This window comes from Ottowia pentelensis (genome assembly GCF_964341695.1).
Genome location: NZ_OZ224513.1, coordinates 2,769,404 through 2,883,122, shown reverse-complemented (window position 1 = coordinate 2,883,122; position 113,719 = coordinate 2,769,404). Strand labels below are relative to the sequence as shown.

At 68.1% G+C, this 113,719-nt stretch carries 102 protein-coding genes and 1 tRNA gene (2 of these 103 cut by a window edge); 67 read left to right on the top strand and 36 right to left on the bottom strand.

Annotation, left to right across the window (positions count from 1 at the left end):
* The 7 genes from ACWHMB_RS13885 to ACWHMB_RS13855 all read left to right on the top strand — a co-directional run.
* Positions 1–593: the 3' end of a GspE/PulE family protein gene (locus ACWHMB_RS13885; protein ID WP_293222192.1), read on the top strand. Its footprint begins 1,207 nt before the window's first position; only the last 593 of its 1,800 coding nucleotides appear in the window; the start codon falls outside the window, past its left edge; the stop codon is at positions 591–593.
* A 151-nt stretch (positions 594–744) separates the two neighbouring features.
* Positions 745–1,233 carry a tripartite tricarboxylate transporter TctB family protein gene (locus ACWHMB_RS13880; protein ID WP_293222194.1) on the top strand — a complete coding sequence of 163 codons (489 nt, stop codon included), beginning with the start codon at positions 745–747 and terminating at the stop codon, positions 1,231–1,233.
* 19 nt (positions 1,234–1,252) lie between these two features.
* Positions 1,253–2,764, top strand: a complete 1,512-nt coding sequence (locus tag ACWHMB_RS13875; RefSeq protein WP_293222196.1) for a tripartite tricarboxylate transporter permease — start codon at positions 1,253–1,255, stop codon at positions 2,762–2,764.
* Positions 2,765–2,859: 95 nt separating this feature from the next.
* Complete coding sequence (locus tag ACWHMB_RS13870) at positions 2,860–4,206, top strand: DUF3422 family protein (protein WP_293222198.1); 1,347 nt, start codon at positions 2,860–2,862, stop codon at positions 4,204–4,206.
* A 159-nt stretch (positions 4,207–4,365) separates the two neighbouring features.
* A complete protein-coding gene (locus ACWHMB_RS13865) occupies positions 4,366–4,932 on the top strand; it encodes an NADPH-dependent FMN reductase (protein ID WP_293222200.1) in 567 nt (188 codons plus the stop codon).
* Between the two features lie 35 nt (positions 4,933–4,967).
* A complete protein-coding gene (locus ACWHMB_RS13860; protein ID WP_377479099.1) occupies positions 4,968–5,906 on the top strand; it encodes a DMT family transporter in 939 nt (312 codons plus the stop codon).
* A 28-nt stretch (positions 5,907–5,934) separates the two neighbouring features.
* Positions 5,935–6,720 carry an SDR family oxidoreductase gene (locus tag ACWHMB_RS13855; RefSeq protein ID WP_293222204.1) on the top strand — a complete coding sequence of 262 codons (786 nt, stop codon included), beginning with the start codon at positions 5,935–5,937 and terminating at the stop codon, positions 6,718–6,720.
* Between the two features lie 124 nt (positions 6,721–6,844).
* On the opposite strand, the gene ACWHMB_RS13850 is transcribed toward ACWHMB_RS13855, so the two are convergent.
* The gene (locus ACWHMB_RS13850) at positions 6,845–7,567 is read right to left on the bottom strand and encodes an HAD family hydrolase (protein WP_377479096.1); all 723 of its coding nucleotides are present in this window, start codon (positions 7,565–7,567) and stop codon (positions 6,845–6,847) included.
* On the opposite strand from ACWHMB_RS13850, the gene hemH reads away from it, so the two are divergent.
* Positions 7,566–8,597, top strand: a complete 1,032-nt coding sequence (gene hemH, locus ACWHMB_RS13845; protein WP_377479093.1) for a ferrochelatase — start codon at positions 7,566–7,568, stop codon at positions 8,595–8,597. The two genes, ACWHMB_RS13850 and hemH, sit on opposite strands and share 2 nt — an antisense overlap.
* Before the next feature lie 369 nt (positions 8,598–8,966).
* Here the strand turns inward: hemH and ACWHMB_RS13840 are convergent, their stop codons facing one another.
* Positions 8,967–10,094, bottom strand: coding sequence for a homogentisate 1,2-dioxygenase (locus ACWHMB_RS13840; protein WP_377479090.1), 1,128 nt, complete (start codon positions 10,092–10,094; stop codon positions 8,967–8,969).
* A 142-nt stretch (positions 10,095–10,236) separates the two neighbouring features.
* Between ACWHMB_RS13840 and ACWHMB_RS13835 the strand changes: the two genes are divergently transcribed.
* Positions 10,237–10,995 carry an IclR family transcriptional regulator gene (locus tag ACWHMB_RS13835; RefSeq protein WP_377479087.1) on the top strand — a complete coding sequence of 253 codons (759 nt, stop codon included), beginning with the start codon at positions 10,237–10,239 and terminating at the stop codon, positions 10,993–10,995.
* Here the strand turns inward: ACWHMB_RS13835 and ACWHMB_RS13830 are convergent, their stop codons facing one another.
* The 8 genes from ACWHMB_RS13830 to ACWHMB_RS13795 form a co-directional block, all read right to left on the bottom strand.
* Positions 10,996–11,880 carry an alpha/beta fold hydrolase gene (locus tag ACWHMB_RS13830; protein WP_377479084.1) on the bottom strand — a complete coding sequence of 295 codons (885 nt, stop codon included), beginning with the start codon at positions 11,878–11,880 and terminating at the stop codon, positions 10,996–10,998. It abuts the gene before it with no gap.
* Between the two features lie 38 nt (positions 11,881–11,918).
* A complete protein-coding gene (locus ACWHMB_RS13825) occupies positions 11,919–13,061 on the bottom strand; it encodes an ABC transporter substrate-binding protein (RefSeq protein WP_377479081.1) in 1,143 nt (380 codons plus the stop codon).
* Positions 13,062–13,100: 39 nt separating this feature from the next.
* A complete protein-coding gene (locus ACWHMB_RS13820) occupies positions 13,101–14,183 on the bottom strand; it encodes a branched-chain amino acid ABC transporter permease (protein WP_377479078.1) in 1,083 nt (360 codons plus the stop codon).
* A 197-nt stretch (positions 14,184–14,380) separates the two neighbouring features.
* A complete protein-coding gene (locus ACWHMB_RS13815; protein WP_377479076.1) occupies positions 14,381–15,361 on the bottom strand; it encodes a branched-chain amino acid ABC transporter permease in 981 nt (326 codons plus the stop codon).
* A gap of 76 nt (positions 15,362–15,437) precedes the next feature.
* Entirely contained in the window at positions 15,438–16,166 is a 729-nt protein-coding gene (locus ACWHMB_RS13810; RefSeq protein ID WP_377479074.1) for an ABC transporter ATP-binding protein, read from the bottom strand.
* 151 nt (positions 16,167–16,317) lie between these two features.
* A complete protein-coding gene (locus ACWHMB_RS13805; protein WP_377479072.1) occupies positions 16,318–17,085 on the bottom strand; it encodes an ABC transporter ATP-binding protein in 768 nt (255 codons plus the stop codon).
* 141 nt (positions 17,086–17,226) lie between these two features.
* Complete coding sequence (locus ACWHMB_RS13800; protein ID WP_293225264.1) at positions 17,227–18,414, bottom strand: substrate-binding domain-containing protein; 1,188 nt, start codon at positions 18,412–18,414, stop codon at positions 17,227–17,229.
* 182 nt (positions 18,415–18,596) lie between these two features.
* Positions 18,597–20,087, bottom strand: a complete 1,491-nt coding sequence (locus ACWHMB_RS13795; RefSeq protein WP_377479069.1) for a sigma-54 interaction domain-containing protein — start codon at positions 20,085–20,087, stop codon at positions 18,597–18,599.
* Between the two features lie 76 nt (positions 20,088–20,163).
* Here ACWHMB_RS13795 and ACWHMB_RS13790 point away from each other — a divergent pair, with 76 nt between their 5' ends.
* The 4 genes from ACWHMB_RS13790 to ACWHMB_RS13775 all read left to right on the top strand — a co-directional run bounded on the left by ACWHMB_RS13790 (position 20,164) and on the right by ACWHMB_RS13775 (position 24,191).
* Positions 20,164–20,769 carry a DUF2239 family protein gene (locus ACWHMB_RS13790; protein ID WP_447648564.1) on the top strand — a complete coding sequence of 202 codons (606 nt, stop codon included), beginning with the start codon at positions 20,164–20,166 and terminating at the stop codon, positions 20,767–20,769.
* A 128-nt stretch (positions 20,770–20,897) separates the two neighbouring features.
* The gene (locus tag ACWHMB_RS13785) at positions 20,898–22,196 is read left to right on the top strand and encodes an MATE family efflux transporter (RefSeq protein WP_377479158.1); all 1,299 of its coding nucleotides are present in this window, start codon (positions 20,898–20,900) and stop codon (positions 22,194–22,196) included.
* 104 nt (positions 22,197–22,300) lie between these two features.
* Complete coding sequence (locus ACWHMB_RS13780; RefSeq protein ID WP_377479063.1) at positions 22,301–23,122, top strand: universal stress protein; 822 nt, start codon at positions 22,301–22,303, stop codon at positions 23,120–23,122.
* Positions 23,123–23,273: 151 nt separating this feature from the next.
* Positions 23,274–24,191, top strand: a complete 918-nt coding sequence (locus ACWHMB_RS13775; protein WP_377479060.1) for a LysR family transcriptional regulator — start codon at positions 23,274–23,276, stop codon at positions 24,189–24,191.
* A gap of 170 nt (positions 24,192–24,361) precedes the next feature.
* On the opposite strand, the gene ACWHMB_RS13770 is transcribed toward ACWHMB_RS13775, so the two are convergent.
* Complete coding sequence (locus ACWHMB_RS13770) at positions 24,362–25,294, bottom strand: amidohydrolase family protein (RefSeq protein ID WP_377479057.1); 933 nt, start codon at positions 25,292–25,294, stop codon at positions 24,362–24,364.
* Positions 25,295–25,316: 22 nt separating this feature from the next.
* Positions 25,317–26,267 carry a Bug family tripartite tricarboxylate transporter substrate binding protein gene (locus ACWHMB_RS13765; protein WP_377479055.1) on the bottom strand — a complete coding sequence of 317 codons (951 nt, stop codon included), beginning with the start codon at positions 26,265–26,267 and terminating at the stop codon, positions 25,317–25,319.
* Positions 26,268–26,436: 169 nt separating this feature from the next.
* Between ACWHMB_RS13765 and ACWHMB_RS13760 the strand changes: the two genes are divergently transcribed.
* The 3 genes from ACWHMB_RS13760 to ACWHMB_RS13750 all read left to right on the top strand — a co-directional run bounded on the left by ACWHMB_RS13760 (position 26,437) and on the right by ACWHMB_RS13750 (position 28,486).
* Positions 26,437–26,865 carry an RNA-binding S4 domain-containing protein gene (locus ACWHMB_RS13760; RefSeq protein WP_377479052.1) on the top strand — a complete coding sequence of 143 codons (429 nt, stop codon included), beginning with the start codon at positions 26,437–26,439 and terminating at the stop codon, positions 26,863–26,865.
* 13 nt (positions 26,866–26,878) lie between these two features.
* The gene (locus tag ACWHMB_RS13755; RefSeq protein WP_377479049.1) at positions 26,879–27,754 is read left to right on the top strand and encodes an alpha/beta fold hydrolase; all 876 of its coding nucleotides are present in this window, start codon (positions 26,879–26,881) and stop codon (positions 27,752–27,754) included.
* A 78-nt stretch (positions 27,755–27,832) separates the two neighbouring features.
* Positions 27,833–28,486: a DsbA family oxidoreductase gene (locus ACWHMB_RS13750; RefSeq protein ID WP_377479047.1), complete on the top strand. Its 654-nt coding sequence runs from the start codon at positions 27,833–27,835 to the stop codon at positions 28,484–28,486.
* Between the two features lie 46 nt (positions 28,487–28,532).
* Here the strand turns inward: ACWHMB_RS13750 and ACWHMB_RS13745 are convergent, their stop codons facing one another.
* From ACWHMB_RS13745 to ACWHMB_RS13725, 5 genes are all read right to left on the bottom strand, one after another.
* On the bottom strand, positions 28,533–29,345 hold the full coding sequence (locus ACWHMB_RS13745; protein ID WP_377479155.1) for a M90 family metallopeptidase: 813 nt from the start codon (positions 29,343–29,345) through the stop codon (positions 28,533–28,535).
* Positions 29,346–29,358: 13 nt separating this feature from the next.
* Complete coding sequence (locus ACWHMB_RS13740; protein ID WP_377479044.1) at positions 29,359–30,156, bottom strand: UDP-2,3-diacylglucosamine diphosphatase; 798 nt, start codon at positions 30,154–30,156, stop codon at positions 29,359–29,361.
* A 10-nt stretch (positions 30,157–30,166) separates the two neighbouring features.
* Positions 30,167–30,673, bottom strand: coding sequence for a peptidylprolyl isomerase (locus tag ACWHMB_RS13735; RefSeq protein WP_377479041.1), 507 nt, complete (start codon positions 30,671–30,673; stop codon positions 30,167–30,169).
* Positions 30,674–30,685: 12 nt separating this feature from the next.
* A complete protein-coding gene (locus ACWHMB_RS13730) occupies positions 30,686–31,366 on the bottom strand; it encodes a peptidylprolyl isomerase (protein ID WP_377479038.1) in 681 nt (226 codons plus the stop codon).
* Positions 31,367–31,429: 63 nt separating this feature from the next.
* Positions 31,430–31,993: a tetratricopeptide repeat protein gene (locus ACWHMB_RS13725; protein WP_377479035.1), complete on the bottom strand. Its 564-nt coding sequence runs from the start codon at positions 31,991–31,993 to the stop codon at positions 31,430–31,432.
* A gap of 201 nt (positions 31,994–32,194) precedes the next feature.
* Between ACWHMB_RS13725 and cysS the strand changes: the two genes are divergently transcribed.
* The 3 genes from cysS (at position 32,195) to ACWHMB_RS13710 (ending at position 35,310) form a co-directional block, all read left to right on the top strand.
* Positions 32,195–33,571: a cysteine--tRNA ligase gene (cysS, locus tag ACWHMB_RS13720; RefSeq protein ID WP_377479032.1), complete on the top strand. Its 1,377-nt coding sequence runs from the start codon at positions 32,195–32,197 to the stop codon at positions 33,569–33,571.
* A gap of 46 nt (positions 33,572–33,617) precedes the next feature.
* On the top strand, positions 33,618–34,268 hold the full coding sequence (locus tag ACWHMB_RS13715; protein ID WP_293226013.1) for a DNA-3-methyladenine glycosylase family protein: 651 nt from the start codon (positions 33,618–33,620) through the stop codon (positions 34,266–34,268).
* Between the two features lie 67 nt (positions 34,269–34,335).
* On the top strand, positions 34,336–35,310 hold the full coding sequence (locus ACWHMB_RS13710; RefSeq protein WP_293226011.1) for an acetyl-CoA carboxylase carboxyltransferase subunit alpha: 975 nt from the start codon (positions 34,336–34,338) through the stop codon (positions 35,308–35,310).
* An 88-nt stretch (positions 35,311–35,398) separates the two neighbouring features.
* On the opposite strand, the gene ACWHMB_RS13705 is transcribed toward ACWHMB_RS13710, so the two are convergent.
* Positions 35,399–35,692 carry a YkvA family protein gene (locus ACWHMB_RS13705; protein ID WP_377479029.1) on the bottom strand — a complete coding sequence of 98 codons (294 nt, stop codon included), beginning with the start codon at positions 35,690–35,692 and terminating at the stop codon, positions 35,399–35,401.
* Between the two features lie 137 nt (positions 35,693–35,829).
* Between ACWHMB_RS13705 and tilS the strand changes: the two genes are divergently transcribed.
* On the top strand, positions 35,830–36,846 hold the full coding sequence (tilS, locus tag ACWHMB_RS13700) for a tRNA lysidine(34) synthetase TilS (RefSeq protein WP_447648563.1): 1,017 nt from the start codon (positions 35,830–35,832) through the stop codon (positions 36,844–36,846).
* Positions 36,847–36,903: 57 nt separating this feature from the next.
* A complete protein-coding gene (locus ACWHMB_RS13695; protein WP_377479023.1) occupies positions 36,904–38,178 on the top strand; it encodes an aspartate kinase in 1,275 nt (424 codons plus the stop codon).
* A 101-nt stretch (positions 38,179–38,279) separates the two neighbouring features.
* Here the strand turns inward: ACWHMB_RS13695 and ACWHMB_RS13690 are convergent, their stop codons facing one another.
* From ACWHMB_RS13690 to ACWHMB_RS13680, 3 genes are all read right to left on the bottom strand, one after another.
* Positions 38,280–38,558: an RNA recognition motif domain-containing protein gene (locus ACWHMB_RS13690; protein WP_377479020.1), complete on the bottom strand. Its 279-nt coding sequence runs from the start codon at positions 38,556–38,558 to the stop codon at positions 38,280–38,282.
* A gap of 93 nt (positions 38,559–38,651) precedes the next feature.
* Positions 38,652–38,918, bottom strand: a complete 267-nt coding sequence (gene infA / locus ACWHMB_RS13685) for a translation initiation factor IF-1 (protein ID WP_377479017.1) — start codon at positions 38,916–38,918, stop codon at positions 38,652–38,654.
* Positions 38,919–38,953: 35 nt separating this feature from the next.
* Complete coding sequence (locus tag ACWHMB_RS13680) at positions 38,954–39,169, bottom strand: hypothetical protein (RefSeq protein WP_377479014.1); 216 nt, start codon at positions 39,167–39,169, stop codon at positions 38,954–38,956.
* Between the two features lie 408 nt (positions 39,170–39,577).
* Between ACWHMB_RS13680 and ACWHMB_RS13675 the strand changes: the two genes are divergently transcribed.
* Positions 39,578–39,670 (top strand) — tRNA-Ser (locus tag ACWHMB_RS13675).
* A 65-nt stretch (positions 39,671–39,735) separates the two neighbouring features.
* Here the strand turns inward: ACWHMB_RS13675 and ACWHMB_RS13670 are convergent.
* The gene (locus ACWHMB_RS13670) at positions 39,736–39,993 is read right to left on the bottom strand and encodes a cold-shock protein (RefSeq protein WP_377479012.1); all 258 of its coding nucleotides are present in this window, start codon (positions 39,991–39,993) and stop codon (positions 39,736–39,738) included.
* Between the two features lie 185 nt (positions 39,994–40,178).
* Between ACWHMB_RS13670 and clpS the strand changes: the two genes are divergently transcribed.
* On the top strand, positions 40,179–40,532 hold the full coding sequence (gene clpS, locus ACWHMB_RS13665) for an ATP-dependent Clp protease adapter ClpS (RefSeq protein ID WP_377479009.1): 354 nt from the start codon (positions 40,179–40,181) through the stop codon (positions 40,530–40,532).
* Between the two features lie 107 nt (positions 40,533–40,639).
* Positions 40,640–42,973 carry an ATP-dependent Clp protease ATP-binding subunit ClpA gene (gene clpA / locus ACWHMB_RS13660; RefSeq protein WP_377479006.1) on the top strand — a complete coding sequence of 778 codons (2,334 nt, stop codon included), beginning with the start codon at positions 40,640–40,642 and terminating at the stop codon, positions 42,971–42,973.
* Between the two features lie 224 nt (positions 42,974–43,197).
* Here clpA and ACWHMB_RS13655 read toward each other — a convergent pair whose 3' ends face one another.
* Entirely contained in the window at positions 43,198–44,097 is a 900-nt protein-coding gene (locus ACWHMB_RS13655) for a DMT family transporter (protein ID WP_377479003.1), read from the bottom strand.
* Between the two features lie 120 nt (positions 44,098–44,217).
* Between ACWHMB_RS13655 and ACWHMB_RS13650 the strand changes: the two genes are divergently transcribed.
* Positions 44,218–45,198 carry a quinone oxidoreductase family protein gene (locus tag ACWHMB_RS13650; RefSeq protein WP_377479000.1) on the top strand — a complete coding sequence of 327 codons (981 nt, stop codon included), beginning with the start codon at positions 44,218–44,220 and terminating at the stop codon, positions 45,196–45,198.
* A gap of 10 nt (positions 45,199–45,208) precedes the next feature.
* On the opposite strand, the gene ACWHMB_RS13645 is transcribed toward ACWHMB_RS13650, so the two are convergent.
* Positions 45,209–45,751, bottom strand: coding sequence for a DUF2799 domain-containing protein (locus ACWHMB_RS13645; RefSeq protein ID WP_377478997.1), 543 nt, complete (start codon positions 45,749–45,751; stop codon positions 45,209–45,211).
* 233 nt (positions 45,752–45,984) lie between these two features.
* Here ACWHMB_RS13645 and ACWHMB_RS13640 point away from each other — a divergent pair, with 233 nt between their 5' ends.
* From ACWHMB_RS13640 to ACWHMB_RS13625, 4 genes are all read left to right on the top strand, one after another.
* On the top strand, positions 45,985–46,392 hold the full coding sequence (locus tag ACWHMB_RS13640; RefSeq protein WP_377478994.1) for a hypothetical protein: 408 nt from the start codon (positions 45,985–45,987) through the stop codon (positions 46,390–46,392).
* A 294-nt stretch (positions 46,393–46,686) separates the two neighbouring features.
* Complete coding sequence (locus ACWHMB_RS13635) at positions 46,687–48,822, top strand: CHAT domain-containing protein (protein WP_377478991.1); 2,136 nt, start codon at positions 46,687–46,689, stop codon at positions 48,820–48,822.
* Positions 48,819–50,453, top strand: coding sequence for a ShlB/FhaC/HecB family hemolysin secretion/activation protein (locus tag ACWHMB_RS13630; protein ID WP_377478988.1), 1,635 nt, complete (start codon positions 48,819–48,821; stop codon positions 50,451–50,453). The genes ACWHMB_RS13635 and ACWHMB_RS13630 overlap by 4 nt, the downstream gene beginning before the upstream one ends.
* Positions 50,454–50,475: 22 nt before the next feature.
* Positions 50,476–54,150 carry a two-partner secretion domain-containing protein gene (locus ACWHMB_RS13625; protein ID WP_377478986.1) on the top strand — a complete coding sequence of 1,225 codons (3,675 nt, stop codon included), beginning with the start codon at positions 50,476–50,478 and terminating at the stop codon, positions 54,148–54,150.
* Positions 54,151–54,198: 48 nt separating this feature from the next.
* On the opposite strand, the gene ACWHMB_RS13620 is transcribed toward ACWHMB_RS13625, so the two are convergent.
* On the bottom strand, positions 54,199–56,106 hold the full coding sequence (locus ACWHMB_RS13620; RefSeq protein ID WP_377478983.1) for an ATP-binding response regulator: 1,908 nt from the start codon (positions 56,104–56,106) through the stop codon (positions 54,199–54,201).
* Here ACWHMB_RS13620 and phnD point away from each other — a divergent pair.
* From phnD to ACWHMB_RS13505, 23 genes are all read left to right on the top strand, one after another.
* On the top strand, positions 56,105–57,358 hold the full coding sequence (gene phnD, locus ACWHMB_RS13615; RefSeq protein WP_447648562.1) for a phosphate/phosphite/phosphonate ABC transporter substrate-binding protein: 1,254 nt from the start codon (positions 56,105–56,107) through the stop codon (positions 57,356–57,358). The genes ACWHMB_RS13620 and phnD overlap by 2 nt on opposite strands.
* 248 nt (positions 57,359–57,606) lie before the next feature.
* Positions 57,607–58,938, top strand: a complete 1,332-nt coding sequence (gene tssK / locus ACWHMB_RS13610; RefSeq protein ID WP_377478977.1) for a type VI secretion system baseplate subunit TssK — start codon at positions 57,607–57,609, stop codon at positions 58,936–58,938.
* Between the two features lie 17 nt (positions 58,939–58,955).
* Positions 58,956–60,275, top strand: a complete 1,320-nt coding sequence (locus ACWHMB_RS13605; RefSeq protein WP_377478975.1) for a DotU family type VI secretion system protein — start codon at positions 58,956–58,958, stop codon at positions 60,273–60,275.
* Positions 60,275–63,934 (top strand): type VI secretion system membrane subunit TssM, encoded by a 3,660-nt coding sequence (gene tssM / locus ACWHMB_RS13600; RefSeq protein WP_377478972.1) that lies wholly within the window; start codon positions 60,275–60,277, stop codon positions 63,932–63,934. Before ACWHMB_RS13605 ends, tssM begins: the two co-directional genes overlap by 1 nt.
* Positions 63,916–64,527, top strand: coding sequence for a type VI secretion system-associated protein TagF (gene tagF, locus ACWHMB_RS13595; protein WP_377478969.1), 612 nt, complete (start codon positions 63,916–63,918; stop codon positions 64,525–64,527). Before tssM ends, tagF begins: the two co-directional genes overlap by 19 nt.
* Positions 64,524–66,413 (top strand): serine/threonine-protein kinase, encoded by a 1,890-nt coding sequence (locus ACWHMB_RS13590; RefSeq protein WP_377478967.1) that lies wholly within the window; start codon positions 64,524–64,526, stop codon positions 66,411–66,413. Before tagF ends, ACWHMB_RS13590 begins: the two co-directional genes overlap by 4 nt.
* Positions 66,414–66,593: 180 nt before the next feature.
* On the top strand, positions 66,594–68,243 hold the full coding sequence (gene mltA, locus ACWHMB_RS13585) for a murein transglycosylase A (RefSeq protein ID WP_377478964.1): 1,650 nt from the start codon (positions 66,594–66,596) through the stop codon (positions 68,241–68,243).
* A gap of 56 nt (positions 68,244–68,299) precedes the next feature.
* Complete coding sequence (locus ACWHMB_RS13580) at positions 68,300–69,073, top strand: hypothetical protein (RefSeq protein WP_377478961.1); 774 nt, start codon at positions 68,300–68,302, stop codon at positions 69,071–69,073.
* 10 nt (positions 69,074–69,083) lie between these two features.
* Positions 69,084–70,205, top strand: a complete 1,122-nt coding sequence (locus ACWHMB_RS13575) for a hypothetical protein (protein WP_377478958.1) — start codon at positions 69,084–69,086, stop codon at positions 70,203–70,205.
* A 26-nt stretch (positions 70,206–70,231) separates the two neighbouring features.
* The gene (locus ACWHMB_RS13570) at positions 70,232–72,190 is read left to right on the top strand and encodes a caspase family protein (RefSeq protein ID WP_377478955.1); all 1,959 of its coding nucleotides are present in this window, start codon (positions 70,232–70,234) and stop codon (positions 72,188–72,190) included.
* Between the two features lie 51 nt (positions 72,191–72,241).
* The gene (locus ACWHMB_RS13565; RefSeq protein WP_377478952.1) at positions 72,242–72,793 is read left to right on the top strand and encodes a type VI secretion system tube protein Hcp; all 552 of its coding nucleotides are present in this window, start codon (positions 72,242–72,244) and stop codon (positions 72,791–72,793) included.
* Positions 72,790–73,635, top strand: coding sequence for a type VI secretion system accessory protein TagJ (locus ACWHMB_RS13560; protein ID WP_377478949.1), 846 nt, complete (start codon positions 72,790–72,792; stop codon positions 73,633–73,635). The genes ACWHMB_RS13565 and ACWHMB_RS13560 overlap by 4 nt, the downstream gene beginning before the upstream one ends.
* Before the next feature lie 10 nt (positions 73,636–73,645).
* The gene (gene tssE, locus ACWHMB_RS13555; RefSeq protein ID WP_377478947.1) at positions 73,646–74,167 is read left to right on the top strand and encodes a type VI secretion system baseplate subunit TssE; all 522 of its coding nucleotides are present in this window, start codon (positions 73,646–73,648) and stop codon (positions 74,165–74,167) included.
* Positions 74,168–74,194: 27 nt separating this feature from the next.
* On the top strand, positions 74,195–76,108 hold the full coding sequence (tssF, locus tag ACWHMB_RS13550) for a type VI secretion system baseplate subunit TssF (protein ID WP_377478945.1): 1,914 nt from the start codon (positions 74,195–74,197) through the stop codon (positions 76,106–76,108).
* The gene (gene tssG / locus ACWHMB_RS13545; protein WP_377478943.1) at positions 76,084–77,262 is read left to right on the top strand and encodes a type VI secretion system baseplate subunit TssG; all 1,179 of its coding nucleotides are present in this window, start codon (positions 76,084–76,086) and stop codon (positions 77,260–77,262) included. The genes tssF and tssG overlap by 25 nt, the downstream gene beginning before the upstream one ends.
* Positions 77,259–79,997, top strand: a complete 2,739-nt coding sequence (tssH, locus tag ACWHMB_RS13540) for a type VI secretion system ATPase TssH (RefSeq protein WP_377478941.1) — start codon at positions 77,259–77,261, stop codon at positions 79,995–79,997. Before tssG ends, tssH begins: the two co-directional genes overlap by 4 nt.
* Before the next feature lie 15 nt (positions 79,998–80,012).
* A complete protein-coding gene (locus tag ACWHMB_RS13535; RefSeq protein WP_377478939.1) occupies positions 80,013–82,382 on the top strand; it encodes a type VI secretion system Vgr family protein in 2,370 nt (789 codons plus the stop codon).
* A 40-nt stretch (positions 82,383–82,422) separates the two neighbouring features.
* A complete protein-coding gene (locus ACWHMB_RS13530; RefSeq protein ID WP_377478937.1) occupies positions 82,423–85,035 on the top strand; it encodes a DUF2169 family type VI secretion system accessory protein in 2,613 nt (870 codons plus the stop codon).
* A complete protein-coding gene (locus tag ACWHMB_RS13525; protein ID WP_377478935.1) occupies positions 85,035–86,084 on the top strand; it encodes a pentapeptide repeat-containing protein in 1,050 nt (349 codons plus the stop codon). Before ACWHMB_RS13530 ends, ACWHMB_RS13525 begins: the two co-directional genes overlap by 1 nt.
* Before the next feature lie 15 nt (positions 86,085–86,099).
* On the top strand, positions 86,100–86,738 hold the full coding sequence (locus ACWHMB_RS13520) for a DUF3540 domain-containing protein (protein ID WP_377478933.1): 639 nt from the start codon (positions 86,100–86,102) through the stop codon (positions 86,736–86,738).
* 11 nt (positions 86,739–86,749) lie between these two features.
* Positions 86,750–87,148, top strand: a complete 399-nt coding sequence (locus ACWHMB_RS13515; protein WP_377478931.1) for a DUF4150 domain-containing protein — start codon at positions 86,750–86,752, stop codon at positions 87,146–87,148.
* A 31-nt stretch (positions 87,149–87,179) separates the two neighbouring features.
* The gene (gene tagH, locus ACWHMB_RS13510; protein ID WP_377478929.1) at positions 87,180–88,949 is read left to right on the top strand and encodes a type VI secretion system-associated FHA domain protein TagH; all 1,770 of its coding nucleotides are present in this window, start codon (positions 87,180–87,182) and stop codon (positions 88,947–88,949) included.
* Between the two features lie 40 nt (positions 88,950–88,989).
* The gene (locus ACWHMB_RS13505) at positions 88,990–89,763 is read left to right on the top strand and encodes a PP2C family protein-serine/threonine phosphatase (protein ID WP_377478927.1); all 774 of its coding nucleotides are present in this window, start codon (positions 88,990–88,992) and stop codon (positions 89,761–89,763) included.
* A gap of 33 nt (positions 89,764–89,796) precedes the next feature.
* Here ACWHMB_RS13505 and ACWHMB_RS13500 read toward each other — a convergent pair whose 3' ends face one another.
* The 5 genes from ACWHMB_RS13500 to ACWHMB_RS13480 form a co-directional block, all read right to left on the bottom strand.
* Positions 89,797–90,360: a hypothetical protein gene (locus ACWHMB_RS13500; RefSeq protein WP_377478925.1), complete on the bottom strand. Its 564-nt coding sequence runs from the start codon at positions 90,358–90,360 to the stop codon at positions 89,797–89,799.
* A 66-nt stretch (positions 90,361–90,426) separates the two neighbouring features.
* Entirely contained in the window at positions 90,427–90,909 is a 483-nt protein-coding gene (locus tag ACWHMB_RS13495; RefSeq protein ID WP_377478923.1) for an Hcp family type VI secretion system effector, read from the bottom strand.
* 123 nt (positions 90,910–91,032) lie between these two features.
* Entirely contained in the window at positions 91,033–92,526 is a 1,494-nt protein-coding gene (tssC, locus tag ACWHMB_RS13490; protein WP_377478921.1) for a type VI secretion system contractile sheath large subunit, read from the bottom strand.
* A 28-nt stretch (positions 92,527–92,554) separates the two neighbouring features.
* Entirely contained in the window at positions 92,555–93,067 is a 513-nt protein-coding gene (gene tssB, locus ACWHMB_RS13485) for a type VI secretion system contractile sheath small subunit (protein WP_377478920.1), read from the bottom strand.
* Positions 93,068–93,081: 14 nt separating this feature from the next.
* Positions 93,082–94,113 carry a type VI secretion system protein TssA gene (locus tag ACWHMB_RS13480; RefSeq protein ID WP_377478918.1) on the bottom strand — a complete coding sequence of 344 codons (1,032 nt, stop codon included), beginning with the start codon at positions 94,111–94,113 and terminating at the stop codon, positions 93,082–93,084.
* Positions 94,114–94,186: 73 nt separating this feature from the next.
* Here ACWHMB_RS13480 and tssJ point away from each other — a divergent pair, with 73 nt between their 5' ends.
* The 3 genes from tssJ to ACWHMB_RS13465 all read left to right on the top strand — a co-directional run bounded on the left by tssJ (position 94,187) and on the right by ACWHMB_RS13465 (position 95,524).
* Entirely contained in the window at positions 94,187–94,705 is a 519-nt protein-coding gene (gene tssJ, locus ACWHMB_RS13475; protein ID WP_377478916.1) for a type VI secretion system lipoprotein TssJ, read from the top strand.
* 139 nt (positions 94,706–94,844) lie between these two features.
* Positions 94,845–95,318, top strand: a complete 474-nt coding sequence (locus ACWHMB_RS13470) for a response regulator (RefSeq protein WP_377478914.1) — start codon at positions 94,845–94,847, stop codon at positions 95,316–95,318.
* 17 nt (positions 95,319–95,335) lie between these two features.
* Positions 95,336–95,524, top strand: a complete 189-nt coding sequence (locus tag ACWHMB_RS13465) for a response regulator transcription factor (protein ID WP_377478912.1) — start codon at positions 95,336–95,338, stop codon at positions 95,522–95,524.
* Between the two features lie 36 nt (positions 95,525–95,560).
* Here ACWHMB_RS13465 and lspA read toward each other — a convergent pair whose 3' ends face one another.
* From lspA to ACWHMB_RS13450, 3 genes are all read right to left on the bottom strand, one after another.
* Entirely contained in the window at positions 95,561–96,076 is a 516-nt protein-coding gene (gene lspA / locus ACWHMB_RS13460; RefSeq protein ID WP_377478910.1) for a signal peptidase II, read from the bottom strand.
* A 1-nt stretch (position 96,077) separates the two neighbouring features.
* The gene (gene ileS, locus ACWHMB_RS13455; protein ID WP_377478908.1) at positions 96,078–98,912 is read right to left on the bottom strand and encodes an isoleucine--tRNA ligase; all 2,835 of its coding nucleotides are present in this window, start codon (positions 98,910–98,912) and stop codon (positions 96,078–96,080) included.
* A 132-nt stretch (positions 98,913–99,044) separates the two neighbouring features.
* Positions 99,045–100,067 (bottom strand): bifunctional riboflavin kinase/FAD synthetase, encoded by a 1,023-nt coding sequence (locus ACWHMB_RS13450; RefSeq protein ID WP_377478906.1) that lies wholly within the window; start codon positions 100,065–100,067, stop codon positions 99,045–99,047.
* A gap of 170 nt (positions 100,068–100,237) precedes the next feature.
* On the opposite strand from ACWHMB_RS13450, the gene ACWHMB_RS13445 reads away from it, so the two are divergent.
* Both ACWHMB_RS13445 and ACWHMB_RS13440 read left to right on the top strand, forming a co-directional pair.
* Positions 100,238–100,795: an HNH endonuclease gene (locus ACWHMB_RS13445; RefSeq protein WP_377478904.1), complete on the top strand. Its 558-nt coding sequence runs from the start codon at positions 100,238–100,240 to the stop codon at positions 100,793–100,795.
* A gap of 41 nt (positions 100,796–100,836) precedes the next feature.
* On the top strand, positions 100,837–101,418 hold the full coding sequence (locus tag ACWHMB_RS13440) for an AAA family ATPase (protein ID WP_377478902.1): 582 nt from the start codon (positions 100,837–100,839) through the stop codon (positions 101,416–101,418).
* Positions 101,419–101,422: 4 nt separating this feature from the next.
* On the opposite strand, the gene ACWHMB_RS13435 is transcribed toward ACWHMB_RS13440, so the two are convergent.
* The 3 genes from ACWHMB_RS13435 to ACWHMB_RS13425 are packed head-to-tail and all read right to left on the bottom strand — an operon-like array spanning position 101,423 to position 104,101.
* Positions 101,423–102,610 carry an amidohydrolase family protein gene (locus tag ACWHMB_RS13435; protein WP_377478900.1) on the bottom strand — a complete coding sequence of 396 codons (1,188 nt, stop codon included), beginning with the start codon at positions 102,608–102,610 and terminating at the stop codon, positions 101,423–101,425.
* A gap of 28 nt (positions 102,611–102,638) precedes the next feature.
* The gene (locus ACWHMB_RS13430) at positions 102,639–103,331 is read right to left on the bottom strand and encodes a TetR family transcriptional regulator (protein ID WP_377478898.1); all 693 of its coding nucleotides are present in this window, start codon (positions 103,329–103,331) and stop codon (positions 102,639–102,641) included.
* Positions 103,328–104,101 (bottom strand): ferredoxin--NADP reductase, encoded by a 774-nt coding sequence (locus ACWHMB_RS13425; protein WP_377478896.1) that lies wholly within the window; start codon positions 104,099–104,101, stop codon positions 103,328–103,330. The genes ACWHMB_RS13430 and ACWHMB_RS13425 overlap by 4 nt, the downstream gene beginning before the upstream one ends.
* 296 nt (positions 104,102–104,397) lie before the next feature.
* Here ACWHMB_RS13425 and ACWHMB_RS13420 point away from each other — a divergent pair, with 296 nt between their 5' ends.
* From ACWHMB_RS13420 to ACWHMB_RS13375, 10 genes are all read left to right on the top strand, one after another.
* Positions 104,398–106,011 (top strand): 6-hydroxynicotinate reductase, encoded by a 1,614-nt coding sequence (locus ACWHMB_RS13420; RefSeq protein ID WP_377478894.1) that lies wholly within the window; start codon positions 104,398–104,400, stop codon positions 106,009–106,011.
* A gap of 3 nt (positions 106,012–106,014) precedes the next feature.
* Positions 106,015–106,935, top strand: coding sequence for a UPF0280 family protein (locus ACWHMB_RS13415; RefSeq protein WP_377478892.1), 921 nt, complete (start codon positions 106,015–106,017; stop codon positions 106,933–106,935).
* Positions 106,932–107,573 carry an amino acid synthesis family protein gene (locus ACWHMB_RS13410; RefSeq protein ID WP_377478890.1) on the top strand — a complete coding sequence of 214 codons (642 nt, stop codon included), beginning with the start codon at positions 106,932–106,934 and terminating at the stop codon, positions 107,571–107,573. The genes ACWHMB_RS13415 and ACWHMB_RS13410 overlap by 4 nt, the downstream gene beginning before the upstream one ends.
* Before the next feature lie 25 nt (positions 107,574–107,598).
* The gene (locus tag ACWHMB_RS13405; protein WP_377478888.1) at positions 107,599–108,183 is read left to right on the top strand and encodes an amino acid synthesis family protein; all 585 of its coding nucleotides are present in this window, start codon (positions 107,599–107,601) and stop codon (positions 108,181–108,183) included.
* A 69-nt stretch (positions 108,184–108,252) separates the two neighbouring features.
* Positions 108,253–109,452, top strand: coding sequence for an ABC transporter substrate-binding protein (locus ACWHMB_RS13400; protein ID WP_377479152.1), 1,200 nt, complete (start codon positions 108,253–108,255; stop codon positions 109,450–109,452).
* Positions 109,453–109,512: 60 nt separating this feature from the next.
* Positions 109,513–111,408 (top strand): ABC transporter permease, encoded by a 1,896-nt coding sequence (locus ACWHMB_RS13395; RefSeq protein WP_377478886.1) that lies wholly within the window; start codon positions 109,513–109,515, stop codon positions 111,406–111,408.
* Positions 111,405–112,193: an ABC transporter ATP-binding protein gene (locus ACWHMB_RS13390; RefSeq protein WP_293220329.1), complete on the top strand. Its 789-nt coding sequence runs from the start codon at positions 111,405–111,407 to the stop codon at positions 112,191–112,193. The genes ACWHMB_RS13395 and ACWHMB_RS13390 overlap by 4 nt, the downstream gene beginning before the upstream one ends.
* Entirely contained in the window at positions 112,190–112,939 is a 750-nt protein-coding gene (locus ACWHMB_RS13385) for an ABC transporter ATP-binding protein (protein ID WP_377478884.1), read from the top strand. The genes ACWHMB_RS13390 and ACWHMB_RS13385 overlap by 4 nt, the downstream gene beginning before the upstream one ends.
* A gap of 21 nt (positions 112,940–112,960) precedes the next feature.
* The gene (locus tag ACWHMB_RS13380; protein WP_377478882.1) at positions 112,961–113,419 is read left to right on the top strand and encodes a MarR family winged helix-turn-helix transcriptional regulator; all 459 of its coding nucleotides are present in this window, start codon (positions 112,961–112,963) and stop codon (positions 113,417–113,419) included.
* 37 nt (positions 113,420–113,456) lie between these two features.
* On the top strand, positions 113,457–113,719 hold the 5' portion of the coding sequence (locus tag ACWHMB_RS13375; RefSeq protein ID WP_377478880.1) for a (2Fe-2S)-binding protein. It continues 220 nt past the right edge of the window; 263 of the gene's 483 nt are visible here — the first part of the coding sequence; it begins with the start codon at positions 113,457–113,459; its stop codon lies off the right edge, out of view.

Below are 113,719 nucleotides of genomic sequence, written 5' to 3'. Positions count from 1 at the left end.
TCGGCTTTGCCGAGGGCGTGCGCGCGCTGATGCGCCAGGACCCGGACATCATCATGATCGGCGAGATCCGCGACCTGGAGACCGCCGAGATGGCGGTGCAGGCCGCCCTCACGGGCCACCTGGTGTTCAGCACCCTGCACACCAACGACGCGCCCTCGGCCTTCACGCGGCTGATGGAGCTGGGCGTGCCGCCTTACCTGCTGGGCGCCACGCTGCTGGGCGTGCTGGCGCAACGCCTGGTGCGCACGCTGTGCCCGCTGTGCAAGCGGGTGGACGAAGAGGCCAGCACCGCGCTGCTGGCCGAGGCCGTGCGGCCCTGGAAGATCAACAAGGGCAACTACCGCCCCTACCAGGCGGTGGGCTGCGTCGAATGCCGCATGACCGGCTATCGCGGCCGCATGGGCATCTACGAGCTGCTGGCGGTGAGCGACGCCTTTCGTGCCCAGGTGCAGGGCGGCGTCACCCTGGCGGAGCTGCGCAAGCAGGCCATGGCCGACGGCATGCGCCCGCTGCGCCTGGCCGGCGCGCTGCGCGCGGCCGACGGGCTGACCACGCTGGCCGAGGTCATTGCCGCCACGCCGCCGCTGCAGTAAGCGGCACGGCCGCCAATACCCCGGCAGCGGCCACGCCGTCACTGGGGGAATCCCTAGGCGGGGTAGGTGGTATCCACATGATCGGCGCCCCATCCGCTGGGGACAATGCGAGCTGTCTAGTTCCTGTCTTGTTTCATTGAGGAGATGTCTCGTGCGCATCAAGAGTCAAAAGGACTTCTTCGCCGGGCTGTTGTACCTGCTCGTCGGCGGCGGTTTCGCCATCGGGGCCTTCAACTACACCATCGGCGACTCGGCCCGCATGGGGCCGGGCTACTTTCCGCTGCTGGTGGGCGGCCTGCTGGCCATCCTGGGCGCCATCATCATGTTCCGCGCCCTGGTGGTCGAAACCATCGACGGTGACCCGATCGGCAAGTGGGCCTGGAAGCCGCTGATCTTCATCATCCTGGCCAACTTCCTGTTCGGCATCCTGCTGGGCGGCGTGCCCTCGCTGGGCATCCCGGCACTGGGCGTGATGGTCGGCATCATCGTGCTGACCCTGGTGGCCGCCTATGCGGGCCCCGAGTTCAAGCTGAAGGAGGTGATCGTCCTGGCCATCATCCTGGCGGCCGGCAGCTACGTGGTCTTCATCTGGGGTCTGAATCTGCAGATGCAGGTCTGGCCGAGCTTCATTTCGGATTGAGCGGCAGGAGCCCGACATCATGGAAGTTTTCGAACATCTCTCCCTGGGGTTCAGCGTCGCCTTCACGATGCAGAACCTCCTGTATGCCTTCATCGGCTGTTTCCTCGGCACGTTGATCGGCGTGCTGCCGGGCGTGGGCCCCGTGGCCACCATCGCCATGCTGCTGCCCACCACCTACGCGCTGCCGCCGGTGGCTGCGCTGATCATGCTGGCGGGCATCTACTACGGCGCGGCCTACGGCGGCTCCACCACCGCCATCCTGGTCAACCTGCCGGGCGAGACTTCGTCGGTGGTGACGGTGATCGACGGCTACCAGATGGCACGCAAGGGCCGCGCCGGCCCGGCGCTGGCCTCGGCGGCGCTCGGCTCGTTCTTCGCGGGCTGCGTCGGCACGCTGGTGCTGGCGGCGTTTGCCGTGCCCTTGACCGAGGTGGCCTTCAAGTTCGGCCCGGCCGAATACTTCTCGCTGATGGTGCTGGGCCTGCTGGCCGCGGTGGTGCTGGCTTCGGGCTCCATCATCAAGGCCGTCGGCATGATCGTGCTGGGCCTGCTGCTGGGCCTGGTGGGCACCGACGTCAACTCGGGCGTGGCGCGCTACAGCTTCGACATTCCGGAGCTGACCGACGGCATCGGCTTCATCGCCATCGCCATGGGCGTGTTCGGCTACGGCGAAATCATCGCCAACCTGGGCCGGGCGGATGAAAAGCGCGAGGTGTTCGACGTCAAGGTGCAGCACCTGTACCCGACCAAGGAAGACTGGAAGCTGATCACCCCCGCCATCCTGCGCGGCACGCTGCTGGGCTCCATGCTGGGCATCCTGCCGGGCGGCGGCGCCGTGCTGTCGGCCTTCGCGGCCTACACCATCGAGAAGAAGACCAAGCTCAAGCCGGGCGAGGTGCCCTTCGGCCAGGGCAACATCCGCGGCGTGGCGTCGCCCGAGGCGGCCAACAACGCCGGCTCGCAGACCGCCTTCATCCCGCTGCTGACGCTGGGCATTCCGCCCAACGCCGTGATGGCGCTGATGGTGGGCGCCATGACCATCCACAACATCCAGCCCGGCCCGCAGGTGATGACCAGCAACCCGGACCTGTTCTGGGGCCTGATCGCCTCGATGTGGATCGGCAACGCCATGCTGGTGATCCTGAACCTGCCGCTGATCGGCCTGTGGATCAAGCTGCTGACGGTGCCCTACCGCTGGCTGTTCCCGGCCATCGTGCTGTTTTGCGCCATCGGCGTGTACACCACCAACAACAACACCTGGGACATCTGGATCATGGGCTGGTTCGGCATCCTCGGCTACGTCTTCCACAAGCTGGCGATGGAGCCGGCACCCTTGCTGCTGGGCCTGATCCTGGGGCCGATGATGGAAGAAAACCTGCGCCGCGCCCTGCTGCTGTCGCGCGGCGAGTGGAGCGTGCTGGTGACTCGGCCCATCTCGGCCACCATGCTGGCCCTGGCGGTGCTGCTGCTGATCATCATGGTGCTGCCCTCGGTCAAGAAGGGCCGCGAGGAGGCCTTCGTCGAGGACTGACGTCCCGCTCCAGGCAGAAAACGGCGCCCATCCGGGCGCCGTTTTTGTTTTCTTTGGCGCAACGCACAATGCCGGTTTTTTCTCGGCTCGCTCCCATGCCCTTCGACGAACTGAATCCCGCCCTGCGCCTGGCCCTGCACCAGGAGGTGCACGCGCGCCCGCCGCAGGCCGTGCAGGCGCCGCTGGCGGTCACGCACTGGGTGCAGTGGGTGGATGCCGAGGGCCGCCGCGCCAGCCGCGCCCATCTGGCCGCCCTGCTGGCCGACCACGGCCTGGCGGCGCCGGCCGAGGACGCGGCCTTCGTGCAGGCCGAGTGCGGCGCGCTCAGCCTGCGCTGGGAACTGCACACCGAGTTCGTCACCTGGTCCTTCCTGCGCCCGCTGCCGGCGGCGGAGCTGGCGGCGCTGGCCACGGACGCGCCGCCGACGGCGGCCGAGTGCCTGCCCGCCGCCTGGCGCGCGGCCTTGCCGGGCCAGGCGCTGACCGGCGTGCACCTGTGGGCCGTGCCGCGGCCGGCCGGCGGCGGCACGGGCCTGCTGCGGGCGCTGTTCGGCGAGTCGGCGGGCGTGACCGGCTCGCGCGTCATCAGCCATGGCAGCGACCTGCACACCGACCTGCGCCTGCGCGCCGACGGCTGCCTGCGCGTGCTGGTGCTGACCGGCGAGGAGGGCCCCGGCGCCGCCACGCCACGGCGCCTGGGCCGCCTGGTGCAGCGCGTGCTGGAGGTCGAGACCTACCGCATGGCCGCGCTGCTGGGCCTGCCGGCGGCGCGCCAGGTGGCACGCTGGCTGGACCGCGGCGAGGCCGAGCTGGCCGCGCTGGCGCAGGCCATCGGCAGCGCCGCGCGCGCCGACGAGCCGGCGCTGCTGGACCGCCTGACCCGCCTGGCCGCCGAGCTGGAGGGCCTGTACGCCGGCACGCACACGCGCTTTTCGGCCAGCGCCGCCTACGACGAGCTGGTGCGCCAGCGCCTGGCCGACATGGCCGAGGTGCGCATCGAGGGCATGCAGTCGCTGCGCGACTTCATGGATCGGCGCTATGCGCCGGCCATGGCCACCTGCCGCTCGGCCGACCGGCGCCAGGCCGCGCTGTCGGCGCGCATCGCGCGCGTGGCCGAGCTGCTGCGCACGCGCGTGGAGGTCGAGCAGCAGCACAGCAGCCGCGAGCTGCTGGCGGCCATGAACCGCCGCCAGGGCCTGCAGCTGAAGCTGCAGTCCACGGTGGAGGGCCTGTCGGTGGCGGCCATCACCTATTACGTGGTCGGGCTGGTGGGCTACGTGGTGAAGGGCGCGCACGGCCTGGGCTGGCCGCTGGGCGTGGAAGCGAGCATGGCCATCGCCGTGCCGGTGGTGGCGCTGATCGTGTGGGCCGGGCTGCAGCGCCTGCACCACCGCATCGTCGACACCGATGCGCCGCCGCCGCCGAACTTGCAAGAAAAATAGGGCTGCAGCCGGCTTGCATCAAGCGCGAGTAGCTATCGGATCGATAGTTTCTCGCAGCAAAACGTGGCGGCACCCGGCGCGCCCGATCACCCCGGCGCCGGCAAAAAAGCGGCTGCTCCGCTATCCTCGACGGTTTTTCGCATCCAGGATTTCACCCTCATGTCGCTCAAGCTTCACGTCATCATCTGCAGTACCCGCCCGGGCCGGGTCGGGCCCGCCGTCGCGCGCTGGTTCCACGAGTTCGCGCGCCAGCACGGCGGCTTCGATGCCGAACTGGTCGACTTGGCCGACTTCAAGCTGCCGCTGTACGACGAGCCGGTGCACCCGCGCATGCAGCAGTACGAGCACGAGCACACCAAGCGCTGGAGCGCCAGCGTGGCGGCGGCCGACGCCTACGTGTTCGTGATGCCCGAGTACAACTACATGCCCACGCCGGTGCTGACCAACGCGCTGGACTACGTGTACCGCGAGTGGAACTACAAGCCCTGCGGCTTCGTCGGCTACGGCGGCGTCTCGGGCGGGCTGCGCGCGGTGCAGATGGCGCGCCTGCACGCCACCACGCTCAAGATGATGCCCATCGTCGAGGGCGTGGCCGTGCCCATGGTGGCCAGCCTGCTGGACGACACCGGCAAGTTCGGCTCCAACGAGTTGATCGACGCGTCGGCGCGCGGCCTGCTCGACGAGCTCAAGCGCTGGGCCGAGGCGCTGCGCCCCCTGCGCGCCTGAGGCACCGGGCGTCGCGCCAGAGTTTCAAGCAAAAAATGCCTGCAGCGCCCGCCCATCCAGCGCCGGCAGCTATCAACAGCAGAGCAGTCGGCATCGCGTTCGCGGCCGTGGGCGCCATCGGCTTCAGCGGCAAGGCCATCATCGTCAAGCTGGCCTATCGCTACGGGGTGGACGCCATCACCCTGCTGATGTATCGCATGCTGATGGCGCTGCCCTTCTTTTTGCTGATGGCCTGGTGGGGCGGGCGCGGGCGCCCGGCCTTGCGCCGCGACGAGCGTTGGGCGGTGCTGGGCCTGGGCTTTTGCGGCTACTACCTGGCCAGCATGCTGGACTTTGTCGGCCTGCGCTACATCACGGCCGGGCTGGAGCGGCTGATCCTGTATCTCACGCCCACCCTGGTGCTGCTCTACGACTGGGCCTGGCGCGGGCGCGCCATCACGCCCGGCCACGTGCTGGCCACGGTGGTGAGCTACGGCGGCGCGCTGCTGGTGTTCGGCTTCGAGGCGCACGCGGCGCCCGGCGGCGCCACGGCCCGGGGCGCGCTGTGGGTGCTGGGCTCGGCGGCGGCGTATGCGCTGTACCTGTTTTTCAGCGGCGAGGTCGTGCGGCGCATCGGCGCGCTGCGGCTGGTGGGCCTGGCCTCCACCGTGGCCAGCCTGTGCTGCATCGGGCACTTCGCGCTGGTCAACCCGCTGAGTGCGGCGCGCGTGGCCGAGCCGGTGCTGTGGCTGTCGCTGCTCAACGCCACCCTGTGCACCGCCGCGCCGGTGCTGCTGGTGATGCTGGGGGTGGAGCGCATCGGCGCCAGCCTGGCGGCGCAGGTGGGCATGATCGGGCCGTTGTCGACCATCGCCATGAGCGTGGCGCTGCTGGGCGAACCCTTCACGCCGGGGCTGGCGGCGGGCACGGTGCTGGTGGTGGCCGGGATTGCGCTGTTCAGCCGCGCGGGCCAGGCGCGACCGGCGGCCGGATGAATTTGAAACCGCAAGGAGCTTGGAAATCATGGACTTGGGAATTGCCGGCAAGTGGGCGCTGGTGTGCGGCGCCAGCAAGGGCTTGGGGCGCGGTTGCGCCGAGGCGCTGGCGCGCGAAGGCGTCAACGTGGTGATGGTGGCGCGCGGCGCCGACGTGCTGCAGGCAGCGGCAAGCGCGCTGCGCGCCGAGGCCGGCGTGCAGGTGCTGCCGGTGGCGGCCGACATCACCACGCCCGAGGGGCGCGCGGCGGTGTTCGCGCAGCGCGCCGACTTCGACATCGTGGTGACCAACGCGGGCGGCCCGCCCATGGGGAACTTTCGCGACTGGGACCGCGCGGCCTGGATCAAGGCGGTGGACGCCAACATGCTGACGCCGATCGAGCTGATCAAGGCGACGATCGACGGCATGCTGGCGCGCGGCTTCGGGCGCGTGGTCAACATCACGTCGAGTGCGGTGAAGGCGCCGATCGACGTGCTGGGCCTGTCCAACGGCGCGCGCTCGGGCCTGACGGGCTTCATCGCCGGGCTGGCGCGCAACCCGCAGGTGGCGGCCAAGGGCGTCACCATCAACAACCTGCTGCCCGGCAAGTTCGACACCGACCGCCTGGCCGGCCTGGTGCAGGGCATGGTCAAGCAGGGCGGCAAGACGGCGGACGAGGTGCGCGCCGCCCAGGCCGCGCCCATTCCGGCGCGGCGCTTCGGCCAGCCGGCCGAGTTCGGCGCCGTGTGCGCCTTCCTGTGCAGCCAGCAGGCCGGCTACCTGACGGGGCAGAACATCCTGCTCGACGGCGGGGCCTATCCGGGCACCTTTTAGCGCCGTTTCAAGTAAAATGGGGCTGCAGCGCTTGTGCGGCAAGCGCTGGTAGCTATCATGACGATAGCATCCGAGGATCGGCATCCAGGCGGATCGTTCGATCGGAGGATGCCGTGAACCCGCGTCAGGTGCTGGACAGCAGGCGGCACAAGGCCGCCAGGTCGCGCACCACGGCCTGCGGCGCTTCGGCGTGCCCGGGCGGCCAGGCGGCGTCGGCGCGGTTGACCCAGGCCGTTTGCATGCCGGCGCCCAGCGCGCCCGCGGCGTCCAGCTCGGCGTCGTCGCCGATGTGCAGCACGGCCCCTGTCGCGACGCCGGCGGCCTGCGCGGCGGTGTGGAAGATGCGCGCGTCGGGCTTGGCCACGCCGGCGCTGGCGGCCGACACGGCGGCGCGAAAGTAGCGCGCCAGCCCCACCTGGCCGACGTCGGCATTGCCGTTGGACAGGGCGATGAGCGGGTAGCGCGCGGCCAGAAAATCCAGCGCCGGCAGCGCGTCGTCGAACAGGGTGACGCGCTGGCGCTCGCGGTAGAAGACGTCGAAGGCGGGCTCGGCCAGCGCCGGGTCGTCGCCGGCGGCGCGCAGCAGCTGGCGGATGACCTCCAGGCGGATGGCGCCCAGGTCGTGCGTCAGCTCGGGCCGCGCCTGCAGCACCGCGCGGCGCGCCTGCGGGGCACTGATCCCATCGGCCGCCAGCGCGGCGGTGCGCGGCGCGCGCGCGGCCAGCCAGTCGCGCAGGGCCTGGTCGGCGCGCTGGATGGTGGGCCACACCGGCCACAGCGTGTCGTCCAGGTCCAGCGTGATGGCGCGGATGCGGCGGGCGTCGATCATGCGGCGAGAATAGCGCATGCCTTTTTTCCGACCCGAGCCCGAGGCGGCGCGCCAAGCGAGCGGCCGCACGGGCGTGCTGCTGTGCAACCTGGGCACGCCCGACGCGGCCACGCCGCCGGCCGTGCGCCGCTATCTGGCGGAGTTCTTGAGCGATCCGCGCGTGGTGGAGATTCCGCCCGCGCTGTGGCAGCCGCTGCTGCACGGCCTGATCCTGCGCCGGCGCCCGGCGGCGTCGGCCAAGAAGTACCAGAGCATCTGGCTGCCCGAGGGCTCGCCGCTGCTGGTGTACAGCCGCAAGCAGGCCGTGCTGCTGCGCGGCTGGCTGGGCGAGCGCGGGGTGGATGTGAGCGTGCGGCTGGCGATGCGCTATGGCCAGCCCTCGGTGGCCGCCGAGCTGGACGCGCTGAAGGCCGAGGGCTGCACGCGCGTGCTGGTGCTGCCGCTGTACCCGCAGTATTCGGGCACCACCACGGCCAGCGTGATCGACGCCGTGGCGGCCTGGTCACGCTCGGTGCGCCACGTGCCCGAGCTGCGCTTCGTCAACCGCTTTCACGACGACGCGGGCTACATCGACGCCCTGGCCAGGCGCGTGCACGAGCACTGGATGGCCGATGGCCGGCCCGATCGGCTGCTGATGAGCTTTCACGGCGTGCCGCAGCGCGTGGTGGATGCGGGCGACCCGTATCACGGCGAATGCCTGGAAACGGCGCGCCGCCTGGCCCAGCGGCTGGCGCTGCGCGAAGGCGACTGGGCCATCGCGTTTCAGTCGCGCTTTGGCCGCGCGAAGTGGGTGGGGCCGGCTACGCAGGCCACGCTGGAGGGCTGGGGCCGCGCGGGCCTGAAACGCGTGGACGTGGTCTGCCCCGGCTTTGTCGCCGACTGCCTGGAGACGCTGGAGGAGATCGCCATCGAGGGGCGCGCCGCCTTCCAGGCTGCGGGCGGCGGCGAGCTGCGCTACCTGCCCTGCCTGAACAATCACCCGGCCTGGCTGGCGGCGCTGGCCAGCCTGGTGCAGACGCACTTGCAGGGCTGGCCGGTGGGGCGCTGAGCGACCGCGCGCCGACTCGTGCCGAGCGGCCATCCATGCGTTGAGAACGCCGGGCGAGTGGTGACGCGCGCCAAGGGCCATGGGTGGGCAGCTCCGCTCCTGTCCCCCGCTGTCCGTCTGCGACGGCCATCTCCTCCTTGACCTCGCTGCGCTGCCCACCCAAGCCCCTTGGCGGGAAGCGGCGGTCACACACCCGGTGGCACGTTCAGTCAGCGACGCCTCGGATCAGGTCGTCGGGGTGCCCGGCGCAGTGAAGTCAAGGCGGAGCCGGCCGCAGGCCGGTGGGGGACATGAACGGAGCCGGGCGCCCCGACGGCGGGATCCCGCCCCGCGGCCGGCATGTTTCATCTTGTCGAACGTGAAACCGGCTCACTCCTTCCAGGAATCCAGGTAGCCCGGCACCTTGACGGCGCCCACGTCGTCCAGCTCCAGCGGGTAGCGCGAGTCGATCATCACCGCCACCTCGTCGGTGTACTTGCGCTCGCCCTGGTTGTTGGCCGCCGCCGCCGCGAAAGCCTTGGGGTGCGGGCCGTGGTGAAAGCCCGAGGGGTGCAGGGTGAACATGCCGGGCTTGATGTTGTCGCGCGAGAAGAAGTTGCCCTGGTGGTAGAAGATCGACTCGTCGAACTCGTCGTTGTTGTGAAAGAACGGCACCTTCAGCGCGCCGGGGTCGCTTTCGATCGGACGCGGCGCGAAGGTGCAGACGATGATGGTGTTGGACAGGAAGGTGGCGTGCACCGTGGGCGGCAGGTGGTAGCGGTCGGACAGCAGCTCGCGGATGTCGCGCCAGTTCAGCTTGACCGGCACGCAGGTGCCGTGCCAGCCGGCGGCGTCGAGAAAGTTGTAGGGGAAGGTGACGGTGGTCACCTGGCCGCGGCGCTTGGCGCGCACGCGGCTTTCCTGCTCGCTGTACTGGGCCTTGAAGGCCTCGTCGATCTTGGGCGTGTCCAGCACCGCCAGGTCGAACTGCGCGTGATGGCCCAGGATGCCGCGCTCGGGCAGCACGAACAGGTCTTCGGTCGCCTCGATGGTGAGCACCTCGTTACGCACCTGGGTTTCCAGCCGCCAGCTGGTGCCGCGCGGAATGTTGATGTAGTCGCCCTCGCGGTAGCTCATGTGGCCGTAGTCGCAATAGAAGTCGCCCTCGCCCTTGTGGAAGAACAGGATCATGTCGCCGTCGCCGTTGCGCGCCAGCTCGGGCATGGAGACGCCGAACTTCCAGAAATGCACCTGCGTCTGCGCGTTGTGCATGAAGCGGCGCGCCTTCCAGGGGCAGGGGGCGCTGTCCTCCAGCTTGTTCAGGTCCAGCAGGGTCAGCTCCAGCGGGCCTTCCCACTTCGTCCAGCCGGTCGGCTTGTGCGTGTGCAGGATGTGGCTGGCCGGGCCGAAAAAGCCGTTGCGCCCGTGCTCGCGCTCGTACAGGCCGGCGGGAATGTCGCAGTGGGCCTGGCGGCTGTGCACGCCTTCGGCGAGGGGAAAGCTGATGAAGTTCTTCACGCTGGGTCTCCGATTTGGTTACGATAGAAATAACAACGTTATTAAATAAGAAACAGACGGAATTTAAGGCATACTCGTTCGCACGTCAACCGGTCGCCCGCCTGGCAGCAGGTGTATGCGGGCGCCCGGCCGCCAAAAAGCCATGAACCAGCCCGCAGAGCCGCCAACCAGCACCCCCATCGAGCCGGGCGCCGCCGCGCCGGTGGGCATCCAGTCGCTCGAGCTGGGCCTGGCCCTGTTCGACGTGCTGGCGCGCCAGCCCAAGGCTTGCGGGCTGTCCGAGCTGGCGCGGCTGGCCGGCATGCACCGGGCCAAGGCCTACCGCTACCTGGTCAGCCTGGGGCGCGCGGGCTGGGTGCAGCAGGACGCGGGCAGCGGCGCCTACGAGATCGGCCCGGCGGTGCGCAACCTGGCCCTGGCCTGGCTGGCGCGCCAGGACTGGATCGCGCTGGCCACAGCCGAGGCGCGCAGCCTGGCGCAGGCGCTGGGCGCCACCTGCCTGGTGGCGGTGCAGGGCGAGGCCGGCGTGACGGCGGTGCGCGTGTGCCAGCCGGGGCAGGGGGTGTCGGTGGGCGTGGTCGAGGGCGCTCTGTTCGACCTTCAGACCTCGGCCACCGGGCGCGTCTTTGCCGCCTGGTCCGACGCGCACGCCGGTGCGCTGCCGGCGCTGCAGCGCGAGCAGATCCGCTGGCGCGGCGTGGCGGTGGTCGAGGGCGAATACGCCGCCGGCATCAACGCGCTGGGCGTGCCGGTGTTCGACGCCCAGGGCCAGCTGCTGCTGGCCCTGACCCTGGTGGGCCCGGCCGCCTCGCTGCCGGCCGATGCCGACGGCGAAGCCGCGCAGGCGCTGCGCGCGGCCTGCCAGCGCATTTCGGCGGCGCTGGGCTGGCAGGGGCCGTAGTCAGGGTGCCGTGACGGCCGCGGCGGCCTCGATGAAGGCCGTGACCGCGTCCAGCTGCGACGCCACGTTGAGCGCCGGCGCGTGGCCGCAGTCGGGCACCTCGATGCACTGCAGGGCGCCGCGCGCGCCGGGGCCGCGGGTGCGCATCCGCTCGGCCGTCTCGCGCAGCACCAGGTCGGACTGCGCGCCGCGCAGCAGCAGCACCGGAATCTGCAGCGCGTCGTAGTGGTGCCAGATCAGGTAGTCGTCGGGGTGGTGCGTGAACTGGCCGACGATGGCCGGGTCGTAGTGCGGCGTCACGCGCCCGTCGGGCAGGCGGCGCGTGCTGCTTTCGGTCAGGCGTCGCCACTGTGCGTCGGTGAGCAGGCCGAAGGGCTGGTAGGCGGCGCGAAAAAACGCCTCCAGCTCGGTGACGCGGGCGAAGGCGGGCGGGCTGCCGGCGTATTGCTTGATGCGCTCGATGGCGGCGGCCGCCAGCTGCGGCGCGTTGTCGTTGAGCACCAGGCTCTGGATGCGTGCCTTCAGCTCGGGCTCGAAAAAGCCCGAGGCCGCCACGGTGCCGATGGCGCCGCCCATCGAGGTGCCGACCCAGTGGCAGCGCTCGATGCACAGCTGCACCAGCAGCTCGCGCGCCAGCCGGGCGTAGAAGGCCAGGCAGTATTCGTACTCGGGCTGGCGTGCCCACTGGCTCAGGCCGCGGCCCAGGGTGTCGGGGCAGATCACGCGCCAGCCGCGGGCGGCCAGGTGGGCCGCCAGCTCGTCCATGTCGCGGCCGGTGCGCGCCAGGCCGTGCCAGGCGATCACCACCGGGGCGTCGGGCGCGCCCCAGTCCAGGTAATGGATTTCATGGCCGGCGCAGCTGGCGTAGCGCGATGCGGGTGACATGGTGGGTGCGGGGCTTGGAGTGGGGCGCGGACGGCGGGCTATTTCCGCAGCCGGCCTTCGCCGTCGATCACGGTGACCTCGACGTAGCGCGAACCAACGCGGTTGGTGGGCGAGTAGCTGACGGTGATGCCGCCCAGGTCGAAGTTGCGCAGCGACTCGAGCGCCTTGATGAGCTTGGCGCGCGTGGGCTCGGGGCCGGCGCGGCGCAGGCCCTCGACCAGCACCTTGGCACCCAGGAATTCCTCGAAGTTGGTGTAGTTGACCTCGGCCTCGGGCGCGTATTTTTCGAGCAGCTGCTGGAACTCGCGCACCACCGGCAGCCGTGGCTGGTAGGGGTAGGGCACCACCTGGCTGATGCCCACGCCGTGCGCGTTCTTGAGGCCGGCGATCTTGACGATCTCCGCCGGGTCGACCACCGAGATGCTCATCAGCTGCGCGCCGCCGCCCAGCTCGCGGTAGCGCTTGACGAAGGCCCCCGCCGCCTTGTTGATGGCGATCATGATGACGGCCTGCGCGTCGGCGGCCCGGATGGCCTTGGCGGCGTCCTCGACCTTGTCGGTGTTGCGTTCGTAGCCGGCCGAGGTCACCAGCTTGAGATTGCGCTTGGCCAGCGCGGCCTCGACGCCCGCCAGGCCGGCCTTGCCGAAGCCGTCGTCCTGGTACACCACGGCGATGCGGCTCATGTTCAGCGTGGTCAGCTGCTGCACCATGTGCTCGGCCTCGTCGCCGTAGCTGGCGCGCAGGTGGAAGATCCAGGGGTTGAACGGGCTGCGCAGCGGCTCGCCGCCGGTGTAGGGCGCCACCAGCGCGGCGCCGCCCTGTTCCAGCACGCCGTCGGCCAGCAGCTGCGTGATGTTGGCCGTGCCCGCGAAGCCGAACAGTGCCACCACCTCGGGCTTGGCCAGCAGCGCGCGCGTCAGGCGCACGGTGTCGGGCACCTTGTAGCCGTCGTCCACCACCTCCTGGCGGATGGTGGCGCCGTTCACGCCGCCCTGGGAATTGACCCAGTCGAAGTAGATCTTGCCGCCCAGCACCATCTGCTGGCCGGTGGTGCCCAGCACGCCCGTCAGCGGCGCGACCTGGCCGATCACCACCTCGGCGGCCCCGGCCGACGGGCCCCAGGCCGTGAGCGCGCCGGCCGCCAGGGCGGCCAGGCTCCATGGCTTCAGCGACTTCATCATGTCTGTCTCCTCATGGGTTGTTGTCGATGGGTGACGAAATCAGGATCGGGGCTGGGCGCCGTGGGTGATGCGCGCCCGCAGCTTGCCCACCACGCCGGTCGGAAAGTAGTACACCGAGAGCACGAACAGCAGGCCCAGCCACAGCAGCCAGCGGTCGGGCGAGAACAGGGCGGGCAGCAGCGGCACGGCGGACGTGGCCTCGCCCGCCAGGCGCAGCAGGTCCTGCAGATAGCTTTGCGCGATCATGAACAGCACCGAGCCGATCAGCGCGCCGTAGATGGTGCCCATGCCGCCGATGACGACGATCAGCAGCACGTCGATCATGATCTCGAAGCTGAGCGAGGTGTCCGGCCCGTTGTAGCGCAGCCAGATCGCCAGCATGCAGCCCGCCAGGGTGGCGAACAGCGCCGACAGCACGGACGACAGCGTGCGGTACACCACCACCCGATAGCCGATGGCCTCGGCGCGGAACTCGTTTTCGCGGATGGCCTGCAGCACGCGCCCGAAGGGCGAGTTGACGATGCGCAGCAGCGCCAGCACCAGCAGCGCGCAGACGACGAACAGCAGGTAGTAGCTGATGATCTTGCCGTCGATCAGCACGCCCAGAAACTCGCTTTCGAACGGCTCGAAGCTGGGCGACAGCCACTCGGGCAGCTTGAAGCTCAGGCCATCCTCGCCGCCGGTGATGACCGACAGCTGCGAGGCCAGGGTCTGGAAGGCGGCGGCCACGGCCAGCGTGATCATGGCGAAAAAGATGGCGCGCACGCGCAGCGAGAACAGGCCGATCACCAGCGCCAGCACCAGCGACAAAAGCAGGGCGACGACCACCCCTACCACCAGCGCCGTCCAGGTCGGACCCAGGTGCGTGCAGGCCACGGCGATGCCGTAGGCGCCGATGCCGAAGAACATGGTGTGCGCGAAGCTGACGATGCCGGTGTAGCCCAGCAGCAGGTCGAACGCTGCCACCAGCACGATGAAGATCAGCACCTTGGCCGCCACGTTGAGCGCCTTGACGCCCGGAAACAGAAAGGGCGCAAAGGCCAGGCCCAGCACGATGACGATCAGGATCGCCGCCAGCAGCTTGCTGCGCGGCAGGTCATGGGAGAGAAGGCGGCTGAGCATGGTTTATGAATTAAAAGCGGTCTTGGCCCTTTTGAAACAAGCGCGGGCAGCTATGCTTATCGTAGTAACCGTCCAAAATGCCGGACGCAGAGGGCGCAAAAAATACGCAAAGGACGCAGAAGAAAACCACTTTGGGTTCTGCATTTTTTGCGCCCTTTGCGAATCCCTTGCGTCCTCTGCGTTCGGCTGTTTGAATTTCATTTCGACGCCGCGTAGATGCCCTGCGGCCGCCACAGCAGCACCGCCACCATCAGCGCGATGTTGGAAAACAGCGCCACCTTGGGCACCAGAAAGCCGGTGTAGTTGGCCATCAGGCCCACCAGCAGGGCGCCGATCAGCGCGCCGGTGGTGCTGCCCAGGCCGCCGATGATGATGACGATGAAGATCAGGATGTTGACCTGCGCGCCCATCTGCGGCACCACGCTTTGCTGGTACAGCCCCCACATCACGCCGCCCAGGCCGGCCAGCGCGCTGCCGGCCACGAACACGCCGACGAACAGGCGCCGGATGCGGTAGCCCAGGCTTTCGACCATCTCGCGGTCCTGCACGCCGGCGCGGATGAGCAGGCCCACCTTGGTGCGCGCCAGCGTCCAGATCAGCGCGGCGAATACCGCCACGCCGACGATCACGGCCAGCACGCGGTATTTTTCGATCACCGCCTCGCCCAGCAGCCACGAGCCCTGCATGGCCGCCGGCAGCGGCAGCGGAATCTGCGCCGGCCCCCAGATCACCTTGATCATCTCCTCGCCGATGATCATGCCGCCCATGGTGATCAGGATCTGCTTGAGGTGCTGGCCGTAGACCGGGCGCACGATGAAGCGCTCGAAGGCCACGCCCACGGCGCCCGCCACCAGCATGGCCGCCAGCATGGCCGGCAGCACCGCCACCAGGTTGCGCCACAGCTCGGTCGAGCCGGTCCAGCCGCTCATGCTGCCCAGCACGCTGGTGGCGACGAAGGCGCCCAGCGCGATGAACACGCCGTGGCCGAAGTTCAGTACGTCCATCAGGCCGAACACCAGGGTCAGGCCCGAGGCGATGATGAAGATGATCATGCCCATGGCCAGGCCCGCCACGGTGAGCGTGACCCAGGTCGAGCCCGAGCCGATCAGCGGCAGGGCCAGCAGCGCCAGCACGGGCACCAGCAGCAGGGGCTTGTAGTCGAAGTCGAGCGCTTTCATGCGGCGGAAAATACTATGAATAAAGTAGCTGCCCGCGCTTGATGGGAACGCGCTGCAAGTCGATTTGTCTTGAAACTCATGCCAGCGACAGGCCCAGCAGGCGCTGCTGCAGGGCCTCGTCCTGCGCCAGCTGCGCCATGGTGCCGGCATGCACGATGCGGCCGTTGTCCATCACCGCCACCGTGTCGCCCAGGCGCTTGGCAAAGCCGATGTTCTGCTCCACCAGCAGGATGGTCACGCCGCTCTTCTTGAGCTGCGCAAAGGCGTCGATCATGTTGTTGATGATGCTGGGCGCCAGGCCCTTGCTGGGCTCGTCGACGATCAGCAGCTCGCGCGGCTCGACGATGGCGCGCGCCACCGCCAGCATCTGCTTTTGCCCGCCCGAAAGCTTGCCCGCCGGGTGGTTCCAGAACTTTTCGACCGCCGGAAAGAGCTGGAAGATCCACTGCAGGCGCTGGTTGTCGATCTGCGCCGCGGTGCGCGCGCCGCGCGCGGCCAGCACCATGTTTTCCTTCACCGTCAGGTCGGCGAAGATGCCCATGTTCTCGGGCACGTAGGCGATGCCTTGCTGGGCGATCTGCGGCGTGTGCTGGCGCGTGATGTCCTGGCCGTTGAAGGCGACCCGGCCCTGCGAGGCCTGCCACAGGCCCATGATGGTGCGCAACGTGGTGGTCTTGCCGGCGCCGTTGCGACCCAGCAGCAAGGTCAGCTGCCCGCGCGGCACCTGCAGGTCCACGCCGTGCAGGATGTGGTAGGCGCCGATGTGGGTGTGCACGCCCTGCAGCTCAAGCAGATTGGCGCTCATTCAGCGGCCCCCTGAATACCGAACGCAGAGGACGCAAAGGAGTCGCGAAGGGCGCAAAAGATACAGAATGAAAAATGGTTTTTTTCTGCGTCCTCTGCAAACCCTTCGCGCCCTCTGCGTTCGGCTGTTTGGAATGCTCGTGCAGCGCGTTTCATGCCGCCACCTCGTCTTCCTTGCTCACGCCCAGATAGGCTTGCTGCACCACCGGCGAGGCGATCACCTCGGCCGGCTCGCCGTCGGCCACCAGGGTGCCGTTGGTCAGCACGATGATGCGGTCGGCCAGCTCGCGCACCACGTCCATCTTGTGCTCCACCAGCAGGATGGTCTTGCTCTTGTCCTGCTTCAGCGCGCGGATCAGATCGAGGATGACGGGCGCCTCGTCGTGGCTCATGCCGGCGGTGGGCTCGTCGAACATGTAGACCTGCGGGTCGAGCGCCATCAAGAGGGCCACCTCCAGCTTGCGCTGGTCGCCGTGCGGCAGGCTGGCCACCGGCATGCCCTGCTGGCCCTGCATGGCCACCGATTCGAGGATGGCGTGGGCGCGCGCCGTCCAGTCGCGGTGGTCGCTCCAGATGCGCCACGGGTTGAGCGCCTGCGCGCCGCCCTGCGTGGCCTGTACCGCCAGGCGCACGTTTTCCAGCACGCTCAGGTTGGGAAACAGGTTGGTGAGCTGGAACGCGCGCCCCAGCCCGGCCTTGGTGCGCGCCGACGGCGGCAGCGCCGACAGGTCGCGCCCGTTCAGGCGCACGCGGCCCGCGCTGGCCTTGAGCTGGCCCGAGATCAGGTTGAAATAGGTGGTCTTGCCCGCGCCGTTGGGCCCGACGATGGCCGTGAGCGTGCCGGGCGCGAAGGCGCAGCTCACCGCGTTGACGGCCACGTGGCCGCCAAAGCGGATGGTGAGGTTCTCGGTTTCGAGCATGAAGTCCTGGACTCCCTCTCCCGGCTGGGGAGAGGGTGGGGGTGAGGGGCGGGGGCAGTAGTGGATCGGGCCGGGGTGCTGCCGTGGCTGCTGGCCCCCACCCCAGCCCTCCCCCAGCGGGGGAGGGAGAAAAGGCCCTGATCAGCGCTTGTTGCGGATCGGGATCTGCATTTCCTCGGGCTTGATCTCGTGCACCAGCTCGGGCACGCCCCAGGCGAAGGCCGGATCCACCTTGATCTTGAAGTGGTACATGCTCTGCATGGCCTGGTGGTCTTCCTTGCGGAAGGTCATCTTGCCCTTGGGGGTGTCGAAGCTCATGCCCTCCATGGTCTTGATGAGCTTGTTGGTGTTGGTGTCGCCGCCGGTCTTCTTCAGCGCGGTGACGATGGCCTCGGCGGCGGCAAAACCGCCGGCGGTGAAGAAGTCGGGCGGCGCCTTGAACTCCTTGTAGTGCATGGCCACCAGCGCGTCGTTGGACGGGTTCTTGGGAATGCCGTAGTAGTAGTAGGTGGCGCCTTCCATGCCGGGGAAGGCCTTGTAGCTGGCCATGGCCGGCAGGATGTTGCCGCCGGTGAAGACCTCGATGCCGTAGCGCTTCTTCAGGTCCTGCGCGGCCAGGGCGGCGAAGGGCGGCGTGCCGCCGGCCCAGATCACCTCGATCGCCTTGCGGCCGGGCTTGTCCTTCAGCGCGTCGACCGCGCGCTGGATGCCGGCGGTGAAGTCGGTGGTGTTTTGCGGCAGGTATTCCTCGTGCACGATCTTGGCGTGCTTGAGCGCGTCCTTGAACGCCTTCACGCCGTCGCGGCCGAAGGCATAGTCCTGCGCCAGCGTGACGATGGACACGCCGTCCTTGTCCATGGCCGTGGCGTTGCTGATGGCGTCCTGGCTGGAGTTGCGGCCGGTGCGGAAGATGTACTTGTTCCACTTGTCGCCGGTGATCGAGTCGGCCACGGCGGGCTCGACCAGCAGGATCTTCTTGTACTCCTCGGCCACCGGCAGCATGGCCAGCGCCACGCCCGAGCTGGTGGGGCCGACGGCCAGGTCGACCTTGTCGTCGGCGTAGGCGGTGGCCAGCAGGCTCTTGCCCAGGTCGGGCTTGCCCTGGTCGTCCTTCTCGATCAGCACGATCTTCTTGCCCGCCACTTCCATGGTGCCGCCGGTGGCGTAGTTCAGGCCCATCACCAGGCCGGTCTGGGTCTGCTTGCCATAGGCCTCCAGCGGGCCGGTCTTGCTGTAGATGTGGGCGATCTTGATCTCGCCGGCGGCCAGGGCCGAGGTGCTGACGAGGGCGGCCGCGGCGGCCAGGGCCATGAGAGAGCGACGTTGCATGTAAGAGTCTCCGGTTGAAACGTTGAAGGCAAGGCGTACCAGTCAAGTATCGATGCAAAACGCATGCCAAAGTGCAAATGATGGGCGGCTGGGCGGTGTCTCCTTTAGAAAACGGGCAATTGATTGAAATACAGACAAATAATTGTCTTTATTTCATACATTTGTATGACTTGCGATCAATATCAACCCGCGCCCAGGCGCTCGTACAGCGTCGCGCGCGAAATGCCCAGCCGGCGCGCCGCCGCCAGCTTGTTGCCACCGGTGGCGCGCAGGGCGGCGGCAATGGCGCGCTGCTCCAGCGCGCGCACCTGCTCGGCCAGCGGTTGCAGCAGGGCCGCTTCGTCGTCGGCCGGCGGTGGCGCGGCCGGCGGCAGCGCGGGCTGGATCGGCGCCAGGCCGGACAGGCGCAGCACGGCCTCCATGTGCGCCGCGTCCAGGCGGTCGGATTCGGCGTGCAGGGCGGCCTGCTCCAGCACGTTGCGCAGCTCGCGGATGTTGCCGCGCCAGTGCTGGGCGGCCAGCAGCGCCAGCGCGTCGGGCGTCAGCTCGGGCGGCGCGGTGCCGCGCTGGGCCATGTCGTCGCCCAGCAGCTCGACCAGCGCCGGGATGTCGCCGCCGCGCTCGCGCAGCGGCGGCACGCGCAGCGGCAGCACGCTCAGGCGGTAGTACAGGTCCTCGCGAAACAGCCCGGCCTGCACCAGCGCCGCCAGGTCGCGGCTGGTGGCGGCGATGATGCGCGCGTCGAAGGGCACCAGCCGGTTGCTGCCCAGCGGCTCGATCTCGCCGTCCTGCAGCGCGCGCAGCAGCTTGGCCTGCAGCGCCAGCGGCATGTCGCCGATCTCGTCCAGAAACAGCGTGCCGCCGTCGGCCAGCTTGAACTTGCCCTGGCGCCCCTTGCGCTCGGCGCCGGTGTAGGCGCCGGGCGCGACGCCGAAGAACTCGGCCTCCAGCAGCGTCTCGGGCACGGCGGCGATGTTGATGCCGACGAAGGGCCCCAGCGCGCGCGCCGACGCGGCGTGGATGCCGTGCGCCAGCAGCTCCTTGCCGGTGCCGGTCTCGCCCAGCAGCAGCACCGGGCTGCCCGACTGCGCCGCGCGCCGCGCCTGGCGCTTGACCTCGACCGCCGCCGGGCTGACGCCGACGAAGCTGGCCAGCGTGTACTTGGTGCGGCGCGCCAGGCCGCCGGCGCTGCTGCGCTGCGCGTCCAGCTCGCGCTGGGCGTCCTGCAACTGTTGCTGCAGGCGCGCGAACTGCGTGGTCAGCGCCCGCATCTGCGCCGAGCTCTGGTCGAACAGCACGATGCCCAGCACCCCGATCACCGCGCCCGCCTCGTCGCGCAGCGGGATGCGGCTGACCACGAAGGTGCCCGCCTTGTTGCCCAGCAGGTCGATCAGGATCGGCTTGCCGGTGCTCAGCACCTCGTGCATCTGCGTGTTGTCGATCACCTGGGTCACGGGCTGGCCGACGAAGTCCTCCTCGCGCGCGAAGCCCATCGCCGGCAGGAAGCGCCGGTAGGGCTCGTTGATCCACACCACGCGCGCATCGCGGTCGATCAGCAGCATGCCCTCGCTGGCGTTCTCGAACAGCTCGAACATCGAGCGCGCGGCCAGCGCCAGGATGCGCTCGCCGTCGAGCGGCAGGGCGGGCGAGGGGGGTGTCTGGACGGCGGACATCGGGGCAATGGTAGCGGGCAAGCCACATTTCAAAAAATACCCGGGCAAAATTATTTAACCCGGGTAAAATTAAGCGATGAACGCACCGTACTCATCCCGCTACACGGCCTTTGTCGGCGACCGCCGGCTGGCGCAGGGCGCCTACGCCAACATCGCGCGGGCGCTGGCGTCGCTGGACGAAGCGCCGCAGCCCGTGCTGGTCTTCGACGATGCCACCGGCGCGCCGGTGGATGCGCCGCCGCGCCCCGAGCACGCGGCGCGGCTGGCGCGCATCGGCATTGCGCCGGATGGGGCGTCTGTGGCCGGGCCCGAGGCGCCGCGCCCGGCACCCGGCCGTCCGCGCCTGGGCGTGGTGGCGCGCGAGGTGACCCTGCTGCCGCGCCACTGGGACTGGCTGGCGGCGCAGCCGGGCGGCGCCTCGGCCGCCTTGCGCCGACTGGTCGACCAGGCGCGCAAGACGGGCGACGCCGCCGACGAGCGCCGCCGGGCGCAGGAGCGCGCCTACAAGTTCATCAGCGCCATCGCCGGCCACCGCCCGGGCTTCGAGGAAGCGGCACGCGCCCTGTTCGCCGGTGAACGCGCGCGCTTCGAAAGCCTCGTGGCCGCTTGGCCGGCCGACGTGGCGGCGCATGCCTCGCGTCTGGCTGCGGTGGCCTGGCGCGAGTTGCCCGCCACGCGTTGAGGGTGGGCATGAACCGCATCGACGACGCCCAGGCGGCCGACCCGCCCGCCCACGCGGCGCAGGCCAGGCCGGCGCCCGTCCGGCCCGAGCGCCCGCTGTGGCGCACCTACCTGGCCTTTCTGGGGCCCATGGTGCTGGCCAACATCCTGCAGTCGCTGTCGGGCAGCGTGAACGGGGTCTACATCGGGCAGATGCTGGGCACCGATGCGCTGGCCGCCGTGGCCGGCATGTTCCCGGTGGTGTTCTTCTTCATCGCGCTGATCATCGGCGTGGGGGCTGGCGCCTCGGTGCTGATCGGCCAGGCGTGGGGCGCGCGCGAGCCGCACAAGGTCAAGGCGATCGCCGGCACCGCGCTGGCGCTGGGCGGCCTGATCGGCCTGGGCGCGGCCGTGCTGGGCGAGTCGTTTGCGCGCCCGGCGCTGGTGGCGCTGGGCACGGCGCCCGAACTGCTGCCCGACGCCGTAGCCTACGCGCGGGTGATGATGCTCGCCATGCCGCTGCTGCTGGTGTTCATCCTGTACACGCAGCTCTTGCGCGGCGTGGGCGACACGGTGACGCCGCTGCTGGCGCTGTGCCTGTCGACCACGGTGGGCCTGCTGGTCACGCCGGCGCTGATCCGCGGCTGGCTGGGCCTGCCGCGCCTGGGCGTGGTCAGCGCCGCGGTGGCCGGCTGGGTGTCGTTCGCGCTGGCGCTGGCCTTCTTGTGGGTGTATCTGCGCCGCAAGAATCACCCGCTGGCGCCCGACGCCGAGCTGCTGCGCGCGCTGCGCATCGATGGGCGGCTGCTGCGCGCGGTGCTGCGCATCGGCGTGCCCACCGGCGTGCAGATGGTGACCATCGCCATGGCCGAGCTGGCCATCCTGGGCCTGGTCAACGGCTACGGGGCCGACGCCACGGCGGCCTACGGCGCGGTCAACCAGATCGTCAACTACGTGCAGTTTCCGGCGCTGTCGATCGCCATCACGGCCTCGATTTTGGGCGCGCAGGCCATCGGCGCCGGCCGCACCGAGCGCCTGTCGGCCATCGTGCGCACCGGGCTGCTGCTGAACGCCGTGCTGACCGGCGCGCTGGTGCTGCTGGGCTATGCGCTGTCGCGCTGGCTGCTGGGCTTTTTCATCACCACGCCGTCCGTGCTGGTGATGGCGCAGGGCCTGCTGCAGGTGATGCTGTGGGGCAGCGTGGTGTTCGGCATGCAGGCCGTGGTGGCGGGCGTGATGCGCGCCAGCGGCACGGTGTGGGTGCCCACCGGCATCAGCGTGGCCTCGATCGCGCTGGTGCAGCTGCCGGCGGCGCACTTGCTGTCGGCACACTTCGGGCTGCCCGGCGTGTGGATGTCCTACCCGGTGGTGTTTTGCGTCATGCTGGCGTTGCAGAGCGCCTTCTACCGGCTGGTGTGGCGCGCGCGCCGGATCGAGCGCTTGATCTGAATCATGCGGCGCGGGCCGCCGGCGGCCCGCGCATGGCCGCGGCCGGCGCGATTGCCCTACACTGAATCGGCCCGACAACAACCCACGACCTGGAGGTGCTTGCTGTGTACGAACGCATTTTGGTGACCCTGGATGGCTCGTCCTATTCGGAAGAAATCATGGCCTACGCGGCCGGCCTGGCGGCGGCAGCCGGCAGCGCGCTGACGCTGCTGCGCGTGGTCGACAAGGCGGCCGACGCGCCCGAGGCCGAGGCCTATCTGCAGCGGCTGGCGGCGGCGCACGGCGCCCAGGGCGAATGCGTGGTGGCGCCCGGCGACGTGGCCACGGCCATCCTGGCGCACGCGCGCCAGGTGCCCGGCACGCTGGTGGCCATCACCTCGCACGGGCGCTCGGGCCTGCTGCTGCCCATGCTGGGCAGCGTGGCCTTGAACGTGGTGCGCGCCAGTGGCGGCGAGCCGGTGCTGGTGTACCGCCCAACGGGGCAGGCCCAGGTCGGCGCGGCGGCGCTGAAGGTGCGCAGCGTGGTGCTGCCGCTGGACGGCACCGAGCTGTCCGAGGCCATGATCCCGCAGGCCGGCGAGCTGGCCAAGCGCATCGGCGCCGAGCTGGAGATCGTCGGCGTGGTCGACCCGCGCCAGTTCTCGGGCAGCGACATGCCGCACAGCGACGACATGAAAGGACTGGAGTCGGGCTATGTGCGCAACCAGGCGCGCACCTTGTCCGAGCGCTACCAGGTGCCCGCCGACTGGGAGGTGCTGCACGGCGAGCCGGCCGAGGCCATCACCGGCTACATCAGCGGCCGGCGCGACGTCATCCTGGCCATGGCCACGCACGGCCGCACCGCGCTGAAGACCGCGCTGCTGGGCAGCGTCACCGCCGGCTGCCTGCGCGCGGCCGGGGTGCCGGTGCTGATGCGGGCGCCGTGAGCGCGCGGCCCGCAGGCGCCCGGCGGTGACGTCCAGGGGCTCGTGCCGATCGCTATCGTTTAAATAGCTGTCCGCGCTTGATCCATGGGCGTCAGAGCACGATTCGGCTTGAATTTGTTGACCGCTGGCGCGCCGCAGCGGAAGCATTGACGTGGACCTCAAGGGCGTCGATCTCAACCTGCTGCCGGTGCTGGACGCGCTGCTGCGCCAGCGCAGCGCCACGCGCGCGGCGTGCGAACTCGACGTCAGCCAGTCCACCCTCAGCTCGGCGCTGACGCGCCTGCGCCAGCAGCTGGGCGACGAGCTGTTCGTGCGCACCGGGCGCGGGCTGCGCCCGACGGCGCGCGCCGCCGCGCTGGCCGCGCCGCTGGCCGACATCCTGGAGCGGGTGCGCGACCAGGTGCTGGCCACGCCCCGCTTCGACGCCGCCACGGCGCAGCGCGAGTTCCGCATCGCGCACACCGACGTCGGCGCCTACGTGCTGTGGCCGCGCATCGTGCACGCGGTGCGCGCGCGGGCGCCGCACGTGCGCCTGGCGCTGCGGGTGATGGAGCCGGCCAGCCTGGGCCAGGCGCTGGCCGACGGCGCGGTCGACTTGGCCGTGGGCAGTTTTCCGCGCCTGCCGCCCACCCTGATTCAGCGGCGCCTGTACGACCGGCACTTCGTCGCGGTGGTCAGTCGCACGCATGCGCTGGCGGGCCGGCGCCTGAGCCTGCGCCGCTTTGCCGACACGCCGCAGCTGGTGGTACACGGCCACTCGGGCGTGCAGGACACGATCACCGAGCTGCTGGCCGCGCAGCAGCTGCAGCGCCGCGAACTGCTGGAACTGCCCTCGTACCTGATGGTGCCGCCGCTGCTGGCGCAGGGCGAGTTTTTGGCGGTGGTGCCCACGCAGCTGGCCGAGGTGTTCAACGCGCATGGCGCGCTGGCGCTGCTGCCGCTGCCCTTCAAGCTGCCGCCCAGCACCGTGCGCCTGTACTGGCACCGCCGCTTCAACGACGACGCCGGCCTGCGCTGGCTGCGCGAGCTGCTGGTGGGCGATTTGTCGCCGGGCAGCGTGCGCGCCTGACGGCCTTAGGGCGATGCTGAATAAGTCACTGCGATGGCGCGCGCCCTGGTTTGGGATGGGCTGCAAGGCGCAAACCGCAGCGATAGCCGCAGCTATCGCGAGGATTTGCAACGCCGCAGACCGCCCAAAGCGGGGATGCGCGGCGCGCGTGGGACTTGTTCAGCATTGCCTTATGCCGCGGCGCGCCCGGGGCCGAACAGCGCCTGCGCGTTGTCGTGGTCGATGGCGCGGCGCTGCTCGGGCGTCAGCGGGTAGGCGTCCAGCAGCTGCGCGAAGTGCCGTGAGCGCTCGGCCGGCGCGTAGGGCCAGTCGCTGCCGAAAGTGATGTGCGTCGGGTCGGCAAAGGCCAGCAGCGAGGGCAGGGCGTAGGCGCTGCTGCTGAGCGCGGTGTCGAACCAGTAGCGGCGCAGGCGCTCGATGCCGTGGGCGGTGTCGCCGCGCTCGGAGCAGCTGCGCGCGATGCGCTCGGCCGCGTAGGGCACGAAGCCGCCGGCGTGCGACAGGATGATGCGCACGCGCGGGTAGCGCTCCAGCCAGCCGGCGCGCGCCATGTGGATGGCCGCGCGCGTGGTGTCCAGCAGGAAGTCGGCCGCGAAGGGCGGGATGCCCGGCACCGGCGGCGCGTTCAGCTCCGACGGGTGCACGAAGACCACCGCCGCGCGCCGGTCCAGCTCGGCCATCAGCGGCTCGAAGGTGGCGTCGCCCAGGTAGGCGCCGCGCACGCTGGCCAGCAGCACCACGCCGTCGGCGCCCAGCACGTCGAAAGCGTGCGCGGCCTCGGCGATGGCGCCGTCGACGTCGGGCAGCGTCAGGGTGGCGAAAAAGCCGAACTGCGCTGGCCGATCGGCGCGCACGCGGGCGGCGAACTCGTTCACCTCGCGCGCCCAGCGCCGCGCCAGCGCGTCGTCGCCCAGATGCACGCCGGGGGTGGACACCGACAGGATGCTGCGCGCCACGCCGATGCTGGCCATCAGCTCGAGCGCGGCATCGGCCGACCAGTCGGGAATGGCGCGGCCGCCGGCGGCGATGCCCTGGCTGGCCAGCCAGGCCTTGTAGCTGGGCGGGACGATGTGGTGGTGGGTGTCGATGCGGGTCGGGCTCATGGGCGGCGTCTCGGCAAGAAAGTCATTCGGGGTGGATGTCGGTGTTCTTCACGATGCCCGACCACAGCGCCTTTTCCTGCTTCAGAAAGGCGCGCGCATCGGCCGGCGAGCCGCCCAGCGGGTAGTTGGCCGTCTTGGCCAGCTTCTCCACCACGGCGGGCGACTGCAGCGCGGTGTTGACGATCTGGTTGATCTGCTGCACGCGCGCGCTGGGCGTGCCCTTCTTGGCGAACAGCATGAACCAGCCGGTGGCCTGCAGGCCGGGCACGATGTCCTTGGCCAGCGGGTAGCCCTCCAGGCCCGGCAGCACCTTGGCCGAGGTCACCGCCAGTCCCTTCAGGCGCCCCGACTTGACCAGGGGCAGCAGGGGCGCCACGCCGTTGACGGTCATGGCCGCCTCGCCGCCGACCACCGTCTGGATGCCCTGCCCGGTGGTGGCGGTGGGCACGATGTTGAAGGGCGCCCCGGTGGTTTGCACCAGCAGTTCGGCCGTCAGGTGCGGAATCGAGCCGCGGCTGGTGGTGGTCAGCGCCACCGCGCCCGGATCCTTGCGCGCCGCGGCCAGCGCGTCGGCCAGCGTCTTGGGCCCGTGCTCGGCGTTGGCGACGAACATCATGGGCGTGTCGGCCACCGAGACCACCGGCTCCATGTCGGTTTCGAGGTCGTACCTGGCCGCACGGTAGGTGAGCGGGGTGACGGTGACCACCGCCGCCTGCGCCAGCAGCAGGGTGTCGGGGTTGCTGGCCGACTTGGCCGCCATCACGGCGATGATGCCGCCGGCACCCGGCCGGTTGTTGACGACCACCGGGCGCTTGAGCCGGGTGCTCAACTCGTCGCCGACGATGCGCGCGATGATGTCCGGCGCGCTGCCGGCGCCGGCCGGCACGATGATCTCGATCGGCTCCTGCCCCCAGGCCGCGCCGCCGATGAGGGCGCCGAGCGCCAGGGTGACGAGTGTTCGCCGAGTCTGCATGGGTGTCTCCTGTTGTCCGTGGTCAAGGCTGGCCCCCAGCTTAGGCAAGGCCCGCGCCCCGGAATAGGCCCGTTCAGGCCGATCAGATATCGATGCGGTCGATATGGCGGGGATCGCGGCCGTGCGACCCGGCGCCGCAGCCGTGCCGGCGGCACAATGAGGCCTGACCATGACCGAACCGCTGGAGCGCCAACGCATCGACAAGTGGCTGTGGGCCGCGCGCTTTTTCAAGACCCGCGCCTTGGCCGTGCAGGCCATCGAGCGTGCGCGCGTGCAGGTCGGCGGCAGCGCCGTCAAGCCGGCGCGCGAGCTGAAGGTGGGCGACCTGGTGCACGTGCGCCAGGGTGAATTGGAGCGCGAGGTTCGGGTGCTGGCTCTCAGCGCCCAGCGCGGGCCGGCGCCGGTGGCGCAGCAGTTGTACGCCGAAACCGCGCCCAGCGTGGCCGCGCGCGAACAGGCCGCCGCCCAGCGCCGCCTGGCGCCCGAGCCGGCGCACAGCATCACCCAGGGCCGCCCCACCAAGCGCGAACGCCGCGCGCTGGACGGCCAGCGCCGCGCCGATTGGGATCAGCGCTGGTCGGCGGCATTGGATGAATGAGCACCCGATGGACATGAGCACGCACAACCCTCCCGACGTGCCGCAAGCCCTGCCACCCGCCGTGCGCGCGCGCCTGCTGGCCGGCCAGCGGCAGGTGACGGGCGCCGGCAACGAACGCGTGGTGTGGCACGCCTGGGGCACGCCCGATGGTGCGCCGCCGGTGGTGCTGCTGCACGGCGGCAGCGGCTCGTGGACGCACTGGGTGAAGAACATCGTGCCGCTGCTGGACGCCGGCCGCTGGGTGCTGGCGGCGGACATGCCGGGGTTCGGCGACTCCGATCCGCCGGCCACCGGCAACGACGCCGACGCCATGGCCGCTCCGCTGGCCGCGGGGCTGCGCGCGCTGGTGCCGGGTGTGGCGGTCGACCTGGTCGGCTTTTCGCTCGGCGGGCTGGTGTCGGCGCGGCTGCTGGCGGCCCAGCCCGAACTGGCGCGGCGCCTGGTGCTGGTGGGCGCGCCGGCCATGGGCGTGGCGGGCGGGCGGCCGGTGCAGCTCAAGGCCTGGCGCCACCTGCCCACGCGCGCGCAGCAGCTGGAGCACCACCGCCACAACCTGGCGGTGCTGATGCTGCACGACGCGCGCGCCATCGACGCGCTGGCGCTGGAGCTGCACGCCGCCAACGTGGTGCGCGACCGCCTGCCGCGCCGGCGCCGCACGTTTGCCGACTGGCTGGCGCGCACGCTGGCGGGCCTGAGGTGCCCGGTGCACGCCATCTACGGCGCGCAGGACGCGCTGTACGTGCCTCACGTGCGGCAATTGGCCGCGGCCTTTGCCGCCGCCGCGCCCGACTTTCGCGGCCTGCAGCTGATCGAGGGCGCAGGTCATTGGGTTCAGTTCGAGGCGCCGGAGGCCTTCAACGCCGCGCTCGCGCGTGCGCTGGCGCGCTGATTTTCAAGCCAGATCGGGCTGCAGCCGGCGTCCATCAAGCGCAAGCAGCTCTCATTTTCATTGCAAAGGATTTGTTTCATGCCGACCCCGATGCGCATCGATTTCGTCTCCGACGTGGCCTGCCCCTGGTGCGCGGTGGGTCTGGCCTCGCTGCAGCAGGCGCTGGCGCGCAGCGCCGATGCGGTGCAGGCCGAGCTGCACTTTCAGCCCTTCGAGCTCAACCCCGACATGGCGCCCGAGGGCGAGGACCCCGGCGAGCACCTGGGGCGCAAGTACGGCTCCACGCCGGCGCAGCAGGCGCAGATCCGCGCCACCATCGCCGAGCGCGGCGCGGCGGTGGGTTTTGCCTTCAAGCCCGACGGGCGCGGGCGCATCGTCAACACCTTCAACGCGCACCGGCTGCTGCACTGGGCCGGGCTGGAGGGCGCCGAGCGGCAACTGGCGCTCAAGCGCGCGCTGATGGAGGCTTACCACGGCCGCGCCGAGCGCGTCGACCACGACGAGGTGCTGCTGGCCGCGGTGCGTGCGGCGGGGCTGGACGAGGCGCGGGCGCGGCAGATTTTGGCCGGCGACGAGTTTGCCGACGATGTGCGCGCGGCCGAGCGGCGCTGGCAGATGGCGGGCATCCAGTCGGTGCCGGCGGTGGTCATCAACCAGCGCCACCTGATTTCGGGCGGGCAGCCGCCCGAGGTGTTCGAGCAGGCGCTGCGGCAGATCGCGGCGGGGCAGTAGCTCTTGATTCGATAGCTGCCTGCGATTGATTGACGGGCGCTGCGGGCTATTTTTGCTTGAAGAATTCGCGCAGGCTCAGGCTGAGGGCCGGAAACTCCTCGGCAAAGCGCTCGGGTTCGACGAAGTGCGCCTCGCAGGCCACGGCGAAGAACTCCGCCGGCGCGCTGGCGGCGTAGGCGTCCAGCCAGGGCCGGGGCTCGCCAAAGCGCTCGGCGCGAATCAGCTGCTCGCGAAAGTGCTGGTAGGCCGGCGCCCAGGTGCGCGCCCAGATGGCTGCGGCCTCGCGCGCGCTGCGGGCGCCCATGAAGCCGCGCGGCAGCGGCGGCGCGCCGTGGGCGCCGCCGGCCTGCATGTCCATCTTGTGCACGAACTCGTGGATCACCACGCTGCTGGCCGTGCCCGTGCCGTCGCCCTGCACGGCCGGCCAGCTCAGCATGACGGGGCCGTCCTGCATGGCCTCGCCGGCCAGCACCTCGGCGTAGTGGTGCACCACGCCGGCGTGGTCCATCACCTGCCGGGCCGCCACCGCGTCGGCCGGGTGCATGACGATGCCGACGAAGTCGTCGTACCAGGACAGGGCGTCCTCCGGTGTCGCCACCGGGCCCAGGTGCAGCAGCGGCAGGCAGGCCTGCGCGGCCACGGCCACGGCCATGGCGTCGCTCACCTGCAGGCCGTGCGCGCCGCTGAACTCCTTGTGCGCCAGAAAGTGCGTGGCCAGGCGCCGCAGGCGCGCCTGCTCGGGCACCGGCAGCCGGGCGAGGAAGGGGTAGTGCGCCAGCGTGGCCTGCCACAGCGCATCCGGGATGGGCGTGGGCACGCCGCGCACGGTGCGGCGCAGCCAGCGGGCAAGGGCGGGCAGGGGGGGCACGCGCCTATTGTGGGCCGTCGGGCGGCTGGCGCGCGCGCGCGCCGTCGGCGCGCAGGCGCAGCACCTGGGCGCGCCGCGTGCCGGCGTCGATGTGCCAGTCGCTCAGCACCACACACGTCAGCGCGCGGCCTTCGGCATCCTGGCCCAGCGCGTGGTCGGCCGGCTGATGCGTGTGGCCGTGGATCAGCGTGCTGGCGTGGGCCTGCAGCAGCCACTGGCGCGCCAGCGCGGCGTCGGTCTGGGCGTAGTCGGCGGGCGCGGTGGCGGCGTGGCGCGCCTCGCTGTGCTCTCGCATCTGGCGCGCGATGGCCTGGCGCTCGGCCAGCGGCCGGGCCAGAAAGGCCCGCTGCCAGTCGGCGCCGCGCACCTGCTGGCGAAACTGCTGGTAGGCGGTGTCGGCGGTGCACAGCAGGTCGCCGTGGCTGAGCACGATGCGCTGCGCGCCCCATTCGAGCACGGTGGGGTCGTCGGCCAGGTCGCGCACGCGGTGGCGCGCGAGAAAGTCGCCGCCGACCAGGAAGTCGCGGTTGCCGCGCATGAAGGCGAGGTCGGCGCGGCAGTCCTGAAGCACCTGGCCGCAGCGCGCCTCGAAGCTGCCGGGCGTGGCGCCGTCGTCGCCCACCCACACTTCGAACAAATCGCCCAGGATGATGACCGCGTCGGCCGGCGTGCGGCGCATGTGCTGCGCCCAGGCCTCGAAGGTGGCCGGCTCCTCGGGCTTGAGGTGCAGGTCGGAGATGAGATCGACCGTGCGCCAATGTTCGGGTGCGTGCAGCACGCCGAAAGGGGGCACGGCCGCCATGGCGCAGGCGTCAGAGCTTGACGGCTTTTTCGATGATGACGTCCTCGCGCGGCACGTCGTCGTGAAAGCCCTTGCGCGTGGTGGGCAGGGCCTTGATGGCGTCCACCACCTCCTGGCCCTTGACGACCTTGCCGAACACGGCATAGCCCCAGCCTTGCGCGGTGGGGGCCTTGAAGTCCAGGAAGTCGTTGTCCACGGTGTTGATGAAGAACTGCGCGGTGGCCGAGTGCGGGTCGCTGGTGCGGGCCATGGCCACGGTGTAGCGGGCGTTCTTCAGGCCGTTGTCGGCCTCGTTGGTGATGGGCGCCTGGGTGCCCTTTTGCTTCATGCCGGGCTCGAAGCCACCGCCCTGGATCATGAAGTTCTTGATGACGCGGTGGAACACCGTGTTGTCGTAGTGGCCGTTTTGCACGTAGGACAGGAAGTTGGTCACCGACTGGGGCGCCTTGTCCTGGTCGAGTTCGAGCGTGATGACGCCGTGGTCCTTGATGTGCAGTTCGACTTGGGGGTTGCTCATGACAGAAGTCTTTCAGTGGATGAGGGTGGCGGATTGGATGACGACCGGCTTTTGCGGCACGTCGGTGGGGAAGGGGCCGCCGGCGCCGGTGGGCTCGTCGCGAATCTTGTCGACCGTGTCCATGCCGCTCACCACCTTGCCGAACACGGTGTAGCCGAACAGCGCGGGGTGGTTTTCGACCTGGGCGCGCGGGATATCCTTTTGCAGCTGGCCCTGGTATTCGAAGGTGACGGGGTCGCCCGCCGGCAGGATCACCGGGTCCAGGCGCGGGTTGTCCACCACGTCGATGAAGAACTGCGCCTTGGCCGAATACGGGTCGTTGGTGCGCGCCATGGCGATGGCGCCGCGCACGTTCTTCAGGCCCTTGGCCAGCGCCTGGCGGCCTTCGTGGTTGATGGAGGCGCGGGTCGGCTTTTCCTTGTAGTCGGTGTCGTAGCCGCCGCCCTGGATCATGAAGTTCTTGATCACGCGGTGAAAGATGGTGCCGTTGTAGTGCCCGTCCTTCACGTACTGCAGGAAGTTGGCCACGGTCTTGGGCGCGGCGTCGGGGTAGAGCTCGACCACGAAGTCGCCATCGGTGGTGACGAACTTGACGCGCGGATCGGCCGCCAGCGCGGGCAGGGCGGTGCCCAGGGCGGCCGCGGCCACGAGGGTGGTGCCCAGGCGGGCGAGCGTGCGACGGGACAGGAACATGGGTGGGGCTTTCGGCAATGGGGATCGTGATTGGTGCGCCGGCTGAGCGCGCAAGTTCCCGGGTCAGGGCTTGGGTGCGGCGGCGGGTTTGGGCGCTGCACCCCACAGGCCGTGCAGCGCCTCGATCTTGGCGGGCAGCTGCGGGTCGTCGGCCTTGGCCTGGCGCGCGCGCTCGAAGGACTGCAGCGCCTCGCGCGCCTGCACGTCGCCCAGGTTGGCCAGCGCGGTGGCGTAGTCGGGCTGCACGCGCAGGGCGTTTTGCAGCGCCTCGCGCGCCTGCGCCAGGTGGCCGCCGGCGGCGTACAGCACGGCCAGGTTGTTCCAGGGCTCGGCCAGCTCGGGGTAGTCGCGCGTCAGCTGCAGCAGCAGGGCCTGCGCCTCGGCGGCCTGGCCGCTGGCGCTCAGCACATTGGCCTTGATGAAGCGCATCTGCGGATCGCGCGGGTGCTCCTTGATGTAGGCGTCGGCGGCGGCCAGGGCCTGCGCCGTCTGGCCTGCGGATTGCAACTGCTGTACCTGCGTGTAATCGTCGGCAGCGCGGGCCGAGCCGGCCAGCAGCAGGCAGGCCAGCAGCAGCGCCAGCACGGCGGGCCGATGGGTGGATAGGGATGACAGGCGCAGAAGCATCAACGGGCGCGGGGCGCGCAAGAGGCCGGGCGGAGGGCCGGGGCGCCGGGGCAGGTTTTATACTGCGGGGCATTGTAGCCAAGCAGGATGATTGCGCCGCCCGCGCCACCGCGAGCCGCGCTTTCCCTCTTGACGGGCGGCCCGCGGCGTCTGACGATGAGCCCAAACGGCTGGCCCGCACCTGCGGTATTCGGTTTTCCCATGACCCTTCGGATTTACAACACGCTCACGCGTGGGTTGGAAACTTTTGCGCCCATCGAGCCGGGCCACGTGCGCATGTACGTGTGCGGCATCACCGTCTACGACCTGTGCCACATCGGCCACGCGCGCTCGGCCGTGGCCTTCGACGTGGTGCAGCGCTGGCTGAAGGCCTCGGGCCTGGCCGTCACCTTCGTGCGCAACATCACCGACATCGAGGACAAGATCATCCGCCGCGCGATCGAGAACGGCGAAACCATCCGCCAGCTGACCGACCGCATGATCGCCGAGATGTACCGCGACTTCGACGCCCTGGGCGTGGAGCGCCCCACGCACGACCCGCGCGCCACCGACTACGTGCCGCAGATGCTGGACATCGTCGGCCGGCTGCAGGGCAAGGGCCTGGCCTACCAGGCCGACAACGGCGACGTGAATTACGCCGTGCGCAAGTTCGCCGGCTACGGCAAGCTGTCGGGCAAGTCGCTGGACGAGCTGCAGGCCGGCGAGCGCGTGGCGGTGGACGCGGGCAAGCACGACCCGCTGGACTTCGTGCTGTGGAAGTCGGCCAAGCCCAGCGAGCCCGAGGGCGCCAAGTGGGACAGCCCCTTCGGCCTGGGCCGGCCGGGTTGGCACATCGAGTGCTCGGCCATGAGCTGCGCGCTGCTGGGCGACACCTTCGACATCCACGGCGGCGGCGCCGATCTCACGTTCCCGCACCACGAAAACGAGATCGCCCAGAGCGAGGGCGCCAACGGCCAGCCGCTGGCCCGCCTGTGGATGCACAACGGTTTCGTCAACATCGACAACGAGAAGATGTCCAAGTCGTTGGGCAACTTCTTCACCATCCGCGAGGTGCTGCAGCAGTTCGATGCCGAGACCATTCGCTTCTTCATCGTGCGCGCGCACTACCGCAGCCCGCTGAACTACAGCGACGTGCACCTGCAGGACGCGCGCGCGGCGCTGCGGCGCCTGTACACCGCGCTGGACGCCGTGCCCGCGAGCGACGTGACGATCGATTGGTCGAACGCGTACGCCGCGCGTTTCAAGGCCGCGATGGACGAGGACTTCGGCACGCCCGAGGCGGTGGCCGTGCTGTTCGAACTGGCCAGCGAGGTCAACCGCGCGCGCCGGCCCGAGGACGCCGGCCTGCTCAAGGCCCTGGCCGGCTGCCTGGGCTTGCTGCAGGCCGACCCGCGGACGTTCCTGCAGGCCGGTAGCACGCTGGACGAGGCCGCCATCCAGGTCCGCATCGAAGCGCGCGCGGCGGCCAAGAAGGCCCGGGACTTTGCCGCCGCCGACGCCATCCGCGCCGAGCTGCTGGCCGCCGGCGTGGTGCTGAAAGACTCGCCCGCGGGCACCACCTGGGAGGCCGTTCAATGACCGGTTTTGCAAGCCAAACAGGCCGCTGGCGCTGACGGAGCGGGCGATGGCAGCTACAAAAAACAAAGTCAACGGGGTGATGACCCCAGCCTACTGGGACGCCGCCTGCGAGCACCTCACGCGCAAGGACCGCGTGCTGCGCCGCCTGATCCCGCGCTTTGGCGACGCCTGCCTGCAGTCGCGCGGCGACGCCTTCGTCACGCTGGCGCGCTCCATCGTCGGCCAGCAGATTTCGGTCAAGGCCGCGCAGTCGGTGTGGGAGCGCTTCGAGGCGCTGCCGCGGCGCATGACGCCCGCGGCGGTGCTCAAGCTCAAGGTGGACGACATGCGCGGCGCCGGCCTGTCGGCGCGCAAGGTCGAATACCTGGTGGACCTGGCGCTGCACTTCGACGCCGGCAAGATCCACGTCGACGACTGGGTGGCGATGGATGATGAATCGATCATCGCCGAGCTGGTGGCCATTCGCGGCATCGGCCGCTGGACGGCCGAGATGTTCCTGATGTTCCACCTGCTGCGCCCCGACGTGCTGCCGCTGGACGACGTGGGCCTGATCAAGGGCATCAGCACCAACTACTTCTCCGGCGAGCCGGTCAGCCGCAGCGAGGCGCGCGAAGTGGCCGCCGGCTGGGCGCCCTGGCGCAGCGTGGCCACCTGGTACATGTGGCGCTCGCTGGAGCCGCTGCCCGTCGCTTATTGACGCGATGTCCGGCACGCCTGGGCACATCCGCTAACATTCCTTCCCTCTCGTCACCGAGGAGCCGCTTTTGGCCAAAAAAACCTTTCTGGACTTCGAGCAACCCATCGCGGAGCTGGAAAACAAGATCGAGGAACTGCGCTACGTGCAGTCCGAAAGCGCGGTCGACATCTCCGAGGAGATCGACCAGCTGGGCAAGAAGAGCCTGAAGCTCACCAAGGACATCTACAGCGACCTGACGCCCTGGCAGATCACCAAGATCGCGCGCCACGCCGACCGGCCCTACACGCTGGACTACGTGCGCGAGTGCTTCACCGACTTTGTCGAGCTGCACGGCGACCGCCACTTTGCCGACGACCAGAGCATCGTCGGCGGCCTGGCGCGCTTCAACGGCAACGCCTGCATGGTGCTGGGCCACCAGAAGGGGCGCGACACCAAGGAGCGCGCCGCGCGCAACTTCGGCATGACGCGCCCCGAGGGCTACCGCAAGGCGCTGCGCCTGATGAAGACGGCCGAGAAGTTCAAGCTGCCGGTGTTCACCTTCGTCGACACGCCGGGCGCGTTTCCGGGCATCGATGCCGAAGAGCGCGGCCAGTCCGAGGCCATCGGCCGCAACATCTACGAGATGGCGCAACTCGAGGTGCCGATCATCACCACCATCATCGGCGAGGGCGGCTCGGGCGGCGCGCTGGCCATTGCGGTGGCCGACCAGGTGCTGATGCTGCAGTACTCGATCTACTCGGTGATCAGCCCCGAGGGCTGCGCCTCCATCCTCTGGAAGACCAGCGACAAGGCCGAGGAGGCCGCCGCCGCTTTGGGCATCACCGCGCACCGCCTGAAGGCGCTGGGCCTGATCGACAAGATCGTGAGCGAGCCCGTGGGCGGCGCGCACCGCGACCCGCGCCAGATGGGCGGTTTTTTGAAGCGCGCGCTGGCCGACGCCTGGCGCCAGATCGGCGACCTGAAGCTGAAGGACCTGCTGGATCGGCGCTATGAGCGCCTGCAGGGCTACGGGCGTTTTACCGACACCAAGGCGGAGAGGTAACGGCCCCCACGCTCCCCCGCTGCGCGAGGTGCGCTGCCCCCCAAGGGGGCTGTTTCATCTTGGGGCGGCCCGGCGATGAAACGGGGTTTCAACGCGCCGCAGGCTTGACGCGGGCATCCACCTTGGCGCGCAGCGCCGCGTGCAGCTCGGCCGGCAGCAGCTTGAAGGCCAGCTGCAGCAGCACATAGGCCAGCAGCCCGTCGTCCAGCCAGCCCAGCAGCGGGATGGTGTCGGGGATCAGGTCGATGGGGCTGAGCACATACACGATGGCCAGCACGGTTGCCAGCTTGGCGGACTTGGGCGTGCGTGGATCGCGCAGCAGGCCCCAGGCCAGCAGCAACTCCTTGCGCAGCACGGTCAGCAGTCGGGTCAGTTTCCACATCGGACGCGGGCCTCCTTCGGCGACGGTCGCAACCCGGGTGGGCGCGACCTTGCCTTAACGTGGGGCCGCCGGCGGCGATGACAAGGGCGGGCCGTGGCGCGGATGAAGCGGGCGATGGCCTACCATCGGCCCGAACCATGCCCGACGCACCGCCTCTTGCCGATCCCGCGGCGCTGGATCGCGCCATGGACGCCTTTGCCGCCCTCGCCCCGGCGCTGCCGCTGGCCGTGGCCTTCAGCGGCGGCGCCAACTCCAGCGCGCTGCTGCTGGCCTGCGCCGCGCGCTGGCCGGGCCAGGTGCAGGCCTGGCACGTGCACCATGGGCTGCAGGCGGCAGCCGATGATTTCGAGCGGCATTGCGCGGCGGTGTGCGCGCGCCTGCAGGTGCCGCTGCGCGTGCAGCGCGTGGACGCGCGCGCCGCGCCGGGCCAAAGTCCCGAGGCCGTGGCCCGCGCCCGGCGTTATGAGGCTTTTGAGGTTCTGGCCAGCACGGATCAAGCGCGAGCAGCTATAAAAACAGTAGTTATCGCGCAACACGCCGACGACCAGGCCGAGACCGTGCTGCTGGCCCTCTCGCGCGGCGCCGGCCTGCCCGGGCTGGCCGCCATGCCGGCGCGCTGGCGCCGTGGCGGCCTGGTCTATGCCCGGCCCCTGCTGGACGTGCCCGCGCCGGCCATTCGCGCCTGGCTGCGCGCGCGCGGCGACGACTGGGTCGAAGACCCCAGCAACGCCGACGAGCGCTACACGCGCAACCGCATTCGCGCCCGCCTGCTGCCGGTGCTGCAGGAGCTGTTTCCGGCCTTTCGCGCCACCTTCGCCCGCAGCGCCGCGCACGCCGCGCAGGCGCAGGACATCCTGGCCGAGGTGGCCGCGCAAGATCTGGCGGCCTGCGGCCAGCCGCCGCGCCTGGCGGCGCTGCGCCAGCTGGGCCCGGCGCGGCGCGCCAACGTGCTGCGCCACTGGCTGATGGCGGCGCATGGCCAGACGCCGACCCAGGCGCAACTGGCGGCGCTGCAGGTGCAGATCGAGGCCTGCACCACGCGCGGCCACCGCATCGACCTGAAGCTGGGCCAGGGCCGGGTGCGGCGCGTAGGCGAGGTGCTGCAGTGGCAGGCCGAACCGGCCGGCGCCGCCGGGACATCGGCGCGCCGCTAAAATCGAGGGTTTGCCGCGCCTGGGTGCGCGGCGCGGCTTTTTTCAACCCTTCAAATCATGGCTTTGATTGTCCAGAAATACGGCGGCACCTCGATGGGCTCGACCGAGCGCATCGCGCAGGTCGCCAAGCGCGTGGCCAAGTGGGCGCGCGCCGGCCACCAGGTGGTGGTGGTGCCCAGCGCGATGAGCGGCGAGACCAACCGCCTGCTCGGCCTGGCCAAGGAGCTGGCGCCCAGCCACGTCACGCGCGACTACTTTCGCGAGCTGGACATGCTGGCCTCCACCGGCGAGCAGGTGTCGGTCGGCCTGCTGTCGATCGCGCTGCAGGCCCAGGGCCAGCCCGCCGTCAGCTACACCGGCTGGCAGGTGCCGATCCGCACCACCAGCGCCTACACCAAGGCGCGCATCGAGAGCATCGACGACCAGAAGGTGCGTGCTGACCTGAACGCCGGCAAGGTGGTCATCATCACCGGCTTTCAGGGCATCGACGAGGCCGGCAACATCACCACGCTGGGGCGCGGCGGCTCCGACACCTCGGCGGTGGCGGTGGCGGCGGCGCTCAAGGCCGACGAATGCCTGATCTTCACCGACGTCGACGGCATCTACACCACCGACCCGCGCGTGGTGCCCGAGGCGCGGCGCATGGCCTCCATCAGCTTCGAGGAGATGCTGGAGATGGCCAGCCTGGGCAGCAAGGTGCTGCAGATCCGCTCGGTCGAATTCGCCGGCAAGTACCGCGTGCCGGTGCGCGTGCTCTCCAGCTTCACGCCCTGGGACATCGACGTGGCCGTGGAGGCCAAGTCCGGAACGCTCATCACTTTCGAGGAACACGAACAAATGGAACACGCCGTCGTATCGGGCATCGCCTTCAATCGGGACGAGGCCAAGATTTCCGTCTTTGGCGTGCCCGACCGCCCGGGCATCGCCTACCAGATCCTGGGCGCCGTGGCCGACGCCAACGTCGAGGTCGACGTCATCATCCAGAACGTCAGCAAGGACGGCAAGACCGACTTCAGCTTCACCGTGCCGCACCCCGACCTGGCGCGCACCATGGAGCTGCTCAAGGACAAGGTCGTGCCCGAGCTGGGCGCCGCCGATGTGGTGGGCGACCCGCGCATCTGCAAGGTCAGCATCGTCGGCATCGGCATGCGCAGCCACGCCGGCGTGGCGGCCAAGATGTTCCGCACGCTGAGCGAGGAGGGCATCAACATCCAGATGATTTCCACCAGCGAGATCAAGACCTCGGTGGTCATCGACGAGAAATACATGGAGCTGGCCGTGCGCGCGCTGCACCGCGCGTTCGAGCTGGACATGCCGGGAGTGACGGCCTGACTCCACTCGCAAGCGCATGAAAAGCGGGCCTCGAAAGGCCCGTTTTTCATGGTGGCGCGTGTCGCGCGCGAATCGGTGGATTCAACGGATCGCGGCCAGCTTCAGTACCGGCGGCCGCCACCGCTGCGCGGCTCCATCGGGCGGGCCAGGTTCACGGTCAGGGCGCGGCCGTCGACCTCCTTGCCGTTGAGGCCTTGAATGGCGGCCTGGGCTTCAGCGGGCGTGCTCATCTCGACAAAGCCGAAGCCCTTCGAGCGGCCGGAGTCGCGATCCATCATGACCTTGGCCGACGAAACCTGGCCAAAGGCGGAGAACCGCTCCTGCAGGTTCTCATCGCGCATCGAGTAAGAAAGATTGCCAACGTAAAGTCTGTTTTCCATGGTGATTTCCTTGGTGGGGGTGGGTGCCGGGCCCGACGTGGGACCGGATTTCAGTGAACGGATGGGGGTCGGTGTGAGGTGCGGCCGCGGCCGTCAGCGTCGCTGTCTCCTTAGGGTGGAGGCGCCACCGGAGTGGCGGGTCTCCAGGTGCCGAAAGGTGATGCGGCCCTTGTTGAGATCATAGGGCGACATCTCCAGCGACACCTTGTCGCCGGCAAGCACGCGGATTCGATGCTTGCGCATCTTGCCCCCGGTGTAGCAGATCAACGTGTGACCGTTGTCCAGCGTGACGCGAAAGCGCGAATCGGGCAGCACTTCCTCGACGCGACCCTGCATTTCAATCAGTTCTTCCTTGGCCATGCGGCTCCTTTGAATGGCTTGGCGGGCTCTTTGCGTTACCCCAATTGGTTTTGCAAAATGAGGCGCCTGCCCTGAACCAGGGCGTAGCCAGTGGCTTCGGCGGCACTGCGAAACACCGGAACGAGGCGGAAAACACGGTCATGTTTGCCGCGCCGCACCGACACGGCGGCGGCGTAGTCGCCGCCATCGGTCTGGCTTGTGAGGGGGGTGACGGTGTACGGGCCCACGTGATGCGGGATGGAGAAGGTCATGTGTTGGCAGGGTGTGTCCGTGGCGTGATACGCATGTGCCAGCCGAGAGCCAAAAAGACTCGTCGGCGCAGCAAATCGAATCAGGTGCCCGGAAATGGCCCGGCAGACAAGCGCAGCGGACCGATGTGGAGCTCGTCGAGAGGAGAATGACGAACGATCAACGCGCAATGAGAATTCAACGCGCCTGATTGACCAAAGCCGTTGCGGGCAATGCACGCCGCAAGGTGTCAAGCAAGGACTGAGGCAACGAGCATGCCGCGGTCGATGGGTTCAGTATACGCCACCTGCTTCGCAAGCGGTTGCCGGTCTGCGCATTGCGCGGACGTCCAGGCCAAGTCTTCAGCCCTGAAACGCCAAAGGCCGTCTGAACCAATGGCATAATGCGAGTCTGCTTTCGAGCCGGCCCAAGGAGACGTGACCGAGTGGCCGAAGGTGCTCCCCTGCTAAGGGAGTATGGGGTGTAGAGCCTCATCGAGGGTTCGAATCCCTCCGTCTCCGCCAGTTCAAAAGCCAAGAATGCAAAACGGGCCCAAGGGCCCGTTTTTGTTTTTGGGTGACGGCCGCGCTCAGGTCGCCAGTGGCGGCTCGCTGCTCGCGGCGGGGCTTACCGCGACGTCACCTTCTGCGGCGCGGATGTTGGTGGCCAGCAGCCCCTTGGGGCCCTCGTTGACCTCATAGCTCACGCGAGCGCCTTCCTTCAAGGTCTTGAAACCTTCCATGGCGATGGCCGAAAAGTGGGCAAAGATGTCGGGCCCGCCGCCGTCGGGCTCGATGAAGCCGAAACCCTTCAGGTCATTGAACCATTTCACGCGTCCGTTTGGCATCACATTCTCCTCGTCAGTCGCTTATTTCCTGTAACGAACGAGTTTGGAACACGCCCAGCGCGCTTGTCAATCATGGTCATTCCCAGTGAACCGGCTCCCGGCCTTGCAAGCGTGGCGGGCACCCCCATCTTTCAGCGGTGACGCGCAAGCGCCGGCTCCTGCCGGGCGTGGGGCGCGCCGATAAAATGGATTTCATGGCAATCACGCAACCGATCAAGCCGGCCGGCGTGCCCGAGGACGACGGCGCGTCGGTCGTGCTCGAGCGCGTGCCGCAGAAGGTCAAGCCGCCGCAGATGCACCAGGTGGTGCTGCTCAACGACGACTACACGCCGATGGAATTTGTCGTGGTGGTGATCCAGGAGTTCTTCAGCAAGGACCGGGAGACGGCCACGCAGATCATGCTCAAGATTCACCTGGAGGGCAAAGGCGTGTGCGGCGTGTACACCCACGACGTGGCCGCAACCAAGGTCGACCAGGTGCTGGACGCCGCGCGCCAGGCCGGCCACCCGCTGCAATGCGTGAGCGAACCGGTGGACTGATGCCGGTCGGCGTTGCCTTGGCGTTGAAATATGGGAAAACCTCCCCCACCTTTGCCTGTCAAAGCCTTGAGAACGTCGTAAGCTTGAGGCGCTAAAGGAAACACACCATGATTGCCCAGGAACTGGAAGTCAGCCTCCACATGGCCTTTGTCGAGGCGCGCCAGCAGCGCCACGAATTCATCACCGTCGAGCATCTGCTGCTCGCGCTGCTGGACAACCCGAGCGCCGCCGAGGTGCTGCGCGCCTGCTCGGCCAACATCGACGACCTGCGCAAGTCGCTGGCCGGCTTCATCAAGGACAACACGCCCCAGGTGGCGGGCACCGACGACGTCGACACCCAGCCCACGCTGGGTTTCCAGCGCGTCATCCAGCGCGCCATCATGCACGTGCAGTCCACCGGCAACGGCAAGAAAGAGGTGACCGGCGCCAACGTGCTGGTGGCCATCTTCGGCGAGAAGGACTCGCACGCCGTTTACTACCTGCACCAGCAGGGCGTGACGCGCCTGGACGTGGTCAACTTCATTGCCCACGGCATCCGCAAGAGCGACCCGCCCGAGGCCGGCAAGCCGGCCGAGGGCCAGCCCGGCGCCAGCGAGGCGGAAGAAGCGGCCAGCGAAAAGAGCGAGAAGGCCTCGCCGCTGGAGCAGTTCACGCAAAACCTCAACCAGCTGGCCAAGGACGGCAAGATCGACCCGCTGATCGGGCGCGACTACGAGGTCGAGCGCACCATCCAGATCCTGTGCCGCCGGCGCAAGAACAACCCGCTGCTGGTGGGCGAGGCCGGCGTGGGCAAGACGGCCATCGCCGAGGGCCTGGCCTGGCGCATCACCGAGGGCGCGGTGCCCGAAATCCTGACTGAGGCCACGGTCTACGCGCTGGACATGGGCGCGCTGCTGGCCGGCACCAAGTACCGCGGTGACTTCGAGCAGCGGCTGAAAGGCGTGCTCAAGAACCTCAAGGACAAGCCGCACGCCATCCTGTTCATCGACGAAATCCACACCCTGATCGGCGCGGGCGCCGCGTCGGGCGGCACCCTGGACGCGTCCAATCTGCTGAAACCGGCGCTGTCCAGCGGCCAGCTCAAGTGCATCGGGGCGACGACCTACACCGAGTACCGCGGCATCTTCGAGAAGGACGCGGCACTGTCGCGGCGCTTCCAGAAGGTCGACGTGGTGGAGCCCACGGTGCCCGAGACCATCGAGATCCTCAAGGGCCTCAAGACCCGCTTCGAGGAACACCACGCCGTCAAGTACGCCACGGCGGCGCTGCAGGCCGCGGCCGAGCTGTCGGCCAAGTACATCACCGACCGCCACCTGCCCGACAAGGCCATCGACGTCATCGACGAGGCCGGCGCGGCGCAGCGCATCGCCGTGGCCAGCAAGCGCAAGAAGACCATCGGCAAGCACGAGATCGAAGAGATCGTGGCCAAGATTGCGCGCATTCCGCCGGCCAGCGTCAGCAACGACGACCGTGGCAAGCTGCAGACGCTGGAGCGTGACCTCAAGAGTGTGGTGTTCGGGCAGGACAAGGCGCTGGAGGTGCTGGCCGCCGCCGTCAAGATGGCGCGCTCGGGCCTGGGCAAGGGCGACAAGCCGATCGGCTCGTTCCTGTTCAGCGGCCCCACCGGCGTCGGCAAGACCGAGGCCGCCAAGCAATTGGCCTACATCATGGGCGTGGAGCTGATCCGCTTCGACATGTCGGAGTACATGGAGCGCCATGCGGTCAGCCGCCTGATCGGCGCGCCTCCGGGCTACGTCGGCTTCGACCAGGGCGGCCTGCTGACCGAGGCCATCGCCAAGAAGCCGCACGCGGTGCTGCTGCTGGACGAAATCGAGAAGGCGCACCCGGACATCTTCAACGTGCTGCTGCAGGTGATGGACCACGGCACGCTGACCGACAACAACGGGCGCAAGGCCGACTTCCGCAACGTCATCATCATCATGACGACCAACGCCGGCGCCGAGACCATGAACAAGGCGACGATCGGCTTCACCAACGCACGCCAGCAGGGCGACGAGATGGCCGACATCAAGCGCCTGTTCACGCCCGAGTTCCGCAACCGGCTGGACGCCATCGTCAGCTTCAAGGCGCTGGACGAGCAGATCATCCTGCGCGTGGTCGACAAGTTCCTGCTGCAGCTGGAGCAGCAATTGGCCGAGAAGAAGGTCGAGGTCACCTTCACCGACAAGCTGCGCAAGTTCCTGGCCAAGAAGGGCTTCGATCCGCTGATGGGCGCACGGCCGATGCAGCGCCTGATCCAGGACACCATCCGCAAGGCGCTGGCCGACGAATTGCTGTTCGGCCGCCTGACCGAAGGCGGGCGCCTGACGGTCGACCTGGACGACAAGGACGAGGTGCTGCTGGACATCGTCCCGACGCCCAAGAAAGACCGCGCCAAGTCCGAGCCGGCCGAGCCCGAAGAAGAGCTGGCGGCCGACTGATCCGTCGCAGCCAGACACTGACCACCACCCGCTGCGCCCCGATGCGCAGCGGGTTTTTTTGCCGCCGGGCCGCCCCAAGGCAAAACGCCCCCTTGGGGGCAGCGCACCTCGCGCAGCGGGGAAGCGTGGGGGTCTTTTTTGCCGCCGGGCCGTCCCAAGGCAAAAACGCCCCCTTGGGGGGCAGCGCACCTCGCGCAGCGGGGGAGCGTGGGGGTCCTATTGCATCAGCGCCGCGCCGCCACCCAGATGCCGGCGACGATCAGAACGAAGGCCAAGGCATGAAAGGGCTGCGGCGCTTCGCCCAGAAACAGCGCCGACAGGATGGCCGCGAACACCGGCGTGAGGTTGGAGAAAAAGCCCGCCAGCGCCGGCCCCGCGCGCTCCACCCCCAGGCCCCAGCAGCGGTAGGCCAGCACGGCGGGACCGATGGCGACGAAGGCCAGCGCGGCGGCCAGCGGCCAGCCCCACACGATGCGGGCGTCGGGGTGGATGGCCCATTCGCCGGCAGCGAACAGGCCCGACCAGCCCAGGCCGAACACCACCTGCGCCAGCAGCAGCGCGGCCCAGTCGCCGCGCAGCCGCGCCGGCTCGCCCGGGCGCGCCGGCAGCAGCCACGAGTACCAGGCCCAGGCGATGGTGGCCAGCACCATGTACAGATCGCCGGGCACCAGCTGCAGCGCGGCCAGCTGCTGCCAGCGCCCGCGCGCCAGCACCACCCCCACGCCGGTGATCGACAGCAGCACGCCGGCGACCTGGGCCAGGCTGACCCGCATGCCGAAGAACAGCCGCCCCAGCGCCAGCATCCACAGCGGCATGCTCGACGCCACCAGGGTGACGTTCAGCGGCGTGGAAGTGCGCAGGGCCAGGTATTGCAGCGCGTTGTAGCTGCCCACGCCCAGCAGGCCCAGCAGGGCGTAGCGCCGCCACAGCGGCCACAGCCCGCTGCCGCGGCCCAGCACCCAGGGCGCCAACGGCAGCAGGATGACGAAGGCCAGCAGCCAGCGGATGAAGTTGAGCGTGATCGGCGGCACCAGGCCGACCACCGCGCGCCCCACCACGGCATTGCCGGCCCACAGCAGGGTCGAGGTGGTCAGCAGGGCGACGGTGGAGGCGGTCAGGCGCATGGGGCAGCGAAAGGCGGTGGTGCAAGATTTGGCCAAGCCATGCCCCCGGCCGAACACCGATGGCGCGCGCCGTGGCACCATCGGCGGGAATCGCGAGCTTAACCTCAGGAGAAAGTCCCCATGTCCCTTGCAGTCCAGATCGCCCGCCAGGGCGGCATCGAAGAAATGAAGCTGGTCGACGTCGCCGTGGGCGAACCCGGCCCGGGCGAGGTGCGCATCCGGCACCGGGCCATCGGCCTGAACTACATCGACGTCTATCAGCGCAGCGGCGTGTACACCCTGCCCACGCCCCTCACGCTGGGCATGGAGGGCGCCGGCGTGATCGAGGCCGTGGGCGCGGGCGTCACGCACCTGAAAGCCGGCGACCGCGCCGCCTACGCCAGCAACCCGCCCGGCAGCTACAGCGAGGTGCGGGTGCTGCCCGCCTTGGCCGTGTGCAGGCTGCCCGATGCGATCGACTTCGACACCGGCGCCGCCATGATGCTCAAGGGCCTGACCGTGCAGTACCTGCTGCGCCGCACGCTGCCGGCCGAGGGCCTGCAGCCGGGCGACTTCGTGCTGTGGCACGCCGCGGCCGGCGGCGTGGGCCTGATCGCCTGTCAATGGGCCAAGGCGCTGGGTTATCGCCTGATCGCCACCGCCGGTTCAGAGCAAAAATGCGCTCTGGCCCTTGCCAATGGTGCGCAACACGCTATCAATTACAGAGCTGAAAATTTTGCCGAGCGGGTGCGCGACATCACCGGCGGCGCGGGCGTCAAGGTGGTTTACGACTCGGTGGGCAAGGACACCTGGGAGGGCTCGCTGCAGTGCCTGCGCCCCTTCGGCCTGATGGTGACCTTCGGCAACGCCAGCGGCCCGGTGCCGCCGTTCGCCCCAGCCATCCTGGCGCCCAAGTGCCTGTACGTCACGCGCGCCACGCTGTTTGCCCACATCGCCACGCGCGAGCGCTGCCAGGCCATGGCCGACGATTTGTTCCAGGCGGTCGGGGGCGGCCAGGTCAAGATTCACATCGACCAGCGCTTTGCACTGACCGACGTGCAGGCCGCGCACCGGGCGCTGGAAGCGCGCCAGACCACGGGCTGCAGCATCCTGACCTTGTGATCGGGGTCATTCACATCGACTGGCGTACCGCCCATTCGGCCCGATCCAGGGTGTCGCGCGCGCTGCGCAGGCGCCAGTCCAGGTCGCTCAGGTCACGGCGCAGCCGCCGGCGCTCGCCGTCATCCTTAGCCTTGCTCAGATCGCGCTCCTTGCTGGTCTGCTCGTTGCGCAGGCGGTTCACGTCCTGCTCGGCCTGCCAAGCGCGGTAGCCCAATTGGTAGCGCGGCAAGAAGCCTTGCTCCAGCTCGGGCGGGCACGAGTTGGCGTAGCGGCCGCCCTGGCGGCCCCAGCTCAGGCCGTTGGCCGGCGTGCAGAACTGGGCGATGCCGCGTTGCCAGCCCTGCCAGTACTGGGTCTCGTCCGGCATCACCCCCGCCTCGGCGCAAGCCTTGCGTACATCCTGCAGGCGCGTGCGCTCATAACCGGCCAGCGCATCGCGTATGCCCTGCTCGCGCCAGTCGGCCGTGCGGCATTCATCGGCCGACATGGCGGCGCAGCCGCCCAGCGTGGCCAGCACCAAACCCATCACCATCGAGCCGGCGCGTCGCAGCACGGGGGGTCGGTCCTGACGGGCTTGGCGGGTGAGCGCGGGTGTGGGCATGAGGACAGAATGGATGCTTGGCGGCCTGAGCGAAGAGTATCGATGAAGGCGCAAGCCCGGGCAATCGGCCGTACGAGGGGTGATTCGCCGGCAGTTGGCGTCGTCCTGCGCGGGCTTGGAATAGCCGGGGGCACTTGAAATTTCAACACCGCGTGGCGATCCAACCCGGGTGAAGGAGATGAACCATGTCCATTCGAAGTCACCGTTGCTGGAACGTCGGTCGATCGGCTCGGGTGTGCGCGCTTGCGTTGGCCACCGCGCTGGCCCTGGGTGCCGGGGCGTGGGCGCAGGCAGCCGAGATTGCCATCACGCAGCCGACGAACGAGCAGACCATTCACAGCAACCTCGGCGAGGTGATGGTGAGCGTGCAGGTGAGCGATGCCACGCCGGACAGCCGCGTGCGCCTGAGCGTCGATGGTCACGCGCAGCCGTCAGGCGGTGGCAGCATGATCGCGCTGCGTGGGCTGGATCGCGGCACGCACGTGCTCAAGGCCGAATTGCTGGCGGCCGACGGGGAGGTGATCGCCACGTCACTGCCGGTCACGATCTATCTCTGGCATGCCTCCAGTCGCAACCCGCATCGCGCCAAATGATGTCCGCCGGCCCCGCCGGCCCCGCCGGCAGCGCGAAGTGGGCAATGCTTGCGCCTTGCAACCCGAGCAAAACGCGCACCTTGGGATATCCGTCCGGCGCGATGACCGTGGGCGCGTGGTCAGCGGCAGGGCGGCAAAGAGTGTCATGACTTCCGGGGTGGGGTGATTCGGGCGAGATGATGACCCTGCCACCCGTCCATTCGGGTTAGGCCGTTTTGTGCATTGGTGAGTGCGAGGTCGGCTCCTAGACTGCAAGGCTGGAAGTTTCACGTTGAAGGAAGCGAGGCAGGGCGCATGAACATCATCAGCCGGCCGAACCGACGCCTTTGGGCCGATCTTGCCGCGATGGCGCTGGCCGTCATGCTGTCGGCGGGTGCGGCTTGGGCACAAGCCGATGCGCAGGCGCCCGACGCGGAAGCGGCGGCCACGCGCCAATCCGAGGCTCGCTTGGCCGACACCGACACCTTGCTGGCGCTGACGGCCGATGGCGCGGCCCTGTACGCGCAGGACGACGTCAAGTTGGACGCCCTGCAATACTGCAGTCAGGCCGTGGCCTTGGCCGAGGCCGGCGAGTTTCGCCTGAGCATTCGAGCCGCCAGCAAGGCGCTGCACCTGGCGGACGTTCAGCACGACGACAACCTGCAGGCGCTGGCGCGGCGTGACCTGGCCATCGTCTACAGCTACTCTGGCCAGTACGACAAGGCCATTGACTTTGCGCGCCAGGCGCTCAGCTTCACGGCCAAGAACCCTCAGGCGGTGGCTGGCCCGGCCAACAAGATCATTGGTGACGTGCGTCTGCGGCGCGGCGACGTCACGGGCGCCATCCTCAGCTATCAAGATGCGCTCAGCAACAGTTCGGAGCGCTATGCACCCTTGGTGCGCGCCTCGCTGGCCAACGCCCTGATCGACGACGGACAGACCGAGCGCGCCCGCCAGCTGCTGGCCGAGATCGCGCCGCCCAAGGACGGCGCCTTGCGCGCGCAGATCGACCGCTCGCAGGCGCGCCTGCTGCTGGCCGAGCACAAGCCCGCCCTTGCGCGGGCCAGCTTTCAGGCGCTGACCGGCAAGTCCTACGGCGTCGACAGCAACTACTTTCAACTCTGGGCCTGGGACGGCGTGGCGCAAAGCGCGCAGGCCGAAGGAGATCAGGCCGGGGCGCTGGTGGCGATCCAGCACGCGCTCGACGGCGTCGACCAGGCGCGCAGCCGATTTCGCAGCGAGGAGTTCAAGATCGGCCTGTTCTCCGACTTGCAGTCCGTGTTCGACCGCGCCATCGCGCTGCACTTGGCGGCGGGCGATGCGCGCGGGGCTTTCGACGTCAGCGAGCGCAGCCGTGCGCGCGCCCTGCTGGACGCCGTGCGTGGGCGGGCGCCGCTGGGGTCGGACGCCGGCAGCACCGTGCGCCTGGATCAGCTGCAGGCGGCCTTGCGCGCGGACGAGCGGGTGGTCGAATTTCACGCACTGAAGGACGCGCTGCAGGTGTGGGTGATCGGGCCCGATTCACTCGAAAGCCGCAGCTATCCGGTGTCGCGCGACGAACTGACCGAGCTGGTCGAGGTGTTTCGAAATGCCGTGGTGCGCGGGCGGCGCAACGCCATCGTCGATGCCGACAAGCTGGGTCAGGCCCTGATCGCTCCGCTGGGCCTGGCCAATGGTCAGCGGCTCATCATCGTGCCGCATGGGCCGCTGCACTACCTGCCGTTCCAGGCGCTGCGCGTCGACGGCGCCTATCTGATCGAGCGTCACCCGATCGCCGTCGAGCCGTCGGCCAGCGTGGCGGTGCGACTGGCACGGCGCCCGGCCGTGATTCCCAAGGCCTTGACGGCGTTTGGCAACCCGCGCATTGCCGACAAGTACGACCTGCCAGGTGCCGATGCCGAGGTCGACCGGCTGGCACGCCTGTTCCCGGACAGCCGCGTCTACACGGGAGTTCAAGCCACCAAGACGCAGTTTCGTGAGGCCGTTCGTCGCGCGCCGCTGGTGCATGTGGCGGCGCACGCCGAGGCCGATGAGGTCGATCCGTTGTACTCGCGCATCCTGCTGGCCAACGAGGGCGGACAGCACAGTTTTCTCGAAGCACGGGAAGTGCTTGACATGAAGTTGCCCGACACCGCGCTCGTGACGCTGTCGGCCTGCGAATCCGGCCTGGGGCGCGTGGCCAGCGGGGACGAGGTGCTGGGCTTTCCGCGCGCCTTCCTGTCGGCCGGCAGCGGCTCGCTGATCGCCTCGCTCTGGCCGGTGTCGGACGATGCCACGGAGCTGTTGATGAGCACCCTGTACGGCGCCCTGGCCAAGGGGCAGGACGTGCAGCGCGCCATGCAGGCCGCGCAGATCGCCGTGCTGCGGCAACCCAAGTTGGCCCATCCGTTCTTCTGGGCACCGTTCAACCTGATTGGCGACTGGCGCCTCACTGTGAGGGATGAGTCATGAGCATTCGTCCTGCGCCGTTGTCCGCAAGCGCGGTGGTGTCCGCTCGTCTGGTGGCCGCGCTGGTCACCGCGTTTGGCCTTGCGCAGCCGGCGCTGGCTCAGGCGCCAGCCAGCCAGAGCCTGCCGAGCACGGCGGCGCCGGCCGAGACGACGTTTCGTCTGAACGACGTTCGTCTCAAGGGCGTCACGGCGATGGACGAGCAGGAACTGCACCAGTTGGCCGCGCCCTATCTGGGACGCGAGGTGAACTTGGCCGAACTGCAGGCGCTGGCTCAGGCCATCACCACGCAGTACCGCGAACACGGCTACTTTCTGGCGCAGGCCATCATTCCGGTGCAGCAGGTCAAGGATGGCGTGGTCGAGATCAGCGTCATCGAGGGCCGGCTGGGTCAGGTGAACGTTACCGTGGCGCCCGACGCACCCATCACGGCCGAGCGCGTCCGTGCCTTTCTGGCCGCCGTTCCGGTGGGGGAGGCCGTCAATGCGGCTGCCTACGAACGCGCCATGCTGCTGTTGTCCGACCAGCCTGGCATCAAGGTCACCTCGGGCCTGCAGCAGGGCGTGACGACCGGCACGGTGGATCTGGCGGTCGAGGTGGTGGCGGCACGCCGCTGGAGCTTCGTGGCCGAGGCCGACAACCACGGCACGCTCGAGACCGGGCGCTGGCGCCTGGGCGGCACGGCACGCTGGAACAGCCCAGCCGGCGTGGGCGACAACCTGGATGCGCGGCTGATGGTGTCCGACCGCGGCTTGACCTTCGGCCGGCTGGGCTATGAGTTGCCGCTGGGCGGCAGTGGCCTGCGCCTGGGCCTGGGCGTGGCGCGGGTGCAGTACGAAATCGGCGGCGCCTTCGGGCCGCTGGACGCCCACGGTCAGGCCGACATCGTGGATGCCTCGCTCAACTACCCCGTCATCCGCCAGCGCAACCAGAATTTGATGGCACGCCTGGTGCTCGAGTCCAAGCACCTGAAGGACGACTACCGTGCCGTCGGCGTCAGCCTGGGCAAGCGGGTCAACGACGTGGGATTGGGTTGGGCCTGGGACCGGCGCGACAACTGGTGGGGCGGCGGCTACTTCGCGAGCAGCGGCACGCTCTACAGCGGCCATTTGAGCATTCAGGACGCGGGCGCCGAGGCGGTCGATCAAGGCGCGGGCGGGCTGCACACTGCCGGTGGTTTTTCGCGGCTTGTGTTCCAGTTCTCGCGCCTGCAGTCCATCGCGCCGCGCCACACGCTGTACTACTCGATCGGTGGGCAGTGGGCCAGCAAGAACCTGGACGCCTCCGAAAAACTCGCCCTGGGTGGTGCGCGTGCCGTGCGCGCCTATGCGGCCAGCGAGGCGTTGGTCGACCAGGGCTGGATCCAGACCATCGAATGGCGCTGGTCGGCCACGGACGAATTCACGCCCTACCTGTTCTTCGACGCCGCCCATGGCCGACAGGCCAAGCATCCCTTGGTGATTGCCGACAACGCCATCAGCCTGCGCGGAGCGGGCTTGGGTCTGTCCTGGGGCAAGCCCGGCGACTTCAGCGTCAACGCCACGCTGGCCTGGCGCACCGGCACCCGACGCGGACTGGCCGATGGCGGTGGCCGCAACCCGCGCTTTTTCATTCAAGCGCAGAAGGCTTTTTGAAGCAGGCGCCCTACGGAGTCCCATGATGACGTCCCCGTCCTCGGCCCGACCACAACGCGCCTTGCGTCTTCATCCGCTGGCCTTGGCCATGCTGGCTTGCGGCTATGCGCTTCCCGGCCTGGCGCAGGTGCTGCCGAGCGGCCTGTCGACGCCGACAGGGGGCGTTACGAGCAGCGTCGCCGGCAATGTCATGACCGTCAACCAGACGGTGCAACGGGGCATCGCCAACTGGAACAGCTTCTCGATCGGTTCGGACGCCACGGTCAACGTGCAGCAGCCCAATGCGAGTGCCGTGCTGCTCAATCGGGTCACGGGTGAATCCAGTTCAAGCATCAACGGCACGCTCAACGCCAATGGCCGCGTCTATCTCATCAATCCGAATGGCATCCTGTTCGGCCAGGGCGCGCGGGTCAACGTGGGCGGCATCGTCGCCTCCACGCTCGATTTGGCCGGGGCGACCGAAGCGGAGCGAAACAACGCTTTCCTCGCTGGCGGCGCCATGAAATTCGCCAATCCGGGGCCAAACTCAGGCACGGTCACGGTTGATCCCGGGGCGTCCATCACGGCCAATGGCAACGGCGGCAGGGGCGGTATCGTCGTCCTGATTGGCAATTCGGTGTCCAACGAAGGCGAAATTCGAGCTCCGGGTGGGAGCGTGGCCTTGGCCGCCGGTTCGCAGGTCACGCTCGATCCCGTTGGCGACGGTTTGACCACCTTGCGCGTGGATGCTGGAGCGCTGGAAGGAAGACTGGCCGGCAGGGTTACAAACGTCGGCGACATTCAGGCCGACGGCGGGCGCGTTCTGTTGCTGACGCAGGAGACCTGGGGACTCATCGTCAACGGCATCTACAGCGACGGATCCGATGTCCCAGCCGCAGGGCACATTCAGGCCCGAGGTGGCGAGATCGTTCTGGACGCCGGCACCGGTGGCGTGCAGGTGCGCAGCGGCGCGCTGGACGTCGGTGGCGCGGGGTCGGCCAACGGTGGCAAGGTGGCCGTTCGAGGCACCGATGTGGCGCTGACGGGCCAGATCGCCGCCGATTCCGGCCCGGGTGGCGGGCGCGGTGGCCAGATCCAGGTGCAGGCCGGCAATGACCTGACGCTCGACGGCCCGCTCAGTGCGCGCGGCCATTCGGGCGGCGGGCAGATCGAAACTTCAGGCAGCTCGTTCTACATCACCGACCGCTTTGCCGTCGATGCCTCGACGACCAGCGGCACGGCTGGTACCTGGGTCCTCGATCCGCAGGATGTGGACATCGTGCATGGCAGCCCGCCTCCGTCACCGTCTGCGAATACGCTTTACGACAGCACGGTGAACACCGCCCTGGATACCGGCACCAGCGTCACCGTCGCCACGCCCGCCGGTGGATCGCCAACCACCGGCGATGTAATGTTTCATGATGGGGTGGCCATCGCACGCGGTGCTACCGGCGCGCCCGTCAACTTTCAAGTCGATGCATACCGGAGCATTCGTACGGAGACAAGCAACGTCACGATCGAGTCCAGCCCCGGCGCCGGCGCGCTGAACGTGTTTCTCAACGCCGATGCCGACAACAACGGCCCTGCGGTCGGCGGGGGGCAAGTCAGTTTCGACGGCTCGATTCTGAGCAACGGCGGCAACATCCGCATGCACGGCAACTGGTCGGCCACGGGCCCGGGTGATGCGGGTGTGCACCTGGCGGGTGCCACGCTGGACAGCCAAGCGCGCGCGACCCCGGGCCGAGGCGATGGCAACATCGATTTGGAAGGCCGCACCACGACGCCGGTGGCGAACGGATTGTCGGATTACGCCGGCTTGCAACTCGACTACTCGAACCTGTCGAGCGGGCGAGGATCGATTGCGTTGATCGGCAGCAGCACCAACAACGACGGCGTGGCCTTGCGCAGCGGCACCACGGTCGACAGCACCACCGGGCCGATTCTGGTGCAAGGCATCGGTGGCACGGTGCTTCCCCAACGTCGTCCCGTCCCGACGGGGAGCGGCGTCTACATGGCGGCCTCCAGTGTTCGCAGTACGGGTGGTGACATTGCCATCCACGGGCGATTGAATGACAGCATTCCCAACGTTCAGGGGGCAGGGGTTTTTCTGGGCGATGGGGACGGCGCGCCAAACATCATTGCGGCAGGGCGCGATCTCGACCTGGTCGGTTCGGCCACGCAGGGCGCGCCAGGCCTGTTGCTGACCGAAAAAGCCCCGTTGTCGGCCGGCCGCCATGCCACGGTGCGGGCGGGCAACAACGGGACCACCGATGCCGTGGTGATCGGCCCCGACGTGACGATCCAAGCGGGGCAGATGCTCAATCTTCGCCCGGGCGAAGTCCAGGCCAGCGGCGCCGCCGTGGACCGCACCGCCGACCCCGTTGATTTGGGCAGCCCGAGCGGGCAGGGCTTCGCTCTGTCGGCCGATGAATTTTCGCGTTTGTCTGGCGGGACCATCGTCGTCGGCAGCAACGAACACAGCGGTGCCATTGCTGTCAATGGTGCCCTGACCTCCTACGATGCGTTGACACTGCAGAACGGCGGCGCAGGCAGTGCCGGCATCCAGATCAACGCACCCCTGCAGGCCCCGCAACTCGGACTGGTCAGTACGGGCACCGTTGCGCAGAGCGCGGCCGGGGGCATCACCGCAGGCAGTGTCCTGGCCCGGTCCACCGGCGGCGACGTCGACTTGACCCATGCCGACAACAATGCCATGGCATTGAGCGGGTCGGCTGGCGCCCGCTTTGCCTGGGTCGATCGCGATGCCTTGATGCTGGCGCCCGTGGCGGTGACCGGTGCGCTCGGCAGCGTCAACGTTCCGCAAGCGCTCAGCGCCAACACGCTCGGAGCCGATCGTGTGCTGGTGCAGACCCTCGACCAAGACTTGACCGTGGCCCTGCCGTTGAGCAGCAACAGCGGTGCCGACCTGGTGGCGGCCAGCCGCTTCCAGAACCCGGGCGCCGGCCGTATCGACGGGGCGCCTTGGCGCGTGTGGGCCAATACCTGGGTGGGTGAGTCGCGTGGGGGCGTCGCCGGGTCGGGCTTGCGGCCCAACCTGTACGGTTGCACGTATGGCGGCAGCTGTGGCGTCACGATTTCGCCGGACGAGAACCATTTCATCTACGTCCAGCGCCCGACCGCCACCGTCCACATTGGCGACGCCAGCCGCCCCGTCGGCCAGCCCAACCCGCCGTTCATGGTTTCGGTCACCGGCCTGCGTCCGGGCGACAGTCCGGAAACGATTCACGGCAGCGTCAGCACATCGGCGACCGAGGCGAGTCCGGCGGGCTCCTATCCGATATCGGGCACGTACAGCTCAGACATCGGCTACGTCGTAACGGTCGTGCCGGGGACGCTCAGTGTAGGCAGCGCGCCACCGCCTCCGGGACCAGGGCCGGGACCGGGACCAGGGCCTGGGCCGGGACCGGGGCCAAGTCCAAACCCGGGGCCGGGGCCTGGCCCTGGCCCGAGTCCAGGCCCCGGGCCTGGCGGCAATGTCGTGCCGTCGCTCCCCTCCCTCAGCCTGCCGCGCGACAGCGCCACGTTCGACCAGAACCTGGCTGGCGCGCCCATCTGTCTGGCGAGTGAACCGCTGGATGGCCTGCACGAGGAGGCGAGCAACGAGGTGCTGGAGCGCGAATGGGCCCGCGTGCGGATTCGCCCTCGCCTGAACAGTTGCGTGACAACGGATCGGCGCAACGATTGCGGCGACTTCTGATCGCGGCAACCGAACGCCGCCGTCAGTCGTTCGCCTGCCATCGCTGCGTCAGACGGGGTGGTCGCTGGCCTTGCCGGCCACGGTGGCGCGGTTCTGCAACTGCTCCACGATGGAGTGGTGCAGGGTGGCCAGCGCGACCGGCTTGTAAAGAACGGGCACCCCGCTGGCTGCAACGTCGAGCAGGCGCCGCGGTTGCGTTTCTCCGGTGACGAGCACACGAGCGGGCTGAACGCCCCTGCTGCTTGGGTGAGCAGCCAATGCTGCCAGTACCAGCAGGCCGTTGTCGCCGTCCGCCAACAGCAGGTCGCAGATGATCACCTCGGGCGGGCCCGGCAACGCGTCCATGTGCGCCAGTGCTTCAGCGCGTGACCGTGCCATCAGCACGTGGCAACCCCAGCCGCTCAGGCCCAGATGAAGTCCCTCCAGGATAGCGGGCTCGTCGTCGATGACCAGGATGGTCAGTCCGGCGAGTCCCGCCCCACGGGGCTCCGAGTTCACCACCACGGCCGCCTGGGCCGGCGACTCGGGAGGGCAGGTTTTCAGGCGCAGGCGCATGCAGGTTCCACGGCCGACCACCGACTTCAATTCGATGCGCGTGCGCAGCAGGTGGGCCAGGCGCCGAACGGTCGCCAGGCCCAGCCCCAAGCCGCGCGATTCACCCCGATGCGCGGCTTGGGGCAGGTTGTCGGCCTGGTAGAACTCTTCGAAGACCCGCTCCCGGAGTTCGGCCGGTATGCCGACTCCGGTGTCGATGACGTCGATCTGCACCGCGCTGCCGCGCGTGCGGGCGGCCACCAGGATGCCGCCGGTCACCGTATGGCGCAGGGCATTGGAGACCAGGTTGCCCAGGATGCGCGAGAGCATGGTGAAGTCCGAGTGCACCCACAACCCGGTCGGACGCACCACCAGGCGCAGCCCACGTTCCTCGGCCACAGGGCGAAAGTCGCGGCTGACGTTCGTAAAGACCTGGTCCAGCGCAAAGCGCTTCCAGTTGGGTCGCAGCACGCCAGCGTCCAGTTGTGACAGGTTCAGCAGCTCCGAGAACAACTGATCGAGCGAGGTCACGCATTCGCGCACGTGGCCGATGCGCTGCAGCCGCACGGGATCGGTTTCACCACTGACCAAGCCCTCGGACAGCAGCGTGAGCGCGTGCAGCGGCTGGCGCAGGTCGTGGCTGGCGGCGGCCAGCAGCCGCATGCGGGCTTGGCTGGCGCGCTCGATCTGCTGGTTCTTGCGCGCCAACTCGGCCGTCGCCTCGCGGATGCGCGTCTGCATCTCCAGGTGACTGCCCGCCAACGCCCGGGCGGACCGATTGAAGCCCTTCAGCAGGCGCTGGATTTCTGGCGTACCGGTAACATCGACCTGGGTCGACTCGCCAGTCCCCAGCTTCTCCAGGGCCTCGCCCAATCGTGTAACCGGGGCGGTGATGCGCCGTGCCGCCCACGCGCCCGCCGCCAGTACGGCCAGCAGTGCCACGACCAGAGACACCAGCACGTCGCGCCAGCGCTTTTGGCGCGCGACCACCAACTCCTTCATGCTGGCCTTCAGGCTGACCCGCCCACCGGGATGTCCCTGCGCGCCCGGGATGGGAGCCGTGACCAGAAATCCCGGTACGTCTTCCGTGCCAAGTTCATGGGCTTCGGCCAACAATTCGCCGTCGACCGACCACACCCGTACCTGTTGCACCTGAGACTGGGCAATGCCTGTGCGCGCGATGTTGAGCAGCGCGCGCCGATCCTCCGCACGCACGGGCTCTTCAGCCGCTGTGGCGATCTGGTAGGCCGTCGTCTGGGCATTGGCCCGGATCATGGCCTCCACGCTGTCCAGAGACTGCCGCGTGGCCACCAGCGAAACCGCCATGGTGGCCAGCACCGCGGGCAGCACCGCCAGCAGCACCAGCTGCGTCGCCAGCGACAGGTGCGAAAACCACCGCCGAACAGTGGCCGAAAGGGTCATGTCCGAGTCTCCTGATCGACACCTGGTCGATGGCCAACCACATCGTGACGACGAAACTCCCCTACGTGGTTGCACGGCATCGGCTGTGGCCCGCGTACGCTCGACGCGCACAGCGCCCGCCCCGAAAACGCATCGCAATGAACCAGTCTGCGGCAGAATCATAACCATGGCTGCGTGCAAGTCGACCGAACCAGCGATTCGAGACAAGGGAATGTTGCCCCTGCTCCACGCGCGTCGGCAGTGGCTGCGGGCCATGGCGCTGACGGGGTCGGCGTTCTGGCTGGCGCTTGACCCGATATCTGCGCAGGTCCCGGAAGATCCCGATCACGCGCCGCGCTCGGCACTGCGCTTTGGCGTTTTGCCCATCGGCGGCACGCTGGATTCGCGCAACGACTGGGCCCCCTTGCTGGCCGACCTGGAGCGCGCGCTGGGGCGCCCGGTGACCATGTTCTCGGCCAACAGCTATGGCGCGCTGGCTCGTGCCATCGAGCGCGATGAGGTGGACATCGCCTTTTTGTCGGGCGAGATGGCACTGGAGGCGGTGACGCAGCGCGGCATGCGCGTGGTGGCCCAGGTGACGCGTCACGACGGTTTGCCGGGTTACCGTGCCATCTTGCTGGTGCGCACCGAAGGGCCGCGCAGCACGCTGCAGGCCTTGTTGGCCGACCCCGATTCGTGGCGGCTGGCGCGAGGGGAGAAGCGCTCCCTGTCGGGCTTCATCGTGCCGCAGCTCGAGTTTTTTCTGCCGCACCACATCCAGATGGAAACGCGCTTTGCCAGCGAGATCGTCGGCACGCATCAGCGCATTGCGCTGGCGGTGGCCAACGGCGAGGCCGACGTCGCCACCAGCAACACGGCCGATTTCGAGCGCTTCACGCTTCAGTTTCCTCAGGAGGCTGCTCGCCTGCGCATCATCTGGTCGTCGGACCTGATTCCTCATGGCCAGATCGTGATGCGGCGCACCTTCAACCCGGCGCTGCGGCATGCGGTGCAGAATTTTCTGACCGGCTACGGGCGTGCACCCGGCCTCCAGGGTGATGGCCAACGTGCCGTGCTGAAGGCCTTGCACGACTTGGCGGGCTTCATCACTGCCGACAACCGGTCGTTGCTGCCAGCCGCAAGCATCAGCCACAAGTACGCCAGGCAACAGGCGCTGGAAGCGCAGTGGATCAACGAAGAGGCTCGCCAGGCGCGCTTGAAGCGCATTGATGCCGAGTACGCGTCCCAGGTCCGGATATTGACCGCCGATTGACTTGGCGGCTCGCCACGACATGGCGAATGACTATCAAATATATAGCTGCCCGCGCTTGATCCATGCCCGCTGGATCCGGATTTTGCTGTGATTCCCTGGCTCCACCCGACCGGCTAGGCCATTCGGGGGATTGGCTGGGGGCCTCGTCACCGGGAAACTGACAGCTCTGGCTTTTAGGGCGCATGGCGCGCCGTGCCGCATTTGTCGACGGCTGCCCGCTGGCGGTTGGCCGCTTTCTGGAGCATGAGTTGAGCTGGCGATCCAAGGTGGTCTGGAGCGAGGGGATGCTGCTGCAACCCCAGCACCTGCAGCAAAGCGAACGCAACGCCGATCATGTTCGCCATCTGGCCATGCGCGCCACGGTGGCGTGGGCCTGGGGTTTCAGCGAACTCGAGATCGACACCGCCGCGCTGGAGCTGGGCAAGCTGGCGCTGGTGCGGGCCGTGGGCGTGTTCGGCGACGGCACGGTGTTCGACATGCCGGCGGTCGACCCCTTGCCCGAGCCGCTGGAGCTGCCCCCCACGGCGCGCGATGCGGCGGTCGTCCTGGCGCTGCCGCTGCGCCGCCCCGGTGCGCGCGAGGCCGACGTGGAGACCTTCGAGCCTTTGGTGCGCCATCGCGTGTTCGAAGAGGACGTTCCCGATTCCAACACCGCTGGCGAGCGCACGGCCCTGCTGCAGCTCGGACGTTTGCACGCGCGACTGCTGCTGGCACCGGATGCGGGCGATGCCTGGACCACCCTCGGCGTGGCCCGGGTGCAGGAGCGCCGCGCCGACAACCTGCTGGTGCTGGCGCGCGATCAGGTTCCCCCGCTGCTGGACGTCGCCGCGCACGCCATGGTGCACGGCTGGCTGGGCGAGCTGCGGGGATTGATTCATCAGCGCGGCGAGGCGCTGGCCGGGCGCTTGACGCAAGGCGGTACCGGCGGCGTGGCAGAGGTGGCGGACTTCATGCTGCTGCAAACGGTGAACCGGCATGAGCCCGTGTTCGAGCACCTGATGAACAGCGCCAGCCTGCATCCCAGCCACTTTTTCGAATGCGCCCTGGCGCTGGCCGGCGATCTGGCAACGTTTCGCGAGGGCCGGCGCGCCGCGTCCTTCCCGCCCTACGTGCACGATGACCTGCAAGCCTGCTTTCGGCCCTTGATGGAGGATTTGCGGCGCAGTCTGTCGATGGTGCTCGAACAGTCGGCCATCCGCATCGAATTGCACGACCGCAAGCACGGTGTGCGCGTGGCCCTGATCTCCGACGTCGAGCTGCAGCGCAACGCCACCTTCGTGCTGGCCGTGCAGTCGCAAATGCCCGGTGAGGCACTGCGGGCGCGCTTTCCAACCCAGGTCAAGATCGGTCCAGTGGAGCGCATACGCGATCTGGTCAACCTGCATTTGCCGGGCGTGACCCTGACGCCTCTGCCGGTGGCGCCGCGGCAGATTCCGTTTCACAGCGGTGCCAGCTATTTCGAGCTGGAGACGCGCCACAGCGACCTGTGGCGCCAGCTCGAGCAGTCGGGCGGCATGGCCATGCACATCGCGGGTGATTTTCCCGGTCTGGACTTGGCGTTCTGGGCCATCCGCGGCTGACGGCATGAGGAGTGGTCATGAGCAACGCACCTGACCCCTTCGCGGCCTTTGAGACCGAACGGACCATCGTCAAGCCTCAGCCGCGTCATGCTGCCTCGCCGCCGCCGTTCAACGCCGATGGGGCAGCGTCCGATGCCCCGCCGGCCGACCTGGGACATCTGGCGGCGCTCAACCCGCTGGTGGCTGCGGCGACACCGCTGCTCCTGCTGGCGGCGCGCCTGCGCGGCATGGTCCAGCCCGCCGACGCGAGAGCCTTGCGCATCGCCGCCGGCGAGGCCGTGCGCCGCTTCGATGCCGATGCAAGGGCCGCAGGTTCAGCGCCCGAGGCGGTGCTGGGGGCGCGCTACGTCCTGTGCACCGCCGTGGACGAGGCCGTGGCCAACACCCCCTGGGGCGTGCAGGCGGGCTGGAACAAGCAAAGCCTGCTGGTGCAGTTTCACAACGAAACCTGGGGTGGCGAAAAGGTCTTCCAACTGCTGGCACGCCTTGCCCAGGACGTGTCGGCGCACCGGCCCCTGCTGGAGCTCATCTATTGCGTGCTGGCGCTGGGCTTCGAGGGGCGCTACCGGGTGCTGGACAACGGCCGCAGCCAGCTCGAGAGCGTGCGCCAGCGCCTGGCCGAGTTGATCCGCAAGGACCGCCCGCCACTGGAGGCCGATCTCTCGCCGCACTGGCGTGGGCAAGGCTTGGTTGGCCAGGCGATGCGGCACGCCATCCCGCTGTGGGTGACGTCGGCGGCGCTGCTGCTGGTGCTGGCCGTGGCCTGGTTCGGTGCACGGGTGATGCTGGGCCAGCGCTCCGATTCGACCTATGCCGCGGTGGCCGCGCTGCGTGCGCCCGGGGTGCCCACGCCGCCACCGGCCGCCATGCCGGCGGCGCCGCGCCTGGCGCGTTTTCTCGAACCCGAGATCCGCGAAGGCCTGGTCACGGTCACCGACGAAGCCGACCGCAGCACCGTGCGCCTGCGCGGTGACAGCTTTTTCGCTTCGGGCAGCGCCGATCCCATGCCGCGCACGCGTCCGGTGCTGGAGCGCATTGCCCACGCCCTGTCCGAGGTGCAGGGTGCGGTGCTGATCACCGGGCACTCCGACAACGTTCCGATCCGCTCCTTGCGCTTCCCGTCGAACTGGCAGCTGTCGACAGCCCGCGCCGAGGCCGTGAAAGCGGCCCTGGCCGCGACCGTGGCGCCGCAGCGCATGCGTGCCGAGGGGCGGGCCGATGCGGAGCCGGTCGCATCCAACGACACGGCCGACGGTCGAGCCCAGAACCGACGGGTCGACATCGTTTTGTTCACCAACCCCGCCGGTGCTCCTGCCGCGGGCTCGGGAGCGCGGTGATGGGCTCCCTGCTGCGAACCCTGCTGTCTCCCATCACGACGGTGCTGCGCGCGTTGCTGACGCCCGCCGTGCTCATGGTGCTGGCCCTGCTGACGTTGGCCCTGCTGATCTGGTGGATCGGGCCGGTGGTGCGCGTCGGCGATGCCGCGCCGCTGGCCGGCGTGGCGGTGCGGGTGGCATTGATCGGCGTGCTGGCCCTGCTGGTGCTCGGCCCTTACGTGTGGCGCCGGGTGCGCGCCCGCCGCGCCAGCCGCATCTTGACGGAGCAGTTGACGCGTGAGGCGCCTGGCAAGCCGGCGCAACCCGCCGCGCCGGGTGAATCGCAAGTGCTGGGTGAGCGCTTTGGCGAGGCCATGCGGACCTTGCGCGAGATGCGCCTGCATCGCGCCGGCGGCAAACCTGGCTGGCGTGACTGGCTGTCGGTTTCGGGCGGCAGCTATCTGTATGAGTTGCCGTGGTATGTATTTGTCGGTGCGCCCGGATCGGGCAAGACCACGGCGCTGGTCAACTCGGGTCTGAGCTTTCCGTTGGCCGAAAAATACGGGCCCGGTGCGATTGCCGGCGTGGGTGGCACCCGCAACTGCGACTGGTGGTTCACCGACGAAGCGGTGCTGATCGACACCGCTGGGCGCTACACCACGCAGGACAGCGATCAAAGCGGTGACAAACGGGCCTGGGAGGCGTTTCTCGATCTACTCAAGAGGACACGCCCGCGCCGCCCGCTCAATGGCGTGGTGCTGACCCTCAGCGCGGCCGACCTGTTGCAGCACGGTGCGGCCGAGCGCAGCGCCCACGCCGCCGCCTTGCGGGCGCGCCTGCTGGAGCTGGATGAGCGCCTGAAGGAGCGCCTGCCCGTCTACGTTCTGGTCACCAAGGCCGATCTGTTGCATGGCTTCATGGCCTACTTCGACGACCTGGGCAAGGCCCAGCGTGCGCAGGTGCTGGGCTTCACCCTGCCTCCGCAGGAAGGGGGCGAGCTGACGGAAAAGGGGGTGTCCAGCTTCTTCGGTCGTGAGTTCGGCCTGCTCGGCCAGCGTCTGGCGGACGGCCTGATCGACCGCCTGCAGCATGAGACCGATCCCGCTCGTCGGGCGGAAATTTTTGCCTTTCCGGCGCAGTTGGCGGCATTGGGCCCTGCGCTGGAAGACGTGCTCAATCAGGTTTTCGTCGGCTCGCGTTACGCCCAGTCGCCCTGGGTGCGCGGGGTGTACGTCACCAGCGGTACGCAAGAGGGCAGCCCCATCGACCGGGTCATGGGCAGCCTGGCTCGCAGCTTTGCCTTGCCGCGGGCCGCCCTGCCGGCTCAGACCTCGGGTGGACGCAGCTACTTCCTGACCACCCTGCTCAAGGAGGTGGTGTTTCCCGAGCAGCGCCTGGCCGGCACCGACCTGCGAGCCGAGCGCCGTCGCAACATCGGGCGCAACGCCGCCCTGGCCGGCGCCCTGTTGATCACGTTGGGGCTGCTGGGATTGGGTGGCTTCAGCGCCTGGCGCAACACGCGCTACCTGGCGGCGGTCGACGCCCAGGTGCCTTCAATGCGCGAGCGCCTGGCGGCCTTGCCCGAGCAGGTGCAGGACCCGCGGCAGGGGATGGCTGCGCTGGGCCCCACCCTGCAGGCGTTGCGCGATGTGTGGCGCGCCCCCGAGAACGGCATGGGGCAGCCCCCGGTGACGATGACTTTGGGGCTCTACCAGGGCGACAAGATCGACACCGCGGCCGAGATCGCGCATCGCCACGCCCTGGACGAGGTGCTGTTGCCACTGGTGACGCGTCGGGTCGAGGCGCAGTTGCGCAGCGCCGGCAAGGACAACCTCGAGTTCACCTACGAAGCGCTCAAAGCCTATCTGATGCTGTTTCAGCCGCAGCACTTCGATGCGCAGGCGCTCAAGGCCTGGGTCACGCTGGACTGGTCGCGCCTGCTCGATCAAGGGGTCACCGAAGAGCGCATGCGCCAGCTCGAGCAGCAGCTCGACGCGTTGGTAGCCAACGGCCCGCCGCGCATGCCGCTGCAGATGGACGAGGCGCTGGTGCGCGACGTGCGCGCACTGCTGGCCAGCTATCCGCTGGAACTGCGTGTCTTCAGCCGGCTCAAGCGCTTGCGTCTGGGCAGCGACGTGCCGGCCTTCAGCGTGGCCAACGCGGCCGGCCCCTCGGCGCCGCTGGTGTTCGAACGTGCCAGCGGCAAGCCTCTGACGGAAGGCGTGCCTGGCCTGTTTACCTACGACGGCTACCACCAGCGCTTTCAGCAAGCGGTCGCGCAGATCACTCCCCAACTGGCGGCCGAGGAGCCCTGGGTGCTGGGCCAGTCCGGCAGCGCCGCATCGCGACTACAAGGCGCTGCGGCGCTGGGCGAGCTGACGGACCGGGTGCGGGGCTTGTATCTGCAGGAATACGTCAAGCACTGGGAGGCCTTGCTGTCCGATCTGCACTTGGTGCGCGCCAGCGGACTGGAGAAGAACATCGAGATCGCCCGCATCCTGTCCAGCGCCGACTCGCCGCTCAATCGCCTGCTGCGCGCCGTGGTCAAGGAAACGACCCTGATCCCGCCCAAAAAGGACGGCGCCACGGCTGGCGCGCTGGATCGTGCCGCCGAGGCCGTGCGGGGCACACGACGCAACCTGGAGGAACTGATCGGCGGTTCGTCGGCCACCGCCAAGGCGGCACCGGGCAAGCCCATCGAGAGCATCGTCGACGACCGCTTCGCGGCGCTGCGGCAGTTGGCCACGGCGCCGGCGCCGGGCCAGCCGGCGCCGATGGACGACGTGCTCAAGCTCTTCAACGAGGTGTATGTGTACCTCAATGCGGTGGACACGGCCCTCAAGAGCCGCAACTCGCCGCCGCCGGGCGACGTGGCCGGCAAGCTGCGCGCCGATGCTGCGCGCCTGCCCGAGCCTGTACGCTCGATGGTGGAAAACCTCAGTCAGACCGGCGCCGCCCAAGCCAGGGTGGCCGAGCGTGGCAACCTGAGCCAGGACTTGCGGCCGGTGACCGAGTTTTGCGAGCGGGCCATTTCCGGGCGCTATCCGTTCGATCCGAACAGCCCGCGCGATGTGTTGCCCGAAGACTTCGGGCAAATGTTCGGGCCTGGCGGCCTGATGGACGACTTTTTCCAGAAACGCTTGGCGCCCTTGGTCGATACCAGCACACGGCCTTGGCGCTACAAGCCGGTGGCCGATCGGGGTGCTGTCACGCCGGCGGCGCTGATCCAGTTCGAGCGTGCTGCGCGCATTCGGGACATTTTTTTTCGCGCCGGTGGGCGTGCCCCTTCGATTCGGCTCGACTTTCGCCCGGTCGAGATGGATGCCAGCATCACGCAGTTCATTCTGGACGTCGACGGACAACTGGTGCGCTATGCCCACGGCCCCGCGGTGCCCATGGCGGTGCAATGGCCGGGTCCACGTGGCAGCAATCAGGTGCGGATTCAGCTCAGTCCGCCCTCGGCAACAGGTGGCGCTTCGGGCATGACCTTCGATGGTCCGTGGGCGCTGTTCAGAGCGTTCGACAAGTCCCAGCTCGAACCGGGCGGCGCGCCCGAGCGCTTTTTCGTCAACTTTGCCATCGACGGTCGCAGAGCGCGCTTCGAGGTCACGGCCAACAGCGTGCAGCACCCCGTGCGCTTGCGCGAGTTGAGGGAGTTCAGATGTCCGCAGGGCCTTTGACCGCGCTGCCCGGGTGGTGGGGCAAGTTGCCCGGGACGGGGGACTTTTCTCATCGACGGCTCCCGGAAGCCGTGAGAGCCCGCCTGGATGAGTGGTTGCAGACGGAACTGGGCGCGCTGCGTCGGCGCCATGCGGTGTGGCAGACGGCGTATCTGGGCGCGCCGTTGTGGCAGTTTGCAGCCGGCGTCGGGCTGCTGACGCAAGAAGCCTGGCTCGGCGTGCTGATGCCGTCGGTCGACCGAGTGGGGCGCTATTTTCCCTTGTTGATCGTGCAGCCTGTGTCAGAACTCATGGCGGCAGGCATCGGGTCACAGACTTGGTGGGCTGAGGCGACCGACGCCGCCCTTCAGGCCTTGAAGGACGATTGCGGCCCGCAGGGCCTGGACGACGCGTTGATGGCGCGGTTCGGGGCAGTGAGCCCGCGCGTGCCGGCGAGCGACGGCATCCGGGCCGTCGAGCCCGGCAGCAGCCTGTGGCGCAGCTCGGCCGGCACGGCGGCGCCGCTGACCTGCGCCGGCTGGCCGCGGGATGCGCACTTCGATCTGCTGTTCGATCTGGCGGGCCTGCCCGCCACGGTGGGGCCTGTGACATGAGTCCACCCGACGATCTCACCCGCATCACGGCCGATCCGGTGGGAGGTGGCGCCCGCAGCGAGGCGTCAGGAGCAGACGATGCCACGCGCGTGCTGTCGGCCGGTGCCGCAGTCGACTTGCGTCCGGTACCGATGAGCGATGCGACCGACGTCGGCGCCGGCGCGCTGGCGCCGGGCACCCGCGTGGCCGAGTTCGAGATCGCTCGAGTGATGGGGCAGGGCGGCTTCGGCGTGGTGTACGAGGCTTGGGATCACACCCTGGAGCGCGTGGTGGCCCTGAAGGAATACTTGCCCACCACGCTCGCCACGCGATCCGCGGACGGCACCATTCACCCGCTGTCGGAGCGGCAGCGCGAGACCTTCGAGTTGGGCATGCGCTCGTTCATCAACGAGGCGCGTTTGCTGGCACAGTTCGATCATCCTTCGTTGGTCAAGGTCTACCGCTTTTGGGAGGAGCGCGGCACGACCTACATGGTGATGCCCTGCTACCAGGGGCGCACCTTGCGGCAGGCGCTGGCAGCCAAGGGACCGGGCGGCGTCGACGAAGCCTGGCTGCTGGCCGTGGTCGATGGTGTCAGCCAGGCCCTGGGTGTCATGCACGCCGCCCACTGCTTTCACCGTGACATCGCGCCCGACAACATCATGCTGCTGGACGGCAGCGAACGCCCCGTGGTGCTGGATTTCGGTGCCGCGCGCCGCGTCATCAGCGACAAGACTCAGGCCATCACCGTGATTCTGAAGCCGGGCTATGCGCCGATCGAGCAGTACGCCGAAATGCCCGACATGAAGCAGGGCGCCTGGACCGACGTCTATGCCCTGGCTGCGGTGATGCACCTGGCGGTCACGGGACGGGTTCCGCCACCCTCGGTCGGGCGCGTGATGACCGACGGCTACGTTCCGCTGGCTGGCGATGCGGCCCTGTCGCAACGCTATAGCCCGGCGCTGCTGTCGGCGATCGATGCCGGTCTGGCCGTGCGGCCCGAGGCGCGGCCGCAGTCCATGACCGAACTGCGGGCCTTGCTCGGGCTGGGCGGGACGACGGCTGACGCCGCGGCCACGGTGCTGGCCGCAACTGCTCCCGCGGCATCGCGGGTGGCGCCGGCCGACCCAGTGGCGCGGGCGCCGGCGCGTCGCGCTGGCGTGCCATGGATGGCCGCCGGTCTCGTGCTGGTGCTTGTCGTGGCCGGGGGCGCCTGGTGGTGGGCGCAGTCGAGTTCGGCGCCTGCAGCCAGTGCCCCGGATGTTGCCCAAGGTTCCCCAGCGGTCGCAGCGGTTCCTGCCCCGCCTGCGGCAGAGCCAGCGAGCGCGTCCACGCCGGTTCAGTCCACGGCCCCTGCTCCCACGCCCCCCGCACCCGCGCCACTGCCCGCCGCGCGCACGCCGGCGGAGTCGCTGCAGGCCCTTGCTCTCGGCGCCGCCGCTGACGTGCACGTTACAGCGCGCCCCACCAAGGCGGAGGTGGTGGTCGGAAAGGATCGACTGGCCTTTTCGGTCACCAGCAACCGGGCGGGCTATGTCTACGTCTTCCTGCTGGACAGCCAGGGCGAGCTCTACATGCTGTTTCCCAACGCACTCGACAAGCGCAATCAGCTCACACCCAACCAGACGATCGAGTTGCCGCGCGCCTCGTGGCCGATGGAAGCCGGGGGGCCGGCAGGCGTGGATCGATTTGCCGTGCTGGTCAGCGCCCTGGAGCGCGACTTCACGCAATCGGGCGTGTTGGCGCGCGGGGTGTTTGCGCAGTTTCCGGCCCCGGTGCTGGCTTCGCTGGAGCGCACCCGCGGCAGCGGTCCGACGCCCTTGCTGGGTCAACCGATTTGCCCCGGTGGGGCCTCTCGCTGCGATGACGTCTACGGCGTCGCGCACTTCGAGATCACGGAGAAATGACACCCATGAACTCGCAGCCGATGTCGACGTGGGCCACGGCAGGCAGTTTGAACCTGTCGGATCACGTGCGTCTTGAAGGTGCGGGCCCCATGGTTCGGGCTGCCTGCGTTGCATGCCATCGAACCCGTCGCCGAACGGAGCGCGCGCCTCATCGTTTATCGACGTTGCAAGGAGTTGATCATGACCTTGACCCATGAATCCCGAGCGAATCTCTCCCGGCCCCTGGCGCAGTCCTTGTCGGTGTTGGCCGTGTTGCTGGCCGGAACGGCGTGTGCACCCTTGTCGCAATGGATGTCGCCGCAGCCGGAGGTGGCTGCGACACCGGCGCCGGCACCGGTGCCACCGGCCGTGACACCGGCACCGGCGCCAGCGCCGGCCACTGCTGCCGCGCCGCCTCCGGCGCTCGAAGGCGGCAGCGTGGCAGGTCGGGCGCGCAGCTTTTCTACCCGTCTGGCCACCTACACGGCGGCCAGCTTCGACACCTTGCCCGGTTGGGGGCGTGATGACTTCATTGCCGGCTGGCCGGCGTTTCTGGGCAGTTGCCAGTCGCTGGCGCGCCGCAAGGCCGAGTGGAAGGAACTGTGCGCGCGCGCCCGCCAAGTCGACGGCAAGAGCGAAGCCGCCATCCGCGGCTTCTACGAGCATGAATTCAGCGTCTACCAGATCCGGGACGACGACCGCCGCACCGAGGGCGTGGTGACGGGCTACTTCGAGCCAGAGGTGCCGGGCAGCCGGCGCTACGCGCCACCGTTCGTCTATCCGGTCTATGCCACTCCCACTGACATGGTGATGCTGGATACGCGAACCATTCCCAGGGGCAGCAAGGGAACGGTGGCGGTGCGTGTGGAGGGCCGGGACGTCGAAATTCAGAAGGGCCTGTCCACGCGTGACATGAACGCGCGCAACCTCTATGCTTTGGATCTGTCCGACGTCGAGGGCAGCACGATCGACCGACGTGCGCGTCTGCGCATCGACGGGCGTCGGCTGGTGCCTTATTACACGCGCCAGGAGATCGAGTCGCGCGGCGTGCCCAATGCGGCGGTGCTTGCCTTCGTGCGCGACGCCAATGCGCTGTACGAGTTGCAGATTCAGGGCTCAGGCCGCATCCGCCTGCCGGATGGCGAGCTGATCCGCATTGCCTATGCCGAGCAGAACGGTCATCCATTTCGCCCGATGCTGGCGCATGCGTCCAACGGCAAATCGAAAGGTGTGCGTGTCAGGGGCGCCTTCGTCGAACTGCAATTGGACGAAGACGACGATCCGCAGGACGTCACCGAAGGCGTGTTGACGCGTGGCTTTGCGCTGGTGCATCCGGCACGCAGTGGCCCGATGGCCGTACCGGGGCGCAAGCTGCCGGCCGGCGTGGTTGCGGGGACCGGCAATACCGATCCAAGCTATGTTTTCTTCAAGGAAGAACCGGCGAGCGTGACCGGGGTTGTAGGAGCCTTGGGCGTACCGCTGACCGCCGGCCGTTCCATCGCGGTCGATCCACGCAGCACGCCCTTGGGGTATCCGGTCTTCGTGTCCACGCGCGATCCGGCCAGCGGCGCGCCCATTCAGCGCCTGACCCTGGCGCAAGACACCGGAGGCGCCATTCGCGGCGCGGTTCGGGCGGATTATTTCTTCGGCTTCGGCGCCGATGCGGCCGATGCGGCCCGCCGCATGAAGCAACGCGGGCAGATGTGGGTGCTGCTGCCGCGGGGCATGACCGTCGCTGCCGTCGCGCCCGGCAGCGGTCCGCGCACGCGCGGTGCCAGCGGCGGGCTGGCCAACTGCCTGGTTGCCGATGACGACAGCTGTGCCGAAGGCGGCAACGACTCGGCCCCGTGACGGGGTGCCAGCAAGTCGCCATCCGCCTTGACGGTCCTCCAGCCATGCGGGACGCCTTGTCTGCCGACGACAGCGCCGTACTGGCGCGCCTGTGGTGCCGGCGCCAGCGGATGACGCCTGACGACATGGCGCTCGGCTATCACCTGGTGCAACGTGCCCTGACCGACTGCGTGCCGCCGGAGTTGAGCGTGCTTGGCGAGTCCCGGCAGGAGTTGGTGGCCCAGTTCATCTACCTCAAGGTGCTGCGTCTGGCGCCCTCGGGCAACGCAGGCGATGAGGGACAAGACGAGGTCCGGGCGGTTCGCAGCGGGCACAGCGCGCCATCCAGTTCTTTTGCCTTGTGCGCCTATTTTCGGCGCTACGTCATCGACTGCACGCGAGCGGTTGCGTATCGGCGCAGGGTGCCCTTGGGTGACAGCGACGAGTTGAACGACGCGCTGTTGGCTTCCCAGTCGGCTGCACCGCACACCGACGATGGGCGGGCAGCCCTGGCGGAGCACGGCTTGACCGAAGCCGCGGTGGCCTTGGCGGCGCGTCGCTTTATCCGCGATCTGCCTGCAGCCGAGCGCTTGCTGCTGAGCGAAGGCTTCGGTCAGGAGCGGCCTGGCGGCTTGGCCGGTGTGGCCACGCGCCATGCGATCGCCTCGTATCACTACCGTGCCGGACGGCTCGGCCTGGTGCATCGCCGCGCGGCCTTGCCGGCGGACTACCGTCGAACGTGGCTGGGAGCCTGGATCGAGCAGACTCTGGGCATTCCGATCGCGGCGGAGAACCGCCCTGTGATTGGCCATGTGTTTCAAATCCTTGCTGCAGAAGCGTCCTGGGTCTAGCGAGGTGTCCATGACCGATGTGACTCTTTGGCCTCCCCTCGACGAAGTTCGCCGGGCATTGGGGTTTGCGCGCGATCGCCCCGAAGAAACTGCCGCACAAGCGTGCCCCATCGGTGCCGTGCTCGACCGTGGATCGGTGGGCGCGCCCGGGAGCGACGATCTGCCCGACACGCTGCGCATGCTGGTCGAACGCCGTGTCGTCGTGGCCGCGTTGCCGACGGCCAAGCGCTGGAATTCGGGCGACATCGTGACGGTGGCGGCAGGAAAGGGCGTGCTGATGGGGGTGTTGCTCGATGAGCCCGCCGACAGTGTCGAAACCGGACAAGGCCGGCTCTGGCGCGGATGGCTCACGTGCGCCGAAACGGACTGGGCGAGTGCCTATGACGTGGTTCTGGAGCCGCAGGACGAACCCTTCGATCCCGCCGTCGGCGTTGTGCAGACCTGGAATTCGGTCTGGATCCGGGAGGCGCCAGCGTCTCGGCTGGCGCACCTGGCGGCAGCACGAGTGGCAGCCATCCGCGCAGTGCAGGATGAATTCACCAAGAGAGTCTCGGGTTTCGACACGGCTGCGGATGCGCAACCCGGCTGGATTGGCCTGCGCACCGTGGGGGGCTTCACGGTCCTGACCGGAACGCCCTTGGGCCAGGACGATCCGCGCGCCGAGTTTCGCGCCGCCTATCGAGCGGTCGGCGAGCGTTTGAGCGTGGGTAGACCTGCCACGAGGCTGGCGGCCGACGCGGTTGCAGAGTCACGCAAGCATCGAATCTGGCACTGGCTGAAGAGCGGCCTGACGAGGGGCACGCCGATCCGCATTGCGGTGGCCGGTGCCTGCGCAGTGATCTTGGGCGTGACGGTGCGGGGCCTGTACGAGGCGCCGGTTCCGCGAACCACGGTGGACGATGACGTGCGCTTTCGCTCTCTACCGACACCCGAGCTGCGCGCCGAGTTGAGTGTGCGCTGGCGTGATGCCGCCGACGCGCACGACATCGAAGTGTTGCTGCGCAGTTTTGGTGGCGAGGTCGTCGGTGGCCCCAATGCCGCTGGCCGCTGGCGTGTGCGCGTGCCAGATGTGGCCGCTGCCCAGCGTGCCATGCTGGCTTCGCCCCTGGTGGCCGAAGTGGGGGGGCCATGATGTGCTCAGCGGGGCATGAGCCGGGCATGCGCCGATGCCTGCGCTGGCTGCTGCACTTTCTGTTGCTGTTGCCGCTGCTGCTTGGTGGCGCCAACGTGGCAGCGGCGCGGCGGGCGCTGCTGATCGGCGTGTCCGAATTGCCGGGCCAGCCGGCGGCGAACTGGCTGCAGGCTCCGCGCAACGACGTGCGGCTGATGCAGCGCGCCTTGCTCGCGCAGGGCTGGCAGCCGAGCACCATCCAGACCTTGGCCGACGGCGTGCCCGGCGCCGGCTCGCCCGACATGAGCGCCATTCATGCGGCGCTCGGACACTTGCTGGCGCAATCGGTGCCGGGTGACTTCGTTTTGCTGTACTTCTCCGGTCACGGCGCCCGCGTCCTTGATTTTCACAAGCAGTATCGGGAGCCTGACGGTCTGGCCGAGATGTTTCTTGCGCGGGATGGTGCTTTGCGCGACGTCGAAATCGGTCGTTGGGTGCAGGCCTTTCTGGCGCGTGGGGCCTTCGTGTGGGCGGTATTCGACACCTGTTCGGCTGCTTCCATGACGCGCGGCGGCGCGGACACCAACCGGCCACCGATGCCCGAGGACGCAGCAGACGATCCCGTTCGCTTTCGCGGCCTGGAACTGGGCCAACTCTCTGCTGTTGCTCGCAAGAGGGCCCTTGCGCCCATCGACGTTGGCGTCGGGGCGAGCGACGACACCCTCTTTGTGCCACCGGCGCGCTATGTGGCCTTTTTTGCCGCCGAGAGCCATCAGACGACGCCCGAACTGCGGCTGCCGCGGGGGCAGTTTGGTGCCGAGACGCATGGTCTGCTGACGTGGTCGATCGCCGAAGCATTGCACCAAAGGCCTAGCACCTGGCGGGCGTTGTTCAACGACGTGTTGATGCGCTATGCGCCCGTCATCGACGAGTTGGAGCAGCGCTTTCCGACGCGTGAACTGCCTTCCCCGGTGGCCGAGGGTTCCCTGGACGTCCCCTTGTTCGAGAGCGTCGGTCCCGCGGCGTCGACCCAGCCCGCCTGGCCTGCGCGCCGGCAAGGCGCCGGCCTGGTTGTATCTGCGGGCCTGCTCGATGGTGTGCAGCCCGATCAGGCCGTGCGCGTATCAGCCATCCTGCCCGGCGGACGAGCGCAAGATGGGATCGCGACGGTGGACGCCGCGCGCGTGAGCAGCGCGCGCGTGCGCCTGCCGCCGGCGTTGCTGGCGCTGCCGGGCGGTACGTTCTGGCAGGCTACCCCGCTCGGGTTGCCCGACGCGGTCGCCTTGCGCATTCACGCTGGCGCCGACCTTGCCCGCCGGGCCCTGAGCGGCATGAGCCTGAGCTACCCGGCTTCGGTGCTTCTGGTCGATGCGCAGCAGCAGGCCGACTTGAGCGTCGAGGCGCACGGCGCGGAATTCATCGCCGCACCCGTGCAGGGTGGTCCTGCACGTCGCCTGCCCGATGCCGCCGCCCTGCGTCGCCACGTGGCCGACTTGGCGACACGGCGCTGGCTGATGCACCTGATCCAGGTGGTGAAGGCGGAACGCCCCGCGCCGCTGAAGGGTTTCGAGGTGCGTTTGCGGGATCTCGCTGGCACCGCACGCGACGGACAGGGCGAACCGCTGGCCGAGCGCATGACGCGTCCGTCGGAGGGTGCTGCGATCGAGGTCGAAAACCGCAGCGGCGGCTCGGTCGATCTGCTGATGGTCGGCTTGACCGCGGACGGTGGCCTCGCGCCCGTGTTCCCTGTCTCATCTGGCGAAACCAACCGTTTCGAGCGCGGTGATGCGACTGTCCCCGCGCGCAAGCGCTTCGCCTTGCCGAGCGCATTGACCGTCGGCGGCGGCGCGCTGCTGGTGCTGGCCACGCCGGCGCGGCCGCGCAGCCCGCCCCGGCTGTACGGCCTGTCACCACCGTCCATTGACGAACTGCCGGGCGTCGTGCGCCGCGGCGGTATCGAGCCGGACGGGTCGGACGCGGTCTTTGCCGTCCTGGCACGTTGGTGATGGCCAACCGCTGACTCTCGTACCCCTGCAACGACCCGAGGAGATTGATTCATGTCTTACTTCACCACCGTACCGAGTCCGCAAGAGTTGATCGATCTGGTGAAACTGTCCGTCGACAAGAGCAAGTACGACGTGATGGCCGTGATCGAAATTGGCGGCAGCCCGCTCAAGGGTGACTCACAGCGTCAATTCAGTGATGGCAAGCCGCGGCTGGATGTCGAAGCTTACCTGTGGGGTGTTGCGCAGCCCATAGACGTCAGTATGCAGGTAGTTGGGCATCGGCAAGCGGGGATTTTGTATTTGATTCGACGGTGTAACTCTGCGACCGCATCGATATTGAGCGCACTTGTAAGTAATTCGAAGGTAAAGGTCACTCTCGATGCCTATCGGGCGGGCGGTGGTGGCGACGTGCGGGTGATTGAGATCATTGTCGACGAGGCGCGCGTTGCGAAGCACTGTCTGTTCACGGATCAAACCCTCGGTCCGTGCGAGATGCTGGGCTTTGCCGGCAAAAAATTCGAAATCAAGACTTTTGCGCAGTTGAGCAGCGGCCTGGAGGGGCCGCAAGTCAGCTGCCAGCTCGATGCAGGAGCAGCGACATGAACGCGTCATCCCTGACCGCCGCCGAATGGCTGCACGAGGCGCAGCCCCAGCAAGCGTTGGCCGCGCTGACCGAGGAGGTGCGGGCGCGCCCCGGTGACAGCCGGCTGCGCGTCTTCATGGCCCAGTTGCTGTGCGTGCTGGGTCACTGGGAGCGCGCGCTCACCCAACTCGACGTGGCGGCCGAACTGGACGCGCTGGCGGTGCCGATGAAGCAGGTGTATGGCGATGCCGTGCGCTGCGAGGCCCTGCGCGCCGACGTGTTCGCCGGTTGCCGCACGCCGCTTATTCTCGGTGAGCCGCCGGCCTGGCTGGCTTCGCTGGCCGAGTCGCTGCGTTTGGCGGCCGCCGGCGAACGTGTTCAGGCTGAGGCGCTGCGCCAGCGGGCGTTCGATGCGGCGCCGGCCTTGCCCGGGCGGCTGGAGGGCACGGGTGGTGCCGAGTCCTTTCAGTGGATCGCCGATGCCGACATGCGGCTGGGGCCGGTGCTGGAGGCCTTCATCCACGGGCGCTACTACTGGGTTCCCTTCGAGCGGCTGGCGCGGGTGCGCCTGGAGGCGCCCGAAGACCTGCGCGATGCCGTGTGGATGCCGGCGCATCTGGACCTGCGCCCCGGCGGCGAGACGCTGGCACTGATTCCAACCCGTTATCCCGGCAGCGAAGCGTGCGCGACCGGCGCCCTGGCGCTGGCGCGGCGTACCGAATGGGTCGAGTGGGTGCCGGGTGTCTGGCACGGTCTGGGGCAGCGGGTGCTGGCCACCGATGGCGGCGAACACGCCTTGATGGATTTGCGCGAAATCGTGCTGGACGAGTCGCCTGCGGCCGCGCCGGACGCTGAAGCATGAGGTGTCGATCATGAACGTGAACGAAGTCGTGGCGCAGGACCACCTGCAGCCATCCTTGCTGGATCGACTGATCGATGACGAACCGGACAAGCTCAAGGAGGGCGACGACAAGCGCACGCTCACGCGCGCTGCGTTGCGCCAGGCGGTGTTGCGCGATCTGGGCTGGCTGTTCAACACCAGCAACCACGGCATCGCGCACGACGATCCGCGCTATCCCAACGTCGCACGCTCGGTCATCAACTACGGACTGCCTATGCTGTCTGGCCAGTTCACGTCCTCCATCCGGCGTGTCAGCATGGAGCAGGCGCTCAAGCAGGCGATCGTGCAGTTCGAGCCGCGAATCTTGGCGCACACACTGGAGGTGGAACTCATCATGGACGGCCCGGCCATCGAATCCCACAACTGCATCGGCTTGCAGATCCGCGGCATGCTGTGGGCGCAGCCGGTGCCGCTGGAATTCCTGATGCGCAGCCGCATCGATTTGGAGGAAGGACGCTTCGAGATCCAGGGCAACTCGCGCGGCACGAGTTGACCGGAGCATCCGCGCAAGGACGTCGACATGGACCCACGCCTTCTGGGCTTCTATGAGCAGGAGCTGCGCTACTTTCGCGAGAGCAGCGGCGAGTTCGCGCGGGCCTACCCGAAGATCGCGCGCCGCCTCGGTCTGGACGGCCCCGAGGTGGCCGACCCGTATGTCGAGCGCCTGATCGAGGCCAGCGCTTTCCTGTCGGCGCGCGTGCTGCTCAAGCTCGACGCCGAATATCCGCGCTTTTCGGCCCAACTGCTCGACGTCGTTTACCCGCACTTCATGGCGCCAACGCCGTCGATGCTGGTGGCCGAGTGCCAGTCCGAACTCGGCGACGGCGCCTTGGCCGCGGGCCCTGTTCTGCCACGCGGCAGCGCCCTGCGCGCGCGCCGCGTCCTGGGACAGAACACGCACTGCGAGTTCCGCACCGCACAGGATTTGCGTCTGTGGCCCTTGGAGCTGACCGAAGCCCGCTATTTCAGCTATGCGCCCGACCTGCCCCTGGCCAGTCACCCGCGCGCGCGCGCCGTGCGCGGCGGCCTGCGCCTGAGCCTGCGCACGGGCGGGGAGTTGCCGCTCGACCGCCTGGCGCTCGACGAGTTGGTGCTGTATCTCGGCGGCGGCGGCGACGACGTAGCTTGGCCCCTGCTCGAATGCGCGCTGGCCGATCCGCTCGGAGCCTTGCTCTGCCAAGCCGACAGTCCGCCCGCACGCGCGATCGGCGTGCTGGACGCCGAGGCCATCACCGCGGTCGGCTTCGAGACCGACGAAGCCCTGCTGCCGCCGGCATCGACCAGCTTCTCGGGTTACCGTCTGGTGCAAGAGTACTTTGCCTTTGCGCCACGCTTCCAGTTCGTTCGGGTGCGTGGCCTGCAGGCGGCCCTGAAGCAGGCTGCGGGGCAAGCGTTCGAGCTGGTACTGCTGTTCTCGCGCGCTCGGCCGGAGCTGGAGAAACTGGTGACCGCCGAGCACGTGCGCCTGCACTGCGTGCCGGCCATCAACCTGTTTCCCAAGCGTCTCGACCGCGTGTTGGTGACCGAGGGCGTAAGCCAATACCACCTGTTGGCCGACCGCACGCGGCCGCAGGATTTCGAGGTGCACAGCGTCACCGAGGTGGTCGGCCACCTCGCCGCAGCGCGCACCACCGACGATCGCGGCGAGCCAGGCAGTTCGGCGGAGCGCGTGCAGACTTTCCTGCCGTTCTATGCCGCGTTCCACGGCAGCCGCGAAGCTCATCCGGCCTACTACACCACCACGCGCGAGCCACGTCAGCTGTCGGCACGCCAGCGCAGCGACGGTCACCGCAGCAGCCACATCGGCTCCGAGGTGTACATGCAGATCGTCGATGCGCAGCAGGCGCCGTACGCAGGCGCGCTGCGTCAGCTTGCCGTGGCGGCACTGTGCACCAACCGGGACCTGCCGCTGATGCTGGCGGCCGGCAACGACACGCTGGACTGCGCGGACGCCGTTGGCGTGCGCCAAGTGCGCATCCTGCGCGGTCCTTCGCGCCCGTTCTCGCCCGTCGTCTCCGATGGCTTGGGCTGGCGCGTGGTCGATCACCTGGCGCTCAACGATTTGTCCCTGGCCGACAGCAGCCCGCGCGAGGGCGCAGCCGCCCTGCGCGAGATGCTGCTGCTCTATGCCGGCCAGGTGGATGACGCGCGCGCCGGGCAAATCCAGGGCCTGCTGTCGGTGGCTGCGCGGCCAGTGACGCGCCGTCTGCCGCTGGCGGGGCCGATCGCCTTCGGGCGCGGACTGGAAGTCACCTTGACCATCGATCCCGGCGCCTTTCACGGCCACAGCGCGTTCCTGTTTGGCGCAGTGCTGGCTGAGTATCTGGCGCGCCATGTGGAAGTCAACCATTTTGTCGAGACCGTGCTGCAAGCCAGCGGCGGCAGCGAAATCATGCGATGGAGGCCGCGATGCGGGACCCGGCCGATCTTGTAGCGGGCCTTCCCGAACTGCCGCAGCAGGCGCTCGCTCGGGTGACGCGGCAGGTGCAGGACTGGTCGGTCGAGCCGTGGACGATCGACTTTTTTGCCGCCATGCGCCGGCTGGAGGCGCTGGCCGCGCCCGCACCGCGCTGGGGCGAGGCGGCCTTGCCCAGCGCTGAGGCCCTGCGCGTGGGGGAGGCGCCATCGCTTGCGTTCGCGCCGGCCAGCGTGGCAGCGTTCGAGTCGTCGGCGCGCGGCGTGCCGGTGCCTCGGCTGCGCCAGTACTTTTTTGGTTACCTGGGGCCCAACGGGCCGCTGCCGATCCATCTGAGCGACCTGATCCGCGACCGCGTGCGCAACCAGGGTGATGGCACCTGGCTGGCCTTCCTCGACAGCTTTGGTCACCGCTTTGCCTTGCATTTCTACCGGGCCTGGACGCAGCCGCGCCCGGCGGTGGCGCTCGACCGGCCGGGTGACGAAGCCTGGCGTCGCTGGATCGGCGCCTTCGTCGGCATCGGCACGCCGGCGCGGCGGCAACGCAATGCAGTCTTCGACGATGCGCGCCTGCATTTTTCGGGTTGGCTGGCGCGCCGGGTGCACTGCAACGAGGGCATCGAGGCGGTGATCGGGCGCTACTTCGACGCGCCCGCGCGACTTGAGTCGTGGGTGGGGCACTGGCTGCCGATCGCTCGGGACGAGCGCACCTACCTGGGTGGCAATCGCATGGGCCAGGGGCGGCCGGGCGCCGATGCGGCGCAGCGCCTGGGCGGTGGCGCTGTGCTGGGTCGGCAGGTCTGGGACCGGCAGCACCGCGTGCGTCTGCGCCTCGGGCCGCTCAGCCTGGCCCGCTACCGACAGTTTTTGCCCACCGGCTCGGCTTTGCCGGCCTTGGGCGACTGGATGCGGCAGTTGCTCGGCGACGAGTTGCAGTGGGACTCGGAGCTGGTGCTGAAGAAGCAGGAGGTACCCCCGAGCCGCCTGGGGCAGACGGCAGGCAACGCGCCGCGCCTGGGCTGGGTGTGCTGGTTGGGTGAGCGTGCGCGCACGCGCGACGCGGCGGACGTGCGCGTGTCAGCCATCGTGCGGACCTTTGCGGCCGGTGTGCCGGCAGCCTTGGACTCGGCCCCCGCTGATTCGTCATCTCTTGCAGAGGAATTTGCCCCATGAGTGAAATCAGTCGCACCGCGCTGTTTGGCAAGCTGAACCCACTGGCCTACAAGGCCATCGAGGGCGCCACCGTGTTCTGCAAGATGCGCGGCAACCCCTACGTGGAGCTGGAGCACTGGATGGCCCAACTGCTGCAGAACCCCGAGAGCGACCTGCAGCGCATCGTGCAGCACTACGGGCTGGACATTTCCGTCTTGGCCAAGGACGTGACGGCGGCGCTGGATCGTCTGCCGCGTGGCGCCACCGCCATCAGCGACTTTTCGCCGCACATCGAGAATGCCATCGAGCGGGCCTGGACCTACGCCACCTTGCAGTTCGGCGAGGCGCAGGTGCGCACCGGCTACGTCGTGGTCGGCATGCTCAAGACCCCCAGCCTGCGCAACCCGCTGCTCTCGATCAGCAAGCAGTTCGAGAAGGTCAAGGTCGAGGATCTGGCCGACCATTTCGCCCAGATCTGCGATGCCTCGGCCGAATCAAGGATGCGTGCGCAGGACGGCACGGGCATGGGCAGCGGCGATGTCGGTGACGAGACCGGCGCCATGGCCCCGGCCGCGATGGGCAAGGGCGAGGCACTGAAGAAGTTCGCCGTCGACCTGACCGAGAAGGCCAGAAAGGGAGAGATCGACCCGGTCACCGGCCGCGACGACGAAATCCGCCAGATCGTCGACATCCTGATGCGCCGGCGCCAGAACAACCCGCTGCTGACCGGCGAGGCCGGCGTGGGCAAGACGGCGGTGGTTGAAGGCTTTGCCCTGCGCCTGGCGCGCGGCGACGTGCCACCGCAGCTCAAGGACGTGAAGCTGCTGTCGCTGGACATCGGCCTGCTGCAGGCCGGCGCCAGCATGAAGGGCGAGTTCGAGCAGCGCCTGCGCGGCGTGATCGACGAGGTGCAGGCCTCGCCCACGCCCGTCATCCTGTTCATCGACGAAATCCACACCCTGATCGGTGCCGGCGGTGCGGCCGGCACGGGGGATGCGGCCAATCTGCTCAAGCCCGCATTGGCGCGCGGCAACCTGCGCACCGTGGGTGCCACCACCTGGGCCGAGTACAAGAAGTACATCGAAAAAGACCCGGCGTTGACGCGGCGCTTCCAGGTGGTGCAAATCCTGGAACCCGACGAGGCGCGGGCCATCGGCATGCTGCGCGGTGTCGCCAGCGTGCTGGAGAAGCATCACCGCGTGCAGCTGCTCGACGAGGCGATCGAAGCGGCCGTCAAGCTCAGCCACCGTTACATTCCGGCGCGCCAGCTGCCCGACAAGGCCGTCAGCCTGCTGGACACGGCTTGTGCACGCGTGGCCGTGTCGCAGCATGCGACGCCCGCCGCAGTGGAGGACTGCCAACGCCGCATCGAGGCGCTCACCGTGGAGCAGGAGATCATCGACCGGGAGGCGGCCATCGGCATCGACGTGACCCAGCGCGCCGGCCAGGTGGGCACGCTACGCGCTGCAGCCGAGACCGAGTTGTCGGCCCTGCAGGCGCGCTGGCAGGAAGAGAAGACGCTGGTCGACCGCCTGCTCGAGTTGCGCGCCGAGTTGCGCGCCGGGGCGCAGCCGGTCGATTCATCGGGCACTATAAATTCAGAAGCTGCCGGCGCTGATGTACAAAGGGCTAAAGGCCAAAATGACTCGAAAAATCCAGCATCCGATCGCACCGCGATGCTGGCCGAGTTGCGCGATCTGCAGGAGCGCATCCACGCGTTGCAGGGCGAGTCACCGCTGATTTTGCCCAGCGTCGATGCGCAAGCGGTGGCCTCGGTGGTGTCGGACTGGACGGGCATCCCCGTCGGACGCATGGTCAAGAACGAGGTCGAGACCATTTTGCAACTGGCGGGCGCGCTCGGCCAGCGCGTCATCGGCCAGCAGCATGGACTGGAGATGATTGCGCGGCGCATCCAGACCAGCCGCGCGCGGCTGGACAACCCGGGCAAGCCGATCGGCGTGTTCATGCTCTGCGGCACCTCGGGTGTGGGCAAGACCGAGACCGCGCTGGCCCTGGCCGAAGCCTTGTACGGTGGCGAGCAGAACGTCATCACGATCAACATGAGCGAGTTTCAGGAGGCGCACACCGTCTCCACGCTCAAGGGCGCGCCACCAGGCTACGTCGGTTACGGCGAGGGTGGCATCCTGACCGAGGCCGTGCGCCGCCGACCCTACAGCGTGGTGCTGCTCGACGAGGTTGAAAAAGCCCACCCCGACGTGCACGAGATCTTCTTCCAGGTGTTCGACAAGGGCCGCATGGAAGACGGCGAAGGCCGGATGATCGACTTTCGCAACACCATCATCCTGCTGACCACCAACGTCGGCAGCGAACTGGTGATGGGCATGTGCAAGGACCCGGAGTTGACGCCCGCGCCCGAGGCACTGGCCGAGGCGCTGAAGGGGCCGCTGATGAAGGTGTTTCCGCCCGCGCTGCTGGGGCGCATGGTCACCATTCCCTACTACCCGTTGTCGCCCGAGGTGATGAAGCAGATCGTGCGGTTGCAACTGGGGCGCATCGCCAAGCGCGTGCAGGCCAACCATGGCGTTCCGTTCACGTATACCGATGCGGTGGTCGAGCAGGTTTTGGCGCGCTGCAATGACGCCGAGTCGGGTGGCCGCGTGATCGATGCCATCCTCACCAACACCGTCTTGCCGACCATCTCGGTCGAATACCTCCAGCGCCTGGCCGCGGGCGGCGCGATTGCCCGCGTCGCGCTCGACGTCCAGGGCGGCGACTTCAGCTACGCCTTCGACTGATTCTGGAAGCGCACCATGGCTGACGAACTGTTCAAGATCAAGGGCGACGCGCCCGCCGCGCCGGACTTCAAGTTCTGGAGCCTGCTCGGCCACGAGAGCCTGTCGCGCGCCTCATGCTATGAGCTGACGGTGCTGTCCGAGAAGAAGACCATCGTGCCAAAGGACGTGTTGGGCTATGCCTTTGACGTCGTCGTCAAGTTCCAAGACGCTGGCCAGGGCTGGCACGAACGCCATTGCCAAGGCCATGCCGTGCGCTTTCAGCGCTTGCGCCAGGTGGGACGCTATTACGAGTACCGCATCAGCCTGCGCTCGTGGTTCTGGTTGCTGACCAAGCGGCGCAATTCGCGCATCCTGCAGGACATGGCGGCACTCCAGGTGTTCGACGCGGTATTCGAGGACAGCCCCATCAAGCGCTTCAAGAAAACGAACCCCGAGTCGTTCACCGATACCCACAAGGAGCATCGGTATTGCGTGCAGTTCGAGGAGAGTGACCACGATTTCATTTCGCGGCTCATGGAGGAGGAGGGCATCTATTACTGGTTCGACGCCCACGATTCGCCAGGCACCATGCATTTGGCCGACACCAGCAGCGTGGCGCACCAGCCGCTGCCGGTCGAGGCCGTGCTGGAATACCAATCAACCGACCGCGGCGAGGTGCGCTTCAACCAGATCAGCGCCTGGATCGCCGGCAAGCGCTTCGAGACGGGCAAGTGGGCCGCCACCGACAGCAACTTCAAGCACATCCGGGATGACTTGACGGCCAAGATCGATGTTGCCGACCAGCATGAACTGGCGGATTTCGAGGAGTTCGAATTTCCGGGCGACTACTTCAACACCGGTGACGGCGACACCATCGCGCGCCGCCGGGGCGATGAGGTGCAGGCTCGGCGTGAGCGCCATTGGGCCATCACGCGCTGGCCCGACGTGGCCGCGGGATCGACCTTCAAGTACAAGGGTGATCCGGACGACAGTCGCAATGACGAATACCTGATCGGCTCCTGTACCTTCGTCATCAGTCATCCAGGTTATGAAGGCGCGGGTGACGGGTCCGCTGCGCCGCCGCGGGCCGTGTTCGATGAGATGCTGGCCGGTGACGCCTTTGGCCACGGCAGTCTGGATGCCCTGCGCGACATTGTCGACGGCACCCTGCTGCCGGCGGCGGGGGAGCGCGGCGTGCGCCTGTTCGTGCTGGGCGTGCAGCCCAAGTCGGTGCCCTACAAACCGCCGCGCCTGACACCGTCGAAGCGGATGCCGGGCCCCCAGTCGGCCATCGTGGTCGGGCCCAAGGGGGAGGAACTGCACGTCGACCAGTTCGGCCGCGTGAAGGTGCACTTTCACTGGGATCGGTATGACGAAAGTGACCAGAAATCCACCTGTTGGGTGCGCGTGTCGCAGCCATGGGCGGGCCAGGGCTGGGGCGGCTACTTCGCGCCCCGCATTGGCCACGAAGTGATCGTCGACTTCCTCAATGGCGATCCGGATCGGCCCATCATCATGGGCCGCGTTTACAACGACGATCAGCCCATCCCCTACGAGTCGCCCACGCAAAGCGGCTTCAAGACGCGCTCCACACCCAAGGGTGGCACCAGCAATTTCAACGAATTTCGCTTTGAAGACAAGAAGGGCAGCGAACAGGTCTATTTGCACGCCGAGAAAAACTACGACATCGAGGTTGAACTTGATGAAACACATCACGTGACTCATGATCGCAGCAAAAGAGTGGACAACAACGAGACCACGAAGATTGGGGTTGATCGCACCGAGACCGTTGGCAACAACGAGAGCATCACGATCGGTGCGAACCGCACCGAAATGGTTGGCGCGAATGAGGACATCACCATTGCCCTCTCGCGCACCGAGTCTGTCGGCGCAACAGAATCTGTCACCATCGGCGTGGCCCGCACGCATTCGATCGGCGCGACCGACACCTTGAGCGTGGGCGCTGCACGCACGGAAACCATCGGTGCCGCGTTTACCCAGTCCGTGGGCGGTACAGCGACCCAGACCGTGGGGGCAGCCTTCACTCAATCAGTGGGGGGGGCGATTTCGGTCACGTCGGGCGGCCCGACCACTTTTACCGCAGCGGGGGGGTTCACCGTCATCGCGCCGGGCGGAGTCAAGATCATTGATTTTTCTCTCGGTCAGATCGGGGGGCAAAACACGATCCTGTACGGGTTCCAATTCAACGGAACCGCCGTCAATACCGAGGCCAACGCGGTCAAGGTTGAAACCACGGGATTCGGCTCCTGCGCCGTTGGCTTCAAGAAGGAGGCTGTGGTGGCGGAGGTGTGCAACGGAACCTTGAAGGTCCAGCAATTGGCGGCGCTGGAAGCCCTGAGCAATGCAACGAGTATCGAGATGGACACGCTCAAGCTGTTGCTGTGAGGGACAAGTCTTGAGAATATCCAAGCCACTGGCCGTCTCCGTGTTGACCCGCCCCTTTGAGTTCCGGCGGCGGACCATGCTGGGGTTTTCAGGCATCGTATTCATCGGGCTGGAGGAGGCACCTACCGTATTTTCCGAAACGCAACTTTGGCCATTCTGGGCAACACGTCCCGAGTCATCGCTCCCGCTGGACGAGTGCATTGCCCGTACCCGAGCCGAGTACCTGATCTCGGGCGTCGCTTATCCCCACGGCGTTGACCGGCGCGGATGCGCTGTCGAAGCGTCGGTTGGCCGGCTTCGCAAGCAACTCATCGTGCGGGGGGACCGATATTGGGATGGCTCCGTGCCTTCCGAGGCAGCCCCTTTCGAATCCATGCCGCTGACCTGGAACCGCGCCTTTGGCGGAACCGGTTTGGCCGACAATCCTGTGGGAAAAGGCTGGGCCGGCGATGATCGAGGTAGCACGGCCATCCGCTGGCTGCCAAACATTGAGGATCCGAGCCGACCTTTGACCGATCCCCGAGCCGTGGCCCAACCCGTCGGATTCGGGCCGATCGATCCCACTTGGCCGCAGCGCACGCGTTACCACGGCACCTATGACGATGCTTGGCTGAAGACGCAGTTTCCCGCCATTGCTGCGGATACCGATTGGCGCTATTTCAACATGGCGCCCGAGGACCAGCAGCAAGAACAGCCATTCACCGGTGTGGAGGAGTACACCTTTCACAACATGCATCCGATCGATGCCCATCTGTCGGGGCGGCTTCCCGGGTTGCGAGTGCGCGCCTTCGTCACACAGAGCGCGGACCGTGCGGAAAAGTTCAAGGAAATCAAGACCCGATTGAACACGCTGTGGTTCTTTCCCGATGTCAAACGAGCGGTTTTGGTCTTTCAGGGCATGCACGAAATCGCTGAAGACGATGCCTCCGATGTTGTACATCTGCTGGCAGCACTCGAATACGCCGACCAACCACGCTCAGCCCAGCACTACCTGAACGTGCGAGACAAGCGTCTCGACAAGGAAAGCGGTGCCATCGAAGCATTGCGCGAGGAGGATTTGATGCCTGCGGATCTGGTGGTACCACTGGTCAATTTCACGCCCAAGGAAAATCGTGCTCTGGAGCGCAGCCTGAAACGCGCAGAGGCCGAGCGCGCCAAAGGGCGGGCCGAGGTGGCCAGACACGGCTTGGATCCGGATGAACATGCTCCGCCGCTCCAAGGCAGGCCTCCCCCCGAGATTCGTACGTTGGACGATCTCCTGCGTGTTCGCCGCGAGGCCGACCAACTCATGGTGCATGCCAAAGCACGCGCCGAGGCCGAGACGATCAAGAGCGTGAGCGAAGCCAAGGCCGTGTTCGAGCGCGAAGGCAGGGATTTCAGCCTGATCGAGCGAGAAATGGCAGGCCTGGAAACCCGAGGGCCGCCCAAGCCGTTTGTCGATGAATTGCTGCATGGCTTTCACGGGCACATCGCTGCCGGCCAGAACAACAAGGCAGGCATCGCGGAATTGGAGCAGATGGCAGTGGACGGCAAGTTGCATGCGCAATGGCGCTCCGGCGAAGCCGGGCAGCTCGCTGCTTACCGGAGGACGGCTCACTACCAGAGCCCCGTTGACCGCGTGCACGGTACAGCTGCGCAGGCCACGCGCCGCCGGGTGCTGGACCGACAAGCTGCGGGCGGCGACTTTCGTGGATGGGATCTGACCGGCGCCGACCTTTCCGGTCTCGATCTTTCGGGGGCCGACTTGGAAAACGCGCTGATGGAACGTGTCAACTTGACGGGCACGATCTTGAGCGCCGCCAATCTGCGCAATGCGGTGCTCGCGCACGCAGACCTGCAGTCGACGCAATGCCGGCAGGCGGTATTTGCCAACGCGAACCTGGGTGCCGCGCGCATTGAGAAGGCAAGTTTTGAGGGCGCTGACCTGAGGGGCGCCATTTTTGCGAAGGCTGACCTGATCGAGGTCAGTTGGCGCAACGCGATCATCGACGACGTGCAGCTCGAAGAGGCCAAGATCAACGTGCTCGACTGTGGCGGCGCGCGATCCGACACGATGATCACGTTTCACCAATTCGATCTGCGCAGCTTCAATTTCTCCCAAGCGCGGCTACGCTTGGCGGTTTTCGTCGCATGCGACGCCAGCGGTGTCGACTTCAGCGGCTCCGTGTTCGAGAAATGTGCGTTCGTTACGCTGAAAGCTCCTGGCGCGCGATTCGGCGGCTTGCGCATCGACTCTGGCTGTTTCGCGCAGCAATGCGATCTGCGCGGGGCGGACTTCAGCGGCGCTGTTCTGCCAAACCTGAATTTTCGCGGTGCCCTACTGGCGGAGGCGATGCTGGAAGGGGCCGTCCTGCACGGGTCGGATTTCAGCGAATGCGAGCTTGGCCGGGCCAGCCTGGCGCGAGCCGATGCACGCGAGGCGCGTTTCGTGCGCGCCCGTCTGGCGGGCACGTGCTTCGATGGCGCGAACCTGATGAATGCAGTATTCCAGCACGCTTGGCTGGAAGACACCGACTTTCGCCACGCCAACCTGTTTCAGAGCGATTTCGCACGAGTCCGGGTCGCCCCTGGTGCTCGTTTCGACGGCGCGCTCTGCACGCGCATGCGTACACTGCCGCGCCGCCTGGGCCACGCGCCAGGAGAGGGGGCGTGATGACACGCGATGAAGTCCTGCAAGCGGTACAGGAATCAGAGTCCGTGCGTGAAGAAAATTTCACAGGCTTCGATTTCTCCGGTCGTGACCTGTCGGCTACGCTGTTTGAGCGCTGCGACTTCACAGGCGCCAACTTGGAGGCTGCGGATTTGACCGACGCGCAGTTCCTTGGCTGCACCTTCGCGCGCTCGACCCTGAACCGCTGCCACGCCAGGAATGTGGTTTTCGTCGAAACGCATCTCGAGCGAGTGACCATGACCGACACAGCGTTGGACAACGTCAGCTGGCTGAAGTGCGATATCAAGGGCTTGGCGCTGGTGCGCTGCACGCTGGATCTCGTCAACTTCGCCGAATGCGAGCTCGATCGCCTGCTGTTCGACGACAGCCGCCTTGAAAAGGTCACGGTGGCCAATTGCCGTACTGCCTCTCTCAGCTTCGCCCGCTGCGCGCTCGAGCGTTGCACGCTGCTTGAATGCGATCTGAGGAAGGCTGACTTTCGAGGCTCGTCCTTCAATACCGTCGTGATGGTCAAGAGCATGCTGGCCTCGCAATCCTTCGCTGGGCAATCGATGGTCAACGTGCAATTGATTGGTGCCGATCTGACGGGTTGCGATTTCTCGGGCGCCCATCTAAAGCAGGCGAACTTCCAGCAATCGAAGATGCTTGGAGCAACGTTCAAGGATGCGCAAGCGGCTGGTGCGCTCTTCGTCGATGCGCAGATGGAGGGTGCCCGCTTCGAGGGAGCCGTGCTCAGGCAAGCCCTGTTCAACGGCGCGCAGGCCAATGACTGCCGTTTCGACGGGGCCAATCTATATCAGACCAACTGGACCGGTGCGAAACTGCCGCGATCGAGTTTGCGCGACTGCGACCTGACCTACGCCGATTTTTCGCATGCCGTGCTCGACGAAGCCGATCTGCAGGGCTGCACGCTGTACCGCGCCAAGCTCCACCAGGTATCCGATCGCGGCACACGCTTTTCCGACCGGGCCCGCGCGCTCGAATTCGATCCCGATCTGCTGGCGGCTGAGCGCTGGCGGCCACCCGCATGAAAGGAGGCTTCCCGAATGGAATCCAAGGACGAAGTCGCACTTGAACAACCGAGATCGGATGCCATACCGGGTACGGCGCTCGTGGTGCAAACCGACATCACGAACGACCGCTATATGCTGAGGGCAGGCAACCACCTTCGCCTGGCCGCACGTGCTCGCAGTTGCCTCGTGCAACCCCGGGTGGGCGATGTCGTGGGCTGCATGGAGATGGATGAAGGCGGGTTCTACATTACCGCCGTGCTCGATCGCCCCGGTGGCGAGCCACTGACGCTGCAATTGCCGCCGGGAACGGTGATCCAGTGCGAAGCAGGTGCGCTCGAATTGCGCGCCGACACGCTCGCACTGCATGCTCGAGCGCTCAGCGTGCAAGGAGACCAGGCGCACTTGAGCGTGGAGCAGGTGGTAGGTGTCGGCCAGCGAGCTTCATGGTCTTTCGGCGTCCTCAAGTTGACCGCGGAACTGGTGGAGTCGTTCGCCGAGCGTCTGCTCCAGTTCTCGCGATGGAGTCAGCGCGTGGTCGATGGCCCGGATCAGGTGCGTGCCCGGCAGATGGATTACCGTGCTGACCAAATCATGCAGCTGCAGGCACAGACGTTGATCGCCAACGCCGACACGCTGTTCAAGGCCGACGGCCAGCAAATTCATATCGGATGAAGGAGACGAGTATGTTCGCGAATTGCCAGCTCATGGGCATGGACATGGCCTTTCCGGATGTCTGCCTGACGCCTTCGCCACCCGGTGTTCCGGTGCCCGTGCCTTACCCGGACTTCGCGGTAGGGCCCATGGCCGTGCCAAACGTGCCAACGATTCTGTTCTGCGGAGCGCCTGCGCACAACATGGGCACGACGATTCCCATGACCAACGGCGACAACGTCGGCCTGGCTACTGGAGTGGCATCGGGGACCGTCATGGGGCCAAGCCGCCATTTGACAGGAGCTTTCACGGTGTTGCTCAAGGGCTTACCGGCCACGCGCATGACCAGCGTCTCGTTGCAAAACAGTACCAACGCGCCGGGCTGCCGCCTGGTGCCGAGTCAGCCCAAGATTTTGCTGCTGGCGGCATGATGAAAGGCGTCGGATCCATAGGAGCGCGGGGGTGATCGACATCACAGTGGTATCACGGCAGGGTTCACCTTGCGTCGGCGTATCCGCGCGCTTTGGTGAGGATGGGGGCACCATCGGCCGCGCTGACACCAACACTCTGATGCTCAGCGATCCGGATCGAACTGTTTCGCGGGTGCATGCGCAGGTTGCCTTCCGCGACGGCGGCTACGTGGTGGTCGATCGTGGCAGCAATCCCTTGCAGTTGAACGGCAGGCCGGTCGGGAGCGGTAACGAGGCGCCGCTGAAGCCGGGCGATCGCCTGCTGATCGGCAGTTTCGAGCTGGTGGTCTCGCAGCCCGTCGGGGCCGGTGGCGGGTCGTCGGGTCTCGAGACGGCGGCGCTGCCGCCCGGCACGGCGTCAGCGGCGGACGACGATCCTTTCGCGGGCCTGCTGGACGGGCTGGTGTCGCCGCCAGCTGCCGCGCCCGCAGCGGTGCCTGCACCGTCTCCAGTCGATCCCACCGCGGGCCTGTTCTCCGATCCGCTGGCGGGCCCGACGCCCTCCGCGACAGGCGACGACCCGTTCGCCGGATTGCTGGGGTCTTCCGCGGCGCCGGCGGTCCCGGCCGCGTCGCGCGCGGACGACTTCTCGGACCTGGTCGCGCCCGCCCAGGGCGCCGGCGCCGAGTCCATCGACGCCCTGTTCGGTCTGGGCGTCCCGCTGGCCAACGACCCGCTGGCAACGTCGCCGTTGGATGGCCCGCTGGTGCAGCCCAACATGGCGGCCGCACAGGACCCGTTGGCCGCGTTGTCTCGGCAGGCGCCGCTGCGGCCCGACGCGCGTAGCGACCATTTGCCCATCGATGCCTTCGGGTTCGTTCCCCCGGCGACTTCGGTGTCATCTCCGGGGCCAGCGCCCACGCCGCCCGAGCCACGCTCACCCGTGGTGCTGCCGCCTTCGCCGGGTGGCGTGCCCGGCGCGCCGGCGATCGACCCCTTTGCCGGCTTGGACGACTTGGTGGTGCCGCCCGCGGATGCAAAGGCGGCTAGCCCAGCCGCGGCGGTCCCGACCATGCCCGTTCCCGAGCCACACACGCAGCAGCCGGCGCACCCGTCACCGGCCGCGCAGGCGCCGGTTGCCGCAGCACATCCGTCGGCGCTCGTGCGCGAGCAACGGCATGCCACTGTGCCGCAGGCGGGAGCGGCGCCAGCAGGGTCCGCCGAAGATGATGAATTGCTGACTGCCTTTCTACGCGGCCTGGGGCCGCTGCAGCAGCCCGTCGAGGTGCTGACGCCGGGCTTGATGGAGCGCATCGGTGAGCTGCTGCGTGCTTCAACCGAGGGCACGCTGCAACTGTTGATTGCGCGACAGGAGATCAAGCGCGAAGTGCGCGCCGAGGTGACCATGATTGCCGCGCAGGCCAACAACCCGCTCAAGTTCTCGCCCACCGTCGAGGTGGCGCTGGCGCACCTGTTGGGTCCCGGCATGCGTGGCTTCATGCCCGCAGAAGCTGCCATGCGAGACGCCTATCAGGATCTGCGTGCGCACGAGTTCGGCGTCATGGTCGGCATGCACGCGGCGCTGGAGCACGTCATCCGCCAGTTTGCCCCCGACGTGCTGGAGCAGAACATCGCCGCCAAGTCGCGGCTCGACGCCATCTTCTCGGCCAACCGCAAGGCCAAGCTGTGGGACCAGTTCGTCAAGCTCTACGCCGACATCGCGCGCGAAGCCGAGGACGATTTTCATGCGCTGTTCGGCAAGGCGTTCTTGAAGGCGTATGAAGAACAGATGACGCGCATGAAGGATGACCGCCGGGGCTGAACGCCCGGCCTGCCGGCATACATCGAAAGCGAGAGTACGCGTGGACATCCAGATTGCCACCCTTTCCGAGCAGGGCGGACGCGACTACAACGAAGATGTGTGTGGCCACTGGAGCGATGGCCGCTTCACCGCCTGCCTGGTGGCCGACGGAGCGGGTGGCCATGGAGGAGGCGATGTGGCGTCGGCGATCGCGCGCGACAGCATCCTGGACGGCTTTGTCGCTGCACCGTCGCTGGACCGGAATTTCCTGCGGCACTTGTTCGAGCAGGCCAACCGAGATGTGGTCACCAGGCAAGCCTTGGGCGGAAAGTTGGCGGCGATGCGAACCACCGCGGTCATGGCGGCGATCGACTTGAGCCTGCGGGCGCTGGTCTGGGTGCACTCGGGCGATAGCCGTGCCTACCTGTTTCGTGGTGGTGCGATCGTGGCCCGGACAACCGATCACAGCCTGGTGCAACAGATGGTGGCCGGCGGCATGCTGGACGAGGAGGCAGCGCGCCTGCACCCGCAGCGCAACATGCTGCTCTCGGCCCTGGGATCGGTGACCGAGCCGCCCGACATCGATGTGTCCGAGCGCATGCGGCTACAGCCCGGTGACGTCTTGCTTTTGTGCACCGACGGCCTTTGGGAGCCGCTGGGTGATGGGCAGATCGTGGAGGCGCTGCAGACATCACCCACTGCTGCACATTGGTCGGATGCACTTGATGCGAAGGTGCGTGCCCAGGCCAAGCCCGGACATGACAATTACACGGCGCTGATGCTTTGGGTCCTTGAAGAGGACCCGGAGCGCACGCGCATTTTGGGCAATGAGTGAAGGCCCCGGTGGTGGGGCGGAAGCAGTTGGAGGCTATCTGGCCTGTGGGCGATAGGCCGTGATGGTGCCCGTAATGGAAATCTCCACAGTGGTCTTGACCGTGGCCATTTCCATCTTGCCGTTGTCCTGTCTTTTCATGGACTTGTGGACCGTGGTGGGAGGAGGGTTCGAGTCGGTCCACCGTATGGAGGTGGAACGAACCTTTTCATGGTGCCCGCCGTGGTTTTGTTCCAGCACCGCGAGGACGCCCCCGGCTTGGTTGCGCGACAGAATGGCGGTGTGGTGGGGGTGACCGATTTCGGTTTCGGACTCGTTGTCCCATCCCGAGTCATCTGCAAAAGTGACATCGATGACGGTTTTGGTTTTCATCACGTAGTCACGAAATTGCAGGATGTCGCCGGGCTGAGAATCCTTGAGTTGGACCTCGGTTCCCCATATGTAGTCATCGTCAGGCCCCGTGGGTCCGTAGTCGGCTGAACTCTTGGCGCCCGCATTCTTGAGGGCGCGGTCCGCCAAGTCCCAACACTCGCCGGCGCCGACCTGCTTGCCGATCTGGCCGTTGGCCCAGTTCAGCACCGTGGGGCCCAAGTAAGCCATCACGCGCTCCTTTTGTTGGCGCTATCTGCCGAGTCGGCCGCGACGAGGGTGCGGCAGACCTGGGGCTCAGAGCTTCTTGTTGGCAGCGATGTCCCAACCCGCAGTCTTGGTCGCGCCAGCCGAACCGTCGGCGTTTTGCGGCGTGTACTCGAACTTGATCTTCGCGAAGTTGAGACTGACGCGTTCGGTCAGGCGTTCCTCATCCTTGGCGCCGCCGGTATGAACACTTGAGACGAGCACGGTGCTCATGGTGATCTTCACGTATTCAACGGCTTCCTTGCCGGCCTTGCGGACCACCAGGACGGCTTCGTTGTAGTGCTCGCCGTTGCAACAGGCCAGCAGCAGAGCGTGCGATGCCGAGTCCACATATTTGGTGACTGACAGATCCCCGGCACTCACCTTGCCGGAACCGCCGCCAGTGCCGATGTGGGTGGTGCCGCTTTGCGTTGCCCCCCAATCCCAGGCAAGGACATCGATTTCCTTCTTGTGCTTGTCGTCGGCAGACTCGCCTTCGACGCCACTGATCTTCAAGAACATGTCGACAGCCATGATGGTCACCTTTCAGGAGTGGGATTTGGTTGCTCGCTCGGCCCTTCGCTGGCTCATGGCACAGGCGATGAAGGCTGCATGGAAAACGAATTCAACGCTGCGTTATTGAAAAGCCGGGTTCGATTACTTGGCCGTTTTGGCAGAGGGCAGCTTCGATACCAGCCGCAGCGACACCGTCAGGCCCTCCAGTTGGTAGTGCGGGCGCAGGAAGAACTTGGACGTGTAGTAGCCGGGGTTGCCCTCGACTTCCTCCACCACCACCTCGGCGGCGGCCAGCGGCTTGCGTGCCTTCGTTTCTTCCGACGAATTGGCCGGATCGCCATCGACGTAGTTCATGATCCACTTGTTCAGCCAGCGCTCCATGTCCTCGCGTTCCTTGAAGCTGCCGATCTTGTCGCGCACGATGCACTTCAGGTAGTGCGCGAATCGGTTGCAGGCAAACAGATAAGGCAGGCGCGCCGCCAGGTTGGCGTTGGAGGTGGCGTCGGGATCGTCATATTCGAAGGGCTTGTTGAGCGACTGCGCGCCGATGAAGGCGGCAAAGTCGCTGTTCTTGCGGTGGATGAGCGACAGCAGACCAGCCTTGGACAGCTCGGCCTCGCGCCGGTCGCTGATGGCGATCTCGGTGGGGCACTTTTGGTCCACGCCGCCGTCGTCGCTGGGGAAGGTGTGCAGCGGCAGGTTCTCCACTGCGCCGCCCGATTCGATGCCACGAATGCGCGAGCCCCAGCCATACAGCTTGTACGAGCGGTTGATGTTGGTGGCCATGGCGTAGGCCGCGTTGGCCCAGGCGTATTTGGAGTGATCGGCTCCCGCCGTGTCCTCCTCGAAATCGAATTCCTCCACCGGGTTGGTGTGGGCGCCGTAGGGTGCACGCGCCAGAAAACGCGGCATGCACAGGCCCAGATACTTGGAGTCGTCCGACTCGCGCAGGCTGCGCCAGGCGGCGTATTCGGGCGTCAGAAAGATCTTGGTCAGATCGCGCGGATTGGCCAACTCCTGCCAGCTCTGCATCTGCATCAGGCTGGGGCTGGTGCCCGTGATGAAGGGCGCATGCGCCGAGGCACCGATCTTGGCCATCTCGCCCAGCAGCTCGACGTCGGGCGGGGTCTGGTCAAAGTAGTAGTCGCAGACGATGGCGCCGAAGGGCTCACCACCGAACTGGCCATACTCTTGCTCATAAATTTTCTTGAACACCGGGCTCTGGTCCCAGGCCGTGCCCTTGAATTTCTTGAGGTTCTTGGCCAATTCCTTCTTGGAGATGTCCATCACCCGGATCTTCAGGTTCTCGTCGGTCTCGGTGTTGTTGACCATGTAGGCCAGGCCGCGCCAAGCGCTTTCGAGCTGCTGGTAGTCGGGGTGGTGAATGATCTTGTTGACCTGCTCGGTCAGCTTGGCATCGATCGCGGAGATCATGGCCTGGATCGAGCGCGTGACATCCTTGCCGATCAGCTGGGTCTGGCTCAAGGCCTGCTGGGCCAGGGTCTGGACGGCCTGCTCGACGGCGCTCTTGGCTTCGTCGCTGCGCGGTTTGAATTCTTTCTGCAGCAGCGATGCGAAGTCGCCGCCGGCGTATTCGACGTCCTTGAGGGCGCTTTGCTGGGTTGCTTCGGCCATGAGGTTCTCCTCTCTCGTCGATTCGGGGTCAGGCAGCGCCGCCGTCTTCAGCCTGCTTGGCGGATGCCGCCAGCGACTGCAGCAAGGCCGGGTTGTCCAGCACCTTGGCCAGCAATTCCTCGGCGCCGGTCTTGCCATCCATGTAGGTGACCAGGTTGGACAACTGGTTGCGCGCTTCCAGCAGCTTGTTCAGGGCGTCGACTTTGCGCGCCACGGCCGCGGGGGAGAAATCTTCCATGCTCTCGAAGGTGAGTTCCACCTTCAAGTCACCCTCGCCGGTGAGGGAGTTCTCGACTGAGAAGGTGGTGCGCGGCTTCATGGCCTTCATGCGGGCATCGAAGTTGTCGATGTCGAATTCGAGGAACTTGCGCTCACCCACGGGCGCCAGCGGATCGGCCGGCTTGCCCGACAGGTCGGCCATCACACCCATCACGAAGGGCAGCTGGATCTTCTTTTCGGCGCCGTAAAGCTCGACGTCGTATTCGATCTGCACGCGCGGGGCGCGGTTGCGGGCGATGAATTTCTGGCTGCTTTGTGCCATGGGGTAGCTCCTTCTCAGGATTCAGGGCGGGGCCCGGTGATGACTTGAATGGTGTCCAGCGCGTTGGGCGCCAGGTTGGCCATGATGTCCAGAAAGCTGACGCCGATGAGTTGCTTGGCGCGGGCAATCAGCAGCGGCGCCGGGTTGCCGGGTTCGGCCTGCTCCAGAAAGTGGATGACCCGATCGAGCGTCTGCAGGGCGTCCTGCCGGGTGCGAATTTCCCCTCGCACGGCACTCGTGGACGTGCCCGATGGATCGCCTGCGGCAGCGACCGAAGCTTCGGATGTCTCAGACGCGCCTTCGGTACTTCCCCCCGCCGTGGGTGCGCCTTGATTCAGCACCTTGGCCACACCGGCCAGGCGCGTCAGGTCGATCGCGTTGCTGCGACCGCTGCGCTCGGCCACCCGATCGGCCATGCCTTGCAACAGCGGGCTCAGGGCGCGCATGGTTTCCGCGCGCTCCGGTGCGGCAGCCAGGATGTCGTCGAGGCCGCCCTGTACCACGGCGGGCGACAGTGCCGAGCCGTCGCCACCGGCCGCCAGCAGGCCGCGAGCGGTCGCCAGGTCGCGCACGCGGATGGGACCGATGCCGGCGGCAATGCCCAGGGTGACGTCGTACAGATCGCGCACCACCGCGCTCTCGTCGTTGAGCGCCGCCAAGGCGTTCAGGCGCATCGTGGGGTCGTTGTCGTCGTCGGCGTCGAGCTGGGGGTGCACGCCGTCCCAAAAGCGGTCGAGCAGGCCCGCCAGCAACCCGAGACCCAGGCGCGTACCCTCCAGCCCCTGGGTGCGCGTGGCGGCGCGCAGCAGCAGCACAGCGCCGCGCAGGTCCTTGGAGCGCTTCAGCAGGGCGACGGCCTGCGCCCCGATCTGGGCCCAATCGGGCTCGACCGCAGCGATGATGGTGTCGCCGAACTGCTGCTCGGGCTTGCCCAGCGAATCGGCGGCCAGCGCCATGAAGGCCGGGTCGTATTCGAGATCCGGCCCACAGGGATCGTCGGCCGCGATGGGCGCGAGCAGGTCGTTGACGAGGTCCGCAGTCAGCATGTTGCCAGTTCGCTTGGAGCAATCGGATAATCAAAGACGACACCCTCAGGGTCAATGCAACAAAGGAGATAGCGTGTCCCATGCCGATACCGTCCATTCGTCCTATGCGTCTGCAAGAACCCTGCGCCTGCCCGGGCGCCGGGGCTGGTTGCTGGCCGCTGCAGCCGGGGTGCTGCTGGCCGCCTGCGCGACGCCGGAAAAGCCGGTGACCACCCCCGTCACGCTGACCCTGGTCGCCGCCCCCGACACCAACCCGGATGCCCAGGGCCGCGCCTCGCCCCTGGTCACGCGTTACTACGTGCTGAAGGCACCGGGCGCCTTCGAATCGGCCGACTTCTTTTCCCTGCAGGACAAGGACACCGCCACGCTGGGCGCGGACCTGGTGCAGCGCGAGGAGGTGATCCTGCGTCCGGGGGAGCAGCGCAGCGTCCGCCTGACCCTGGCGGCCGACGTGAAGACACTGGGTTTCACGGGCGCATACCGCGACCTGAACCGCTCACGTTGGCGCCAGAGCATCGCCCTGACGCCGGGCCAGCCCCTGAATTTGACGGTGACTTTTGGCGCGCAGGGGATCGCGTTGGCGCCGCGCTGAAAATTTTCGGCTCGGCGTGCGCCGGAAGCACCCAAGGCCTAGTCCGTTTGGCCGGGCAGCAGCAGATTGTTTGCGCCCACGTTCCGGTTTATGGTGGCCGAATGCATCGCCATCAGCCCTTGCCTCGCCCGTACGCACCATGAAAATCCTGATTGCAGACGATCATCGGCTCATCATCGATGCGGTGGCGGACAAGCTGTCGGAGCTGGAGCCGGGCATCGAGTTCGTGGCCGCGGTCGATGCGCGCGAGTTGCTGGAGCGGGTGGGCGAGCCGCTGGACTTGGCGCTGGTTGATCTCAGCATGCCCGGCGCCGACGGTCTGTCGCACATCCAGCAGGTGCGCCAGCGTTGCCCCGACTTGCCGATCATCGTGCTGTCGGGCCAGGAAGACCCGGCCGTGATGCGCGACGTGCTGGACTGCGGCGCGCAGGGCTACATCCCCAAGGCCTATTCGCCGGCCGTCATGGTGTCGGCCGTGCGCCTGGTGATGGCGGGCGGCGTCTACGTGCCGCCGATGCTGCTGTCGATGTCGGGCCGCGATGCCGGCCCGGGTGCGGACGCCGCCGGTCAGCCCGCCGAAGCGGCCAGGGGGGGGCGCTGGGCGACCTGCTGACCGAGCGCCAGGTCGACGTGCTGCGCCTGCTCTCGCAAGGCCAGCCCAACAAGGTGATTGGCCGCAGCCTGGGCATCAGCGAGGGCACGGTGAAGATTCACCTGGCGGCGATTTTTCGCGCCCTGAATGCGCGCAACCGCACCGAGGCGGTGATGAAGGCCCGCGCGCTGGCCGACAAGCCGGGGTCGATGTCGCGCGTGGTTTGAATCCGGGCGCGGCCGGCCGGGCGCCGTTGCGACCGTTTATCTGGCGCGCCGCACCCGCAGCAACTCGTCCAGGATCAGGCCGACCGCTCCGGCGGTGATGGCCGCGTCGGCCAGGTTGAAGGCCGGAAAGTGGCCGCGGTAGAACAGGCCGCTCAGGAAGGGCCAGTGAAAGTCCAGGAAGTCGACCACGTAGCCGTGTTGCAGGCGATCGACGACGTTGCCGACGGCGCCGCCCAGGATCATCGACAGCGAGAAGGCAAACAGCCGCTGCCCCGCATGCTGGCGCAGCAGCCAGACGATGAAGCTGGACGCGGCCAGCGCCAGGGCGACGAAAAACCAGCGCTGCCAGCCGCTGCCGCCGGCCAAAAACGAGAACGCCGCGCCGGTGTTGTGGGCGCGCACGATGTTGAAGAAGCCCGTGATGGGGGTGGCGTCGCCCAGCCGGTAGTGGCCCAGGATGAGCCACTTGCTGAACTGGTCGAGCACCACCACGAGGGCGGCCAGCGCCAGCCACAGGGCCAGGCCGGCGCCGCCGGATTTGCCGCGCGCCATGTCAGGCGATGCTGCGCGTCTCGCCCGCGCCGTACAGGTTGCTCACGCAGCGCCCGCACAGGGTGGGGTGCTCGGCATGCTGGCCGACGTCGGGCAGGTAGTGCCAGCAACGCTCGCATTTTTGGTCATTCGAGCCGCTGACGCTGATGGACAGTGCGTCACCAGCTTTCAATTCGATAGCAGACACGATGAACACGAAGCGCAGGTCGGCCCCCAGGCTGGCCAGCAGGGCGTGGTCTTCGGGCGGCGCGCTCAGCACCGCCGTAGCCTGCAGCGAAGAACCGACCTGGCCTTGCTCGCGCAGGGTTTCGATCTGCTTGTTGACGGCCTCGCGGATTTCGCGGATGCGCGCCCATTTGGCCAACAGCGCGGCGTCGGGCGCGTCGAAGCGCCAAAACTCTTCCAGAAAGATCGAGTCGCTTTGGCCCACCAGCTTCCAGGCCTCTTCGGCCGTGAAGCTGAGGAAGGGCGCCATCCAGCGCAGGAGGGCCTGCGTCAGCTGCCACAGCGCGGTCTGCGCGCTGCGCCGCGCCAGGCTCTTGGGCTGGGTGGTGTACAGGCGATCCTTGAGCACGTCGAGGTAAAAGCCGCCCAGGTCTTCGGAGCAAAAGAGCTGCAGCTTGGCCACCACGGGGTGGAACTCGTACACCTCGTAGTGCGCCAGCACCTCGGCCTGGAAGGCGGCGGCGCGCGCCAGCAGCCAGCGGTCGATCTCCAGCATGTCGGCCGGCGGCACGGCGTCCTTGGCCGGATCGAAGTCGCTGGTGTTGGCCAGCAGAAAGCGCAGCGTGTTGCGGATGCGGCGGTAGCTGTCGATCACGCGCGCCATGATCTTGTCGTCGCCGGCGATGTCGCCCGAGTAGTCGCTCGACGCCGTCCACAGGCGCAGCAGCTCGGCACCCCACTTCTTGTTGGCCTGCTGCAGGTCGATGCCGTTGCCCAGGCTCTTGCTCATTTTGCGGCCCTGCGAGTCGACGGTGAAGCCGTGCGTCAGCAGGCTGCGGTAGGGCGCGCGGCCGCGGATGGCGCTGGCCAAGAGCAGCGAGGAATGGAACCAGCCGCGGTGCTGGTCGTGACCTTCCAGGTACATGTCGGCCTCGGGGCCGCTCTCGTGGTGCTCGTCGGGGTGGGTGCCGCACAGCACATGGTCGAAGGTGGAGCCCGAGTCGAACCACACCTCCAGGATGTCGTTGAACTTGCGGTAGTGCTGCGCCTCTTCGGCACCCAGGATTTCCTCGGCCGTCACGCGGCTCCAGGCCTCGATGCCGCCCTGGGCGATGATGTCGGACGCTTGGTCCAGGATTTCCAGCGTGCGCGGATGCAACTCGTCGGTTTCCTTGTGCAGGAAGAAGGCGATCGGCACGCCCCAGGCGCGCTGGCGGCTGATGACCCAGTCGGGGCGGCCGGCAATCATGTCGCGCAGGCGGGCCTGGCCCGAGGGTGGGTAGAACCTGGTCTGCTCGATGGCGCGCAGGGCGGTGGTGCGCAGGGTCTCGGCAGCCTTGTCCTTGGTGAACACGCCAACGCCTTCGTCCATGCGCACGAACCACTGCGAGGCGGCGCGGTAGATCACGGGCGACTTGTGGCGCCAGCAGTGCGGATAGCTGTGCTGCAGGCTGCTGGTGGCCAGCAGGCGACCGGCGTCCTGCAGGGTCTGGATGATGACGGGCACGGCCTTCCAGATATCCAGGCCGCCGAACAGCGGAAAGTCGGCCGCGTAGCTGCCGCCGCCTTGCACCGGGTTCAGGATGTCGGCATGCGCCAGGCCGTGCGAGACGCAGGAGTTGAAGTCCTCCACGCCGTAGGCCGGCGCCGAGTGCACGATGCCGGTGCCGTCGGTGTCGGTGGCGTAGTCGGCCAGGTACACGGGCGACAGGCGCCGGTAGCCGGCATCGACGTCGTACAGCGGATGCTTGAAGTTCAGCCCGGCCAGCTTTGCGCCCTGGGTGGTGGCGATGATCTTGCCATCGATGCCATAGCGCTTGAGACAGTCGTCGACGCGCGCCGTGGCCAGCACCAGCAGGCCCTTGGGCGTGTCGACCAGCGCGTATTCGATCTGCGGGCCCAGGTTGAGCGCCTGGTTGGCCGGGAGGGTCCAGGCGGTGGTGGTCCAGATGACGACGAAGGCGGGCTTGTCCAGCTGGGGCAAGCCGAAGGCGGCGGCGAGCTTGGCGGGCTCGGCCGCCTCGAAGGCCACGTCCACCGTGGTGCTCTTGCGGTCCTGGTATTCGATCTCGGCCTCGGCCAGCGCCGAGCCGCAGTCGAAGCACCAGTACACGGGCTTGAGGCCCCGGTAGACGAAGCCGCGCTCGATCAGGCGCTTGAAGACGCGCAACTCGCGCGCCTCGTTGGCGAAGTTCATCGTCTTGTAGGGGTTGTCCCATTCGCCCAGCACGCCCAGGCGCTTGAAGTCCTTCATTTGCAGGGCGATCTGCTCGGTGGCGTAGGCACGGCCCTTGGCCTGCATCTCGTCGCGGCCGAGGTTGCGGCCGTACAGCTTCTCGATCTGGTTCTCGATCGGCAGGCCGTGGCAGTCCCAGCCCGGCACGTAGTGCGCGTCCATGCCCTTTAGCTGCCGCGCCTTGACGATCATGTCCTTCAGGATCTTGTTGACCGCGTGGCCGGCGTGCAGCGTGCCGTTGGCGTACGGCGGGCCGTCGTGCAGGATGAACTTCTCGCGCCCGGCGCGGGCCATGCGCAGGCGCTTGTACAGGCCCTCATCTTCCCACTGCTGCACCCAGCCGGGCTCGCGCTTGGGCAGGTCGCCGCGCATGGGGAAGGGCGTGTCCGGCAGGTTCAGCGCGGCGCGGTAGTCGGTCTTGTTGTCGGAGCTCATGGCGTGCAAAATTTTGAATCAAACAGGGCTTTGGCCCGCACCCAGCCAGCGCGAGCAGCTATCGAGTCAGGAGTGGGGCAGGGTGCGGGCGCTGGCCGTGGCGGCAGGCGAAAAGCGGGGCCCGCGGCCCCTTCAAATTCGCGCCGGGTGGGCGGCCAGCCAAGCGCGCGCATCAGCCAGGTCGCGCGCAATGCCGTCGGTGAGCGCCGCCAGGCTGTGATAGCGCAACTCGTCGTGCAGTTTGTGCAGCAGTTCCACGCGGATGATTTTACCGTAGGCCCCCTCGGCGCCCAGCCGGGCGGGCCACCGCAGGCAGTGCGTCTCCAGCAGCACGCGCCCGCCGTTCACGTCATTGGGGTCGAGCGACGGGCGCACCCCCAGGTTGGCCACGCCGGGCAGCGGGGCGGCGTCCAGCCCGTGCACACGGACCACGAAGATGCCGCTGGCCGCGGGTTTCCAGGCATGCGAGCGGCGCGAAAAGCGCAGGTTCAGCGTGCGAAAGCCGTCGGCACGGCCGGCCGCGCTTTCGCCCAGCTTGCGGCCCAGGTGGCGCCCATGCACGACGTGGCCGCTGATGGCGTAGGGGCGGCCCAGCAGCGCGGCGGCGTCGCGCATGCGGCCCTCGGCCAGCGCCGCGCGCACGGCGGTGCTGGACACGCGCACGCCGTGCACCTCGTAGCTTTGCATGCGCGCCACGTCGAAGCCGCGCTGCGGGCCGGCCGCGTCCAGCATGGCGTAGTCGCCCGCGCGCTTGGCGCCGAAGCGAAAGTCGTCGCCCACCAGCACGTAGCGCACGCCCAGGCCGCGTACCAGCATGTCGTCGATGAAGGCCTGGGGCGGCTGCGCGGCCAGGCGCGCGTTGAAGGGCAGCACGATGGTCTGGTCGATGCCGCAGCGCGCCAGCTCGGCCAGCTTGTCGCGAAAGGTGACGATGCGGGCGGGCGCCAGCTCGGGCTTGTTCAGCAGCGCGGCAAAGTGGTCGCGCGGGTGCGGCTCGAAGGTCATCACGCAACTGGGCACGCCGCGCTGCGCCGCCTCGCCGCGCAGCAGCGCCAGCATCGCCTGGTGGCCGCGGTGCACGCCGTCGAAGTTGCCGATGGTGAGCGCGCAGCCCGGCGCGATGCCGGGGTGATGCAGGCCGCGAAAGATCTTCATCGATTATTGAATTGATAGCGCCCCGCGCAAGCTGCACCCGCGCCAGACGGTCAAATCCCCGCAAAAAAAAGAGTATATTGCCTGTGCGCCTGTCGGATTTCCGCGGGCGCAGGGCGGCTGGCGCTGGCAACGCCGGCCACACACAGGGCTTCCGTGTCAGGAGTCGTTTTGTGAAGGTGCTCAAGCTGTCGGCCCAGGGGCTGCCGCAATCGTGGATTTCGCTCGAACAGGCGGTGATTCATTACGCCGCCGAAGAGGTGCGCTGGGAGGCCGGCGGCCCGATCGCGGTGTTTCACGGCGGGCACAACGCCATCACCGGCCAGCAGTCGATCATCGAGGTCAACAGCATCATCGGCACGCGCGGTGTGCCGGGCATCAACCCGTTCGACCTGCGCCCGGGCCTGACCAATGCCAAGCTGTTCGCGCGCGACCGCAATGTCTGCGCCTATTGCGGCGGACACTTTCACGAAACCGAACTCACGCGCGAGCACATCACCCCGCTGGCCCAACGCGGGCGCGACCACTGGATGAACGTGGTCACCGCCTGCCGCGCCTGCAACCACCGCAAGAGCGACCGCACGCCCGAGCAGGCACGCATGCCGCTGCTGTATGCGCCCTACGTGCCCAGCCTGTGGGAAGACTTCATCCTGCGCAACCGCCGCATCCTGGCCGACCAGATGGAGTTTCTGATGGCGCACCTGCCGCGCAATTCGCGCCTGCACGCTTAGCCGGTCGCCGGCAGGGGTTGGCCTGCAGCTATGCTTGCCGCATGCCCCGCCTCATCTTCTTCTGCGGCCACGCCGGCACCGGCAAGACCACGCTGGCCAAGCGCGCCCTGCCGCTGCTGCACCAGCGCAGCGGCGAATCGTTCTGCCTGCTGGACAAGGACACGCTGTACGGCGGCTACAGCAGCGCCGTGATGGGCGTGCTGACGGGCGACCCGAATGACCGCGACAGCCCGCTGTATCTGCAGCACCTGCGCGCGCCCGAGTACGCGGGCCTTTTGGGCACGGCGCGCGAGAACCTGGCGCTGGGCGTCAACTGCATCGTGGTCGGCCCGCTCTCGCGCGAGGTGCGCGCGCATCAACTCGCCGATCGCGCCTGGCTGCGCGTGGGCGACGACGTGAGCGTGCGCATCGTCTGGGTACACCTGCAGGAAGCCGAGGCGCGCCGGCGCATCCAGGCGCGCGGCAACCCCAACGACGCCTGGAAGCTGGCGCACTGGGACGACTACCGCACGCGCCTGTTCATGCCCGAGGCGGCGCAGTATCCGGAACTGCTTCTCTACGACAACACGCAGGCGCCCGATGCCGCTTTCGAGGCCTTGCTGGAGCAGCTGGAGCAGGGCTGAGGCATCACAGCACCACCGGCACCTCCGTTGCCGGCGGCGTGTTGCGGCTGCGCCCGCAGCGCACCAGGCCGTCGATCATCACCATGCCGATGCCGGGGATGTCGCCCAGTTGCACGCTGTCCAGCAGGTCGCGCCCGGCGCTGTGCTGCGCCTTGTCCATGAAGACGAAGTCGGCCGCGCGGCCCACCTCGATCAGGCCGCAGTTGAGCTGACGCATGCGCGCGGTGTTGCCGGTGGCAAAGCCGAACACCACCTCGGCCGGGATGCCGGCAAAGCTGGAGATCAGCGCGATCATGCGCAAGATGCCCAGCGGTTGCACGCCCGAGCCGGCGGGGCCGTCGGTGCCCAGGATGACGCGGTGCGGGCATTTCAGCTCGATGGCGGCGCGCGCCGCCTCGATGGCGATCTTCTCGTTGCCGTTGTGCACCAGCTCGATGGCGCGGCTGGACTTCTCGCACAGCTCGCACACGTGCTTCCAGGGCAGGGCGGTGTGGCCGCCGTTGATGTGGCCGATGATGTCGGCGTCGGCCGCCAGCACCACGTCCTTGTCGATCAGGCCCGAGCCGGGAATGGACGGGCCGCCCGTGTGAATGGTGCTCTGGATGCCGTACTTGCGCGCCCAGGCCACCATCCGGCCCGCCTCTTCGCCGGCCTTGACCGAGCCCAGGCCGACTTCGCCCAGCAGCTTGACACCCGCGTCGGCCAGGTCCTTGAAGTCCTGCTCGACCATGCCCTTTTCGATCACCGGCGCGCCGGCCAGCACCTTCACGCCGCCGGGGCGGAAGTTGTCGAACGCGCGCTGCGCCGTGATGGCCAGCGCCTTCAGGCCGACGATGTCCTTGGGCCGGCCGGGCAGGTGCACCTCGCCGGCCGAGATCATGGTGGTCACCCCCCCGTTCATGGTCGACTCGATCCAGCCCAGCTGTCCCTGGCGCGGCGTCCAGTCGCCGAACACCGGGTGCACGTGGCTGTCGATCAGGCCGGGCGCCACGCAGGTGCGGCGCGCGTCGATGGTGTGCCTGGCGCCGGCGGTGTCGCAGTCGGCGGCCTTGCCTACGGCGGTGATCAGCCCGTCGTCGACCACGAGGGTGTCGGCGTCGAGAATGGGGCGGTCGATGTCGCCCGACAGCAGCAGGCCGATGTGGGTGATGACGACCTTGCCGGACTTTTCGGTGCTTGCGGCTTCTGCCATGGGGTGCTCCTCGAGGTGGATGAAAACATCAGGCGCGCACGGCGCGCAGGACGGTGTCGATGACCTGCCGGTGCCAGTGTTCCAGCGCCTCGGGGCTTTCCAGCCGGGCGCCGAGGAAGGCCGACAGGGTGTGGCGGTTGGACAGATAGAAGTAGTTCAGGCTGGCGATCGTCAGGTAGATGTCGCGCGCCGACAAGCCGCCGCGGAACACGCCCTGGGCCACGCCGCTGGCCAGCACCGCATCGATGATCTGCGTGGCGGGCGAAGAATAGTCGTGCGCGCGCAGCGACTTGGCGATGTGCTTGCCGCGGTGCAGGTTCTCGTCGTTGAGCAGGGTGATGAACTCGGGGTTGCGCTGGTAGTAGGTCCAGATGAAGCGGATGACGGCCACCAGCGCCTGCTCGGGCTCGCCGACGTCCAGCTCCAGCGCCGCCTCGGCTTCGTTGAAGCGCCGGTACAGGTTTTCGAGTACCGCGATGTACAGCCCTTCCTTGCTGCCGAAATAGTAGTAGATCATGCGGTCGTGCGAGTGCGCCGCCCTGGAGATTTGCTCGATGCGTCCGCCCGAATAGCCGTGCTTGGCAAAGATGCGCGTGGCGGCCCGCAGGATGGCGTCCTGCGTTTCCTGCGCCGCCTGCTCGCGCACGCCCGGCTTGCGTCCGGGCTTGGCGCGGCCGCGGAAGGGTGGTTGCACGGGGGCGAGGGCCAGGTAGGTCTTCATGATTCGGCAAACGCCCGTTCGATCACGAAGTCGCCGGGACGTGTGGTGTTGCCTTCCCTGAAGCCGCGCGACTCGAGCAGCTGCCGCAGGTCCTTGAGCATGGCCGGACTGCCGCAGATCATGGCGCGGTCGTGCGCGGCGTCCAGCGGCGGCAGATCGAGGTCGGAAAACAGCTTTCCGGACTCGATCAGGTCGGGGATGCGCCCGACGTTGCGAAAGTCCTCGCGCGTGACGGTGGGGTAGTAGCGCAGTTGGCTGGCGATCATGTCGCCCAGAAATTCGTGCCGCGGCAGGTGGTCGAGGATCACGTCGTGATAGGCCAGCTCGCCCGCCGTGCGCACGCCGTGCACCAGGATGATCTGCTCGAATTTTTCGTAGCTCTCGGGGTCGCGGATGATGCTCATGAAGGGCGCCAGGCCGGTGCCGGTGGAAAACAGGTACAGGCGCTTGCCCGGCAGCAGGTAGTCCACCACCAGGGTGCCGGTGGGCTTGCGCCCGACGACGATGGTGTCGCCCGGCTGGATGTGCTGCAGGCGCGAGGTGAGCGGGCCGTCGTCCACCTTGATGCTGAGGAACTCCAGGTGGTCCTCGTAGTTGGGCGATGCGATGCTGTAGGCGCGCAGCAGCGGCTTGGCGTCGATGCGCAGGCCGATCATGGTGAAGTGGCCGTTGGAAAAGCGCAGCGCCGCGTCGCGCGTGGTGGTGAAGCTGAACAGGCGATCGGTCCAGTGGCGGACCGTCAGCACACGCTCTTCGATGAAGGCACTCATGATGCGAGTCGGCGGCGGGTTCAGGCTGGCAGGCTGGCGCACTGGCAGCCGGCACGAGCAGCGGTCACGACATGGGTCATCAAGCTTCCTCGACTGGAAATCGGGCGGTGCCGGCGCCCAGGGCGACGGTTCGCGTCCGACGCGTTGATGCAGCGCGGACTGCATCGGAATTCGGAGAAGACTACATGAAAATTTTGTCAACTCATTCAGGGTTTACTCCATGTCGATTCAGTGGTTACTACATTAAATTTCGGGTTCGTTCGCGGCCGCGTCGGGCCGCAAGGGCCATTCGCGACATGACCGAACACACCCGAACCGATGGTTTGCCCGAGCTGGCCGAGCCGCAGGTGCTGGAGCGCGCGCGCCCACGCAACGAGCGCATGGCGGCCACCAAGGTCGAGTGCAATGCCTGCCCCATCCTGTGCCAGATCGCCGAAGGTCGCACCGGCGCGTGCGACCGCTATGCCAATCAGGGCGGCGTGCTGATCCGGGTTGACCCGGTGCTGCTGCTGCGCCGGACGGTGGACGAGCAGCGCGCGCCGCTGGTGCAATTCAGCGGCCGGGTGGTGCAGAACACGGGCCAGCCCGCGCAAGACGTGGCGCAGGCGCCCGACTGGGACGGCGACCTGCTGCGCGCCGACGAGGTGTTCGTCACCGGCGTGGGCTCGTCCACCACCTACCCCGACTACAAGCCGGCGCCTTTCATCGTCGGCTCGCAGGTGCAGGGCGTCGACATGGTGACGGTGGTGACCGAGGGCATCTTCAGCTACTGCAGCCTCAAGGTGAAGATCGACACCGACCGCTACCTGGGCCCCGAGCAGGCCAACGTGCGCTGCAAGGGCGAGGTGGTGGGCCACGTCACCACGGCCGAATACGGCTCGCAGATGCTGTCGCTGGGCGGGGTGCATCACCTCACCGGCGGCAGCAAGAAGGAGGGGCGCGTCACGCTGGAGGTGATGGAGCAGCTGGGCAACCGGCAGCCGATGGAGCTGTCCATCGACGGCGGGGCGCAGCTCGTCATCCAGGCTGGCCGTCCGCCCATCGTCAACGGCGTGGAAGAGCAGCGCATGCGCGTGGGCTGCGGCTCGGCCACCGTGGGCATCTTCGCCAAGCAGCTGTACGGCCATGCCGACGAGGTGGTGGTGGTCGACGACCACATCACCGGCGTCCTGACCGAGCACCAGGCCGGCCGCTGCCTGGACATGCGGCCTTCGGGCATCGCCATGCGCGGACGCAAGTCCACACCGGGGCGCTATTTCCAGGTTGCCAACCCGGGCACCGGCTGGGGCGGCACGTCCATCGACGATCCGTTGACGGTGCTCGACGCCTGGGACGCCAGGCAGGGCTGGCCCGGCCTGCGCCTGCTCATGACCTCCACCACCGGCGAGCACGCCGCCTGGTACGTGCTGGACGAGCAGCTGGTGCCGCGCGAGCAGCCCATGCCCGATGCGGTGCGCGCGGTGGTCGAGCGCATCGGCGAAAACTGCGAGCCCTCGCTCACCACGGTGCTGTTTCTGGGCGGCGCGGGCGGCAGCCTGCGCGCCGGCGCCACCGAAAACCCGGTGCTGCTCACGCGCGCCATCAAGAATGCGCTGGTCAACGTCACCTGCGGTGGTGCGCCGGCCTATGTGTGGCCGGGCGGCGGCATCACGGTGATGGTCGACGTGATGCGCATGCCCGAGCACAGCTTCGGCACCGTGCCGACGCCCGCCATCGTCGCGCCCATCGAGTTCAGCATGCGCCGCGACGACTACGCGGCGCTGGGCGGGCATGTCAGGCATGTGCGCGCGCTGGAAGACGTGCTGCGCACCGGTGCCTGGCACAACGACGGTGCGCCCACGCGCCGCGCATGGGCGCCCGTCCATCCCGCCAATCCCTGGCCGCTGGGCCATCCGCCGCAACTGGGCTGAACCATGGGCGCGCAAGGCATGCTGCTGGACGATGGCCGCTTGCACCTGCAGCACGGGCCGATCGACATCCTCATCGGCGCCGATGGCGAGCCGGCCGCCGTGCAGCAGGCGCACGAGGCTGCTTTGCTGCGTTTTCGTGGCCTGCTGCAGGAGCTGGTGGACGAGCTGCCCGCCTTGCGCGCACCGGTGCGCGGCGCGTGTCCGGTGTACGGCGTGGTTGCGCAGCGCATGTGGCAGGCGGTGTACCCCTATCGTGCGGCCTACATCACCCCGATGGCCGCCGTGGCCGGCGCGGTGGCGCAGGAGCTGGCGGCGGCCTATCAACGGCCGGGCGTGCGCCGGGCCTGGGTCAACGACGGTGGCGACATCGCCCTGCACCTGACGGCCGGCGAGCGCTTTCGCGTCGGCCTGTTTGCCGACCTGGACCAGTGGCCGCGCGCCCTGGCCGCGCGCGGGCTGGCGGTGGACGGCGTGTTCGACGTCGGCCACGACAGCCCCGTGCGCGGCGTCGCCACCAGCGGCTGGAAGGGCCGCAGCTTTTCGCTGGGCATTGCCGACAGCGTGACCGTGCTGGCCGCCACCGCGGCGCAGGCCGACGCCGCGGCCACCATCGTTGGCAACGCCGTCGACCTGCCGCACGCGGGCATCGTGCGCCGACCCGCCAACACCATCCGCGACGACAGCGACCTGGGCACGATCTGGGTGACCGTGCAGGTGCCGCCACTGACGCCCGCGCAGGCCCAGGCGGCGCTGGCGGCCGGCTGCACGAGGGCGCTGCAGCTGCGCGCTGCGGGCCACATCGTTTCGTGTGTAATCACCTGCCAGGGCTGGGCCGCGTCAACCGATGGCGGCCCGGCGCGTTTTTTGCCTCTTGACGCCGCCGTGCCGGGGCGTGCGCAGCACCTGCTGCAGGAGACCGCATGATCGAGATTCGACGCACCTTGACCCACGTGGAAGACATCTTCCACGAGTTCGGCCCGCCGGCGGCCGAGCCGCTCCAGCGCGGTTTCATCGCCGCCGTGCTGACCAACCCGTTTGCCGGCCGCTACGAACCCGATCTCCTGCCCATGATGGAGGCGCTCAACGCCGTCGGCACGCAGATGGCCCACCAGTTGCTGCGTGCCATGGCCGTGCCCGCCGAGCGCATCGAGAGCTACGGCAAGGGCGCCATCGTGGGCGCCGCCGGCGAGCTGGAGCACGGTGCACTGTGGCACGTGCCGGGTGGTTACGCGATGCGCGAGCTGCTGGGCTGGAGCGGCGATCGCGCGGCCTATACCCAGGGCCAGGGCGAGGCCAAGACGGGCCAGCCGGGCAACGCCCTGTCGATCGTGCCCTCGACCAAGAAGGTCGGCCCGCCCGGCTGCGCGCTGGACGTGCCGCTCACCCACATCAACGCCAGCTACGTGCGCAGCCACTTCGATGCCATCGAGGCGCGCGTGCCCGGCAGCCCGTGTGCCGACGAGGTGATCTACATCCTGGCCATGTCCACGGGCGCCCGCGTGCATGCGCGGGTGGGCGGCCTGAAGGCGGCCGACATCGCCAAGTGGGACGGCCTGCGCTGACCCGTCTGATAGAAAGAGGAACACCATGGCTGCAAAGATTCGCAAATTGCTGGTGCAGGTCGATGAAACTCGCATCGAAATGGGCCAGGCCGTCGACCCGCCCACGCGCCGCGCGCTGGCGATGGCCGTGATCGAGAACCCCTACGCCGGCCGCTACGAACCAAAGCTGGACGCCCTGATCGACATCGGCGAGGAACTGGGTGCGCTGCTGGGGCAAAAGTGCGTGGCCGCGCTGGGCATCGCGCCGGGCCAGGCGCAGAGCTACGGCAAGGCCGCCATCGTCGGCGAGGCCGGCGAGCTGGAGCACGCCGCCGCCGTGCTGCATCCCAAGCTGGGCGCGCCGCTGCGCCAGGCGGTCGAGAAGGGCGCCGCGCTGGTGCCCTCGGCCAAGAAGCGCGGTGGCTTGGGCACGGCCGTGGACGTGCCCCTGGGCCACAAGGACGCGGCCTTCGTGCGCAGCCACTTCGACGCCATCGAGGCGCGCGTGTCCGATGCGCCGCGCGCCAATGAAATCGTGGTGGCCGTGGCCGTCACCGACAGCGGGCGCCCGCTGCCGCGCATCGGCGGCCTGCAGGTCGGCGAGATCAAGGGTGTAGACGGTTTGCGGTAAGCGGTCCCTGAGTACGTGTATTCGACGACTGATTCAAACAAGGAAGGAACGACCATGTCCAAATTCAAGATGAACACCCCGCGCCGCGCCCTGCTGGCGGCCGCTGCGGGCCTGGTGCTGGCGGCGGGCGCCCAGGCGCAGGGCACGCTCAAGATCGGCGAGATCAACAGCTACAAGGCGCAACCCGCTTTCCTGGAGCCTTACAAGAAGGGCATGGAACTGGCGGTGGACGAGATCAACGCCTCCGGTGGCCTGCTGGGGCGCAAGGTCGAGCTGGTGATCCGTGACGACAACGCCAACCCCGGCGAGGCCGTGCGCGCCGCCGAGGAGCTGCTCTCGCGCGAGAAGGTGGACGTGCTGATGGGCGGCTTCCTGTCCAACATCGGCCTGGCGCTGACCGACTTCGCCAAGCAGAAGAAGACCTTTTTTCTGGCCGGCGAGCCGCTGACGGACAAGATCGTCTGGGCCGACGGCAACCGCTACACCTACCGCCTGCGCGCCTCCACTTACATGCAGGTGGCCATGCTGATCCCCGACGTGGTGGCGATGAAGAAAAAGCGCTGGGCGCTGGTCTACCCCAACTACGAATACGGCCAGTCGGCCGCGGCCAGCTTCAAGACCTTGCTGAAGGCGGCGCAGCCCGATGTCGAGTTCGTGGCCGAGCAGGCCCCGCCGCTGGGCAAGGTGGACGCCGGCAGCGTGGTGCAGGCGCTGGCCGACGCCAAGCCCGACGCCATCTTCAACGTACTGTTCGGCGCCGACCTGACCAAGTTCGTGCGTGAGGGCAACACCCGCGGCCTGTTCAAGGGCATCGAGGTGGCCAGCCTGCTGACCGGCGAGCCCGATTACCTCGACCCGCTGAAGGACGATGCGCCCAATGGCTGGCTGGTGACGGGCTACCCGTGGTACGGCATCAAGACGCCCGAGCACGAGGCCTTCCTGAAGGCCTACCAGGCCAAGTTCAAGGACTACCCGCGCCTGGGCTCGGTGGTGGGCTATTCGGCCGTCAAGTCGATCGAGGCGGGCGTGAAAAAGGCCGGCTCCACCGACTCCGAGAAATTGGTCGCCGCCTTCAGCGGGCTGAACGTGGTGACGCCCTTCGGCCCCATCGTGTACCGCCCCGAAGACCACCAATCGACCATGGGCGCCTACGTGGGCCGCACCAAGAACGTGGATGGCAAGGGCGTGATGGTGGACTTCCGCTACATGGACGGCGCCAAGTTCTTGCCCTCGGCCGCCGAAGTCAAGAAGCTGCGTCCGGCGGATTGAGCTGATGACGACGGCGATGAAGCACCCGGCTGGGCGCTGCCTTGGCATGGAGCCCGACACATGAACCTGTCCGGCCTGGCGGTCCAGTTGCTCAACGGCCTGGCCGGAGCTTCGTCGCTGTTTCTGGTGTCGGCGGGGCTGTCGCTGATCTTCGGCGTCACCCGCATCGTCAACTTCGCCCATGGCTCGTTCTACATGGTGGGCATCTACGTGGCCTACGCGCTGGTCGAGCGGCTGGACTGGCTGGGCTTCTGGGTCGCGGTGCCGGTCGCCGCGCTGGTGGTGGGGCTGCTGGGCGTGGTGGTGGAGATGACGGTGCTGCGCCGCATCTACCGCGCGCCCGAGCTGTTCCAGTTGCTGGCCACCTTCGCCCTGGTGCTGGTGATCAAGGACGCCATGCTGTGGCTGTTCGGCCCCGAGGAGCTGCTGGGCCCGCGCGCGCCCGGCATGAAGGGCGCGGTGGCCATCCTGGGGCGCAACTTTCCCACCTACGACCTGTTCCTGATCGTGGTCGGCCCCATCGTGCTGGGCGCGCTGTGGCTGCTGTTCACGCGCACGCGCTGGGGCACGCTGGTGCGCGCGGCCACGCAAGACCGCGAGATGGTGGGCGCGCTGGGCGTCAACCAGGTGTGGCTGTTCACGGCGGTGTTCGCGCTGGGCGCGGCGCTGGCCGGCCTGGGCGGCGCGCTGCAGCTGCCGCGCGAGCCGGCCAACCTGGAGATGGACCTGAACATCATCGGCTCGGCCTTCGTGGTGGTGGTGGTGGGCGGCATGGGCTCCATCCCCGGCGCCTTCGTGGCGGCGCTGCTGGTGTCGGAGATCAAGGCCGTGTGCATCTGGCTGGGGCTGGTCGATGTCTTCGGATTCGAGGTTTCGTTTTCCAAACTCACGCTGGTGGCCGAGTTCGCGGTCATGGCCGTGGTGCTGGTGGTGCGCCCCTGGGGCCTGATGGGCAAGCCGCAGGCCGCGCCGCGCGTGATGGGCGAGGCCGAGTTGCCGATTCGCCCGGCCGACCGGACGGCGCTGGGCGTGGCCGCCTTCGTGGTGCTGGCGCTGATCAGCCTGCCGGCCGTGTCCAGCAGCGACGCCTATGCCGTGGTGCTCGCCATCGACCTGCTGGTGGCCGCGCTGTTTGCCGCCAGCCTGCACTTCATCATGGGGCCGGCCGGCATGCATTCCTTCGGCCACGCGGCCTATTTCGGCCTGGGGGCCTACGGCGCGGCGCTGGCGGTGCGCAGGCTGGGCCTGCCTATGGAGGCGGCGCTGGTGGTGGGCCCTTTGGTGGGTGCCGTGGGCGCGCTGGTCGTGGGCTGGTTCTGCGTGCGCCTGACCGGTGTCTATCTGGCGATGCTGACGCTGGCGTTCGCGCAGATCGTGTGGGCGGGCGTCTATCAGTGGGACGCCGTCACCGGCGGCAGCAACGGCCTGACGGGCGTGTGGCCCGCGCCCTGGCTGGCGGGCAAGCAGGCCTACTACTACCTCACCCTGGCGGTGGTGCTGCTGGCACTGTGGCTGCTGCGCCGCTTCCTGTTTTCGCCTTTCGGCTACGCCATGCGGGCCGGGCGCGACTCGCCGCTGCGCGCCGACGCCATCGGCATCGACGTCAAGCGCCAGCAATGGGCGGCCTTTGCCATCGCCGGCGGCTTTGCCGGCGTGGCGGGGGCACTGTTCGCGTTTTCCAAGGGCAGCATCTCGCCCGAGACGCTGGGCGTGGGCAAGTCGGTCGACGGCCTGGTGATGGTGCTGCTGGGCGGCATCCAGACCCTCGTCGGCCCGGTGGTGGGCGCCGTCAGCTACACCTGGCTGCAGGACGTGATGGCGCGCAGCACCGACTACTGGCATGCGCTGCTGGGCGCGGTGATCCTGATCCTGGTGTTGCTGTTTCCGCAGGGCATCGCGGGCTTTTTCGGCCAGCTGTGGCAGGCGCGGCGGCTGCCGGCGGGGGGTGCGCGATGAGCCTGCTGCAAGTCGAGAACCTGGGCAAGTCCTTCGGCGGCGTCAAGGCCGTGGACGGCATCAACTTCCAGCTGCAGGCCGGCGAACTGTTGGCGCTGATCGGGCCCAACGGCGCGGGCAAGTCCACCACCTTCAACATGGTCAACGGCCAGTTGCGCGCCGACCGCGGCTCGATCCGGCTGGACGGCACCGAGCTGGTGGGCCTGCAGCCGCGCCAGATCTGGCGCCTGGGGGTGGGGCGCACCTTCCAGATCGCCGCCACGTTCTCCTCGCTCACCGTGGTCGAGAACGTTCAGATGGCGCTGCTGTCGCAAGACCGCAAGCTGTTTTCGCTGTGGGCGCCGGCCGCGCGGCATCGGCGCAGCGACGCGCTGGACCTGCTGGACCGGGTGGGCATGGCCGCGCAGGCCGATCGGCCGTGCAGCGTGCTGGCCTATGGCGACGTCAAGCGCGTGGAGCTGGCCGTGGCCATGGCCAACAATCCCAAGCTGTTGCTGATGGACGAGCCCACCGCCGGCATGGCGCCCAAGGAGCGCAACGAACTGATGGCGCTGACCAAGAAGCTGGTGGTGGAGCGCGGCATCGCCGTGCTGTTCACCGAGCACAGCATGGACGTGGTGTTCGCCTACGCCGACCGCATGGTCGTGCTGGCGCGCGGGCGCCTGATCGCCGAAGGTCGGGCCGAGGCCATCCGCAACGACCCCAAGGTACAGGAGGTGTACTTCGGCAGTGGCAAGACCTTCGAGCGGCGCGGCGCGCGGGCCGCGCAGGAGCAGGCGGCATGACGGCGGCGCACCCCGATCCCGCCGACGTGCTGCTGGACGCGCACGGCCTGTGCGCCTGGTATGGCGCGGCGCAAATCCTGTTCGACCTGAACCTGCAGGTGCGCCGTGGCGAGGTGGTGGCCCTGATGGGGCGCAACGGCGCCGGCAAGTCCACCACGCTCAAGACCCTGATGGGCCTGATGGATAAGCGCAAGGGCACGGTGCAGTTCATGCAGCGCGACATCTCCGCGCGCCAGCCTTACCAGATCGCCGCGCTGGGCATGGGCTTCGTGCCCGAGGACCGGCGCATCTTCGTCGACCTGACGGTGACCGAGAACCTCGAGGTCGGCCGCCAGCCGCCGCGCCGCTGGCCCGACGGCTCGGCCGCGCCCCGGTGGACGCCGCAGGAGCTCTATCAGCTCTTTCCCAATCTGGGCGAAATGCCCGACCGTCCCGGCGGGCGCATGAGCGGCGGCGAGCAGCAGATGCTGACCGTCGGCCGCACGCTGATGGGCAACCCCTTCCTGGTGCTGCTCGACGAACCGTCGGAGGGCGTGGCGCCGGTCATCGTCGAGCAGATGGCGAACATGATCTCGGAGCTCAAGGCCAAGGGCGTGAGCATCCTGCTGTCGGAGCAGAACCTGCATTTCGCCGAACTGTTGTCGGATCGCGCCTACGTGCTCGAAAAGGGCCAGATCCGTTTCGAGGGAACGATGGACGAACTGGCCCAGGCCGAACTCGTGCGTCGAACCTACCTGAGTGTCTGAACCCGCCGACTGGAGCCGACCATGAACCCTGCGAGCCCCGTCAACGCATCCGCCGACTACCACGTGACCGACCAGGTCGGCCACCTGCTGCGGCGCGCCTATCAGCGTCACACCGCCATTTTCCAGTCGGTGGTGCCGGCCAGCCAGCTCAGCGCGGCGCAGTTCGTCGTGCTGTGCGTGGTGCGCGAGAGGCCCGGCGCCACCATCGCCGAGATCGCGCAGGCGAGCGCCATGGACGAGCCCTCGGTGCGCGGCCTGGTCGAGCGGCTCAAGTGGACCGACTGGGTGAGCGTGGCGCACGAGCCGGGCGACAAGCGCCACGCCACCGTGACGCTGACCGAGCAGGGCAAGCGCACGCTGGGCGAAACCTTGCCGCACGCGCAGCAGATCACCGAGCTGACCTTCGGCGACCTGAGCGCCGAGGAGCGCCAGCAGCTCATCCGCCTGCTGCGGCGCATCAGCGGCGCCGCCGCGGCCTGAGGGGCGGGCGCCTGCCATGGCGAGCGGCCGCGGCCCGATGCGGGACATCGTCCTGGAGGTCAACGGAGCGCGGCACGCGCTCACCGTCGACCGCTCGGCCACGCTGCTGCAGGTGCTGCGGCACGACCTGCACCTCAACGGCCCCAAGTACGGCTGCGGCCTGGGCCAGTGCGGCGCCTGCACGGTGCATGTGGACGGCATGGCGGCGCGCGCCTGCGTGATTCCGGCGGCGCAGGTGCAAGGGCGGCGCGTCACCACGCTGGAGGGCTTGGGCGATCGCGCGCGGCCGCACCCGGTGCA

Bases quoted from the DNA above. Each gene is read 5' to 3' on its own strand.
- ACWHMB_RS13875 (WP_293222196.1), top strand. From the start codon at position 1,253: ATGGAAGTTTTCGAACATCTCTCCCTGGGGTTCAGCGTCGCCTTCACG.
- ACWHMB_RS13870 (WP_293222198.1), top strand. From the start codon at position 2,860: ATGCCCTTCGACGAACTGAATCCCGCCCTGCGCCTGGCCCTGCACCAG.
- ACWHMB_RS13865 (WP_293222200.1), top strand. From the start codon at position 4,366: ATGTCGCTCAAGCTTCACGTCATCATCTGCAGTACCCGCCCGGGCCGG.
- ACWHMB_RS13860 (WP_377479099.1), top strand. From the start codon at position 4,968: ATGCCTGCAGCGCCCGCCCATCCAGCGCCGGCAGCTATCAACAGCAGA.
- ACWHMB_RS13855 (WP_293222204.1), top strand. From the start codon at position 5,935: ATGGACTTGGGAATTGCCGGCAAGTGGGCGCTGGTGTGCGGCGCCAGC.
- hemH (WP_377479093.1), top strand. From the start codon at position 7,566: ATGCCTTTTTTCCGACCCGAGCCCGAGGCGGCGCGCCAAGCGAGCGGC.
- ACWHMB_RS13850 (WP_377479096.1), bottom strand. From the start codon at position 7,567: ATGCGCTATTCTCGCCGCATGATCGACGCCCGCCGCATCCGCGCCATC.
- ACWHMB_RS13835 (WP_377479087.1), top strand. From the start codon at position 10,237: ATGAACCAGCCCGCAGAGCCGCCAACCAGCACCCCCATCGAGCCGGGC.
- ACWHMB_RS13830 (WP_377479084.1), bottom strand. From the start codon at position 11,880: ATGTCACCCGCATCGCGCTACGCCAGCTGCGCCGGCCATGAAATCCAT.
- ACWHMB_RS13825 (WP_377479081.1), bottom strand. From the start codon at position 13,061: ATGATGAAGTCGCTGAAGCCATGGAGCCTGGCCGCCCTGGCGGCCGGC.
- ACWHMB_RS13820 (WP_377479078.1), bottom strand. From the start codon at position 14,183: ATGCTCAGCCGCCTTCTCTCCCATGACCTGCCGCGCAGCAAGCTGCTG.
- ACWHMB_RS13815 (WP_377479076.1), bottom strand. From the start codon at position 15,361: ATGAAAGCGCTCGACTTCGACTACAAGCCCCTGCTGCTGGTGCCCGTG.
- ACWHMB_RS13810 (WP_377479074.1), bottom strand. From the start codon at position 16,166: ATGAGCGCCAATCTGCTTGAGCTGCAGGGCGTGCACACCCACATCGGC.
- ACWHMB_RS13805 (WP_377479072.1), bottom strand. From the start codon at position 17,085: ATGCTCGAAACCGAGAACCTCACCATCCGCTTTGGCGGCCACGTGGCC.
- ACWHMB_RS13800 (WP_293225264.1), bottom strand. From the start codon at position 18,414: ATGCAACGTCGCTCTCTCATGGCCCTGGCCGCCGCGGCCGCCCTCGTC.
- ACWHMB_RS13795 (WP_377479069.1), bottom strand. From the start codon at position 20,087: ATGTCCGCCGTCCAGACACCCCCCTCGCCCGCCCTGCCGCTCGACGGC.
- ACWHMB_RS13790 (WP_447648564.1), top strand. From the start codon at position 20,164: ATGAACGCACCGTACTCATCCCGCTACACGGCCTTTGTCGGCGACCGC.
- ACWHMB_RS13785 (WP_377479158.1), top strand. From the start codon at position 20,898: ATGGTGCTGGCCAACATCCTGCAGTCGCTGTCGGGCAGCGTGAACGGG.
- ACWHMB_RS13770 (WP_377479057.1), bottom strand. From the start codon at position 25,294: ATGAGCCCGACCCGCATCGACACCCACCACCACATCGTCCCGCCCAGC.
- ACWHMB_RS13765 (WP_377479055.1), bottom strand. From the start codon at position 26,267: ATGCAGACTCGGCGAACACTCGTCACCCTGGCGCTCGGCGCCCTCATC.
- ACWHMB_RS13760 (WP_377479052.1), top strand. From the start codon at position 26,437: ATGACCGAACCGCTGGAGCGCCAACGCATCGACAAGTGGCTGTGGGCC.
- ACWHMB_RS13755 (WP_377479049.1), top strand. From the start codon at position 26,879: ATGAGCACGCACAACCCTCCCGACGTGCCGCAAGCCCTGCCACCCGCC.
- ACWHMB_RS13750 (WP_377479047.1), top strand. From the start codon at position 27,833: ATGCCGACCCCGATGCGCATCGATTTCGTCTCCGACGTGGCCTGCCCC.
- ACWHMB_RS13740 (WP_377479044.1), bottom strand. From the start codon at position 30,156: ATGGCGGCCGTGCCCCCTTTCGGCGTGCTGCACGCACCCGAACATTGG.
- ACWHMB_RS13735 (WP_377479041.1), bottom strand. From the start codon at position 30,673: ATGAGCAACCCCCAAGTCGAACTGCACATCAAGGACCACGGCGTCATC.
- ACWHMB_RS13730 (WP_377479038.1), bottom strand. From the start codon at position 31,366: ATGTTCCTGTCCCGTCGCACGCTCGCCCGCCTGGGCACCACCCTCGTG.
- ACWHMB_RS13725 (WP_377479035.1), bottom strand. From the start codon at position 31,993: ATGCTTCTGCGCCTGTCATCCCTATCCACCCATCGGCCCGCCGTGCTG.
- cysS (WP_377479032.1), top strand. From the start codon at position 32,195: ATGACCCTTCGGATTTACAACACGCTCACGCGTGGGTTGGAAACTTTT.
- ACWHMB_RS13715 (WP_293226013.1), top strand. From the start codon at position 33,618: ATGGCAGCTACAAAAAACAAAGTCAACGGGGTGATGACCCCAGCCTAC.
- ACWHMB_RS13705 (WP_377479029.1), bottom strand. From the start codon at position 35,692: ATGTGGAAACTGACCCGACTGCTGACCGTGCTGCGCAAGGAGTTGCTG.
- tilS (WP_447648563.1), top strand. From the start codon at position 35,830: ATGCCCGACGCACCGCCTCTTGCCGATCCCGCGGCGCTGGATCGCGCC.
- ACWHMB_RS13695 (WP_377479023.1), top strand. From the start codon at position 36,904: ATGGCTTTGATTGTCCAGAAATACGGCGGCACCTCGATGGGCTCGACC.
- ACWHMB_RS13690 (WP_377479020.1), bottom strand. From the start codon at position 38,558: ATGGAAAACAGACTTTACGTTGGCAATCTTTCTTACTCGATGCGCGAT.
- infA (WP_377479017.1), bottom strand. From the start codon at position 38,918: ATGGCCAAGGAAGAACTGATTGAAATGCAGGGTCGCGTCGAGGAAGTG.
- ACWHMB_RS13680 (WP_377479014.1), bottom strand. From the start codon at position 39,169: ATGACCTTCTCCATCCCGCATCACGTGGGCCCGTACACCGTCACCCCC.
- ACWHMB_RS13670 (WP_377479012.1), bottom strand. From the start codon at position 39,993: ATGCCAAACGGACGCGTGAAATGGTTCAATGACCTGAAGGGTTTCGGC.
- clpS (WP_377479009.1), top strand. From the start codon at position 40,179: ATGGATTTCATGGCAATCACGCAACCGATCAAGCCGGCCGGCGTGCCC.
- clpA (WP_377479006.1), top strand. From the start codon at position 40,640: ATGATTGCCCAGGAACTGGAAGTCAGCCTCCACATGGCCTTTGTCGAG.
- ACWHMB_RS13655 (WP_377479003.1), bottom strand. From the start codon at position 44,097: ATGCGCCTGACCGCCTCCACCGTCGCCCTGCTGACCACCTCGACCCTG.
- ACWHMB_RS13650 (WP_377479000.1), top strand. From the start codon at position 44,218: ATGTCCCTTGCAGTCCAGATCGCCCGCCAGGGCGGCATCGAAGAAATG.
- ACWHMB_RS13640 (WP_377478994.1), top strand. From the start codon at position 45,985: ATGTCCATTCGAAGTCACCGTTGCTGGAACGTCGGTCGATCGGCTCGG.
- ACWHMB_RS13635 (WP_377478991.1), top strand. From the start codon at position 46,687: ATGAACATCATCAGCCGGCCGAACCGACGCCTTTGGGCCGATCTTGCC.
- ACWHMB_RS13630 (WP_377478988.1), top strand. From the start codon at position 48,819: ATGAGCATTCGTCCTGCGCCGTTGTCCGCAAGCGCGGTGGTGTCCGCT.
- ACWHMB_RS13625 (WP_377478986.1), top strand. From the start codon at position 50,476: ATGATGACGTCCCCGTCCTCGGCCCGACCACAACGCGCCTTGCGTCTT.
- phnD (WP_447648562.1), top strand. From the start codon at position 56,105: ATGTCCGAGTCTCCTGATCGACACCTGGTCGATGGCCAACCACATCGT.
- ACWHMB_RS13620 (WP_377478983.1), bottom strand. From the start codon at position 56,106: ATGACCCTTTCGGCCACTGTTCGGCGGTGGTTTTCGCACCTGTCGCTG.
- ACWHMB_RS13605 (WP_377478975.1), top strand. From the start codon at position 58,956: ATGAGCAACGCACCTGACCCCTTCGCGGCCTTTGAGACCGAACGGACC.
- tssM (WP_377478972.1), top strand. From the start codon at position 60,275: ATGGGCTCCCTGCTGCGAACCCTGCTGTCTCCCATCACGACGGTGCTG.
- tagF (WP_377478969.1), top strand. From the start codon at position 63,916: ATGTCCGCAGGGCCTTTGACCGCGCTGCCCGGGTGGTGGGGCAAGTTG.
- ACWHMB_RS13590 (WP_377478967.1), top strand. From the start codon at position 64,524: ATGAGTCCACCCGACGATCTCACCCGCATCACGGCCGATCCGGTGGGA.
- mltA (WP_377478964.1), top strand. From the start codon at position 66,594: ATGACCTTGACCCATGAATCCCGAGCGAATCTCTCCCGGCCCCTGGCG.
- ACWHMB_RS13575 (WP_377478958.1), top strand. From the start codon at position 69,084: ATGACCGATGTGACTCTTTGGCCTCCCCTCGACGAAGTTCGCCGGGCA.
- ACWHMB_RS13570 (WP_377478955.1), top strand. From the start codon at position 70,232: ATGCGCCGATGCCTGCGCTGGCTGCTGCACTTTCTGTTGCTGTTGCCG.
- ACWHMB_RS13565 (WP_377478952.1), top strand. From the start codon at position 72,242: ATGTCTTACTTCACCACCGTACCGAGTCCGCAAGAGTTGATCGATCTG.
- ACWHMB_RS13560 (WP_377478949.1), top strand. From the start codon at position 72,790: ATGAACGCGTCATCCCTGACCGCCGCCGAATGGCTGCACGAGGCGCAG.
- tssE (WP_377478947.1), top strand. From the start codon at position 73,646: ATGAACGTGAACGAAGTCGTGGCGCAGGACCACCTGCAGCCATCCTTG.
- tssF (WP_377478945.1), top strand. From the start codon at position 74,195: ATGGACCCACGCCTTCTGGGCTTCTATGAGCAGGAGCTGCGCTACTTT.
- tssG (WP_377478943.1), top strand. From the start codon at position 76,084: ATGCGGGACCCGGCCGATCTTGTAGCGGGCCTTCCCGAACTGCCGCAG.
- tssH (WP_377478941.1), top strand. From the start codon at position 77,259: ATGAGTGAAATCAGTCGCACCGCGCTGTTTGGCAAGCTGAACCCACTG.
- ACWHMB_RS13535 (WP_377478939.1), top strand. From the start codon at position 80,013: ATGGCTGACGAACTGTTCAAGATCAAGGGCGACGCGCCCGCCGCGCCG.
- ACWHMB_RS13525 (WP_377478935.1), top strand. From the start codon at position 85,035: ATGACACGCGATGAAGTCCTGCAAGCGGTACAGGAATCAGAGTCCGTG.
- ACWHMB_RS13520 (WP_377478933.1), top strand. From the start codon at position 86,100: ATGGAATCCAAGGACGAAGTCGCACTTGAACAACCGAGATCGGATGCC.
- ACWHMB_RS13515 (WP_377478931.1), top strand. From the start codon at position 86,750: ATGTTCGCGAATTGCCAGCTCATGGGCATGGACATGGCCTTTCCGGAT.
- ACWHMB_RS13500 (WP_377478925.1), bottom strand. From the start codon at position 90,360: ATGGCTTACTTGGGCCCCACGGTGCTGAACTGGGCCAACGGCCAGATC.
- ACWHMB_RS13495 (WP_377478923.1), bottom strand. From the start codon at position 90,909: ATGGCTGTCGACATGTTCTTGAAGATCAGTGGCGTCGAAGGCGAGTCT.
- tssC (WP_377478921.1), bottom strand. From the start codon at position 92,526: ATGGCCGAAGCAACCCAGCAAAGCGCCCTCAAGGACGTCGAATACGCC.
- tssB (WP_377478920.1), bottom strand. From the start codon at position 93,067: ATGGCACAAAGCAGCCAGAAATTCATCGCCCGCAACCGCGCCCCGCGC.
- ACWHMB_RS13480 (WP_377478918.1), bottom strand. From the start codon at position 94,113: ATGCTGACTGCGGACCTCGTCAACGACCTGCTCGCGCCCATCGCGGCC.
- ACWHMB_RS13470 (WP_377478914.1), top strand. From the start codon at position 94,845: ATGAAAATCCTGATTGCAGACGATCATCGGCTCATCATCGATGCGGTG.
- lspA (WP_377478910.1), bottom strand. From the start codon at position 96,076: ATGGCGCGCGGCAAATCCGGCGGCGCCGGCCTGGCCCTGTGGCTGGCG.
- ileS (WP_377478908.1), bottom strand. From the start codon at position 98,912: ATGAGCTCCGACAACAAGACCGACTACCGCGCCGCGCTGAACCTGCCG.
- ACWHMB_RS13450 (WP_377478906.1), bottom strand. From the start codon at position 100,067: ATGAAGATCTTTCGCGGCCTGCATCACCCCGGCATCGCGCCGGGCTGC.
- ACWHMB_RS13440 (WP_377478902.1), top strand. From the start codon at position 100,837: ATGCCCCGCCTCATCTTCTTCTGCGGCCACGCCGGCACCGGCAAGACC.
- ACWHMB_RS13435 (WP_377478900.1), bottom strand. From the start codon at position 102,610: ATGGCAGAAGCCGCAAGCACCGAAAAGTCCGGCAAGGTCGTCATCACC.
- ACWHMB_RS13430 (WP_377478898.1), bottom strand. From the start codon at position 103,331: ATGAAGACCTACCTGGCCCTCGCCCCCGTGCAACCACCCTTCCGCGGC.
- ACWHMB_RS13425 (WP_377478896.1), bottom strand. From the start codon at position 104,101: ATGAGTGCCTTCATCGAAGAGCGTGTGCTGACGGTCCGCCACTGGACC.
- ACWHMB_RS13420 (WP_377478894.1), top strand. From the start codon at position 104,398: ATGACCGAACACACCCGAACCGATGGTTTGCCCGAGCTGGCCGAGCCG.
- ACWHMB_RS13415 (WP_377478892.1), top strand. From the start codon at position 106,015: ATGGGCGCGCAAGGCATGCTGCTGGACGATGGCCGCTTGCACCTGCAG.
- ACWHMB_RS13410 (WP_377478890.1), top strand. From the start codon at position 106,932: ATGATCGAGATTCGACGCACCTTGACCCACGTGGAAGACATCTTCCAC.
- ACWHMB_RS13405 (WP_377478888.1), top strand. From the start codon at position 107,599: ATGGCTGCAAAGATTCGCAAATTGCTGGTGCAGGTCGATGAAACTCGC.
- ACWHMB_RS13400 (WP_377479152.1), top strand. From the start codon at position 108,253: ATGAACACCCCGCGCCGCGCCCTGCTGGCGGCCGCTGCGGGCCTGGTG.
- ACWHMB_RS13395 (WP_377478886.1), top strand. From the start codon at position 109,513: ATGAACCTGTCCGGCCTGGCGGTCCAGTTGCTCAACGGCCTGGCCGGA.
- ACWHMB_RS13390 (WP_293220329.1), top strand. From the start codon at position 111,405: ATGAGCCTGCTGCAAGTCGAGAACCTGGGCAAGTCCTTCGGCGGCGTC.
- ACWHMB_RS13385 (WP_377478884.1), top strand. From the start codon at position 112,190: ATGACGGCGGCGCACCCCGATCCCGCCGACGTGCTGCTGGACGCGCAC.
- ACWHMB_RS13380 (WP_377478882.1), top strand. From the start codon at position 112,961: ATGAACCCTGCGAGCCCCGTCAACGCATCCGCCGACTACCACGTGACC.